The organism is Rhodococcus sp. Z13, from assembly GCF_025837095.1.
Taxonomy (GTDB): domain Bacteria; phylum Actinomycetota; class Actinomycetes; order Mycobacteriales; family Mycobacteriaceae; genus Rhodococcus; species Rhodococcus sacchari.
Window position 1 is genome coordinate 2008578 of the sequence record NZ_CP107551.1, and the last position, 115343, is coordinate 2123920.

Annotated in this window: 106 protein-coding genes, 6 tRNA genes and 3 pseudogenes (2 of these 115 cut by a window edge); 85 read left to right on the forward strand and 30 right to left on the reverse strand. The window is 70.8% G+C overall.

Annotated features, from left to right (window positions below):
* The 3 genes in view from OED52_RS09195 to OED52_RS09205 are tightly spaced (at most 55 nt apart) and all read left to right on the forward strand, a layout consistent with a single transcriptional unit that may run on beyond the window.
* Nucleotides 1-32: the final stretch of a protoporphyrinogen oxidase gene (locus OED52_RS09195; protein ID WP_264154325.1), read on the forward strand. It extends 1327 nt beyond the left edge of the window; 32 of the gene's 1359 nt are visible here — the last part of the coding sequence; its start codon lies off the left edge, out of view; its stop codon occupies nt 30-32.
* 5 nt (nt 33-37) lie between these two features.
* Complete coding sequence (hemQ, locus tag OED52_RS09200; RefSeq protein ID WP_264154326.1) at nt 38-733, forward strand: hydrogen peroxide-dependent heme synthase; 696 nt, start codon at nt 38-40, stop codon at nt 731-733.
* Nucleotides 734-788: 55 nt separating this feature from the next.
* Entirely contained in the window at nt 789-3074 is a 2286-nt protein-coding gene (locus OED52_RS09205; protein ID WP_264154638.1) for a molybdopterin guanine dinucleotide-containing S/N-oxide reductase, read from the forward strand.
* 21 nt (nt 3075-3095) lie between these two features.
* On the opposite strand, the gene OED52_RS09210 is transcribed toward OED52_RS09205, so the two are convergent.
* Nucleotides 3096-4064, reverse strand: coding sequence for an L-lactate dehydrogenase (locus OED52_RS09210; RefSeq protein ID WP_264154327.1), 969 nt, complete (start codon nt 4062-4064; stop codon nt 3096-3098).
* Nucleotides 4065-4173: 109 nt separating this feature from the next.
* Here OED52_RS09210 and OED52_RS09215 point away from each other — a divergent pair, with 109 nt between their 5' ends.
* Nucleotides 4174-4899, forward strand: a complete 726-nt coding sequence (locus tag OED52_RS09215) for an HAD family hydrolase (RefSeq protein ID WP_264154328.1) — start codon at nt 4174-4176, stop codon at nt 4897-4899.
* Here the strand turns inward: OED52_RS09215 and msrB are convergent.
* The 3 genes from msrB to OED52_RS09230 form a co-directional block, all read right to left on the reverse strand.
* On the reverse strand, nt 4862-5290 hold the full coding sequence (msrB, locus tag OED52_RS09220) for a peptide-methionine (R)-S-oxide reductase MsrB (RefSeq protein ID WP_264154329.1): 429 nt from the start codon (nt 5288-5290) through the stop codon (nt 4862-4864). The two genes, OED52_RS09215 and msrB, sit on opposite strands and share 38 nt — an antisense overlap.
* Nucleotides 5291-5322: 32 nt before the next feature.
* Nucleotides 5323-6558: a glycosyltransferase family 87 protein gene (locus tag OED52_RS09225; protein WP_264154330.1), complete on the reverse strand. Its 1236-nt coding sequence runs from the start codon at nt 6556-6558 to the stop codon at nt 5323-5325.
* 65 nt (nt 6559-6623) lie between these two features.
* Complete coding sequence (locus OED52_RS09230) at nt 6624-8180, reverse strand: alpha/beta hydrolase (RefSeq protein WP_264154331.1); 1557 nt, start codon at nt 8178-8180, stop codon at nt 6624-6626.
* 159 nt (nt 8181-8339) lie between these two features.
* Between OED52_RS09230 and zapE the strand changes: the two genes are divergently transcribed.
* A complete protein-coding gene (gene zapE, locus OED52_RS09235; RefSeq protein ID WP_264154332.1) occupies nt 8340-9353 on the forward strand; it encodes a cell division protein ZapE in 1014 nt (337 codons plus the stop codon).
* Nucleotides 9354-9433: 80 nt separating this feature from the next.
* Here zapE and OED52_RS09240 read toward each other — a convergent pair whose 3' ends face one another.
* A complete protein-coding gene (locus OED52_RS09240) occupies nt 9434-9985 on the reverse strand; it encodes a GNAT family N-acetyltransferase (RefSeq protein ID WP_264154333.1) in 552 nt (183 codons plus the stop codon).
* Nucleotides 9986-10372: 387 nt separating this feature from the next.
* On the opposite strand from OED52_RS09240, the gene OED52_RS09245 reads away from it, so the two are divergent.
* Nucleotides 10373-10861 carry a 2-isopropylmalate synthase gene (locus tag OED52_RS09245; protein ID WP_264154334.1) on the forward strand — a complete coding sequence of 163 codons (489 nt, stop codon included), beginning with the start codon at nt 10373-10375 and terminating at the stop codon, nt 10859-10861.
* A 157-nt stretch (nt 10862-11018) separates the two neighbouring features.
* Here OED52_RS09245 and OED52_RS09250 read toward each other — a convergent pair.
* From OED52_RS09250 to OED52_RS09270, 5 genes are all read right to left on the reverse strand, one after another.
* A tRNA-Val gene (locus OED52_RS09250) sits at nt 11019-11090 on the reverse strand.
* Nucleotides 11091-11108: 18 nt separating this feature from the next.
* Nucleotides 11109-11184, reverse strand: a tRNA-Gly gene (locus OED52_RS09255).
* 50 nt (nt 11185-11234) lie between these two features.
* Nucleotides 11235-11309: transfer RNA gene (locus OED52_RS09260), tRNA-Val, on the reverse strand.
* A gap of 1 nt (nt 11310) precedes the next feature.
* Nucleotides 11311-11381: transfer RNA gene (locus tag OED52_RS09265), tRNA-Cys, on the reverse strand.
* 24 nt (nt 11382-11405) lie between these two features.
* Nucleotides 11406-11478: transfer RNA gene (locus OED52_RS09270), tRNA-Gly, on the reverse strand.
* 593 nt (nt 11479-12071) lie between these two features.
* Between OED52_RS09270 and OED52_RS09275 the strand changes: the two genes are divergently transcribed.
* From OED52_RS09275 to pdxS, 9 genes are all read left to right on the forward strand, one after another.
* Nucleotides 12072-12143 (forward strand) — tRNA-Val (locus OED52_RS09275).
* A 233-nt stretch (nt 12144-12376) separates the two neighbouring features.
* A complete protein-coding gene (locus tag OED52_RS09280) occupies nt 12377-12970 on the forward strand; it encodes a DUF742 domain-containing protein (RefSeq protein ID WP_264154335.1) in 594 nt (197 codons plus the stop codon).
* A 194-nt stretch (nt 12971-13164) separates the two neighbouring features.
* A complete protein-coding gene (gene thrS, locus OED52_RS09285; RefSeq protein ID WP_264154336.1) occupies nt 13165-15231 on the forward strand; it encodes a threonine--tRNA ligase in 2067 nt (688 codons plus the stop codon).
* Nucleotides 15228-15812: an ATP adenylyltransferase gene (locus tag OED52_RS09290; RefSeq protein WP_264154337.1), complete on the forward strand. Its 585-nt coding sequence runs from the start codon at nt 15228-15230 to the stop codon at nt 15810-15812. The genes thrS and OED52_RS09290 overlap by 4 nt, the downstream gene beginning before the upstream one ends.
* 133 nt (nt 15813-15945) lie before the next feature.
* A complete protein-coding gene (pgsA, locus tag OED52_RS09295) occupies nt 15946-16611 on the forward strand; it encodes a phosphatidylinositol phosphate synthase (RefSeq protein ID WP_264154338.1) in 666 nt (221 codons plus the stop codon).
* On the forward strand, nt 16608-17510 hold the full coding sequence (locus OED52_RS09300; RefSeq protein WP_264154339.1) for a phosphatidylinositol mannoside acyltransferase: 903 nt from the start codon (nt 16608-16610) through the stop codon (nt 17508-17510). Before pgsA ends, OED52_RS09300 begins: the two co-directional genes overlap by 4 nt.
* Nucleotides 17511-18638 (forward strand): glycosyltransferase family 4 protein, encoded by a 1128-nt coding sequence (locus OED52_RS09305; protein ID WP_264154340.1) that lies wholly within the window; start codon nt 17511-17513, stop codon nt 18636-18638.
* Nucleotides 18635-19759 carry an NUDIX domain-containing protein gene (locus tag OED52_RS09310; RefSeq protein WP_264154341.1) on the forward strand — a complete coding sequence of 375 codons (1125 nt, stop codon included), beginning with the start codon at nt 18635-18637 and terminating at the stop codon, nt 19757-19759. The genes OED52_RS09305 and OED52_RS09310 overlap by 4 nt, the downstream gene beginning before the upstream one ends.
* Before the next feature lie 270 nt (nt 19760-20029).
* Entirely contained in the window at nt 20030-20932 is a 903-nt protein-coding gene (pdxS, locus tag OED52_RS09315; protein WP_264154342.1) for a pyridoxal 5'-phosphate synthase lyase subunit PdxS, read from the forward strand.
* Here pdxS and OED52_RS09320 read toward each other — a convergent pair.
* Together OED52_RS09320 and OED52_RS09325 are read right to left on the reverse strand one after the other, a co-directional pair.
* On the reverse strand, nt 20899-22158 hold the full coding sequence (locus OED52_RS09320; protein ID WP_264154343.1) for a PP2C family protein-serine/threonine phosphatase: 1260 nt from the start codon (nt 22156-22158) through the stop codon (nt 20899-20901). The genes pdxS and OED52_RS09320 overlap by 34 nt on opposite strands.
* Nucleotides 22155-22976, reverse strand: coding sequence for an alpha/beta fold hydrolase (locus tag OED52_RS09325; protein WP_264154344.1), 822 nt, complete (start codon nt 22974-22976; stop codon nt 22155-22157). The genes OED52_RS09320 and OED52_RS09325 overlap by 4 nt, the downstream gene beginning before the upstream one ends.
* A gap of 142 nt (nt 22977-23118) precedes the next feature.
* Between OED52_RS09325 and OED52_RS09330 the strand changes: the two genes are divergently transcribed.
* The 12 genes from OED52_RS09330 to OED52_RS09385 all read left to right on the forward strand — a co-directional run bounded on the left by OED52_RS09330 (nt 23119) and on the right by OED52_RS09385 (nt 36303).
* On the forward strand, nt 23119-23940 hold the full coding sequence (locus OED52_RS09330) for an acyl-CoA thioesterase (protein ID WP_264154345.1): 822 nt from the start codon (nt 23119-23121) through the stop codon (nt 23938-23940).
* A 61-nt stretch (nt 23941-24001) separates the two neighbouring features.
* Nucleotides 24002-24616: a pyridoxal 5'-phosphate synthase glutaminase subunit PdxT gene (gene pdxT, locus OED52_RS09335; RefSeq protein WP_264154346.1), complete on the forward strand. Its 615-nt coding sequence runs from the start codon at nt 24002-24004 to the stop codon at nt 24614-24616.
* A 128-nt stretch (nt 24617-24744) separates the two neighbouring features.
* On the forward strand, nt 24745-25497 hold the full coding sequence (locus OED52_RS09340) for a YebC/PmpR family DNA-binding transcriptional regulator (RefSeq protein ID WP_264154347.1): 753 nt from the start codon (nt 24745-24747) through the stop codon (nt 25495-25497).
* A 164-nt stretch (nt 25498-25661) separates the two neighbouring features.
* The gene (gene ruvC, locus OED52_RS09345; protein WP_264154348.1) at nt 25662-26240 is read left to right on the forward strand and encodes a crossover junction endodeoxyribonuclease RuvC; all 579 of its coding nucleotides are present in this window, start codon (nt 25662-25664) and stop codon (nt 26238-26240) included.
* A complete protein-coding gene (gene ruvA, locus OED52_RS09350; protein WP_264154349.1) occupies nt 26237-26833 on the forward strand; it encodes a Holliday junction branch migration protein RuvA in 597 nt (198 codons plus the stop codon). Before ruvC ends, ruvA begins: the two co-directional genes overlap by 4 nt.
* Before the next feature lie 32 nt (nt 26834-26865).
* Nucleotides 26866-27990 carry a Holliday junction branch migration DNA helicase RuvB gene (ruvB, locus tag OED52_RS09355; protein ID WP_413247755.1) on the forward strand — a complete coding sequence of 375 codons (1125 nt, stop codon included), beginning with the start codon at nt 26866-26868 and terminating at the stop codon, nt 27988-27990.
* A gap of 122 nt (nt 27991-28112) precedes the next feature.
* On the forward strand, nt 28113-28448 hold the full coding sequence (gene yajC, locus OED52_RS09360; protein WP_264154351.1) for a preprotein translocase subunit YajC: 336 nt from the start codon (nt 28113-28115) through the stop codon (nt 28446-28448).
* Between the two features lie 111 nt (nt 28449-28559).
* Nucleotides 28560-30353, forward strand: a complete 1794-nt coding sequence (secD, locus tag OED52_RS09365; protein WP_264154352.1) for a protein translocase subunit SecD — start codon at nt 28560-28562, stop codon at nt 30351-30353.
* Between the two features lie 2 nt (nt 30354-30355).
* A complete protein-coding gene (gene secF, locus OED52_RS09370; protein WP_264154353.1) occupies nt 30356-31582 on the forward strand; it encodes a protein translocase subunit SecF in 1227 nt (408 codons plus the stop codon).
* A 1-nt stretch (nt 31583) separates the two neighbouring features.
* The gene (locus OED52_RS09375; protein WP_264154354.1) at nt 31584-33332 is read left to right on the forward strand and encodes an ABC transporter substrate-binding protein; all 1749 of its coding nucleotides are present in this window, start codon (nt 31584-31586) and stop codon (nt 33330-33332) included.
* Nucleotides 33329-33886: an adenine phosphoribosyltransferase gene (locus tag OED52_RS09380; protein ID WP_264154355.1), complete on the forward strand. Its 558-nt coding sequence runs from the start codon at nt 33329-33331 to the stop codon at nt 33884-33886. The genes OED52_RS09375 and OED52_RS09380 overlap by 4 nt, the downstream gene beginning before the upstream one ends.
* A gap of 104 nt (nt 33887-33990) precedes the next feature.
* Nucleotides 33991-36303 (forward strand): RelA/SpoT family protein, encoded by a 2313-nt coding sequence (locus OED52_RS09385; RefSeq protein WP_264154356.1) that lies wholly within the window; start codon nt 33991-33993, stop codon nt 36301-36303.
* Nucleotides 36304-36336: 33 nt separating this feature from the next.
* On the opposite strand, the gene OED52_RS09390 is transcribed toward OED52_RS09385, so the two are convergent.
* From OED52_RS09390 to OED52_RS09400, 3 genes are all read right to left on the reverse strand, one after another.
* Nucleotides 36337-37152 (reverse strand): peptidylprolyl isomerase, encoded by an 816-nt coding sequence (locus OED52_RS09390; protein WP_264154357.1) that lies wholly within the window; start codon nt 37150-37152, stop codon nt 36337-36339.
* 154 nt (nt 37153-37306) lie between these two features.
* Nucleotides 37307-38083, reverse strand: coding sequence for a peptidylprolyl isomerase (locus OED52_RS09395; protein ID WP_264154358.1), 777 nt, complete (start codon nt 38081-38083; stop codon nt 37307-37309).
* Entirely contained in the window at nt 38083-38961 is an 879-nt protein-coding gene (locus OED52_RS09400) for a peptidylprolyl isomerase (protein WP_264154359.1), read from the reverse strand. The genes OED52_RS09395 and OED52_RS09400 overlap by 1 nt, the downstream gene beginning before the upstream one ends.
* A gap of 147 nt (nt 38962-39108) precedes the next feature.
* Between OED52_RS09400 and OED52_RS09405 the strand changes: the two genes are divergently transcribed.
* The 3 genes from OED52_RS09405 to OED52_RS09415 all read left to right on the forward strand — a co-directional run bounded on the left by OED52_RS09405 (nt 39109) and on the right by OED52_RS09415 (nt 41799).
* The gene (locus OED52_RS09405; protein WP_264154360.1) at nt 39109-39792 is read left to right on the forward strand and encodes an MBL fold metallo-hydrolase; all 684 of its coding nucleotides are present in this window, start codon (nt 39109-39111) and stop codon (nt 39790-39792) included.
* A gap of 101 nt (nt 39793-39893) precedes the next feature.
* The gene (hisS, locus tag OED52_RS09410; protein ID WP_264154361.1) at nt 39894-41168 is read left to right on the forward strand and encodes a histidine--tRNA ligase; all 1275 of its coding nucleotides are present in this window, start codon (nt 39894-39896) and stop codon (nt 41166-41168) included.
* Nucleotides 41155-41799, forward strand: coding sequence for a hypothetical protein (locus tag OED52_RS09415; RefSeq protein ID WP_264154362.1), 645 nt, complete (start codon nt 41155-41157; stop codon nt 41797-41799). The genes hisS and OED52_RS09415 overlap by 14 nt, the downstream gene beginning before the upstream one ends.
* Before the next feature lie 4 nt (nt 41800-41803).
* Here OED52_RS09415 and OED52_RS09420 read toward each other — a convergent pair whose 3' ends face one another.
* Nucleotides 41804-43021, reverse strand: coding sequence for a hypothetical protein (locus OED52_RS09420; RefSeq protein WP_264154363.1), 1218 nt, complete (start codon nt 43019-43021; stop codon nt 41804-41806).
* A complete protein-coding gene (locus OED52_RS09425) occupies nt 43021-43356 on the reverse strand; it encodes a type VII secretion target (protein ID WP_264154364.1) in 336 nt (111 codons plus the stop codon). The genes OED52_RS09420 and OED52_RS09425 overlap by 1 nt, the downstream gene beginning before the upstream one ends.
* A gap of 157 nt (nt 43357-43513) precedes the next feature.
* Here OED52_RS09425 and OED52_RS09430 point away from each other — a divergent pair, with 157 nt between their 5' ends.
* The gene (locus OED52_RS09430; protein WP_264154365.1) at nt 43514-44539 is read left to right on the forward strand and encodes an Rv2578c family radical SAM protein; all 1026 of its coding nucleotides are present in this window, start codon (nt 43514-43516) and stop codon (nt 44537-44539) included.
* Between the two features lie 101 nt (nt 44540-44640).
* Here the strand turns inward: OED52_RS09430 and OED52_RS09435 are convergent, their stop codons facing one another.
* The gene (locus OED52_RS09435) at nt 44641-45111 is read right to left on the reverse strand and encodes a MarR family winged helix-turn-helix transcriptional regulator (protein ID WP_264154366.1); all 471 of its coding nucleotides are present in this window, start codon (nt 45109-45111) and stop codon (nt 44641-44643) included.
* 95 nt (nt 45112-45206) lie between these two features.
* Here OED52_RS09435 and OED52_RS09440 point away from each other — a divergent pair, with 95 nt between their 5' ends.
* Both OED52_RS09440 and OED52_RS09445 read left to right on the forward strand, forming a co-directional pair.
* Entirely contained in the window at nt 45207-46232 is a 1026-nt protein-coding gene (locus tag OED52_RS09440) for a pirin family protein (RefSeq protein ID WP_264154367.1), read from the forward strand.
* Between the two features lie 13 nt (nt 46233-46245).
* Nucleotides 46246-47025, forward strand: a complete 780-nt coding sequence (locus OED52_RS09445) for a pirin family protein (RefSeq protein WP_264154368.1) — start codon at nt 46246-46248, stop codon at nt 47023-47025.
* Nucleotides 47026-47077: 52 nt separating this feature from the next.
* On the opposite strand, the gene OED52_RS09450 is transcribed toward OED52_RS09445, so the two are convergent.
* Both OED52_RS09450 and OED52_RS09455 read right to left on the reverse strand, forming a co-directional pair.
* The gene (locus OED52_RS09450; RefSeq protein WP_264154369.1) at nt 47078-48091 is read right to left on the reverse strand and encodes a hemolysin family protein; all 1014 of its coding nucleotides are present in this window, start codon (nt 48089-48091) and stop codon (nt 47078-47080) included.
* A complete protein-coding gene (locus tag OED52_RS09455; protein WP_264154370.1) occupies nt 48084-49451 on the reverse strand; it encodes a hemolysin family protein in 1368 nt (455 codons plus the stop codon). Before OED52_RS09455 ends, OED52_RS09450 begins: the two co-directional genes overlap by 8 nt.
* 415 nt (nt 49452-49866) lie before the next feature.
* Here OED52_RS09455 and OED52_RS09460 point away from each other — a divergent pair, with 415 nt between their 5' ends.
* Nucleotides 49867-50016 carry a hypothetical protein gene (locus tag OED52_RS09460; protein ID WP_264154371.1) on the forward strand — a complete coding sequence of 50 codons (150 nt, stop codon included), beginning with the start codon at nt 49867-49869 and terminating at the stop codon, nt 50014-50016.
* Nucleotides 50017-50255: 239 nt separating this feature from the next.
* A complete protein-coding gene (locus tag OED52_RS09465) occupies nt 50256-50687 on the forward strand; it encodes a DUF4383 domain-containing protein (RefSeq protein ID WP_264154639.1) in 432 nt (143 codons plus the stop codon).
* A 21-nt stretch (nt 50688-50708) separates the two neighbouring features.
* Here OED52_RS09465 and OED52_RS09470 read toward each other — a convergent pair whose 3' ends face one another.
* Nucleotides 50709-51455, reverse strand: coding sequence for a RecQ family zinc-binding domain-containing protein (locus OED52_RS09470; RefSeq protein WP_264154372.1), 747 nt, complete (start codon nt 51453-51455; stop codon nt 50709-50711).
* Nucleotides 51456-51552: 97 nt separating this feature from the next.
* Between OED52_RS09470 and OED52_RS09475 the strand changes: the two genes are divergently transcribed.
* Entirely contained in the window at nt 51553-52344 is a 792-nt protein-coding gene (locus OED52_RS09475; RefSeq protein ID WP_264154373.1) for an SDR family NAD(P)-dependent oxidoreductase, read from the forward strand.
* 46 nt (nt 52345-52390) lie between these two features.
* On the opposite strand, the gene OED52_RS09480 is transcribed toward OED52_RS09475, so the two are convergent.
* Nucleotides 52391-53005, reverse strand: coding sequence for a nucleoside/nucleotide kinase family protein (locus OED52_RS09480; RefSeq protein WP_264154374.1), 615 nt, complete (start codon nt 53003-53005; stop codon nt 52391-52393).
* A 36-nt stretch (nt 53006-53041) separates the two neighbouring features.
* Nucleotides 53042-53575 carry a hypothetical protein gene (locus OED52_RS09485; RefSeq protein WP_264154375.1) on the reverse strand — a complete coding sequence of 178 codons (534 nt, stop codon included), beginning with the start codon at nt 53573-53575 and terminating at the stop codon, nt 53042-53044.
* Nucleotides 53576-53655: 80 nt separating this feature from the next.
* Between OED52_RS09485 and OED52_RS09490 the strand changes: the two genes are divergently transcribed.
* Nucleotides 53656-53955 carry a protease inhibitor I42 family protein gene (locus OED52_RS09490; RefSeq protein WP_264154376.1) on the forward strand — a complete coding sequence of 100 codons (300 nt, stop codon included), beginning with the start codon at nt 53656-53658 and terminating at the stop codon, nt 53953-53955.
* A 42-nt stretch (nt 53956-53997) separates the two neighbouring features.
* On the opposite strand, the gene ypfJ is transcribed toward OED52_RS09490, so the two are convergent.
* On the reverse strand, nt 53998-54912 hold the full coding sequence (gene ypfJ, locus OED52_RS09495; protein WP_264154377.1) for a KPN_02809 family neutral zinc metallopeptidase: 915 nt from the start codon (nt 54910-54912) through the stop codon (nt 53998-54000).
* Nucleotides 54913-55061: 149 nt separating this feature from the next.
* Here ypfJ and aspS point away from each other — a divergent pair, with 149 nt between their 5' ends.
* Both aspS and OED52_RS09505 read left to right on the forward strand, forming a co-directional pair.
* The gene (gene aspS, locus OED52_RS09500) at nt 55062-56849 is read left to right on the forward strand and encodes an aspartate--tRNA ligase (RefSeq protein WP_264154378.1); all 1788 of its coding nucleotides are present in this window, start codon (nt 55062-55064) and stop codon (nt 56847-56849) included.
* Between the two features lie 384 nt (nt 56850-57233).
* Entirely contained in the window at nt 57234-58400 is a 1167-nt protein-coding gene (locus OED52_RS09505) for a kinase (RefSeq protein ID WP_264154379.1), read from the forward strand.
* A gap of 12 nt (nt 58401-58412) precedes the next feature.
* On the opposite strand, the pseudogene OED52_RS09510 reads toward OED52_RS09505, so the two are convergent.
* A pseudogene (locus tag OED52_RS09510) lies at nt 58413-60049 on the reverse strand (alkaline phosphatase D family protein).
* A gap of 93 nt (nt 60050-60142) precedes the next feature.
* On the opposite strand from OED52_RS09510, the gene OED52_RS09515 reads away from it, so the two are divergent.
* The 6 genes from OED52_RS09515 to OED52_RS09540 all read left to right on the forward strand — a co-directional run bounded on the left by OED52_RS09515 (nt 60143) and on the right by OED52_RS09540 (nt 68786).
* Complete coding sequence (locus OED52_RS09515) at nt 60143-61555, forward strand: replication-associated recombination protein A (RefSeq protein WP_264154380.1); 1413 nt, start codon at nt 60143-60145, stop codon at nt 61553-61555.
* Nucleotides 61556-61679: 124 nt separating this feature from the next.
* On the forward strand, nt 61680-64346 hold the full coding sequence (alaS, locus tag OED52_RS09520) for an alanine--tRNA ligase (protein WP_264154381.1): 2667 nt from the start codon (nt 61680-61682) through the stop codon (nt 64344-64346).
* Nucleotides 64347-64348: 2 nt separating this feature from the next.
* Nucleotides 64349-64870, forward strand: a complete 522-nt coding sequence (gene ruvX, locus OED52_RS09525) for a Holliday junction resolvase RuvX (RefSeq protein WP_264154382.1) — start codon at nt 64349-64351, stop codon at nt 64868-64870.
* Nucleotides 64867-66630 carry an endolytic transglycosylase MltG gene (locus OED52_RS09530; protein WP_264154383.1) on the forward strand — a complete coding sequence of 588 codons (1764 nt, stop codon included), beginning with the start codon at nt 64867-64869 and terminating at the stop codon, nt 66628-66630. The genes ruvX and OED52_RS09530 overlap by 4 nt, the downstream gene beginning before the upstream one ends.
* On the forward strand, nt 66620-67474 hold the full coding sequence (locus OED52_RS09535; protein ID WP_264154384.1) for a shikimate dehydrogenase: 855 nt from the start codon (nt 66620-66622) through the stop codon (nt 67472-67474). Before OED52_RS09530 ends, OED52_RS09535 begins: the two co-directional genes overlap by 11 nt.
* Before the next feature lie 157 nt (nt 67475-67631).
* Entirely contained in the window at nt 67632-68786 is a 1155-nt protein-coding gene (locus tag OED52_RS09540; RefSeq protein ID WP_264154385.1) for a thiolase family protein, read from the forward strand.
* A gap of 100 nt (nt 68787-68886) precedes the next feature.
* Here OED52_RS09540 and OED52_RS09545 read toward each other — a convergent pair whose 3' ends face one another.
* Nucleotides 68887-69261: a DUF1622 domain-containing protein gene (locus OED52_RS09545; protein WP_264154386.1), complete on the reverse strand. Its 375-nt coding sequence runs from the start codon at nt 69259-69261 to the stop codon at nt 68887-68889.
* A 171-nt stretch (nt 69262-69432) separates the two neighbouring features.
* Between OED52_RS09545 and OED52_RS09550 the strand changes: the two genes are divergently transcribed.
* The 4 genes from OED52_RS09550 to aroB are packed head-to-tail and all read left to right on the forward strand — an operon-like array spanning nt 69433 to nt 72952.
* Nucleotides 69433-70062, forward strand: a complete 630-nt coding sequence (locus OED52_RS09550; RefSeq protein ID WP_264154387.1) for a prepilin peptidase — start codon at nt 69433-69435, stop codon at nt 70060-70062.
* 34 nt (nt 70063-70096) lie between these two features.
* Nucleotides 70097-71284, forward strand: coding sequence for a chorismate synthase (gene aroC / locus OED52_RS09555; RefSeq protein ID WP_264154388.1), 1188 nt, complete (start codon nt 70097-70099; stop codon nt 71282-71284).
* A 4-nt stretch (nt 71285-71288) separates the two neighbouring features.
* Nucleotides 71289-71846, forward strand: coding sequence for a shikimate kinase (locus OED52_RS09560; RefSeq protein ID WP_264154389.1), 558 nt, complete (start codon nt 71289-71291; stop codon nt 71844-71846).
* On the forward strand, nt 71843-72952 hold the full coding sequence (aroB, locus tag OED52_RS09565; RefSeq protein ID WP_264154390.1) for a 3-dehydroquinate synthase: 1110 nt from the start codon (nt 71843-71845) through the stop codon (nt 72950-72952). Before OED52_RS09560 ends, aroB begins: the two co-directional genes overlap by 4 nt.
* An 84-nt stretch (nt 72953-73036) precedes the next feature.
* Here aroB and OED52_RS09570 read toward each other — a convergent pair whose 3' ends face one another.
* Complete coding sequence (locus OED52_RS09570) at nt 73037-73594, reverse strand: TIGR03086 family metal-binding protein (RefSeq protein ID WP_413247756.1); 558 nt, start codon at nt 73592-73594, stop codon at nt 73037-73039.
* 185 nt (nt 73595-73779) lie between these two features.
* The gene (locus tag OED52_RS09575) at nt 73780-74337 is read right to left on the reverse strand and encodes a B-4DMT family transporter (RefSeq protein WP_264154392.1); all 558 of its coding nucleotides are present in this window, start codon (nt 74335-74337) and stop codon (nt 73780-73782) included.
* A 93-nt stretch (nt 74338-74430) separates the two neighbouring features.
* On the opposite strand from OED52_RS09575, the gene OED52_RS09580 reads away from it, so the two are divergent.
* The 16 genes and pseudogenes from OED52_RS09580 (at nt 74431) to OED52_RS09655 (ending at nt 92125) form a co-directional block, all read left to right on the forward strand.
* A complete protein-coding gene (locus OED52_RS09580) occupies nt 74431-75519 on the forward strand; it encodes a M24 family metallopeptidase (protein WP_264154393.1) in 1089 nt (362 codons plus the stop codon).
* A gap of 34 nt (nt 75520-75553) precedes the next feature.
* Complete coding sequence (gene efp, locus OED52_RS09585; protein ID WP_264154394.1) at nt 75554-76117, forward strand: elongation factor P; 564 nt, start codon at nt 75554-75556, stop codon at nt 76115-76117.
* On the forward strand, nt 76118-76612 hold the full coding sequence (gene nusB, locus OED52_RS09590) for a transcription antitermination factor NusB (RefSeq protein ID WP_264154395.1): 495 nt from the start codon (nt 76118-76120) through the stop codon (nt 76610-76612). It abuts the gene before it with no gap.
* Between the two features lie 213 nt (nt 76613-76825).
* Complete coding sequence (gene pyrR / locus OED52_RS09595) at nt 76826-77440, forward strand: bifunctional pyr operon transcriptional regulator/uracil phosphoribosyltransferase PyrR (RefSeq protein ID WP_264154396.1); 615 nt, start codon at nt 76826-76828, stop codon at nt 77438-77440.
* Nucleotides 77437-78378, forward strand: a complete 942-nt coding sequence (locus OED52_RS09600) for an aspartate carbamoyltransferase catalytic subunit (RefSeq protein ID WP_264154397.1) — start codon at nt 77437-77439, stop codon at nt 78376-78378. The genes pyrR and OED52_RS09600 overlap by 4 nt, the downstream gene beginning before the upstream one ends.
* A gap of 44 nt (nt 78379-78422) precedes the next feature.
* On the forward strand, nt 78423-79736 hold the full coding sequence (locus OED52_RS09605) for a dihydroorotase (protein ID WP_264154398.1): 1314 nt from the start codon (nt 78423-78425) through the stop codon (nt 79734-79736).
* An 8-nt stretch (nt 79737-79744) separates the two neighbouring features.
* Nucleotides 79745-80236 carry a PH-like domain-containing protein gene (locus OED52_RS09610; RefSeq protein ID WP_264154399.1) on the forward strand — a complete coding sequence of 164 codons (492 nt, stop codon included), beginning with the start codon at nt 79745-79747 and terminating at the stop codon, nt 80234-80236.
* Nucleotides 80237-80353: 117 nt separating this feature from the next.
* The gene (gene carA, locus OED52_RS09615) at nt 80354-81538 is read left to right on the forward strand and encodes a glutamine-hydrolyzing carbamoyl-phosphate synthase small subunit (protein ID WP_264154400.1); all 1185 of its coding nucleotides are present in this window, start codon (nt 80354-80356) and stop codon (nt 81536-81538) included.
* Nucleotides 81538-84882, forward strand: coding sequence for a carbamoyl-phosphate synthase large subunit (gene carB, locus OED52_RS09620; protein WP_264154401.1), 3345 nt, complete (start codon nt 81538-81540; stop codon nt 84880-84882). Before carA ends, carB begins: the two co-directional genes overlap by 1 nt.
* Complete coding sequence (pyrF, locus tag OED52_RS09625; RefSeq protein WP_264154402.1) at nt 84879-85706, forward strand: orotidine-5'-phosphate decarboxylase; 828 nt, start codon at nt 84879-84881, stop codon at nt 85704-85706. The genes carB and pyrF overlap by 4 nt, the downstream gene beginning before the upstream one ends.
* Before the next feature lie 431 nt (nt 85707-86137).
* Nucleotides 86138-86458 (forward strand): integration host factor, actinobacterial type, encoded by a 321-nt coding sequence (gene mihF / locus OED52_RS09630; RefSeq protein ID WP_006551450.1) that lies wholly within the window; start codon nt 86138-86140, stop codon nt 86456-86458.
* 6 nt (nt 86459-86464) lie between these two features.
* The gene (gmk, locus tag OED52_RS09635; protein ID WP_264154403.1) at nt 86465-87076 is read left to right on the forward strand and encodes a guanylate kinase; all 612 of its coding nucleotides are present in this window, start codon (nt 86465-86467) and stop codon (nt 87074-87076) included.
* 69 nt (nt 87077-87145) lie between these two features.
* On the forward strand, nt 87146-87466 hold the full coding sequence (rpoZ, locus tag OED52_RS09640; RefSeq protein WP_413247757.1) for a DNA-directed RNA polymerase subunit omega: 321 nt from the start codon (nt 87146-87148) through the stop codon (nt 87464-87466).
* Entirely contained in the window at nt 87463-88746 is a 1284-nt protein-coding gene (coaBC, locus tag OED52_RS09645) for a bifunctional phosphopantothenoylcysteine decarboxylase/phosphopantothenate--cysteine ligase CoaBC (RefSeq protein WP_264154405.1), read from the forward strand. Before rpoZ ends, coaBC begins: the two co-directional genes overlap by 4 nt.
* A gap of 126 nt (nt 88747-88872) precedes the next feature.
* The gene (metK, locus tag OED52_RS09650) at nt 88873-90087 is read left to right on the forward strand and encodes a methionine adenosyltransferase (RefSeq protein ID WP_264154406.1); all 1215 of its coding nucleotides are present in this window, start codon (nt 88873-88875) and stop codon (nt 90085-90087) included.
* Nucleotides 90088-90107: 20 nt separating this feature from the next.
* A pseudogene (locus OED52_RS09655) lies at nt 90108-92125 on the forward strand (primosomal protein N').
* Nucleotides 92126-92210: 85 nt separating this feature from the next.
* On the opposite strand, the pseudogene OED52_RS20765 reads toward OED52_RS09655, so the two are convergent.
* A pseudogene (locus OED52_RS20765) lies at nt 92211-92822 on the reverse strand (hemerythrin domain-containing protein); the annotation flags it as partial.
* A gap of 68 nt (nt 92823-92890) precedes the next feature.
* Here OED52_RS20765 and OED52_RS09665 point away from each other — a divergent pair.
* The 4 genes from OED52_RS09665 (at nt 92891) to OED52_RS09680 (ending at nt 97557) form a co-directional block, all read left to right on the forward strand.
* The gene (locus OED52_RS09665; RefSeq protein WP_264154407.1) at nt 92891-93919 is read left to right on the forward strand and encodes an esterase/lipase family protein; all 1029 of its coding nucleotides are present in this window, start codon (nt 92891-92893) and stop codon (nt 93917-93919) included.
* Between the two features lie 195 nt (nt 93920-94114).
* Nucleotides 94115-95038, forward strand: a complete 924-nt coding sequence (gene fmt, locus OED52_RS09670; RefSeq protein WP_264154408.1) for a methionyl-tRNA formyltransferase — start codon at nt 94115-94117, stop codon at nt 95036-95038.
* Nucleotides 95035-96543 (forward strand): RsmB/NOP family class I SAM-dependent RNA methyltransferase, encoded by a 1509-nt coding sequence (locus OED52_RS09675; protein WP_264154409.1) that lies wholly within the window; start codon nt 95035-95037, stop codon nt 96541-96543. The genes fmt and OED52_RS09675 overlap by 4 nt, the downstream gene beginning before the upstream one ends.
* 69 nt (nt 96544-96612) lie before the next feature.
* Nucleotides 96613-97557, forward strand: coding sequence for a 1-phosphofructokinase family hexose kinase (locus OED52_RS09680; protein WP_264154410.1), 945 nt, complete (start codon nt 96613-96615; stop codon nt 97555-97557).
* Here OED52_RS09680 and OED52_RS09685 read toward each other — a convergent pair.
* A complete protein-coding gene (locus OED52_RS09685; RefSeq protein WP_264154411.1) occupies nt 97485-98765 on the reverse strand; it encodes a glycosyltransferase 87 family protein in 1281 nt (426 codons plus the stop codon). The genes OED52_RS09680 and OED52_RS09685 overlap by 73 nt on opposite strands.
* 96 nt (nt 98766-98861) lie before the next feature.
* Between OED52_RS09685 and rpe the strand changes: the two genes are divergently transcribed.
* The 16 genes from rpe to ppc all read left to right on the forward strand — a co-directional run.
* Entirely contained in the window at nt 98862-99545 is a 684-nt protein-coding gene (rpe, locus tag OED52_RS09690; RefSeq protein ID WP_264154412.1) for a ribulose-phosphate 3-epimerase, read from the forward strand.
* On the forward strand, nt 99542-100561 hold the full coding sequence (gene ribD, locus OED52_RS09695) for a bifunctional diaminohydroxyphosphoribosylaminopyrimidine deaminase/5-amino-6-(5-phosphoribosylamino)uracil reductase RibD (protein ID WP_264154413.1): 1020 nt from the start codon (nt 99542-99544) through the stop codon (nt 100559-100561). The genes rpe and ribD overlap by 4 nt, the downstream gene beginning before the upstream one ends.
* Before the next feature lie 34 nt (nt 100562-100595).
* On the forward strand, nt 100596-101201 hold the full coding sequence (locus OED52_RS09700) for a riboflavin synthase (RefSeq protein WP_264154414.1): 606 nt from the start codon (nt 100596-100598) through the stop codon (nt 101199-101201).
* Nucleotides 101202-101275: 74 nt separating this feature from the next.
* Nucleotides 101276-102526, forward strand: coding sequence for a bifunctional 3,4-dihydroxy-2-butanone-4-phosphate synthase/GTP cyclohydrolase II (locus tag OED52_RS09705; protein ID WP_264154415.1), 1251 nt, complete (start codon nt 101276-101278; stop codon nt 102524-102526).
* The gene (ribH, locus tag OED52_RS09710) at nt 102526-103008 is read left to right on the forward strand and encodes a 6,7-dimethyl-8-ribityllumazine synthase (RefSeq protein ID WP_264154416.1); all 483 of its coding nucleotides are present in this window, start codon (nt 102526-102528) and stop codon (nt 103006-103008) included. Before OED52_RS09705 ends, ribH begins: the two co-directional genes overlap by 1 nt.
* Nucleotides 103005-103508, forward strand: coding sequence for a PH domain-containing protein (locus tag OED52_RS09715; protein WP_264154417.1), 504 nt, complete (start codon nt 103005-103007; stop codon nt 103506-103508). Before ribH ends, OED52_RS09715 begins: the two co-directional genes overlap by 4 nt.
* Nucleotides 103509-103517: 9 nt before the next feature.
* Nucleotides 103518-105635 (forward strand): excinuclease ABC subunit UvrC, encoded by a 2118-nt coding sequence (gene uvrC, locus OED52_RS09720; protein ID WP_264154418.1) that lies wholly within the window; start codon nt 103518-103520, stop codon nt 105633-105635.
* A gap of 110 nt (nt 105636-105745) precedes the next feature.
* Entirely contained in the window at nt 105746-106603 is an 858-nt protein-coding gene (gene rapZ, locus OED52_RS09725; protein ID WP_264154640.1) for an RNase adapter RapZ, read from the forward strand.
* On the forward strand, nt 106600-107649 hold the full coding sequence (locus OED52_RS09730; protein WP_318841920.1) for a gluconeogenesis factor YvcK family protein: 1050 nt from the start codon (nt 106600-106602) through the stop codon (nt 107647-107649). Before rapZ ends, OED52_RS09730 begins: the two co-directional genes overlap by 4 nt.
* Nucleotides 107640-108623, forward strand: coding sequence for a DNA-binding protein WhiA (gene whiA / locus OED52_RS09735; RefSeq protein WP_264154419.1), 984 nt, complete (start codon nt 107640-107642; stop codon nt 108621-108623). Before OED52_RS09730 ends, whiA begins: the two co-directional genes overlap by 10 nt.
* 131 nt (nt 108624-108754) lie before the next feature.
* Nucleotides 108755-109771 (forward strand): type I glyceraldehyde-3-phosphate dehydrogenase, encoded by a 1017-nt coding sequence (gap, locus tag OED52_RS09740; protein WP_264154420.1) that lies wholly within the window; start codon nt 108755-108757, stop codon nt 109769-109771.
* 33 nt (nt 109772-109804) lie between these two features.
* Nucleotides 109805-111016: a phosphoglycerate kinase gene (locus OED52_RS09745; RefSeq protein ID WP_264154421.1), complete on the forward strand. Its 1212-nt coding sequence runs from the start codon at nt 109805-109807 to the stop codon at nt 111014-111016.
* 5 nt (nt 111017-111021) lie between these two features.
* Nucleotides 111022-111807: a triose-phosphate isomerase gene (gene tpiA / locus OED52_RS09750; protein WP_264154422.1), complete on the forward strand. Its 786-nt coding sequence runs from the start codon at nt 111022-111024 to the stop codon at nt 111805-111807.
* A 108-nt stretch (nt 111808-111915) separates the two neighbouring features.
* Nucleotides 111916-113133, forward strand: a complete 1218-nt coding sequence (locus OED52_RS09755) for an MFS transporter (protein ID WP_264154423.1) — start codon at nt 111916-111918, stop codon at nt 113131-113133.
* Between the two features lie 53 nt (nt 113134-113186).
* A complete protein-coding gene (secG, locus tag OED52_RS09760; RefSeq protein WP_264154424.1) occupies nt 113187-113420 on the forward strand; it encodes a preprotein translocase subunit SecG in 234 nt (77 codons plus the stop codon).
* A gap of 68 nt (nt 113421-113488) precedes the next feature.
* Nucleotides 113489-115343, forward strand: the 5' portion of a protein-coding gene (ppc, locus tag OED52_RS09765) for a phosphoenolpyruvate carboxylase (RefSeq protein WP_264154425.1). 908 nt of this gene lie beyond the right edge of the window; the window shows 1855 of its 2763 coding nt (coding positions 1-1855); its start codon is at nt 113489-113491; its stop codon lies beyond the right edge, outside the window.

Genomic DNA, 115343 nt, shown 5'->3' on the forward strand with positions numbered 1-115343 from the left:
CCGCACGGCTTTCGGCACGAATGGCAGGATGAACGACATGGCACGTCTCGACTACGACAAGCTCAACTCCACTCTCCGTTACGCCATGTGGTCGGTCTTCCAGGTCCGCCCCGGCGTCCTCGGCGACGACCGCACCGCCGCGATCGAGGACGCGAAGGCGTTCTTCGCGCGCTTCGAGGACACCGACGTGGTCGTCCGCGGTCTGTACGACGTCGCCGGCACCCGCGCCGACGCCGACTTCATGATCTGGTCGCACGCCGAACGCATCGAGGACCTGCAGAAGCTGTACGCCGACTTCCGGCGCACCACGCTGGTGGGTCGCGCCAGCACCCCCGTCTGGTCGAACGCCGCCCTGCACCGGCCCGCGGAGTTCAACAAGAGCCACGTGCCCGCCTTCATCGCCGGTGAGGCCCCCGGCAACTACATCTGCGTGTACCCGTTCGTGCGGTCCTACGAGTGGTACCTGCTGCCCGACGACCAGCGCCGCAAGATGCTCGCCGAGCACGGCATGGCGGGCCGCGGCTATCCGGACGTGCGCGCCAACACCGTCCCGGCCTTCGCGCTCGGCGACTACGAGTGGATCCTCGCCTTCGAGGCCCCCGAACTCGACCGCATCGTCGACCTCATGCGCGACCTGCGGGCCACCGACGCCCGCCGCCACGTCCGGGAGGAGACCCCCTTCTTCACCGGTCCGCGCGTCGACGTCGAGACGCTGATCGCGTCGCTGCCCTGACGTGACCGAGCGCGGCGCGGCGTCACCGGAGAGAGACGGCCGGCTGTTCTCCCAGATGGCGCACTGGGGCATGTTCTCGGCGCGGGCGCGCGACGGCGAGATCGTCGCCGTGCAGCCCTACGCCGGGGACCGCGACCCCTCACCGATCCTCGGGAACATCCCCGGATCGGTGCGGCACCGCGCCCGCATCGCCGGCCCCGCCGTCCGGTGGGGATGGCTCGAGCACGGCCCCGGCCCGAGCCGCCGCCGCGGCGACGACGAGTACGTCGCCGTCTCGTGGGACGAACTCACCGAGATCCTCGCGGGCGAACTGCAGCGCGTGAAGGACCGGCACGGCAACCGGGCGATCTTCGGTGGCTCCTACGGCTGGTCCGCACCCGGCCGGTTCCACCACGCCCAGAGTCAGGTGCACCGCTTCCTCAAGATGTTCGGCGGCTACACCCGCTCGGTGCACTCCTACTCGCTCGGCGCGACCGGCGTGATCATGCCGCATGTGGTGGGCACCCACTGGAAACTGTTCGCGCGCTCGACCTCCTGGGAGGTCATCGCCCGCGAGACCGACCTGATGGTGTGCTTCGGCGGGATCCCGCTCAAGAACACCGCCGTCAACGACGGCGGCACGAGCGATCACCCCACCCGCGACGCCCTCGACCGGATGCGGGCCCGCGGCGGCCGGATCGTCTCGATCAGCCCGCTGCGCAGCGACGTCCACGGCGAACACGAGTGGCTCGCCCCGCGTCCCGGCAGCGACGTCGCGATCATGCTCGCCCTCGCGTACGTGCTGGCCACCGAGGATCTCGCCGACCGCGACTTCCTCGACCGCTACTGCACCGGCTACGACCGCTTCGAGGAGTACCTGCTCGGCCGCACCGACGGACTCCCCAAGACCCCCGAATGGGCCGCCGGACTGTCGGGCCTGCCGGCGGAGGCACTCGTCGACCTCGCCCGGCGCATGGCGCGCGGCCGCACCCTCGTGACCGTCACCTGGTCGCTGCAGCGCGTCCGTCACGGCGAGCAGGCCCCCTGGGCCGGGGTGACCCTCGCCGCGATGCTCGGGCAGATCGGTGTCCCCGGCGGTGGTTTCGGTCACGGCTACGGCTCGATGAACGAACCAGGTCTGTCCCCGGTGCCCTACCCGTTGCCCACCCTGTTCCAGGGCGACAACGACGTCGAGGACTTCATCCCCGTCGCCGCGATCGCCGACATGCTGCTGCACCCGGGGGAGCAGTTCGACTACGACGGGCAACGCCGGACCTTCCCCGACATCCGGCTCGTGTACTGGGCCGGTGGCAACCCCTTCCACCACCACCAGGACCTCGGCCGGTTGCGCCGTGCGCTGCAGCGACCCGACACGATCGTCGTGCACGACCCCTACTGGACGGCGATGGCCAAGCACGCCGACATCGTCGTGCCGTCCACCACCGCCCTCGAACGCGACGACCTGACCTGCACCCGCAACGATCCGCTGCTCGTCGCGATGCAGGCCGCGGTGCCGCCCTTCGTCGACGCCCGCGACGACTACGACACCTTCGCCGCACTCGCGCATCGGCTCGGATTCGGCGACAGGTTCACCGAGGGCCGCACCTCCCGCGAGTGGCTCGAACATCTCTACGAGCAGTGGCGCGGGTTCGTCCTCGCCGACAAGCAGCGCGTCGAGGACCCTCCGCCCTTCCGCGAGTTCTGGGTGAAGGGGCAGGTGCGGATGCGCACCGAGGACGACCTGACCCTCTTCGAGGATTTCCGCGCAGACCCCGACCGCCACCCGCTGCGCACCCCGAGCGGACGCATCGAGATCTTCTCCGCCGACATCGACTCTTTCGGCTACGACGACTGCGCGGGCCATCCCCGCTGGTACGAACCGGAGGAATGGCTCGGCTCGGCCCGCGCGCAGCGGTTCCCGCTGCATCTGATCGCCAACCAGCCTGCCACCCGGCTGCACAGCCAGCTCGACCACGGCGCCGTCAGCCAGGCCTCGAAGATCCACGGGCGCGAACCGATCCGCATGCACCCCGACGACGCCGCGCGGCGCGGCCTGACGGACGGCGACATCGTCCGTGTGTTCAACGACCGCGGCTCCTGCCTCGCCGGTCTCGTCGTCGACGACGGACTGCTGCCGCAGGTCGTGCAGCTCGCGACCGGCGCCTGGTACGACCCGCTCGACCCGTCCGATCCCGGCTCGCTGTGCGTGCACGGGAACCCGAACGTGCTCACCCCCGACGTCGGCACGTCCTCGCTCGCCCGCGGCTGCACCGGCCAGCACGTCCTCGTCGAGGTGGAGAGGTACGACGGCGAGCTGCCCCCGATCCGCGCCTACGACCCGCCGGTGGTGCGGTCGCGCTGACGGTTCCCGGTCCCGGCCGGCTCACAACCCCAGCGAGGTCTGCACCTGCCGCAGGGTCGCGGCCGACGCCGCCAGGCCCGCGGCCTCGGTGTCGGACATCGGCACGTCGAGCACCGTGCGTGCCCCACCGGCGTCGACGATCGTCGGCAGCGACAGGCACACCTCCTCCAACCCGGGCCGGCCCGTCTGCAGCGTCGACACCGCCAGCACCCGCCGCTGGTCGCGCAGCACCGCCTCGACGATGCGGGCCGTCGACAACCCGATCGCCAGGTTCGTGGCACCCTTACCCCGGATGATCTCGTAGGCGCTGCGCACCACCTGCTCGAACAGTTCGGTGCGCACCTGCTGACCGAAGACCGCGCGGCCGTCGACGCGGAAGGAGTCCACGGGCACACCCCCGATCGTCGTCCCCGACCACAGAGCGACCTCCGAGTCGCCGTGCTCACCCACGACGAAGCCGTGCACGTTCTCCACCGCCACCCCCGCGCGGGCCGCGACCAGGTACCGCAGCCGCCCCGAATCGAGGACCGTGCCCGACCCGAAGATCCGCCCGTCCGTGATGCCGGTCGCGGCGATCGCGGCGTAGGTGACGACGTCGACGGGATTGCTGACGACCACGATCACCGCCCCGGGGGAAGCGGACAACAGGTGCGGGATCAGCTCCCGCACCAGCGTCACGTTCGCGGCGGCGAGGTCGAGCCGGGACTGGTCCGGATGCTGTTTGGCGCCCGCCGTCACCACGATCAGGTCCGATCCCGCGGTGACCGCGAGGTCGTCGGACCCCTCGATGCGGCAGGCCGGGGCGAACTGGGTGCCGTGGTTCAGGTCGAGCACCTCCGCGCGCACCTTCGCGGCCTGGATGTCGTAGAGAGCGATCACGTCGGCCGACCCGCGCAGTAGGCACGCATAGGCCACGGCGGTGCCCACACTTCCCGCCCCGACGACCGTCAGCTTGGTTCTCCGCCCGGCCCCCGCCCGCGTCTCGGCCATGTGACGAATTGTGACGCATGCGGGCGGTTCGCTCGGTGCAGTCGGGAGTACCCGAGCCGACTTCCCGTTCCCCCGCCCGCCACCGCCGCCCGGCCGCTAGCCTCGGGGCATGGCCGCGACCCCCTTCGACGCAGTCCTGTTCGACTTCTCCGGAACGATCTTCCGGCTCGAGGAGGACGAGAGCTGGCTCGAGGGCGTCACCGATCACGAGGGCCGGGGCTTCGACCTGCACCGGCAGGCCGAACTCATGCGGCGGCTGACCCAGCCCGTCGGGCAGCCCGTCGAGATGGACGCCGACGAGCACCACGCCTGGACGAACCGCGACCGGGAACCGCGCTGGCACCGCGAGGCCTACCTGACGGTGCTGCGCAAGTCGGGCGTCACCGATCCGGAGCAGGCGCAGGCGCTGTACGAGAAGGTCACCGACCCCGACTGCTGGACGGTCTATCCCGACACCGTGCCGGTGATCGAGGCGCTCGCCGGGGACGGGATCGCCGTGGGTGTGGTCAGCAACATCGCCTTCGACGTGCGGCCCGCCTTCGCGCGACTCGGCATCGACGACCTCGTCTCGGTGTTCGCGCTGTCCTTCGAGGTGGGCGCCGTCAAACCCCAACCGGAGATCTTCCGTTACGCCGTCGACACCCTCGGTGTCGATCCGCGGCGCACGCTCATGATCGGCGACAGTGAGAAGGCCGACGGCGCGGCCCGCGAGATCGGCTGCTCGTTCGAACTCGTCGAACCGCTGCCGACCGCCGACCGCGCCGACGGACTGTGGCGGGCGCTGGCCGCCGCCGGGATCACTCCTTCGGAACCAGGCGCAGGCAGATCGAGTTGATGCAGTAGCGCTTGTCGGTCGGAGTGGGATAACCCTCGCCCTCGAAGACATGACCGAGATGGCTGTGGCACGACGCGCACAGCACCTCGACGCGGCGCATGCCGAGCGAGTTGTCCTCGCGCAGGATCACCGCGTCGGAATCGGCCGGATCGAAGAAGGACGGCCACCCGCAGTGCGAGTGGAACTTCTCGTCGCTGCGGAACAGCTCGGCGCCGCAGGCCCGGCACTCGTAGACGCCCTCGGTCTCGGTGTCGGTGTACTCGCCGGTGTAGGGGCGTTCGGTCCCGGCCAGGCGCAGCACCGCGAACTCCTCCGGGGTGAGCTTGGCGCGCCACTCGTCCTCGCTGAGGACGACCTTGGGTGCGGGTTCGGATCGGGGAGCAGACGTCATGCACACCACGCTAACCGCGCCCGGCGCACCCGTCACGTCCCGACGGGTTCGGTGCGCTCGAGCAGGTGCGACGGCTCGATGCCGTCCGCGAGCCGGCCCTCCCGCTTCGCGGCCAGGTACCGGTCGAGCAGGACCGCGAAGACCACGACGAGAAGCAGCGCCCAGCCGAAGGTCGTCTTGAGGTACTCGGCGGCGCGGCCGGTCTCCACCCAGCGGCTCGACAGCCACGAGTCGTAGCTGAGGAACCCGTAGACGGCCAGCCAGGCGGGCCAGTTCCGCATCACCGAGTTCGGCAGCAGCACCGTCATCAGGAGCGGGAACAGCATCATCGAGTAGTACATCTGCCCGAGGGAACCGAGCAGGAACGACGCGGTGAGCAGCACCCCGCCGGTGGTGCACAGGAAGAACACCTCGTCGTGGCGGCAGTAGCGGTAGAGCAGCCACACCGACACCACCACCATCACGGCGAGGATGCCGCGCAGGGCGAGGATCAGCCAGCCGGGCAGGCCGTAGTACATGCCGTTGCCGACGATCGCGCTGTTGAAATAGTCCCGCGACTCCAGCAGGTACGGGACGGTGTGTTCGACGAACTGCCAGGCGTCCACCGACAGCGGCCACGCGATGATCGTCAGGCCGATCGGTACGGCCACGGCGGTGACGAACACCTTCCACTGCCCGCGCACGAGTGGCAGGAAGAGCAGCGGCGCGAGGATCGGTTTGATCGCGAACGTCAGGCCGATCGCCGCGCCGGCCCACAGATCCCGCCGCTTCAGCAGCAACGTCAGGAAGATGATCTCGCCGAGCAGGACGAGACCGTTGATGTTGGTGAAGACCAGGGTGTTCGTTACGGTCTCCGACGAGAACGCCGCGAGTACCAGGATCGGTGCGATGGGGGAGTCCAGGCGCAGACCGAACATCCGCAGCAGCAGGTACAGCGCGACGAGGATTGCGATCGCGTTCGCCAGGATGAACAGCCACCGCGACCGCTCGGGGTCGATCACCGCGATGGGGGAGATGAGCAGCGTCCCGGACGGCGGGTAGAGATAGTGCGGATCCACCCAGTTGAAGTTCGCCGTGTACACCGGCTTGCGATTGAGGAACGCCAGCGCCGCGTTGTAGACGGGTGTGAAGTCGTCCGTGCGAAACCCGTTGACGGCTTTGACGACCACCCGGTGGAGCACCGTCAGTACTGCGAGCGGCCATACCACGGCCTTGACCACCTCGGCGGTCGTGCGTGCGGTACGGGGTTCGAGACTGCTGAGGAACACTACGGCACGGTACACCGAGCCGGTGTCACGTCGTGAACACGCCCTGGTGGGTGTGGTGTCCTGCGTCACGCCGGGCACAGGGAGCCGTTGGGCGGCAGCGTTCCCTCGCTCAGGTAGGTCTCCACCCGGGCCTGCACGCATCCCGAGTGCAGCACCGACGAGTAACCGGCGCCCTGCCAGGACAGGGCCGCCCACGGTGCGCCGGCAGCGGTGAGCACACCGGTGACGGACTCGACCCCGGCGTTGCCGACCAGCGGGTCCGCGGCGCCGGAAGTGACGAGCACCGGGAGGTCCAGGGCCGCCGGGAGCGGCGACGGGGACAGGCTCGGCCACGCCGAGCACACGGTGGCCGCGACGGCGGTGTCGGCGCCGTAGAGCGGATAGGGCGTCGACCAGTTCTCCGCGAGGTCGGCGGCCCGCATCGGGGTGGGCCAGCGCTGTCCGTCGCTGCAGCGGGCCACGAACTGCCCGTCCGTCGACAGCATCTCCTCGGCCTCGGACACCAGCTCGATCAGCGGCATGACGTCCCCGTCCCGCGCGGCGGCGAAGACGTCGGAGACCTCCCGGATCCGGGCCTGCAGATCGCCGCGGGGCGTGCCGAGCGCCCCGCTCAGGGCGGTGAGCATCGACGCGGCCGACACCGGGGCCAGTTCTCCGGCCGCGGCACGCGCGTGCAGGTCCTCGAGCGCGGCACGCGGGTCGGCGCCGAGGGAGCAGTCGAGGGCCGTGCACTGGCGGGCGAAGGCGTCCACGGCCGCCTCGGCGCCCCGGGCGCGCGACTCGGCGAGCACCTCGGCGTCGCCGGTCGCGACGGCGGGGGAGTCGAGGATCAGGCGCCCGACCGCGCCCGGCCGGGCCGCGGCGTAGGCCAGTGCCACCGATGCGCCGTTGCCGACGCCGAGCAGACCGATCCGCTCCACGTTCCAGGCCTGCCGGAGCCGGTCGATGTCGTCCGCGGCGTGGGCGGCGCCGAACATCAACTGCTGGGGCTGCAGATAGTCGGTACACGCGACCGTGGCCTCCCGGCCGAGGGTGGCCACCCGATCCGCTGCATCGCCGGTGCGGCCGAATTGCCCGAGATCGGCGATGCCCCGGCGCTCGGCGGCGGGAATACAATCGATCGCGAGTGAGGCGCCGATCCCGCGACGGTCGACGGCCACGATCGGCCGCACCGCCAGTGCAGCGGACATCGGGCCCGTGGCCATCCCCGCCAGCGCACGGGTCGAGGCCATGTCCGCCCCGGTCGTGAGCACCAGCGGCGCCGCGTCCTCGGGAGTATCGGCGAGGCGGGCCCGCATCACTGCCAGGGGGAAGGTGCCCGGAATCGCGCCGGAGACGTCGATCGGGGCGGCGACCTCCCCGCACTCGAGGACCAGGCCGGCCGGACCGGAGGGCAGGGCGAAGGAGCCGAGCGTCTCGGCGGTGCAGTCGCGCCAGGTCAGATCCGTGGACGGTGCCGGGAGATCGGGGACGGACGGCTCGTCCGTCGGCTCGGCCGGTGCGCCGCCCGCGTCGTCGCGGACGACCGCGACCTCGGGGCGGACCGACGGCCCCGCCCCGCAGGCGGCCGCCAGCGAGGCGACTGCGATCCACACCACGGCGAGCACACCCGTTCTGCGCATGCGCACAGCCTGCCAGGTCCGGCGCCCGGCGCGCGCATCGGTGCACGGCCTCCGGGAGTGTCCCATCGGGCCGTGAACACGCCGTGAACGGCTTGTGAAGTAGGTCGCATTCCTCATGCGAATTCGGATCGAGCCATTCCGCCGCCGTACCCTGAGGTAATGCACGAACGTCTCGTCGACCGCAATCCGGTGGTACCCGCAGACCAGTTGGTGGCGCAGATGGTGCCGCCCGCGATGTTCGACGAGGTGAGCTTCTCCTCCTACATCCCAGATCCGAACGAGCCGAGCCAGGCCGCCGCGGTGAGGACCGCCGAGGCGTTCGCCGGCAAGGTCGGCAAGATTCGCAGCGGTAAGAAGGGCTTCTTCGGGCGCCGCACGCAGCAGCAGGGTGCCGGACTGTATCTCGACGGTGGCTTCGGTGTGGGCAAGACCCACCTGCTCGCCTCGATCTTCCACAGCGCCCCCGCACCCAAGGCCTTCGGAACGTTCGTCGAGCTCACCCACGTCGTCGGTGCGCTCGGCTTCAACAGGGCCGTCGAGGAGCTGTCCCACCACAGTGTGCTGTGCATCGACGAGTTCGAGCTCGACGATCCGGGCGACACCATGCTCGTCTCGCGGCTGCTCACCGAGCTGTCCGCGCGCGGTGTCTCCATCGTGGCGACCTCCAACACGCTGCCCGGTCAGCTCGGCGAGGGCCGCTTCGCCGCGCAGGACTTCCTGCGCGAGATCAAGAAGCTCGCGTCCATCTTCGAGACGATCCGCGTCGACGGTCCCGACTACCGGCACCGCGACCTGCCGCCGGCCCCGGATCCGGTGGACTCGGCCGAGCTCGCCGAGCGCGCCGACGCCATCCCGGGTGCCACCCTCGACGACTTCGACGAGCTGTGCGCGCACCTGAGCACCCTGCACCCGTCCCGCTACGGCAAGCTCGTCGAGGGCGTGTCCGCGGTGTTCATCGACGGCGTGCACCCGGCGAAGGACCAGTCGGTGGCGCTGCGTCTGGTGGTCCTCGCCGACCGCCTGTACGACGCGAGCATCCCCGTGACCGTCTCGGGCGCCAAGCTCGACGAGATCTTCACCCCGGAGATGCTCGCCGGCGGCTACCGCAAGAAATACCTGCGGGCGACCTCGCGTCTGCTCGCCCTGTCGCGCTTCGAGGTCGCCGCGAACTGACCTCGGCACGAACCCGGAACGGGCCCGGCCGGAGCACCTGCTCCGGCCGGGCCGTCGGCGTTCTGCGGTCCGGGCGTCCGTCAGAGGGGCCGCTGCATCACGTAGTCGTCGTGGGTCTGCGAACCCACCACGAACGTCCGGGTTCCCACGACGGTGAAGCCCTGCTTCTCGTAGAAGCGCCGCGCACGCGTGTTCTGCTGGTTCACACCCAGCCACAGCCCGGCGCGCCCGAGCTCCTCGGCCTGCTCCACGATGGCGCCCATCAAAGCCGCCGAGACACCGGCACCGTGGTGGCCGGGCATCACGTACAGCTTGCTGATCTCGATCGAGGGGCGGGCGGTGATCATGGCGTCGATCTCGGGATCCTCCGGCGCGGCGTCCACGACCATGAGGTATCCGACGATGTCCTTGCCTGCGGAGGCCTTGAGGACGATGCGCTGCGGGTCGGCGAGGTACTCGGAGAACTTCTCGGCGCTGAGCGTGCGATCGATGAACGCGGCGATGTCGTCGGCGTTCGCGTCCGGGGGACAGGCGAGGGGGAAGGTGGCCGCGGCGACGTCGGCGATCGCCTCGGCGTCCCAGATCCCGGCTCGTTCGACGGAGACGGCTTCCTCGAGAGATGACGTGGACATGCAGTCCAGTGAAGCACTCGCGCGGTGCGGGCCCGGCTGCAGCCCCGATGCGGCACACTGCCGGTCGGGTGTCGTGAACGGCTCCGGATATGGCTGAACCCCAGCCTTGGATGGGGGGTCATGGCTGGGGTTCGATACCATCGGGGGGATGGCAGGCTCCACGCTACCCGAGGGAATCCTCATGTTCCAGCCGGTGCGGTCACGGTTGCGTCACACCTCGTGTGCGCCCGATGCTTGCGCGAAATCTTTCGGCGTTGTACCGTCGTCGGCTATGAAGCGCGTACTCGTAGTTCACCGCCGTAGCGGGGTCTGATTCGGACCGACCCCTCGCTGCGGGTCGTTGAGCTACGCGTCGGTCCTCCCTCCTCGTGGAAGACCACTACGAAGATGAACGCCTTCACCTCTTTCTCCAGCACCTCCTTCTCGTTCGCCGCCCCGGCTGCCGATCCCTTCGCGGAGCGCTACGGTCGCGCCCTCCCGCGTGACCTGCGCGCCGAGGCCACGGGCATGAGCTGGGAGCGCTTCGAAGCCACCTACGGCGATCAGCACGGCCCGGTGCGTCTCGGCGGCTGGTCGGCCACCCGTCTGCCCGCCGGCCGGTCCCACTTCGAGGCGACCATCGCCATCGGTGACACGATCCACACCGCCGCGGCCACCGCGTGCGGGCCCATCGCCGGGATGACCGCCATGCTCCACGAGCTCGGCCTGCACCTGGAGATCCTGTCCTTCCACCGGCACGACCTCGACGAGACCTCCATCACCTTCCTGCTGTGCCGCTCCGGTGAGCGCACCGCCTGGGTGATGGGCACGGGGGAGACCGGCGACGAGTCGTCGCTGCGGGCCATGATCGCCGGCATCAACCGTCTGAGCGCCTGACGCATCCGGGTGCGGGGACGGGGTCCTCGCACCCGGATCGCCGTGCCGGGGCATCGCCGACGGGAAGTGTTCTCCCACACAGGTCGGGAGGGAGTGTCGGGACGGCGAAACGAGTGAAGCCCCCACCGGAATCATCCGATGGGGGCCTCACTCTCGGTGCGCGATACTGGGATTGAACCAGTGACCTCTTCCGTGTCAGGGAAGCGCTCTCCCGCTGAGCTAATCGCGCCGGCTTCTGTCGCCGGAGTGGAGCGGATGACGGGATTCGAACCCGCGACCCTCACCTTGGCAAGGTGATGCGCTACCAGCTGCGCTACATCCGCATGTGCACGTTGTTTCGGTGAACCGGATCGACCCACGTGCTGGTCGAACCTGGTGCGCGATACTGGGATTGAACCAGTGACCTCTTCCGTGTCAGGGAAGCGCTCTCCCGCTGAGCTAATCGCGCGAGGTGGAGACGGGAATCGAACCCGTGTGCACGGCTTTGCAGGCCGTTGCCTCACCACTCGGCCACTCCACCGTGAAGGTCGAGTCCAACCTCTCGAGCGGATGACGGGATTCGAACCCGCGACCCTCACCTTGGCAAGGTGATGCGCTACCAGCTGCGCTACATCCGCATCGCACCGTGTCGGGCGGTTCCGCTCTGGGGCGTTCCCGCTCTCCGTGGTGCGGTGAGAACATTAGCGGAGCATCGACGAATCACACAAATCAGCAGGTCGGAGCAGGAAAACGGTGGGTGTTCGCAGTGACTGCGGGGGTATCGGGCGACCCGTGGGGCCCCTGGGGTCACCGAGTGGGACGCAATCTGCGGTCCGATGGGAGTTCGACCGGGGTCCGATCCCGCCTCCGCCGGCCCGCCGGCCGGCCCGGTGCGGATGGGGGTGGGGGAGAGCCGTCCGGCCGTCCTGTCGGTCGGGCGGCTCGTTGAGGGGCACCGAGTCGAGGGGCGCCGAGGGGGCCGCCCATCCGAAGGACGGTCTTCCCGTGGGGCGCCCGCGCGTACGTGCGTGTGTACGCACGCGCGGGTACGCGTGAGAACCGCGTGTACGCGTGAGAACCGCGTGTACGCGTGAGAACCGCCGGGAACACCCCGCCTGCGGAACGTCTGCAGCCCGAGAGGTGGCGAGTAAACGCCTCTGACCAGGCGATTCGTCTTCGGCGCAGGAGCGTGTTAGTGTTCCATTCCGTTCGAGCCGCTGCGAAGCGGCACGGTCCCGTGGCTCAGTGGAAGAGCGTCCCGTTCACACCGGGGAGGTCGCTGGTTCGATCCCAGCCGGGACCACAACAAGAGAAGAACACGAAGGGCACCCCGATGGGGTGCCCTTTTTCGTGTCCTGGTGAAATTGAGGTGCGAGCGGCACCCGGCCGGGTGGCCCCGCACCCCCCGCCTCCTCCCCACGAGCGTCCGTCGTCATACCGGTCGCGTCACTGTGACCTGCGCGACGCGCGGTGCTCTCTGTGGCCGACGAGGCGTTGTGATGGCAGGATCGTGGTCGTCGAGGAGGTCGCGTCCGGATGAGCATTGCGGACAGTGAGTGGCCGGTCGTGGGGGCGACCGGGGCGAGATTCGGTACCGGGCGGTCCCGTCGGCGCAGGCGGGCGGCGGATCATGCCGTACCGCCACGGGAACACCACGTTCCGGAGTCTCTCGCGCACGGCACCGCGGTGCGCGAGACCACCGAGTCCGTGGTGCACCGGCCCGCGGAGGAGACGTCCGTCCCGACCGTGGGCACCGGGACCAGTGTGGGAAACGAGGACATGGACCAACCGATGACGTCGTCGTTCGTGCGGCCGTTCGTGCGCAGCGGAGGCCGCACCCGAGCCGAGGTGGAGCTGCCCCTCGAGGCGCTCGTGTCGGCCGTGCCGTCCGCCATCGGCACCGAGACCGGCGCGGCCATGGAGGAGCACCGTCTCGTCCTGGCCCTGTGCGCCCAGCCCCGCTCGATCATGGAGATCGCCGCCCTCGCCCAGATCCCCCTCGGGGTCGCTCGGGTGCTCGTCGGCGATCTCGCCGCGACGGGAGAGATCACCGTCCACCGCACCGCCGACAAGGTCGGCCCCAACTCGGAGCTGCTCGAACGGGTTCTCACCGGCCTCCACGAACTCTGATCCGGGTCGGCCTCCCCGAACTCCGAGCCGGCCGCTCCCACCGGTCCCGTGACGGCGGGTGGCCTCCCTCCGTGCGACGCCGAGACGAATGTCGATAGCATGATGAAGTTGCCGTGCGCTGTGCGGTTTGCCGTGCACAGCGCGCTATGCGGCGACAACCCTGTATCAGGCATCGAGCCGAGGAGTCCGTCACAGTGACCACGCCCGCATCCGCGAAACCAGCCACGATCGTCCGGGTGCCCGCGGGAACCACTGCGGGCGCCGCGGTCCGCGACGCGGGTCTGCCCACCAAGGGCCCGGAGACCATCGTCGTCGTCCGCGACTCCGAAGGCGCCCTGCACGATCTGTCCTGGACGCCCGACGTCGACGTCGAGGTCGAGGCGGTCGCGGCGGACACCGAGGACGGACGCAGCGTCATCCGGCACTCGGCCGCCCACGTGCTTGCGCAGGCCGTGCAGCAGGAGTTCCCCGAGGCGAAGCTCGGCATCGGCCCGCCGATTCGCGACGGCTTCTACTACGACTTCCAGGTCGACCGGCCCTTCACGCCGGAGGACCTCGCGAAGCTCGAGAAGCGCATGAAGAAGATCGTCAAGGACGCCCAGCGCTTCTCGCGCCGCGTCGTCGAGAGCCTCGAGGACGCCCGCGAGGAACTCAAGGACGAGCCGTTCAAGCTCGAGCTCATCGACGACAAGTCGGGCATCGACGATCCCGAGGTCATGGAGGTCGGCGGCAAGGAGCTGACGATCTACGACAACCTCAACCCCCGCACGGGTGAACTCGTGTGGAAGGACCTCTGCCGCGGGCCGCACGTGCCCACCACCAAGTTCATCCCGGCCTTCAAGCTGACCCGCAGCTCCGCCGCCTACTGGCGCGGCGACCAGGACAACGCCGGCCTGCAGCGCATCTACGGCACCGCATGGGAGTCCACCGAGGCCCTCGAGCAGCACCTCGAGCTGCTCGCCGAGGCGGAGCGCCGCGACCACCGCAAGCTCGGCAACGAACTCGACCTGTTCTCGTTCCCCGACGAGCTCGGCTCCGGTCTGCCCGTCTTCCATCCCAAGGGCGGCATCATCCGCCAGGAGATGGAGAACTACTCTCGGCAGCGGCACGTCGAGGCCGGCTACGAGTTCGTGTACTCGCCGCACATCACCAAGGGCCAGCTGTACGAGGTGTCCGGTCACCTCGACTGGTACCGCGACGGCATGTTCCCCGCGATGCACCTCGACGAGGAGCTCAACGAGGACGGCACCGTCCGCAAGCCGGGCCAGGACTACTACCTCAAGCCGATGAACTGCCCGATGCACGACCTGATCTTCCGGTCACGCGGGCGTTCCTACCGCGAACTGCCGCTGCGCATGTTCGAGTTCGGCTCCGTCTACCGCTACGAGAAGTCGGGCGTGGTCCACGGCCTGACCCGTGTGCGCGGCATGACGCAGGACGACGCGCACATCTTCTGCACCCCCGAGCAGATGCGCGACGAGCTCACCAACGTCCTGACCTTCATCCTCGACCTGCTCAAGGACTATGGTCTCGACGACTACTACCTCGAGCTGTCGACCAAGAACCCGAAGAAGTTCGTCGGCAGCGACGAGCTGTGGGAGGTCGCCACCGACACCCTGCGCGAGGTCGCGGAAGCCTCCGGTCTGCACCTCGTGCCGGATCCGGGCGGCGCCGCCTTCTACGGCCCGAAGATCTCGGTGCAGGTCAAGGACGCGCTCGGCCGCAACTGGCAGATGTCGACGATCCAGCTCGACTTCAACCTGCCCGAGCGGTTCGAGCTCGAGTACACCGGCGCCGACGGTGCCAAGCACCGTCCCGTCATGATCCACCGGGCCCTGTTCGGTTCGATCGAGCGGTTCTTCGGCGTACTCACCGAGCACTACGCCGGTGCCTTCCCGGCCTGGCTGTCGCCGGTGCAGGTGATGGGCATCCCGGTCGCCGCGGACTTCGAGGACCACCTCTTCGACGTCGTCGGCAAGCTCGAGGCGCAGGGCATCCGCGCCGAGGTCGACACCTCCGACGACCGCATGCAGAAGAAGATCCGCAACCACACCACCCAGAAGGTGCCGTTCATGCTGCTTGCCGGTGAGCGCGACGTCGCCGCGGGCGCGGTCAGTTTCCGGTTCCGCGACGGCAGCCAGGTCAACGGCGTGCCGGTCGACGAGGCCGTGCAGATCGTCGTGGACTGGGTGCGTCGCCGCGAGAACGCCTCGCCCACTGCCGAACTCGTCCGTCCCGGCGGGGAAGGCGGTCAGGAGTGACGGGCGAGCGCACCCCGGGACCGGCCGACATCCCCGCGACCGAGGACTCCCCGGGTTCGCTGGTCGACCGCGGCGTCGGTGAATCCGATCACCTGCAGCGGCTGTGGTCCCCGCACCGGATGTCCTACATCACGGAGTCGCCGAAGGGACGCAGTGAACCCTACGAGCCGTTCACCGACATCCCGAAGATGTCGGACGAGGAGGGGCTCGTCGTCGCCCGCGGTGAGCTGGTGTACGCGGTGCTCAACCTGTACCCGTACAACCCCGGCCACCTGATGGTCGTGCCCTACCGGCGGGTCGCCAACCTGGAGGACCTGACCCCCGAGGAGAGCACCGAGCTCATGCAGTTCGCGCAGCACGCGGTGCGGGTCATCAAGCGGGTCTCCCGGCCGCACGGCTTCAACGTCGGTCTCAACCTCGGTGCGGCCGCCGGTGGCTCGCTGTCCGAGCACCTGCACCTGCACGTGGTGCCACGCTGGGGTGGCGACGCGAACTTCATCACGGTGCTCGGCGGCTCGAAGGTGATGGTGCAGTTGCTGCGCGACACCCGGGCGCTGCTCGCCGCGGCATGGAACGAGTGAGCGGGGACCGAACCCTGCTGCTGCCGGCCGTCGCGGCGCGCCGTCCGGGCACCGTCGGCGTCTCCCGTGGCAGGATCGGTTGCCGGACACGGTTCCGTACACAACGGTCGAACGGGAAGACAGGGGTCGCGGGATGCTGAGCTTCTTCGGGCGCGCGTCGGTGTCGAAGGTCACCGCGCCGCTCGGCAAGGCACTGATCCGCACCGGACTGACGCCCGACGCCGTCACCCTCATCGGCACGGTCGCCACGATCGCCGCCGCCGTGACCCTGTTCCCCAACGGGTATCTGTTCTGGGGCACGATGGTCATCTGGCTGTTCGTGATGTTCGACATGCTCGACGGGGCGATGGCCCGGGCCCGCGGTGGTGGCACACGCTTCGGTGCGGTCCTCGACGCGACCTGCGACCGGGTCGCCGACGGCGCGATCTTCGGTGGCCTCGCCTGGTGGGCGGTCTACCACGAGCAGAGCCGTCCGCTGTTCGTCGCCACCCTGATCTGCCTGGTGTCGTCGCAGGTCATCTCCTACGCCAAGGCCCGCGCCGAGGCGAGCGGCCTGTCCGCCGACGGTGGTCTCATCGAACGCCCCGACCGGCTCGTCATCGTCCTCGTCGGCGCCGGTCTCACCGGCCTCGGCCTCGACTGGGCGATCCACATCGCGATGTGGCTGCTCGTCGTGGGCTCGGTGATCACGGTGTTCCAGCGGGTGCTCGCCGTCCGCAACTCCGCGGGTGCCCGCGAACTACTGCCGATCGCCCCGACCACACGGACCGAACCCGAGGACGACGGGGGACAGCGGTGAACCTGTCCGAACGCGCCTCCGACCTGGCGTACGCGGGCGGCTGGCGAGTGGTCCGGGCCCTGCCCGACGGCCTCGCCCGCCGCCTCTTCGATGCCGGCGCCGACTACGCGGCCCGCCGCGGTGGGGGACCGCAGCAGTTGCGCCGCAACCTCGCCAGGGTGCTCGGTGTGGCTCCCCACGAGGTCCCCGACGACCTGATCCGCCGCTCGGTGCGCTCCTACGCCCGCTACTGGCGGGAGGCGTTCCGGCTGCCGTCGATGGATCTCGACGCCACCGCCGCCGCCATCGATTCGTCCATCGAGGGCCGCGAACACATCGACCGGGCCCTGGCCGCCGGTCACGGCGCGATCCTCGCCCTGCCGCACAGCGGCAACTGGGATCTCGCCGGGGTGTGGTGCACCCGCACCTACGGCCGCTTCTCCACGGTCGCCGAGCGGCTGCGACCCGAATCGCTGTACCAGCGGTTCGTCGACTACCGCGAGAAGCTCGGCTTCGAGGTGTTCCCCCTCTCCGGCGGGGAGAGCCCGCCCTTCGTCGAACTCGCCGCGCGGCTGCGCACCAACCGCATCGTGTGTCTGCTCGGCGAACGCGATCTCGCCCGCAAGGGCGTGCCCGTCACCTTCTTCGGCGAACCCACCCGCATGCCGGCCGGCCCCGCCAAGCTCGCCATCGACACCGGCGCCGCGCTGCTGCCGGTGCACTGCTGGTTCACCGAGGACGGCTGGGGTTTCAAGGTCGACCCGCCGCTCGACGTGAGCGGCGGTCTCGAGGCCGCCACCCAGGCGCTCTCCGACCGGTTCGCCGCGAACATCGCCGAGCACCCCGAGGACTGGCACATGCTGCAACCGCTGTGGCTCGACGATCTGTCGGAGAGCCGCCGTGCCCGGATGGAGGCGTAGTTGAGGATCGGGATGGTCTGCCCGTACTCCTTCGACGTTCCCGGCGGAGTCCAGGCACACGTGGTGGATCTCGCCGAGGTGCTCATCGCCCGCGGCCACGAGGTGAGTGTGCTCGCCCCGGCCTCGGAGAACACCCCGCTGCCGGACTTCGTGGTCTCCGCGGGCCGTGCCGTCGCGATCCCCTACAACGGCTCGGTCGCGCGCCTGAGTTTCGGCCCGGTCTCCTACGCGCGGGTGCGCCGCTGGATCAACGACAACGACTTCGACGTCCTGCACATCCACGAACCGAACGCGCCGAGCCTGTCGATGCTCGCGCTCAAGGTCGCGGAAGGCCCGATCGTCGCGACCTTCCACACCTCCACGACGAAATCCCTGGTGCTCAGCACCTTCCAGGGAGTCCTGCAGCCCTATCTCGAGAAGATCACCGGCCGCATCGCCGTGTCCGAACTGGCCCGTCGCTGGCAGGTCACCTCGCTCGGCTCGGACGCCGTGGAGATCCCCAACGGCGTCGACGTGCCGTCCTTCCGGCACGCGCCGCTGCTGCCGGGTTATCCGCGCCCGGGTCGCACGGTGCTCTTCCTCGGCCGCTACGACGAACCGCGCAAGGGCATGGACGTGCTGCTCGGCGCGTTGCCCGCCCTGGTCGCGCGCCATCCCGACATCGAGATCCTCGTCGTCGGCCGCGGTGACGAGGACCGCCTCCGCAAGGAGGCCGGCCCGCACGCCCGGCACCTGCGCCTGCTCGGGCAGGTCGACGACGACGAGAAGGCCTCCGCGATGCGCAGCGCCGACGTGTACTGCGCCCCCAACCTCGGCGGCGAGAGCTTCGGCATCGTGCTCGTCGAGGCGATGGCCGCCGGCACCGCCGTCGTGGCGTCGCAGCTCGACGCCTTCCGCCGTGTCCTGCGCGACGGGCAGGCCGGGGTGCTCGTGCCCGTCGGCGATTCCGATGCCCTCGGCCGGGGCATCCTCGAGGTCCTCGACGACGACGAGCGGCGCCGCGCGCTCGTCGAGGCCGGATCCGTCGTGGTGGAGTCCTACGACTGGCCGGTGGTCGCCGAGCAGATCCTGCGGGTCTACGAGACCGTCACCGTCGGCGCCGGCCCGGTCCGCGAGGTCCGCTCGTGACCCTCAGTGCCCTGACGATCCTGGTCCTGGCCCTCGTCGCCGCGGTCGTCGTGTCGGTCGGTGTGTGGGCGTACTCCACCGCCAACCGGCTCGACCGGCTGCACGTGCGCTACGACCTGTCCTGGCAGGCCCTCGACGCGGCGCTCGCGCGGCGTGCGGTTGTGGCGCGCAGCATCGCTGCGTCGATTCCGGTGGAGGAGGGCCGGGCCCTCGCCCGGTGCGCCGACGCCGCCGAACGCGCCGACCGCAGCCGCCGCGAGGAGGCCGAGAACGCACTGTCGGCGGCCTTGGCGCGCGTCGAGACCGGACGACTGCGCTCGCAGCTCGTCGCCGAACTCGCCGACGCGGAGGCCCGGGTGCTCATCGCCCGGCGGTTCCACAACGACGCCGTCCGCGACACCCTCGCGTTGCGCACCCGCCGGCCCGTGCGCTGGCTGCACCTCGGGGGCACCGCACCGCTGCCCACCTACTTCGAGATCGCCGAGCGCGCCGACGGAGTCGCCGCCGCCACCGTGCCGGTAACAACCACGGGGCCCGCCCCGGTAGCAACCACGGGGCCCGCCCCGGTAGCAACCACGGGGCCCGCCCCGGTGTCGGGTGCGGTCCCGCACCCCGAGCCCGTCCCGGACCGTGCCCGCACCTCCGCCCGGCTGGTGGTGCTCGACGAGCAGGGCCGCATCCTGCTCCTGCGCGGCCACGACCCGGCGGTACCCGACCGGCGCTTCTGGTTCACCGTCGGCGGCGCCGTCGAACCCGGTGAGGATCTCGCCACGGCTGCGGCCCGGGAACTCGCCGAGGAGACCGGCCTGAGCATCGACCCGGGCCGCCTCGTCGGCCCGATGTGGCGGCGCGTGGCCGTCTTCCCCTTCGACGGGGAGGTCATGCACTCCGAGGAGCTGTTCTTCTCCGTCCGGGTGCCCGCCTTCGAGCCGGGAGCCGACGGGTTCACCGAGCTCGAGCGCCGCATGCACCTCGAACACCGCTGGTTCGACGCCGAGGAACTGCAAGCGCTGGCGCGGTCGGGGGAGCCCGTCTACCCGCAGGATCTGCCCGACCTGCTCGACGAGGCCCGACAGGTCGCCGAAGGCCTGCACCGGCCGGAGCTCCGCGCCATCCACTGACGCCGGTACGTCCCGGATTTCGTATCCGTGCAGGCCAGTTCGGGAGAACTGGACCTTGTCTTCATCCGATCTCTGCGTCACTCTTCTTCCGACCTGCTCACGCCGGCGGCGTACGGGCCTCGGCGGGCAAGGCGCGCTGTTCGATCAGTCCAGTTATCCCGAACTGGATATGGGACTGGCCCGATTTCCTTCCTAGGCTGGGTTCGGCCGTGAGCCCGCCTGTGGGCCGCGGCATTCCGTCGACCCGTCGTTCCTGGAGGAATACCGATCGTGAGCACCCCCGACACCGCCCCCGCCACCGGTACCGCCCGCGTCAAGCGCGGCATGGCCGAGATGCTCAAGGGCGGGGTGATCATGGACGTGGTGACCCCCGAGCAGGCGAAGATCGCCGAGGATGCCGGCGCGGTCGCCGTCATGGCCCTCGAACGCGTGCCCGCCGACATCCGCGCCCAGGGCGGCGTGTCGCGGATGAGCGACCCCGACATGATCGAGGGGATCATCGAGGCCGTCTCCATCCCCGTCATGGCCAAGGCCCGGATCGGCCACTTCGTCGAGGCGCAGATCCTGCAGGCGCTCGGCGTCGACTACATCGACGAGTCGGAGGTGCTCACCCCCGCCGACTACGAGAACCATATCGACAAGTTCGCCTTCACCGTGCCGTTCGTCTGCGGCGCCACCAACCTCGGCGAGGCGCTGCGCCGCATCAACGAGGGCGCGGCGATGATCCGCTCCAAGGGTGAGGCCGGCACCGGCGACGTCTCCAACGCCACCACCCACATGCGCCGGATCCGCCAGGAGATCCGCCGCCTGACGTCGCTGCCGGAGGACGAGCTCTACGTCGCGGCCAAGGAGTTGCAGGCCCCCTACGACCTCGTCGTCGAGATCGCCCGGACCGGGAAGCTGCCGGTCACGCTGTTCACCGCCGGTGGCATCGCCACCCCGGCCGACGCCGCGATGATGATGCAGCTCGGCGCCGAGGGCGTGTTCGTCGGCTCCGGCATCTTCAAGTCCGGCAATCCCGCCCAGCGGGCCGCGGCGATCGTCAAGGCCACCACCTTCTACGACGATCCGGACGTGCTGGCGAAGGTCTCGCGCGGTCTCGGCGAGGCCATGGTCGGGATCAACGTCGACGAGATCCCTCAGCCGCACCGGCTCGCCGAACGCGGCTGGTGAGCTCCTCGCGCGGGCGAACCGACCGCGAGCAGCGCGACGTCGTCCTGCACTCCCGCACCGAGGGTGTCGAGCATCTCCCTCACCGACCCCACCAGCCGGGAGGCGGATGCCGGTGCGACCGCGCGGACGTGGGCGAGCAGCCGGTCCTCGCCGAACCGTTCGCGTCCCGTCCCCGGGCCCTCGGGTCCGGGGACGATCGCCTCGGTCACCCCGTCCGTGTACAGCAGCAGGGTGTCGCCGGGCTCGAGCCGGACCGTGTGGTTCACGAGGCGGGGGGAGGGGAGGACCCCGATCGGCTGCCCGCCCACCGTGGGCAGCCGCTCGGCGCTGCCGTCCGCGCGCAGGACCAGCGGCGGCGGGTGACCGCCGGAGGCGAGGTGCACGTCCACCCCGCCGGTCGCCGGATCGGGTACGACCGTCCCGAACAGCAGTGTGCAGAAGGGCGTCCGGGGGTCACGCTCGCGTTCGTCGAGCAGCGCCGCGTTGAGCGTGCGCAGAACCGCGGCCGGATCGTCGACGTGGACCGCGGCGGCCCGCAGGGTGTAGCGGACGAGGGAGGTCACCGTCGCGGCGCGGGCACCCTTGCCGCACACGTCGCCGAGGAACATCCCCCAGCCGCCCGCCCGGGCAGGGAACAGGTCGTAGAAGTCTCCGCCGACCTCGTCGGGCGAGGCGATGTGGTAGTGGGCGTCGACCTCCAGCCCCGGCACCGCAGGCAGCGCCGGCGGCAGCAAGGTGGCCTGCAGGGTCGTGGTGATGCGCCGCAGCCGTTCTCGCTCCTGCTCGGCCTCGCGGCGCGCCCGCAGCAGCTCGGTCTCGTAGGACCGACGCTCGCGGGCGTCGAAGAAGGTGGTGCGCACGAGCAGCGGACCTCCAGCCGCGTCGGTCTCGAGCCGCGACGCAGCGAGCACCGGCAGGCGCGTGCGGTCGGCGCGGGCGAGTTCGAGTGCGATCCCGCCGATCTCGCCCTGCATCAGCAGGATCGGGGCGTAGTGGGTCTCGTGGTAGAGCCGGCCGCCCACGGTGAGCAGATCGGAGAAGCGCCGGTGTCCGACCACTTCGTCCGCCGAGTACCCGAGCCAGTCCAGCAGCGTCGCGTTGATCCTCAGGATCCGCCCGTCGGGCAGCGACGTCACGTACCCGCAGGGCGCCTTGTCGTAGAGGGTTTCGGCGTCCTCCGTCAGCAGCGCCGCGATCGCGTCGTCGTACGCGGTCGTCGCAGTCACCCCACCCTGCGCGCGAACGCCGCGACGGCGGCGGCGGTCTCGTCGGGAGCGCTCATCTGCGGGCAGTGGCCCGTGGCCGGCAGCGTCACCAGTTCGCTCCGGGGGATCTGCTCGTGAACGAAGGCACCCACCCCCGCCGGCGCGATCGCGTCGTGCGCGCACTGCGCGACCAGCGTGGGCACCGGGACCGCTGCGAGATCGGCGCGGTTGTCGGACAGGAAGGTCACCCGGGCGAACACCCGTGCCACCTCCGGGTCCGTGCGGCAGAAGGTCTCGGCGAGTTCCGCGCCGAGCTCCGGCCGCTCCGGATTGCCCATGATCACCGGGGCCATCGCCGCGCTCCAACCCAGATAGTTCGCCTCCAGCGATTCGAGCAGCTCGTCGAGGTCGGCGGCGCTGAAGCCCCCGCGGTAGCCGGTGGCGGGATCGTCGACGAAGCACGGCGACGGCGCGAGCATCACCAGCCCGGCGAAGATCCCGGGATCGTAGGTGGCGGCCAGCGCCCCGATCGTCGCGCTCACCGAGTGGCCCACGAACACCACCGGGCCCTGACCCAGTCCGCGGCACAGGTCGACGACGTCCTGCGCGTAGGTCTCCATCCGCGAGTAGCGGTCCGGATCCCACGCGTCGCGATCCGCTCGTCCGGATCCGACGTGGTCGAACCGCACCACCGTGAACTCGGACTCGAGCAGCGGCACCACGAGCCGCCACAGATGCTGGTCGCACCCGAATCCGTGTGCCAGGACGAGAACCCCACCGTTCCCGCGACCGGACACCGTGACCCGGTGTCTGGTGGTTACGTCCGCGCGTTGCCGCATCGTGCCCCCTCGGTTTCCCCGAGGGTGTCACATCCGGCACGTGATTGCGATCTCGTTCGGGAGGTGAATCCCGAGAGAGCGGGCATGACGTCCTCTTCCGTGCCGTTAGCCTTCAACGGTGAGGCGGAGAGAGGAACCACGCATGGCGAAGATCGAGCAGATCCTGGCACTCGAACAGATCGAGAACGACATCTTCCGGGGCATCGCGACCGAGACGATGCTGCCCCGGACGTTCGGGGGCCAGGTGGCGGGTCAGGCACTCGTCTCCGCGGTGCGCACCGTCGATCCCGCCTTCGGGGTGCATTCGTTGCACGGCTACTTCATCCGACCTGGCAACCCCACGATGCAGATCGTCTACCTCGTCGACCGCATCCGCGACGGCCGCTCGTTCTGCACCCGCCGGGTGACCGCGGTCCAGGACGGCAAGGCGATCTTCACCATGTCGGCGTCCTTCCACGGGCAGGACGAGGGGATCGAGCACCAGGACCGGATGCCGTCCGTCCCGTTCCCCGAGGATCTTCCCGACCCGGAGACGATGTTCGACGCGGAGACCCTCCTGTGGGCGAAGCGGGAGTGGGCCGAATGGGAGTTCCGGTTCGTGCCGCCCGAGCTCATGGACGCCTCGCGCCGGGCCGCCGCGCAGCAGCAGGTGTGGTTCCGGTCGCGGGAGGCGCTGCCCGACGACCCGGTCTTCCACGTCTGCACGCTCGCGTACATGAGCGACATGACCCTGCTCGGCTCGGCGAACGTCGGGCACGAGGAGAAGACCCAGAACGCCTCGCTCGACCACGCCATGTGGTTCCTGCGCCCCTTCCGCGCAGACGACTGGCTGCTCTACGACCAGACCTCTCCCTCCGCCGGACTGGGCCGGGCACTGACCCAGGGGCGGATCTTCGATCGCAACGGCAACATGGTCGCCGCCGTGGTGCAGGAAGGCCTCACGCGTTTGATGCGCGAGTCCTGACCGGGGAGCCGACTCCCCGTCCTGCCTGCGTCGGCGGCCCCGACACGACAGGCAGGAACAGGTGACGACTTCCACTCCCACGATCGGTGTGCTCGCTCTGCAGGGCGACGTCCGCGAGCACCGCGCCGCCCTCGAGGCGGCCGGTGCCCGCACGATCACGGTGCGCCGCGAACGCGAACTCGACGAGGTGGACGGGATCGTCCTGCCGGGGGGCGAGTCCACCACGGTGGGCCGGCTGCTGCGCGTGTTCGACCTGCTCGAGCCGCTGCGCACCCGGCTGAAGGACGGGCTGCCCGCCTACGGCTCGTGCGCGGGCATGATCCTGCTCGCCTCCCGGATCCTCGACACGGTGCCCGGCGCCGAACACCTCGACGCCCTCGACGTCACGGTGCGGCGCAACGCCTTCGGTCGCCAGGTGGACTCCTTCGAGACCGACCTCCAGGTGAGCGGTGTGGACGGTGGTCCCGTGCGCGCCGTGTTCATCCGCGCCCCCTGGGTCGAGAGCGTCGGCCCGGACGTGGAGATCCTCGCGACGGTCCCGGCGGGCAATGGTGCGGCCGGGCGGGCGGTGGCGGTGCGGCAGGGGCCCGTGCTCGCCACCTCCTTCCACCCCGAGATCACCGGTGACCTGCGGGTGCACCGGCTGTTCGTCGACATCGCGCGCGGGCGCCGCTGAACCGCGCGGTGCCCGCGCACACGCCGTGGGCGGGCACTGTGCGGTGGCACACCTCGCAGGCGAGTAGAATCGACGCTCCGACCTGTCGGTTAAGCCGACCACACATCGCCGGAAGGGGCTCGAAGCGAATGAGCGGCCACTCCAAATGGGCCACCACCAAGCACAAGAAGGCGGTCATCGACGCCAAGCGCGGCAAGATGTTCGCGAAGCTGATCAAGAACATCGAGGTGGCGGCTCGGACCGGTGGTGGCGACCCGGCGGGCAACCCGACGCTGTACGACGCCATCCAGAAGGCGAAGAAGAGCTCGGTCCCCAACGACAACATCGAACGTGCCCGCAAGCGCGGCGCCGGTGAGGAAGCCGGTGGCGCCGACTGGCAGACCATCATGTACGAGGGCTACGGCCCCAACGGTGTGGCGCTGCTCATCGAGTGCCTCACCGACAACCGCAACCGCGCCGCGGGCGAGGTCCGCACCGCGATGACCCGCAACGGCGGCAACATGGCGGATCCGGGGTCGGTGTCCTACCTGTTCACCCGCAAGGGCGTCGTCGTGCTCGACAAGAACGGCCGCAGCGAGGACGAGATCCTCGAGGTCGTCCTCGAGGCGGGCGCCGAGGAGATCAACGACCTCGGCGAGTCCTTCGAGATCGTCTCCGAGGCGAGCGACCTGGTCGCCGTGCGCACCGCACTCGTCGATGCCGGTATCGACTACGACTCGGCCGACCCGGACTTCCGCGCGTCCGTCGAGGTGCCCGTCGACGCCGAGGGTGCCCGCAAGGTCATGAAGCTCGTCGACGCCCTCGAGGACTGCGACGACGTGCAGAACGTCTACACGAACGTCGACATCTCCGACGAGGTGCTCGCCGAGCTCGACGCCTGAGCGAGACCTGACGCACTCGGCACGGCCGGGGTCGCGTGTCGGTGATCCGGCACCCGGCCCCGGCCGCTATGCTCTCGAACAGGCGTTCGCAACAGGGCGAGGGTTCGCGGTTCCGTCGGGGTGATCCCGATGGGGGCGGCGTGCGAGGGCGAGAGGTGAGTCGGGTGCGCGTGATGGGTGTGGACCCCGGGCTGACCCGATGCGGCCTCGGCATGGTCGACACGGGCCGTGGGCGCGACGTGCTGCCCGTCGCGGTGGGTGTCGTCCGCACCTCACCCGATCTCGAACTCTCCCAGCGGTTGCTGAAGGTGTCCGACTCCGTCGAGGAGTGGATGGACCGCTACCGGCCCGACGTCGTCGCGATCGAACGGGTCTTCTCCCAGCACAACGTGCGCACCGCCATGGGCACCGCCCAGGCCGGTGGTGTCGTCGCGCTCGCGGCGGCCCGCCGCTCCATCCCGGTCATGTTCCACACACCGAGCGAGGTGAAGGCCGCCGTCACGGGCAACGGCAGCGCCGACAAGAAACAGGTGACCACGATGATCACCCGTATCCTCAAACTCGACGCCGCGCCCAGGCCGGCCGATGCCGCCGACGCGCTCGCCCTCGCCGTCGCGCACTGCTGGCGCGCCCCGCTCCTGGCCCGGCTCGCGGCCGCCGAAGCCGCGGCCGCACAACAGAAACGACGTTACGAAGAGCGGCTGCGCGAACAGTCGGCCGCGCGGAAGGCAGGTAGCCGGTGATCGCCTCGGTACACGGCGAGGTTCTCGACATCGCCCTCGATCACGTCGTGATCGAGGCGGGCGGCATCGGATACCGGGTCAACGCGACCCCCGCGACCCTCGCGGGACTGCGGCGCGGCGAGAAGGCCCGCCTGGCCACCGCCATGATCGTCCGCGAGGACTCGATGACCCTCTACGGCTTCACCGACACCGACGCACGCGACCTGTTCGGGCTGCTGCAGACGGTCAGCGGGGTGGGGCCGCGGCTGGCGATGGCGACCCTCGCCGTCCTCGAACCCGACGCGCTGCGCGCGGCGCTGGCCGACGGCAACACCTCCGCCCTGACCCGCGTGCCGGGAATCGGCAAACGCGGCGCCGAACGCATGATCGTCGAACTGCGCGACAAGGTCGCCGCCTACGGGGGCGCCGAGGGTACGGCCGCCCCCGCCGCCGGCTCCCCGCTGCGCGACCAGATCGTCGAGGCCCTCGTCGGCCTCGGCTTCACCCCGAAGCAGGCCGAACCCGCCACCGACAAGGTCCTGGCCGAGGATCCGGCCGCCGACGTGTCGACCGCGTTGCGCTCCGCGCTGAAACTGCTGGGTAGGGCACGGTGACCGACGAATACCGCGAGTTCGACGCGGCCGGGGTGGAGCGATCGCAGGTGACCGCCGAGCACCTGCCCTCCGACGCCGACATCGAAACCAGCCTGCGCCCGAAGGACCTGGACGACTTCATCGGCCAGGCGCGGGTGCGCGAACAGCTGCAGCTCGTGCTGCGCGGCGCGAAACTGCGCGGCGGCACCCCCGACCACATCCTGCTGTCCGGCCCGCCCGGCCTCGGCAAGACCTCGATGGCGATGATCATCGCGGCAGAACTCGGCACCTCGCTGCGCCTGACCTCCGGTCCCGCTCTCGAACGGGCCGGCGACCTCGCAGCGATGCTGTCGAACCTGTCCGAGGGCGACGTGCTGTTCATCGACGAGATCCACCGCATCGCCCGCCCAGCGGAGGAGATGCTCTACCTCGCGATGGAGGACTTCCGCGTCGACGTGGTCGTCGGCAAGGGCCCGGGCGCCACCTCCATCCCGCTCGAGGTCGCCCCCTTCACCCTCGTCGGCGCGACCACCCGTTCCGGTGCCCTCACCGGCCCGCTGCGCGACCGGTTCGGGTTCACCGCCCACATGGACTTCTACGACCCGCCGGAGCTGCAGCGGATCCTTCAGCGCTCGGCGCGGATCCTCGGCATCGACCTGCGCGAGGACGCCGCGGCGGAGATCGCCGGTCGCTCCCGCGGCACGCCGCGTATCGCCAACCGGCTGCTGCGCCGCGTCCGCGACTACGCCGACGTGCGGGCCGACGGTGTGGTGACCCGGGACGTCGCCAAGGCCGCGCTCGAGGTGTACGACGTCGACCCCATCGGGCTCGACCGTCTCGACCGGGCGGTCCTCGGTGCGCTCGTGCGCAGCTTCGGCGGCGGACCCGTCGGCGTGTCCACCCTTGCGGTCGCCGTGGGGGAGGAGCCGGCCACCGTCGAGGAGGTGTGCGAACCCTTCCTCGTCCGCGCCGGCATGATCGCCCGCACCCCCCGCGGCCGTGTGGCGACCCAGGCGGCCTGGTTGCAGCTCGGGCTCACTCCGCCCCCGGAAGCCGCGACCGGCGGCATCGAGGTGCGTGCCCGCGAACCACAGCTCGAACTGTTCGACGACACCGATCCGTCCGCCCACGGCGACACACATCCGTCCGATCCGGACGAACCCGGCGCGCGTCCGTAGGGTGGCCGGGCAGGGAATGGCACACTGGTCTACTGCGTCGGTCCGTGGAGGCCGATCCCGACGTCGTGCCGTCCGCTGAGCCGTCACGACCCACTGGTAACGACCGAGGACTGACTTCAACGATGGAACTGCTCTTCCCCCTCCTGATCCTTGCCCTGCTCGTCCCGACCTTCCTCGGCGTGCGGCGTCAGAAGAAGGAGATGCAGAAGGTGGCGGCACTCCAGGACTCCCTGCGCATCGGTGATCGTGTGATGACCACCGCGGGCCTGCACGCCACCGTGGCCGCGCTCGGCGACGACACCGTCGACCTCGAGATCGCCCCGGGGGTCGTGACCACCTGGTCGCGCCTGGTGATCCGCGAGCGCGTCGAGCCGCAGACCCCGAACGATCCGGGCTCGATCTCCCTCGGCAAGGACGACGACGACACGCCGCCGGAGGGTCGCCCCACCGAGTACTGACGACCGGTTCGGCGCCGCACGGCCGCGACCGGGACTCCTTCGGTGCCGGGGCCGTGTGCCGCGCGGCTGCAACCACCCACCACTCACTCGCATCGAGGAGACTGACAGACCGTGGCACCTTCCAACGGATCGGTGCATCCCGCGCGCTCACTCGCCCTGTTCGGGGTGATTCTCGTCGCGTTGTATGCGCTGGTCTTCTTCACCGGGGACAAGTCGCCCACCCCGAAGCTCGGCATCGACCTGCAGGGTGGCACCCGCGTCACACTCACCGCGCGCACCCCCGACGGGAGCAGCCCGAGTCAGGACAGCCTCCGCCAGGCCCAGCAGATCATCGAGACCCGCGTCAACGGGCTCGGTGTCTCGGGTTCCGAGGTGATCATCGACGGCGACAACCTGGTCATCACGGTGCCCGGCGACGACAGCGCCCAGGCCAAGACCCTCGGACAGACCGCGCGCCTGTACATCCGCCCGGTGATCGGCGGCCCGATCGACGCGTCGCTCACCGCCGAGGACCTCGAGCAGTCGCTGCAGGAGGAGGTGCCCCTCGAGGAGGGAGTGCCCACCGAGCCCGCTCCCGCGCCTGAAGGGGAGCCCGCTCCCGCGCCTGAAGGGGAGCCCGCTCCCGCGCCTGAAGGGGAGCCCGCACCCGCACCGCAGGGACGACCCTTCCCGGCACAGGACCCGACGGAACCGACCGGCACCCCGGCCGAGCCCACCGAGGCCGCTCCCGCCGAGGGCGAGTCGGAACCTGCCGAGGACGGTGCCGAGGACGGGGGTTCGCTGACCCCGCAGGAACAGGCGGCCGCCGACATAGCCGCCGCCAAGGAGACCCGCCAGAGTGAGGATCCGGCCGTGCAGCAGGCCGCTGCGCTCGCCCTGGACTGCTCGGCTCCCGACCCGCTGGCCGGCAACGACGATCCGAGCCTGCCGCTCGTCGCCTGCTCGACCGACGGCACCGCCATCTACCTGCTCGGCCCGAGCATCATCGACGGCCAGCAGATCGACGACGCCACCTCCGGCTTCAACACCCAGCAGTCCCGCTACGAGGTCAGCCTGACCTTCGACAGCGAGGGCAGCACCACCTGGGCGCAGTTCACCGCCGCCAACATCGGCCAGCAGGCCGCCTTCGTGCTCGACTCGAAGGTCGTCAGCGCCCCGGTCATCCAGGGCGCGACCCCCGCCGGCAGCGCCACCTCGATCTCCGGCCAGTTCACGAACACCCAGGCCGCGGAGCTGGCGAACACTCTCAAGTACGGGTCGCTGCCGCTGTCCTTCGTCGCCTCCGAGGCCGAGACCGTCTCGGCGACCCTCGGCCTCGCCTCGCTCGAGGCCGGCCTGATCGCCGGCGCGGTGGGCCTGGTACTCGTGCTGATCTTCTGCCTCGCCTACTACCGCATGCTCGGCCTGCTCACCGCGTTGTCGCTCGTGATGTCGGGTCTGGCGGTGTACGCGGTGATGGTGCTGCTCGGCCGGTACATCGGCTTCACCCTCGACCTCGCCGGCGTCGCCGGTCTGATCATCGGCATCGGCATGACCGCCGACTCGTTCGTCGTGTTCTTCGAACGCATCAAGGACGAGATCCGCGAGGGCCGCAGCTTCCGCTCGGCCGTCCCGCGCGGCTGGGCGCGGGCCCGCCGCACCATCCTGTCCGGTAACGCGGTGAGCTTCATCGCCGCCGCGGTGCTCTACATCCTGGCCGTCGGGCAGGTCCGCGGGTTCGCGTTCACCCTCGGCCTGACCACGATCCTCGACGTGGTGGTGGTCTTCCTGGTGACCGCGCCGCTGGTCCACCTGGCGTCGCGGTCCAAGTTCTGGTCCAAGCCGAGCGTCAACGGCCTGGGCGCAATCCAGCAGGTGGCGGACGAGCGGCGCCGCGCTGCCGTGGCCGCGGCGAAGGAGGCGTGACGATGACCGACACGACACAGGTGGCACCGGCCGCTCCCCGGCACGGCAAGCTCTCCGGTCTCTACACCGGCACCGGCGCGTTCGAGATCGTCGGCCGGCGCAAGCAGTGGTACATCACCACCGCCGTGATCGTGGTGGTGGCGCTGCTCAGCATGTTGCTGCGCGGCTTCACCTGGGGCATCGACTTCGAGGGCGGCACCCGCATCCAGCTGCCCGCGACCGAGGGGGTCACTGCCGAGGCGGTCGAGACCGTCTTCAGCGACACCGTCGGGTTCGAACCCGAAGCGGTGCAGACGGTCGGTGCCGGCAGTGGCGCCACCGTGCAGATCCGCTCGGTGACCCTCGACCAGGACCAGGTCGCAGCCGTGCAGACGGCGTTGTTCGAGGAGTTCCAGCCCGTCGGCGCCGACGGCGAACCGTCGCGCAATGCCATCAGCATCGCGGACGTCAGCGAGACGTGGGGCAGCCAGATCACCAACAAAGCGCTGATCGCGCTGGTGGTCTTCCTCGTGATCGTCAGCGTGTACATCGCCGTCCGCTACGAGCGCGACATGGCGATCGCGGCGATCGCGGCCCTGTTCTTCGACATGATCGTCACCGCCGGCGTGTACTCGCTGGTCGGCTTCGAGGTCACCCCGGCGACCGTCATCGGCCTGCTCACGATCCTCGGATTCTCGCTCTACGACACGGTCGTCGTGTTCGACAAGGTCGAGGAGAACACCCGCGGCATCCTGCACCTGCACCGCCGCACCTACGCCGAGCAGGCCAACCTCGCCGTCAACCAGACCCTCATGCGCTCGATCAACACCACGGTCATCTCGGTGCTGCCGGTGCTCGCCCTGATGGTCGTAGCGGTCTGGCTCCTCGGCGTCGGCACCCTCAAGGACCTCGCCCTCGTCCAGCTCGTGGGTATCGTGGTCGGCGCCTACTCGTCGATCTTCTTCGCGACACCCCTGCTGGTTACGCTCAAGGAATGGCGCGGACCCGTCGCCAAGCACACCCGCAAGGTGCTGGCGAAGCGGGAGGAGGCCGCCACCCGCGCAGCGGGCACGACCTCCCCGGCCGGGTCCGCGGGCACGGCAGCTGCCGCTCCCCAGGCCACCGACCCGCGGACCGTGCGCGTGAACGTGACGGAGGCCCCGCGTCCTGCAGCAGAACGTCCCGCGGCGCGGCGTACCCCCGCCCCGGGCGCACGTCCGACCGGAAAGCGCGGCAAGAGAAGGTCCTGACATGGCGGTGACCGAGCGGAACGACCCGACCTCCCCCCGGCGGTCGCGCCGACGGGTGGTCGCGTGCGCGGCCGTGGCGGCCGCGCTGGCGGCGGCCACGGCGGCCTGCGGCAGCGAGGAGGAACCCCTGCACTCGATCGGGTACGCGATCGACAACGTGGTGACCACCTACAACGCCAACACCGTCGACGGGGCGGCCTCGGGTGCCCCCCAGGTGTTCGCGCGCGTCCTGCCCGGCTTCGGCTACGTCGCGCCGTCCGGGCAGGTCGTCTCCGACACCGACGTCGGTACGGCCGCGGTCGTGCCGGGCGACACCCTGACCGTGAAGTACACGCTGTCCCCGAACGCGGTGTACTCCGACGGGGTGCCCATGTCGTGCGACGACCTCGTCCTCACCTGGGCGGCGTCGAGCGGCCGGTTCACCGAACCCGACGAGTCGGGCACCGAGACGAACCTGTTCGACGCGGCGCGGCGCGGCGGCTACGCCGACATCGACCGGGTCGACTGCCAGGCGGGGTCGAAGGAGGCCACCGTGGTGTTCCGGCCCGGCCGGGACGACACCGACTGGAAGACACTGTTCGGCGCGACCGAACTGATGCCCGCGCACATCGCGGCGGCCCGCGCCGGGGTCGGCGACCTCGTCGGCGCCGTCACCGGCAACGACACCGACGCGGTCCGCCGGATCGCCGAGTTCTGGAACACCGGCTGGGCGCTCACGCCCGGCGAGTTCGACGCCGCCTTGTTCCCCTCGGCCGGCCCGTACCGGATCGAGTCGTACACCGCCGAGGACGGGCTCACCCTGGTGGCGAACGAACGCTGGTGGGGCAACGCCCCGGCCACCGACCGCATCGTGATCTGGCCCCGGGGCACCGAGGCCGCCACGGCGTCCGGGGACGGGCGCATCCACGTCGTCGACGTCGCCGAGGGATCGCTCGGCTACACACCGGATCTCGGGGACGGCGCGGAGAACACGACGGTCGTCTCGCGCAATCTCGAACAACTCGTCCTGTCGACCCGCGGAGTGTTCGAGAACCCGGCCGCGCGGCGCGCATTCGCGCTGTGCGTACCCCGCGACCGGTTGTTCGACGAGTTCGGCGCCGCCGGTGAGGACGGCGGTGTCACCGGACCCGTCTCCTCACGGCTGCTCCCGCCGGACTCGCCGCTGTACCCGCAGACGGCCGAGACCGCCGAACGGTACGCCCACGCCGACGTCGACGCGGCCCGGTCCGAGCGGGAGGCGTCCGGACAGGACCGCATGGAGGTCCGCATCGGTTATCTCGGGCCGGACGACCGGCGCTCCCGCATCGTCGCGCTGATCGCCGAGTCCTGTCGCGAGTCGGGCATCGAGGTCGTCGACGCCGGTTCCGACACGTTCACCCCGTCCCGCCTCGCCGACGGTGAGGTCGACGCGCTCCTGGCCGGCACCGCCACCGCGGCGGGCGCCGGGGGCACCGCCGACATGGAGGACGCCCGCGGCGCTCTGCACTCCGGAACCGGCAGCAACGTCGGCGGCTACGCCGACGGCCGCGTCGACGAACTGCTCGACGGCCTGCTCGTGGCGAAGGACAACGCCTCCGTCGCGGGGCAGGCCGTGGAGGCGGAACGGATCCTGTGGGACCAGGTCCCGACGATCCCGTTGCTCGCGCAGCCGCGCACCATCGGATTCGCCCCCGGCCTGCACGCCGGGGTCGTGAATCCGACCACCGCGGGTGCGGGCTGGAACATGGACCGGTGGATACTCAGAGGATGAACATCGAACGGACCGGTACCACCCAGCTCGTCGAGGAAGCCGCCCTCGCCGTCGCAGAACACACCCGCTGGGTGGACGACTTCCCGACCGCCGGAGTCCGTTTCGCCGACCTGACCCCGGTGTTCGCGGACGGTCCGTCCTTCTCCGCCGTCATCTCCGCGCTCGCGTCGGCGGCCCCCGACGCCGAACTCGTCGCCGGCATCGACGCGCGCGGCTTCCTGCTCGGCGGCGGCATCGCCCGCAGCCTCGGCGTGGGGGTGCTCGCGGTGCGGAAGGCAGGCAAGCTGCCTCCGCCCGTCCAGACCTGCGAGTACACCCTCGAATACGGCACCGCCGCCATCGAGATCCCCGGCGACTCGCTGTCCCTGCAGAACCGGAAGGTGCTGGTGGTGGACGACGTCCTCGCCACCGGCGGCACGCTGGGGGCGACCGTGGAGCTGCTCGAACGGGTCGGCGCCGAGGTCGTCGGGATCACCGTGGTGACCGAGATCGAGGAACTCGGCGGCCGCGCACGGCTGCAGAACTACCCACTGACGTCGCTCGTGCGGATCTGAGGACTAGAGTTGCGGCAGGTGCCGGTGAATCCGCCGGGCCGGTACGGTCCGGTGGCGCGTGACGGTGACGAACCGGGTTCGCAGCCGCGACGGGAGGTGGAGGCATGACCCAGAATCTCGATCGGTCCCACAACTCCGGCCAGACTCCCGCGTCGACGCCGGCGGCGACCTCCGCGTCGCGTCGTGTCCGCGCCCGGCTGGCACGCCGCATCACCGGTCAGCGCGGCACCAATCTCAAGCCGGTGCTCGAGCCGCTGGTCACCATCCACCGCGAGCTCTATCCCAAGGCCGACCTGTCGCAGCTGCAACGGGCCTACGACGTCGCCGAGGAACGGCACGCGAACCAGAAACGCAAGTCCGGCGACCCGTACATCACGCACCCGCTGGCCGTCGCGACGATCCTCGCCGAGCTCGGCATGGACACCACGACGCTGGTGGCGGCGCTGCTGCACGACACCGTCGAGGACACCGGCTACTCCCTCGACCAGCTCACCGCCGAGTTCGGTGAGGAGGTCGCCCACCTCGTCGACGGCGTCACCAAGCTCGACAAGGTGGTGCTCGGATCGGCCGCCGAGGGCGAGACCATCCGCAAGATGATCATCGCGATGGCGCGCGACCCGCGGGTGCTCGTCATCAAGGTCGCCGACCGGCTCCACAACATGCGCACGATGCGCTTCCTGCCGCCCGAGAAGCAGGCGCGCAAGGCCCGCGAGACCCTCGAGGTCATCGCGCCGCTCGCGCACCGCCTCGGCATGGCCACCGTCAAGTGGGAGCTCGAGGACCTCGCCTTCGCGATCCTGCACCCGAAGAAGTACGAGGAGATCGTCCGTCTGGTCGCCACCCGCGCGCCCTCGCGCGACACCTACCTGGCGAAGGTGCGCGACGAGATCGGCCGGACCCTTTCCGCCTCGCGGATCGACGCGGTCGTCGAAGGGCGGCCCAAGCACTATTGGTCGATCTACCAGAAGATGATCGTCAAGGGCCGCGACTTCGACGACATCCACGATCTGGTCGGCGTGCGGATCCTGTGCAACGAGATCCGCGACTGCTACGCCGCGGTCGGCGTGGTGCACTCGCTGTGGCAGCCGATGGCGGGCCGGTTCAAGGACTACATCGCCCAGCCCCGCTACGGCGTCTACCAGTCGCTGCACACCACCGTCATCGGGCCGGAGGGCAAGCCGCTCGAGGTGCAGATCCGCACCCACGAGATGCACCGCACCGCCGAGTTCGGTATCGCCGCGCACTGGCGGTACAAGGAGACCAAGGGCCGGCACTCCGGCGACGTCGCCGAACTCGACGACATGGCGTGGATGCGGCAGCTGCTCGACTGGCAGCGGGAGGCCGCCGATCCCGGCGAGTTCCTCGAGTCGCTGCGCTACGACCTCGCGGTCAAGGAGATCTTCGTCTTCACACCCAAGGGCGACGTCGTCACCCTGCCGTCCGGGTCCACACCGGTGGACTTCGCGTACGCCGTGCACACCGAGGTCGGGCACCGCTGCATCGGCGCCCGGGTCAACGGCCGTCTCGTCGCGCTCGAACGCAAACTCGAGAACGGCGAGGTCGTGGAGGTGTTCACGTCCAAGGACCCCAACGCCGGGCCGAGCCGCGACTGGCAGGCGTTCGTCGTCTCCCCACGCGCCAAGGCGAAGATCCGCCAGTGGTTCGCGAAGGAACGCCGCGAGGAGGCGCTCGAGTCCGGCAAGGACGCGATCGCCAAGGAGGTCCGCCGGGTCGGCCTGCCGCTGCAGCGCTTGATGAACGCCGACCTCATGCTCGCGGTGGCGAAGGAACTGCGCTACGCAGACGTGTCGGCGCTGTACACCGCGGTCGGCGAGCACCACGTCTCCGCCCACCACGTCGTGCAGCGTCTCGTCGCGCTGCTCGGCGGTGTCGGCGGGGTCGAGGAGGAACTCGCCGAACGTTCCACCCCGTCGACGATCCCCACCCGGTCGCGGCAGAGCGGCGACTCCGGTGTGCTCGTGCCGGGGGCCCCGGGCACGGTGTCGAAACTCGCCAAGTGCTGCACCCCGGTGCCCGGAGACGAGATCATGGGCTTCGTCACCCGCACGGGCGCGGTGAGCGTGCACCGCACCGACTGCACCAACGCCGACTCGCTGCGGCAGCAGTCGGAGCGGATCATCGAGGTGCAGTGGGCGCCGTCGCCGTCGTCGGTGTTCCTGGTCGCCATCCAGATCGAGGCGCTCGACCGGCACCGCCTGCTCTCCGACGTGACCAAGGCGCTCGCCGACGAGAAGGTCAACATCCTGTCGGCGTCGGTCACCACCACCGGCGACCGGGTGGCGGTGAGCCGCTTCACCTTCGAGATGGGCGATCCCAAGCATCTCGGTCACGTGCTCAACGTCGTCCGCAACGTCGAGGGTGTCTACGACGTCTACCGGGTCACCTCGGCAGCCTGACGACGGCGGGTGAGTCCGGCCGCCTGACGCGCGTCACCGCACGTCCTGGATCACCACCGGGGTGTTCGGGATTCCGCCGCCAAGTGGGCTGGAGTCGTCGTGCCCGTCCGCCGCGGCCGCCTCGAGCACGGGGAGTCCGTCCCCGGTGATCCGGCCGAACGCCGTGAAGTCCTGGCGCAGCAGAGAGTCGCCGAGCAGCAGGAAGAACTGACTGCCGTTGCTGTCGCGCACCCCGGCGTTGGCCATCGCGACCGTGCCGCGCGGATAGGTCACCGCCGGTGGGACGTAACCCTGCGCGGTCTCGGCGGCGAACTGTGTCACCGGGTACTCGTCGGCGAAGGTGTAGCCCGGTCCGCCCGTACCGGTACCGGTCGGATCACCGCACTGGTACAACTCGCCACCCGGATCGGTGGAGAGCCGGTGGCAGGCGACGCCGTCGTAGAAGCCACGCCGGGCGAGATGGACGAAACTGTTGACGGCACAGGGCGCCTGGGCGCGTTCGAGTACCAGCGGCACCGGCCCGACCGAGGTGTCCAGGACGACCTCGACGGTGCCCACCGTAGACGCGCTCGGCGGGGGGAGCGGCCCGTCGGCGGTTCCGTCGGGGATGTACCCGCAGGAGACGGTGGGAGCCGGCGGGGGCGGAACCTCGGGCAGGGCCCGGAACACCGACAGATCGCTGGGTGGGGCCGACCGCGGGCGGGCCGCCTCTTCGACGGAGGCGCCGGTGGCGGACTTCGGGTCGGGATCCTGGGCGCAGCCCCCGAGGGCGAACGCGGCTACCGCGAGACACAGCGCTACGACGACGCGGGGGAGCGATGCGCATCGCAGTGAAGTGGGATGGATCACGATTCAGGGACGCTAGCCCATGAGATCACGATCGTATACAGATCCGATTGCGATTCGATCGACATTCACCCCGCGGATCACCCTCGATGTGCTCCGCACACGAAAAATGGCGTCCCGCTCCGGAACCCGGAGCGGGACGCCGCGACGAGCGGGATCAGGACCCGACGGTCACCGACTCGATCTGCACCGCACGGTTCGGGGCACCGCCTCCGGCGGCCATCGATCCGTCGTCACCCTCGGCGGCGACCTCCTCGATCACCGCGAGACCGGCCTCGTCGACCGTGCCGAACACCGTGTAGGTCGGCGGCAACTGCGAATCCTCGTAGACCAGGAAGAACTGGCTGCCGTTGCTGCCGGGGCGCCCGGTGTTCGCCATCGCGACCGTGCCGCGCGGGTAGATCACCGGCTGCCGCAGCTGCGCATCGCCGCGCGCGTACACGTTCTCCGGGTACTCGGTGTCGAATCCGTAGCCCGGACCGCCCGTACCGGTGCCCGTCGGATCGCCGCACTGCAGCACCTGCAGACCGGGGGAGGTCACCAGCCGGTGGCAGGGCGTGTCGTCGAAGTAGCCCTGCTCGGCGAGCGAGACGAAGCTGTTCACCGTGCACGGCGCCGCGGCGCGGTCGAGGGTCAGACCGATCTCGCCGACACCGGTCGCGACCGTCACCTCGACGGTCCCGGCCGCGGCCACGTCGTCCGAGGGGGGAGCGGTCACGTCCCGCGCGGCATCGCCGGACGGGTTGTAGGTGCACGAGACGGGGTCGCCGTCGGCCGGCCGGTCGGGCAGCTGCCCGGTGTACGCCGGCGACTGCGCCGCCGGGGTGCTCGTCGACGCCGATGTCGCGGTGTCGGTGGTCGAGTCGTGGGAGCACCCGGTCAGCAGCAGCGCGAGACCGGCGGTCGCGGCGAGGGTCGTACGCAGTCGAGTCATCAGTCCATCCTGACCGAGGTGAGCTTGGTCTCCGCGGCCGGGGCGCCGTCGGCGGCTCCGCCCGCCACCCCGGCGGCGGCGATCGCGTCCAGCGTCGCCAGGCCGGTCTCGTCGACCGTGCCGAACACCGTGTACTGCGGCGGCAGCACCGAATCGCCGTAGACCAGGAAGAACTGGCTGCCGTTGGTGCCCGGTCCGGCGTTGGCCATCGCGAGGGTGCCCCGCGGATAGGTCATCGGTTCCTGGGCGGCCGGATCGTCCGCCGAGAACTGGTCGGTGGGGAACTCGTTCGCGAACTGGTAGCCGGGGCCGCCCGTGCCGGTGCCGGAGGGATCACCGCACTGCAGCACCTGCAGCGACGGCGAGGTCGTCAGCCGGTGGCAGGGCGTGTCGTCGAAATAGCCCTGCGAGGCGAGCGACAGGAAACTGTTGACGGTGCACGGCGAGTCGTCGTTGTGCAGGACCAGGCCGATGTTGCCCTGCGTGGTCTGCACGCTGACGCTGATGTCGGTGTTGTTCTCACCGCTGGTGACGATGCCCTCCGTGCGCGGGGGCTGGGCCGGTTTCGCCGGCTCGCGGCCGTCGGCGGGATAGGAGCAGCTCACCGTCTCGGGCAGCGGCTCGGACCGGCCTGCGGGCAGGGCCGCGTAGTCGAACTCGGTCTCGGACACCTCGAGATCGGAGGCCTCCGTCGCGGTGTCGTCGTCTCCGCTGTTCACCGCCCACAGGGCAACGCCCGCACCGATCACCACGACCGCCCCGAGCGCGGACAGTGCGATCGTGTTGCGCCGCCGCTTGCGCTCGCGTTCGGCACGACGCTCGAGCTGCCGTTCGAGTTTGCGTTTCGCGGCCTGGCGCCGTTGCGCGTTGCTCGCCATGCAGTAGTCCTTCCGTGAACGATCGTCGGTCCGGTCGGCATCGGAGCCGACACGAGTCTGCCACCCCAACCTGGGGGCGAACCGGCAGGGCGCAGCGCATAGTCTGTAGGAGACCGCGAATGCTTACACCCCGTAGGAGCGATGCACGTGCTCGTGACCGGATTCCCCGCCGGGATGTTCCAGACCAACTGCTACATCCTCGCGCAGGACAACGCGAAGGAGTGCGTCGTCGTCGATCCCGGCCAGGACGCCGCCGAGCCGCTGATCGAGTTCCTCACCGGATCGGATCTCGCTCCCCGCGCGGTGCTGCTCACCCACGGTCACCTCGACCACATGTGGACGGCGCAGCCGATCGCCGACCGCTACGGGATCCCGGTCTACATCCACCCCGACGACCGTCCGATGCTCTCCGATCCGCTCCAGGGCATCGGGCCGACCCTCGCCCCGTTCATCGAGGGAGTCGAGTTCGTCGAACCGCAGCAGGTCGTGGAGTTCGGTGACGGGGACGAGATCGAGCACGCCGGAATCGAGTTCGTCGTCGACCACACCCCCGGGCACACCCGCGGATCGGTCGTGCTGCGCACCCGCACCACCACCCCGGACGGCGCCGAACTGGAGGTCGCGCTCACCGGCGACACCCTCTTCCAAGGGTCCATCGGCCGGACCGACCTGCCCGGCGGGAACCATGCCCAGCTGCTCGACTCGATCGCGCGCAAACTGCTCGTCCTCGACGACGGCACCAACATCCTGCCCGGGCACGGTGGGGCCAGCACGATCGGGCAGGAGCGCGTGTCGAACCCGTTCCTCGCCGGTCTCGCCGGCTCCCGCTGAGCACCGGCGGACACCCGGGTGACGACCGCGTGCCGGGGGCCGACCGCCCGACCCGAGAACCGCAAGACTCCGATGAACACCACCGAGAGAAAGCAGCACCAGTGAGCAAGGCCTCCACGTTTTCGGCGCCGAAGGGTGTACCCGATTACGTTCCCCCGCAGTCCGCGGAGTTCGTGGCGGTGCGCGAGGGCCTGACCCGCGCGGCACGCCTGGCGGGGTACGGGCACATCGAACTGCCCATCTTCGAGGACACCGGACTGTTCGCGCGGGGCGTGGGCGAATCCACCGACGTCGTGACGAAGGAGATGTACACCTTCGCCGACCGCGGCGAGCGGTCCGTCACGCTGCGCCCCGAGGGCACCGCGGGTGTGATGCGGGCCGTCATCGAACACGGCCTCGACCGCGGTCAGCTCCCGGTCAAGCTCTGCTATTCCGGTCCGTTCTTCCGTTACGAGCGCCCCCAGGCGGGTCGCTACCGGCAGCTCCAGCAGGTCGGTGTCGAGGCCATCGGCATCGACGATCCGGCTCTCGACGCCGAGGTCATCGCCGTCGCCGACGCCGGCTTCCGCTCGCTCGGCCTCGACGGTTTCCGGCTCGAGATCACCTCGCTCGGCGACAACACCTGCCGCCCGCAGTACCGCGAGAAGCTGCAGGAGTTCCTGTTCGACCTGCCGCTCGACGAGGAGACCCGCCGCCGCGCCGAGATCAACCCGCTGCGCGTCCTCGACGACAAGCGCCCCGAGGTCCGGAAGATGACCGAGGACGCCCCGCTCATGCTCGACCACCTCTCCGACAGTGCCCGCGCGCACTTCGACGAGGTGCTCGCCCACCTCGACGCGCTCGGCGTGCCGTACGTCGTCAACCCCCGCATGGTGCGCGGTCTCGACTACTACACCAAGACCACCTTCGAGTTCGTGCACGACGGGCTCGGCGCCCAGTCCGGCATCGGTGGCGGCGGCCGCTACGACGGCCTGATGGAGCAGCTCGGCGGACAACCGCTGTCGGGCATCGGGTTCGGCATCGGTGTCGACCGCACGGTCCTCGCGCTCGCCGCCGAGGGCAAGGTGGCCGGCAACCCGGCGCGCTGCGAGGTCTACGGCGTCCCCATGGGCGACGCCGCCAAGGCCGCGCTCGTGCCGCTCGCGCACCGGCTGCGTGCCGCCGGGATCCGCGTCGACCTCGCCTACGGCGGCCGCGGACTCAAGGGCGCCATGAAGGCCGCCGACAAGTCCGGTGCCCTCGTCGCTCTGGTCCTCGGCGACCGCGAACTCGAGGCCGGCGAGATCGTCGTGAAGGACCTGCGCAACGGTGAACAGCAGAACGTCGCGCTCACGGACGTCGTCGCCCGTGTGGGTGAGGTCGTTGCCCGGGTCTGACGGCCGGGGCGGCGACGTCGTCCCCCTCGACCTCGTCCCTGCGAAGTTGCTCCGGCCCCGGGCACGGCGGGTCGCACTGATCGCGCTCGCGGTCGGGGTCGTGATCGGAGTGCTCGTCTGGCTGGTGGCTCCGGTCTGGGTGGCGGTGCTCGTCGGTGCCGTGTTGGCCCTGCCCCCGGCGATCGGGGCCACGGTCGCGACCCGGCGCCACCTGACCCTCGACGGCACCGTGGTCACCCTCGCCGGTCCGTTCCGCGCACGCAGCGTCGACCTCGCCCATCTGGCCGGGATCGAACTGCTGGTGCGGGTCGGCGGCATCTCGCAGGTGATCTTGCGGGTCAACGACGGTGCCCACGGCCTCGTCTCGATCCCCCTCGCGCTCTACGCGAACGGGGGAGGACGCGAACTCGAGGTGCTGTCCCTGCGGCGCCTCGCGGATGCGCTGGCCACCAGCGACATCGCCCCCGCCGCAGCGATCTCGTCCGTGCTGGTCGAGCAGTTGCGGGCGGAGGCGCGCGAGGCGGGACTCGGGGAGCGGCCGCTGTACCGGGCCGTCGACCTCGCCCGCCGTGCCGGCCGCACCCCACAGACCACCCTGACCGACCACGAGGTCGCGTCGCTGGTGGACTGACCGCCTAGAACTCCTCGCTCGCGCCGATCACCGCGGGAACGACCATCGGCAGGTCGCCGACCACCTCGGTGCCGGACCCGGCTGCGCTGAGCAGCCGGGAGGGGGAGTGTTCCTCGTCGTCCGATCCCCGGGCCGCCGAGGCCGGGGCGATGCCTCCCGCCGGCATCCGGGAGCCGGCCGCTGCGGTCCCGGTCCCCGCGACCGGCACGCCCCCGCCTGCCGGGGACATCGCCGGGACCGCCGCGGCGACAGGGGCTCCCGCCGGCGGCAGGCCGGCCGGGGCGTATCCGGACAGGCCCCCGGCGGACGCTGTCGGGACACCGGCACCCGGGCCCGCGCTCGGCGCCGTGAGCGCGGCGGCGTGCGCCGTGGGTACCGTCCCTGCATAGGAGGTGGGCACGGTCGCGGCGTGGGTACCGGTCGTCGTGAACGGCGCGGCCATGCTCGACGCGACGTCGGGCGCGGTGCCCACGAGCTCCCGCACCTGCGGCAATCCGGCGACCGCGACGGGTTCCGGCACCGGAATCGGTGTGGTCAGGGCCGTCATCGCCGCCGTGTGCACGGCGAGTTCCCCGCGGGTGCGGGCGACGACGGCGAGCGCGGCCTGTAGGTGCTCGGCGGCCGACGCGAGCAGCGCGGCCTGACCGGCGGGTGTGGCCAGCGCGGGTGCCGCGGCGACGGCGGTCGCCGCGAACGACCGGGCGATGCCCGTCAGTTCGATGTTGCCGCGCTCCACCGTCGCGGTGGCGGCGCGGGTGACGTCACCGATCCGGTCGCCGCGCTCGGCCAGCTCGAGCGCCGTCTGCTGGGCGCGGACGGTGTGCCCGGCACTCTCGTCGGCCGTCGCGCCCTCCCACGACTCCGGAAGCGCGTGCAGGGCGGTGCGTCCCAGCGCGGTGGCGGCCTCGAGCAGGCGGGAACCCTGCTGCAGCAGCATCGACGGATCGAGACCGTCGAGGATCCCGGTGCCGAACATCGAGCCCAGCTCGGCGATCGGCCGGGTCAGCGCCTCGATCTCCGGCAGGGTGGGAAACGGGATCGATTGCAGCAGTGCGGCGATCGCATCCGGATCGGGCAGGGGCAGTATCGCATCGCACAACACCGGTTCCGGCAGCACGGGCAGCGGCACGTCGAGCCACGGGCCCACCGGCGAGGCCCGGAGGGCGTCGAGGACGGTGGGCGAGGATTCCGGTGCGACCGGCATCGCGGTCGTCTCCTGCATCACATATCTCCCGTCGCCCGGTCGAGCGCAGCGACGGTGCCGGCGTCGACGCCCTCGTAACCGGCCGCGGCCTCGTGTGCGGCCACCCCGTTGGACGCGTACGCGAGGGCGAGCTGCCCGACGGCGCGGGTGTGTTCGGACTGTGCGGCGGCGAAGGCCCCGAGGAACTCGCCGCCGATCAGGCCCATCGCGGGACTCAGTGCCGTGATGTTGGCCTGGAGATCGAACGCGCCCGCCTGTGCCACCTGCTCGGCGGCGTGGATGTTGGTGGTGCCGTATGCCCGGATCCCGTCGGGTACCACCCGTATTCCGGCATGCGAGAACAGACCGCTCATCGAATCCCCCCATCGAAGATCAGTGTGGCGAGCACTGTAACTCGAGCGCCCGCGGGCGGCCACCGGCTCGTCCCCAGGCCCGTGACGAAGCCGGGGATCGAATGTCCGTTCGACGGATCGGTTGACAGTCGATAGCACACATGTTCGACTGAAGGGCATGCGGTGGGCGAGTCAGACGGTGGACGCGGACGACGGTGCCCTGCCCGGGCTCGAACGGGCGGGGCTGGTCCGCAGTGTCCGCACCCCGGAGTTCGAGGGCATCACCTTCCACGAGGTGCTGTGCAAGAGTGCGCTCAACAAGACCCCGGAAGCGTCGCGCCTGCCGTTCCGCTACACCGTCAACACCTTTCGCGGGTGCAGCCATGCCTGCCGGTACTGCTTCGCCCGGCCCACCCACGAATACCTCGATTTCGACGCCGGGCACGACTTCGACAGTCAGCTGATCGTCAAGACCAACGTCGCCGCGGTCCTCCGTCGCGAACTCGCCCGCCGGTCGTGGCGCCGCGAGCACGTCGCGCTCGGCACCAACACCGACCCGTACCAGCGGGCCGAGGGGCGATACCGGTTGATGCCCGGCGTGATCCGTGCGTTCGCCGAGTCGGGTACCCCGTTCTCCGTCCTGACGAAGGGCACCCTGCTGCGGCGCGACCTGCCGCTGCTCGCGCTCACCGCCCGGCAGGTCGACGTGTCGATCGCCGTGTCGCTGCCCATCGGCGACCCGGAGCTGGCCCGCAGCATCGAACCCGGAACCCCCACGCCGGCGGCCCGTCTCGACCTGATCCGCGCGATCACCGAGGCGGGACTGTCGTGTCACGTCATGGTCGCGCCGGTGCTGCCGTATCTCACCGACTCGCGTCGTCACCTCGCCGAGCTGTTCGAGTCGATCGCCGCGGCGGGGGCCTCCGGCGCCACCGTCATCCCGCTGCACCTGCGCGGGTCGACGCGCGGCTGGTTCCTGTCCTGGTTGGCCCGGGAGCATCCGGCCCTGGTCGGACGTTATCGGCGGCTCTACGGCCGCGGCGCGTACGCGGCACCGGAATACACACGCTGGCTGAGCGATCGGGTGACGCCGCTGCTCGAGCACTACGCCCTGCGGGCGCGCAGTTCCGAACACCGCCCGGCGGCACCGGCACGGCCGGTCGACCTGCGCGAACCCGTGGGCGCCGCACCCACCCTGTTCTGACCCGGCTCTCGGCGCCGCACGTTCGCGCGCCGACACGAGGTTCGCCGCGCCTGCAGCAGGGGCGAACCCCGTGTCGGCGCGTCAGGTCCGGGGCTGCTCGATCAACGGATCGACTGTTGTGCACCCATGCGCTCACGCATGCGGGTGAACGCCGCGGTCATCGTCGCGACGTCGTCGGGGGAGAGGAGGTCGAACATGTTCTCCCGCACGGCCCGGACGTGCCCGGGCCCGGCTGCGGTGAGTGTGTCGAAACCCGTGTCGGTCAGTTCGGCCCAGGCGCCGCGGCGATCGGATTCGCACTCGACGCGCCGCACCCGGCCGGCGTTCTCCAGCCGCGAGACGGCGCGGGTGATCCCGCTGCGGGTGGTCGTGCCGGCGTCGGCGAGATCGCGCATGCGCATCCGGCGACCGGGCGCCTCCGACAGGAGGACGAGGATCTCGAAGTCGGTGAGGGAGATGCCCGCGTCGCGGAGCAGCTGCCTGTCGAGGTTCTGCATCAGGGTGCGGGTCGCGTCCAGGTAGGCCCGCCACAACCGGTGCTCGTCCCTGCTCAGCCAGTTCACCTCTGCCATGACCTCCAGTGTACGCCTGTTAGTTGACTGATCAATCAAATGTGGGAGACTGGGAGTGTCGTACGACGTGCTGAGAGCGAGAGGATGCGGACGAGATGAGCAACACCGATCGCCGGCCCGACGAGATCCACTGCCGGACCGAGGACCTGCACGCCGTCGACACCCTGAACCCGCGCGTGGAGATCATCACCTCCCGCGAGGTGCCGCTCGGCGGTCCGCGTGCCATGCCGGTCCGGCGCACCCTGCCCCAGCGGCAGCGGTCCCTCATCGGCGCGTGGTGTTTCGCCGACCACTACGGTCCCGACGACGTCTCCCGCACCGGCGGAATGGACGTCGCCCCGCACCCGCACACCGGGCTCCAGACGGTGTCGTGGCTGTTCGCCGGCGAGATCGAACACCGCGACAGCCACGGCGTGCACGCCATGGTGCGACCCGGCGAGATGAACCTCATGACCGGTGGTCACGGCATCTGCCACTCGGAGGTCTCGACCCCCGCCACGACCACCCTGCACGGCGTGCAGCTGTGGATTGCGCTGCCCGACTCCGACCGGGACGCCTCGCGCGACTTCCAGCACCACGTCCCGCCCCGGCTCGACCTGCCCGGCGCCACCGCCAAGGTCTTCCTCGGCAGCCTGGCGGGACACACCTCGCCGGTGAAGACATTCACCCCGCTCGTCGGCGCGGAGATCGTCCTCGAGCCGCACGCGCAGCTCGTGCTCGACGTCGACCCGTCCTTCGAGCACGGCGTCCTCGTCGACACCGGCGCCGTGACCCTGTTCGACACCGTGCTCGGGCGGGCCGCCCTCGGATACGTCGGCACCGGGGTGCCCGCGCTCCGGCTCACGAACCCGGGCGACGAACCTGCTCGCCTCGTGCTGCTCGGCGGGACACCGCTCGGCGAGGAGATCGTCATGTGGTGGAACTTCGTCGGCCGCAGCCACGACGAGATCGCCGCCTTCCGCGACGCCTGGGAACGCGGATCCGAGCAGTTCGGGCGCGTCGACGGCTACGAGGGCAAGGTCGAGCGGCTTCCCGCGCCATCGCTGCCCAACGCTCGTATCCGGCCTCGCCGCAACCCGCCCACCGCCGACCCCGGCCACCGATCCCAGTCCCCGTCGTGAGCAAGGACCCGTCATGAGCACCGCACCCCGCCTCGACGTCCGCCGCGCGGACGACCGGCTGAAGACCAGGATCGACTGGCTCGACTCGAAGCACTCGTTCTCGTTCGGTCACCACTACGACCCCGACAACACGCACCACGGCCTGCTGATGGTCAACAACGACGACATCGTGCTCGCCGGAACGGGTTTCGACACTCATCCGCACCGCGACATGGAGATCGTCACCTGGGTCCTGCGCGGATCGCTGGTGCACCAGGACTCGATGGGACACTCCGGCGTGATCTATCCCGGTCTCGCGCAGCGGATGACCGCCGGTAGGGGGATCCTGCACTCGGAGAAGAACGACTCGTGGCGTCTCGCCGGCGGAGTCGGCCGTCACGCCGAGGAACACGACGAACCCGTACGGTTCATCCAGATGTGGGTGCTGCCCGACGAACCCGGCGTCGACCCGGGCTACGAACAGCTCGAGATCGACGACGAACTGCTCTCCGGCGGACTCGTCCCGGTCGCCTCGGGGATGGACGCCTACGCCGACCATTCGGCGATCCGCATCCGCAACCGCTACGCGGCGATGCACGTCTCCCGCATGCAGCCGGGCCGGCCGGTGGTTCTTCCCGACGCGCCTTTCCTGCACGTCTTCGTCGCGCAGGGCGCTGCCGCGCTCGAAGGCGCGGGTCCTCTCGCCGAAGGGGACGCCGTGCGGATCAGCGGTGGGGGAGGACAGCAGCTCATCACGGCGACCGGCGCCGAGGTGATCGTGTGGGAGATGCACGCCGCACTCGGTGGCCCCTGATGTCCGGGACGCCCTGCAGGTGACCGGAACAGGGCACCTGCAGGGCTCGCCTTCAGGATGCAGCACCGCCGAGCGGGAGGAGGCGGGCGAGCACGTCGGACAACGTGATCAATCCGACGATCCGGCCCTCCGAGGTGACCGTCACGAGATGGGTGCGGGTCTCCCGCATCGTGGTCAGGGCCTCGTAGACCGGTGTCGCGGCGTCGATCGTCAACGCCGGGCGCATCAGTTCCGCGGCTGTGACACCGGGCTCGGCGTTCAGGCTGTCGCGCACGTGCACGACCCCGTCCACAGTCCCGTTCTTGCGCACCAGCAGTCGCAGATGACCGGTGCGGTACGCGGTCTCCCGGATCTCCTCGGCGGTCGCCGCGGGGCGCACACTGCTCGGATCCGCCCGGGGCACGACGATGTCGCCGAGGGTCAGCGCCTCGAGTTCCAATGCGCTGCTCAGATGCCCGTGATAGCGCTCGTCGAGGGTGCCCACCGTCGCCGAGTGTTCGACGAGATGCCGGAGGGCGGCCGGATCCTGACCGGTGGCCAGCTGATCGACCGGGTCGACGCCCAGTTTCCGCAGGCAACGGTTGGCCATGTGGTTCAGGCGCACGATCACCGGGCGGGTGACCCACATGAATCCGCGCATCGGCAGTGCCAGCAGGGTCGCGGACCGCTCCGGGTGCGCGATCGCCCACGACTTGGGTGCCATCTCACCGACCACCAGGTGTAGGAAGGTGACGATCAGCAGGGCGAGGACGAAGCCGGCGACGTCCGCCAGCCACAGGGGAGCTCCCCAGTTCTCGAACAGCGGGGTGAGCCAATGGTGCACGGCGGGTTTCGCGGTCGCGCCGAGCGCCAGTGTGCACACGGTGATGCCGAGCTGCGAACCGGCCAGGAGCACGGACAGTTCCGACGCGCTGCGCAACGCCGCCCGTGCCGAGCGGTTGGTGGCCGCGGCATCCTCGAGCCGGTGACGCCGGGCGGCGATCAGCGCGAACTCGACCGCGACGAAGAAGGCGCAGGCGGCGATCAGGACGATCGTCACCGCCGCGACGACCCAGGGGTTACTCATCGTCGGCCGCCTCCTCGGTCAGAAGCGTCACGTGCAGTGAGGACGGCACGTGCTTGTCGATCGCGCGGACCTCGGCCACGAGCACACGCCGCAGCGGCCGGTGTCCGAGCGCGAGGTCGGCGGGGTCGGGGTCGAGCGTCACGCGAACCGTCTCACCGACTTCGGGGAAGCCTCCGAACTCGGTGACCACGAGCCCGGCGAGGGTTTCGTAGTCGCCGTCGGGCAGGTCGTGATCGATGGTGCGGCCCACCTCGTCGAGGTGGACGTCGCCGCGGATCAGCCAGCCCTCGCCCTCGGGGCGGACGACCTCGGTGTCCATGGCCGGGTCGTGCTCGTCGGCGATCTCCCCGACCAGTTCCTCGGCGATGTCCTCGACGGTGACGACACCGGCGAAGCCGCCGTATTCGTCGATCACCAGGGCCATCTCCTCGTGGGCGTCCGCCAGGGCGTTCAGCACGTCGGGCAGCGCCAGCGTCGCCGGGACGATGACCGGCGGCCGGCAGGCCGTCGCCGCGGTGCCCTCGGTGCTGTCGAGTCCGAGCAGATCGTGCAGGTGCACGACACCGCGCAGGTCGTCGGAGGAAGTGCCCACCACGGGGTAGCGGGTGTGGCCCGTGCTCATCCGGTCGAGGATGCCCGCCACCGGCTCGTCGAGTTCGACGACGTCCACGCGGGAGCGGGGGATCATCGCGTGTTCCGCCGTGCGTGTGGGGAAGTCGAGGATGCGGTCGAGCAACGTGGACAGGTCTGCCGGCAGTTCACCGGCCTCCCGCGACGCCGCGACGATGTGTTCGAGGTCCCGTGGGGTTGCGGAGTGCTCGACGTCGTGGACCGGCTCGATGCGCAGCGCGCGCAGCAGCAGGTTCGAGGAGGCGTCGAACAGCCGGATCAGCCAGCCGAAGAGAGTGAGATACCAGGTCGTCGACAACGCCAGACGGCGGGCGACCGGTTCGGGCCGGGCGATGGCCAGGTTCTTGGGGACCAGTTCGCCGAAGACCATCTGCACGACGGTCGAGAACAGCACGGCCAGCACCGTGCCGACGGCGACGCCGACGGAGGTGGGGATGCCGACGCCACCGAGCAGTTCGCCGAGGCCGCTGCCGATCAGGGGTTCGGCGACGTAGCCGACGAGCAGGCCGGTGACGGTGATGCCCAGCTGGGCACCGGAGAGCATGAACGAGGTGCGGCGGGTGATGGACAGGGCGCGGCGTGCGCCGCTGTCACCGCCTTCTGCTCGGGCCTGGAGGCGGGAGCGGTCCACCGCCATGTATGCGAACTCCTGGGCCACGAAGTAGCCGGTCAGCGCGGTGATGGCGAGGACGACGAGAATGCCGAGCCCGATTCCGAGGGCGGTCAGCACGGGAGGAGGGAGCGGGTGACGAGTGCGTCGTCACGGTGGGGCGGGACGGGTCTTCGGGGTTTTCGCCGGGCGCGCTTCATGGCTCCTCTGTCAGTGGAGAGTCTCTGTCGGTGGAGAGTCTCTGTCGGTCGGGATTCCCGGGAGGTTCCGTTCCCAGGAGGTTCACAGGATAGGACGAACGGTGTCCGGACGAAGTTCCCACCGGCTCACGAATCCGGGGCTCCATCGGGTAACGGCGCCGTTATCGAAGATGCGCCTAATCGATATCTTTCCTTCGCGCAAGATTTCGAAGTGTGAAGCATCCCACAGCGCTGGGGAATGCACTTGGTCGGAATCCGGGTAACAATGATTGCGCGTGACGCACTGGTCGTCACAACTCCGTTATAAGCACCCACCCCCTCGAATGGAGACACACATGGACATCGGCGGCCTCATCGACGCTCTGGACTTCTTTGCCGACTTCTTCGGCTACGCCACCGACCTCTTCTCGGCGATCAGCTTCTTCGCCGGTTCGGCCGACGCTGCCACCGAGGTCTTCGGACCCTCGGGCTCGGCCATCGGCTGAGACTTCCGGTAACGACTCGGGTGACGGACTCCTTGCGGGTCCGCTGCGCTGGAGTGTGACGACCGGACGGCCCGCGGGGTGCATCCCCGCGGGCCGTTGTCGTATCCGCAGCCCGGCACCCGACGTTTGTCCCGTGACGTTTGTCCCGTAAGGACCGGGGCTATCCGCTCCTCGACAGTCGAACGTTCGACGAGAGGACGCGCGTCATGACCACCCCATCCTCGCCCGCCCGGAGCTCGATGACCGCGACGCCGGTGCAGACCGCCGCGCTCGTCGTCGGTGCGGTCTTCCTGCTCGTGGGCATCCTCGGGTTCATCCCCGGCATCACCTCCGACTACGACCAGCTGTCCGGTGCCGGCCACCATTCCGGTGCCATGCTGCTGGGACTCTTCCAGGTCTCCGTCCTGCACAACATCGTCCACCTGCTGTTCGGCGTCGCCGGGCTGGCCGCGGCCCGTGCCGTCGCAACCGCCCGCACCTTCCTGATCGCCGGTGGCGTGATCTACCTGGTGCTGTGGATCTACGGGCTGATCATCGACAAGGACAGCGGCGCCAACTTCGTCCCGCTCAACACCGCGGACGACTGGCTGCACTTCGTCCTCGGCCTCGGCATGATCGCGCTCGGTTTCCTGCTCACGCGCACCCGGCCCGCAGCCGGGACCATCCGATAGCCCCGGCGGCGGCCGACGGCCTCAGCGGAGCGAACTCGGCGGAAGGAACCCGCGTCCTCGCGGCGCGGGTTTCCCGTCGTCGGTCCTGAGCAGGTCCGCCTTCGCGATCGCCTCGAGCGACAGCGTTCGGTATCCCACCGAGTCGAACAGGACGGTGACGCGGTCGCCCTCTCCGCCCATCACCGTCCCGGCACCCCACTCGGCATGGTGCACCCGATTGTTCGCGGTGAGGGACGAGGCACCGGCGGCGGGGTCGGCGAACTCGTCCGGAACGCCCGCCCGGCAGTTGTCGCAGTTGCCGCACGGACCCTCCACGACCTCGCCGAAATAGCCCAGCAGGAACCGGCGACGGCATCCCCGCGTCTCGGCGTATCCCCGCATCATCTCCACCCGGGAACGGTCCATCCGCTCCCCCGACGCAGCGACCTCGCGTGCACGGTCGCCCACCTCGCGGACCGGCAGATCGGCTGCGGAGAAACCCCGGCGGCCCGCGGTGACGGCGCCGCACCGCTCGAGCAGGTTCACCGCGTTGGACAACCTGCGACCCCGCACCCCGAGATCGTCGCGCAACTGTCCGAGACGGCGAGGTGAGGACTTCCTCAGGATCCGGAAGACGCGGGAGATCAGAGCCTCGTCGGGTGCATGGGTCGTGAAGAAGGTCGCGAGGGACAGATCCTCGGGGCGGTAGAACGTCAGCGCGGTCGCTGCCTCCCCGTCACGGCCCGCCCGGCCGATCTGCTGGTAGTACGAGTCGACCGAATCCGGCACGGAGGCGTGCACGACGAAACGGCCACGGGAGCAAACCTGCGTCGAGAGGAGAACGTGCGGGTACCCGCGGCACACCGGACGTCTTCGAGGAGGAAGCATGAACGACACCCGACCCCTGGCCGTGGTGACCGGGGCCTCCCGCGGAATCGGGCGTGAACTGGCCGCGCTGTTCGCCGTCGACGGCCACGACCTGGTGCTCGTGGCCCGTTCGCCCGCGCTCGACGACGCAGCGGCCGAGCTGGAGAGCTCCGGTGTCTCCGTCACTCCGGTGCACGCCGATCTGCGCACCGAGGCCGGCGTCCGTGCGGTGTACGAGGCGGCGACCGCGGGCGGGCGGGTTCCCGCCGCGGTCGCCCTCAACGCCGGGACGGGGATCGGGGGAGCGTTCGTCGACGCCGATCCCGAGGAACTGCTGGCGGTCGTGGACGTGAACGTCCGTTCCACCGTGCACCTCGCGCGCCTGTTCCTCGCGGACATGGTGCGGGCCGGGTCGGGGCGTCTGTTGTTCACGTCGTCGGTCGTGTCGCTGATGCCTGGGCCCTATCAAGCGGTCTACAACGCGTCGAAAGCGTTCGTGCAGTCGTTCACCGACGGCATCCACGACGAACTCTCGGACACCGATGTGACGGTGACCTCGATGCTGCCCGGCGCCACCGACACGCACTTCTTCGCGCGGGCGGGCATGCTCGACACCCTGCTCGGGAAGGGACCCAAGGACGATCCCGCGCGAGTGGCGAAGGACGGCTACGACGCCCTCCTCCGCGGTGATCGCCGGGTGGTCGCCGGGTCGCTCCTGGCCCGGTCGATGGCGGCCTTCGGTGCTCTCGCCCCGGACGCCGTCACGGGGGCGGTGCACAAGGTCCTCGCGCGACCGCGCTCGGGTGGGTGAACGCACAGCTCGGTGAATCCGTGTGCAGTGTCGGGGGAACCGCTGTTCAGCGGACCTCGGCGATGCGGAGGGCGGGTCGGTCCGGGTGGTCGTAGCGCACCACCAGATCGGCTTCGGTCTCCGCGTCGTGATCCAGCAGGACCGGGATCGTCCATCGTTCCGGCTCGCCGGTGCGACGGTCGAGCGCACCACGCGACATCACCAGCGTCACCGAGAGGTCGAAACCCAGACCCCGGCCGAGGAGCATCGGACCCGCGACGATCAGGACCTGGTCGTCGGCGGCGGGCCGGGGGCGCACCCGGGCCGACCGGTCGGTGCTCTCGTCCCACAGGCGGGGCAACCACCGGCCGCGCTCGCGGAATGACCGCAGCACCTCTCGGTCGAGGGCGTCGTAGTCGAACCACTCCCACCGGTAACTGTGGGGATCGGTGCGTCCGTGCTCGAACCGGAGGGAGGCGGGTCGCACGTAGTCGTGCAGATCGACGACGTCCGCCGGCCGGCCCCGGCCGCGCAGGTGGTCCGCCACCGGCCGGGCGAGGGCGACGGGCTCGGATGCATCCGCCCCGCTGATCGCGACACAGCGGAGGCCGGGATGTGCGGCTGCGCGGTCGGCGATGGCGACGACGAGGGACCCGGGGGTCACCGGAGTGAACGACGGCATCCGCCCAGTCTCACCCGGAATGCATCTCGATGCAGGTCACCAGGGCGGTGCGTCCTCCTGTTGCGGCCCTGGGGTGTCCAGGAGCCGGTCGAGCCAGAGCACCGCTTCGACCAGCGCCTCCATCTGTGACGCCCAGTCCATCGCGAAGACCACCTGGTCGAGGTCGGCGCGGGCTTCCGTGACGTTGCCGGACAGGGAGTCGATCACCGCCTTCATGACGGTGCTCTCCGGCTGGGGGAGTTCCTCCGGGCGGACGTGGCGTCCGCTCTCGGTGCGGATGGTGAGTTCGAAGGATTCGTCGCCGCGCACCTGGGCGCCCATCTTGTCGACGACGACGTCGGCGATGGTCGTCACCGTCCAGCGCAGAACACCGCCGTAGAGCGGGGGATTGGTGCGCGGAGGCGTGCCGGTGCCGGCACTCGATACCAGGCCGGCGACCTCTTCGGTCAGTTCGCTGTAGCCGTTCTCGTGCGCGAGGGCCAGCAGGCGTCCGCCCATGACCGCGTCGCTGCGTGTGATGCCTGCTCGTTCCTCGTGCATGCCCGGGGGCTTCCCCGTTTCGTGGCCCATCACACATCCTCGGCCGCGCCCTGAAGCCGACCAGCCTCGGATCGTGATGTATGTCACAAAATCCTGGCTATCCTGAGGTCATGAAGCACATCTCCACTGGTCCGAAGGACGTCACGGTCGGTGTCGGGGACGTGGTCGAACTCCACCTGCCCGAGAACACCTCCCGCGACTACTGCTGGTCGACGGCACAGATCGGGGAGGGGTTGGTCCTCCACGACATGCGGTTCGTGCCGTCGAAGAATCCGCTGCCCGGAGGGGCGGGCGAGCGGATCTTCAGCTTCAAGGCGCGGCGGCCGGGAACCTGGCCGGTGCGGTTGAAGATGCGCAAGCACGCCGATCTGGTCGCCGACGAGGCCCGGATGACCGTCACAGTGGCGTGAGCGGCCCGGTGTGAACCGAACGGCCTGCAGCCGGTCCCGAGATCAGCGCAGGGCCGACGGATTGTTCAGATCGCGGGCGCCGTAGGTGTCGCACGCGTCGAGCCGGCCCGTACGGTAACCCGCCAGGAACCATGCCTGACGCTGCTCCGACGAGCCGTGCGTCCACGCCTCCGGATTCACCCGGCCGGTCGCCGCCCGCTGGATCCGGTCGTCGCCCACGGCCGACGCGGCCGACAGCGCATCGCGGATGTCGGCGTCGGTGAGCGTCTCGAGGAAGGGCTCGCCGGTGGCCGGGTCGGGCTGCTTGTCGGCGTAGTAGGCCCACACCCCGGCGTAGCAGTCGGCCTGCAGTTCGGTCCGCACGGCGCCGGACTCGGGACCACGCGGATCGGCCTGCGCGCGACCGAGGTCGCCGAGCTGGTTCTGCAGGTGATGACCGAACTCGTGCGCGACCACGTACTCCTGCGCGAGCGGTCCGCCGCTGGCGCCGAAGCGGGTCTCGAGCTCGTCGAAGAAGCTGGTGTCGAAATAGGCCGTCCGATCGGCCGGGCAGTAGAACGGCCCGATGTCGCTGGTCGCATTGCCGCAGCCGGTGGACGTGGCCGAGGTGAAGATCTCGACCTCCGGCTGGACGTACGCGACGCCGGTCTGCGCGGCCAGCTCCTGCCCCCACACCGTGTCCAGCGATCCGACGGTGTAGAGCACCCGGCAGTCGACGTTCTCGTTCGCCGCGGAACCGCCCACCTCGCACTGCTCGAGGGTGCTCGTGCCGTCCTGCGAGGTCTGGTCCGGCACACCGGATCCCAGCAGCGACGACGGGTCGCCGCCGAACAGCAACGCGAGAATGATCACGATGAGACCGCCGGCGCCGCCGCCGAGCGCGAGTTTGCCGCCGGTTCCGCCCCCGCCGGTCCGGACCCGGCCCGCGTCCATGCGGGCACCTTCTCTGAACGTCATCGCTTCCGCTTTCTCGTCTGATTGCCGGATTCGGACAAGCTTGGCACGAATCGGCGCGAACTATTCGGTACGGGTGCGCTCGGGCCGGTCGTGTCTTTCGTAGGATTACAGCCGACGAACCCGTCGCTGATCGTTTCGAAAGGAATTCCGTGCTGCGCACCCATCTGGCCGGCTCGTTGCGAGCCGAGCACGCCGAGCAGACTGTCACCCTCACCGGATGGGTTGCCCGGCGACGCGACCACGGCGGGGTCATCTTCATCGACCTGCGCGATGCCTCCGGTGTCTCGCAGGTGGTGTTCCGCAACGCCGACGTCCTCGAGCAGGCGCACCGGCTCCGCGCCGAGTACTGCGTGCGGGTCACCGGCAAGGTGGAGGTCCGCCCCGAGGGCAACCAGAACTTCGACATCCCCACCGGCGCCATCGAGGTCGACGCCGCCGAGCTCGAGGTGCTCAACGAGGCCGCGCCGCTGCCCTTCCAGCTCGACGACCAGGTCGGCGAGGAAACGCGCCTGAAGTACCGCTACCTCGACCTGCGCCGCGAGAAGCCGGGCAAGACCATCCGGCTGCGCAGCAAGGTCAACGCCGCGGCCCGCGCGGTGCTCGCCCACCACGAATTCGTCGAGGTCGAGACCCCCACGCTCACCCGGTCGACGCCCGAGGGTGCCCGCGACTTCCTCGTGCCCGCCCGCCTGCAGCCCGGCAACTTCTACGCCCTGCCGCAGTCGCCGCAGCTGTTCAAGCAGCTGCTCATGGCCGGCGGCATCGAGCGCTACTACCAGATCGCCCGCTGCTACCGCGACGAGGACTTCCGTGCCGACCGTCAGCCGGAGTTCACCCAGCTCGACATCGAGATGGCCTTCGTCAGTCAGGAGGACGTCATCCTCCTCGCCGAGGAGGTCCTGCACGCGCTGTGGCGTCTCGTCGGCTACGAGCTCGAGACCCCGATCCCGCGGATGACCTACGCGGAGGCGATGCGCCGCTTCGGTACCGACAAGCCCGACCTGCGCTTCGGCCTCGAACTCGTCGAGTGCACGGAGTTCTTCAAGGACACCACCTTCCGGGTCTTCCAGGCCGAGTACGTCGGCGCCGTCGTGATGCCCGGTGGTGCGAGCCAACCGCGCCGCCAGCTCGACGCCTGGCAGGAGTGGGCCAAGCAGCGCGGTGCCAAGGGTCTCGCCTACGTCCTCGTCGGTGAGGACGGCACGCTGTCCGGCCCGGTCGCGAAGAACCTGTCCGACGCCGAGCGCGACGGACTCGCCGACCACGTCGGTGCCAAGCCCGGCGACTGCATCTTCTTCGCCGCCGGTGCCACCAAGCCGATGCGCGCACTGCTCGGCGCCGCGCGCGGCGAGATCGCCCGTAAGCTCGACCTGATCGACCCGAACGCCTGGGCGTTCGTGTGGGTGGTCGACGCCCCGCTGTTCGAACCCGCCGCCGACGCCACCGCCAGCGGCGATGTCGCGCTCGGGCACTCGGCATGGACGGCCGTGCACCACGCCTTCACCTCGCCCAAGCCCGAGTACCTGGACACCTTCGACACCGATCCGGGTTCCGCGCTCGCCTACGCCTACGACATCGTCTGCAACGGCAACGAGATCGGTGGCGGCTCGATTCGTATCCACCGCCCCGACATCCAGGAGCGGGTGTTCAAGGTCATGGGCATCTCCGAGGAGGAGGCGAACGAGAAGTTCGGCTTCCTGCTCGAGGCGTTCAAGTACGGCGCCCCGCCGCACGGCGGCATCGCCTTCGGCTGGGACCGCATCACCGCGCTCCTCGCCGGTGTGGACTCGATCCGCGAGGTCATCGCGTTCCCGAAGTCCGGTGGCGGTGTGGACCCGCTGACCGACGCCCCGGGCCCCATCACCCCGGAGCAGCGCAAGGAGACAGGCATCGACTTCGTGCCCGACCCCGACGGCGCTCCGGCTCCCAAGGCCTGACGCAGGTCCACACACGATGACGGTGCCGCTCGTCCCCCGGGACGGGTGGCACCGTCGTGTGCGGATGTGGCACACGGGGAGTTTGGGATGCGGCGGGCGGGGTATCTCCCCGGTCCGGCGCCACGGGGGCGCTGCTCCGGTCCGGCGCCCAAGGCGCCGCGGAGGGAAGAAGGAGACATCGATGTCCGACGCCCGCGTGATCGCCCACGAGCCGCTCGCCCCCGCGGCAGGCCCGTGCGGGTGACACGCCCGTCGAACAGCAGATTCCGTCATCGGAACGGACGAATCCCACCAGCTCCCAGGGGTCGGCACGACGAAGGTCCTGCCCGATTCGAGTCCTGTGGACGCCCTTGCCGAGCCCCGAACCCTGTAGATTGGGCCGTGATGACCGCAACATTGGCAGACCCCGTGTCCGAGGTGGTGCACGCCGCCGAAGCACTGCTCACCCGCCGCACCGGCGCCCCGGTGACCCTGACCGACCCCGTCGATCTCGGGGGGAGCGGACGGTCCGTGGTGGTACGCGTGCGGGTGGCCGCCAACCCCTTCTCCCTGCCCCGCACCCTGGTGCTCAAGCAGGTACCTCCCTCCCGTGGTTCGGGGCACGTGGACTTCCACGGCTCCGAGACCGACGAGCAGGTCGCCTTCCTCCGCGAGGCCGTCTCCTACCAGTTCGCGACCGCTCTGGCGAAGGACCACCGTCCCGGTGCCGAACTGCTCGCCTACGACTTCGACGCCCGCCTGCTGGTCCTCAGCGATCTCGGCGACGCGACCACCCTGGCGGCTGTCCTGCGCGGCAGCGACCCCGAGACCGCCAACAACACCCTCATGGCCCTCGCGCAGGCGCTCGGTCGCATGCACGCCGCGACCGTGGGCCGCGAGGAGGACTTCGCGGCGTTGCTGCGTCGCGCCGACGTCGCCCGCGTCGCCGACGCCGTGTCGCAGCAGGCCATCGACGCCGTCCGAGGCGTTCCCGAACTGCTCGCCGCCGACTTCGGCCTGACGGTCCCCGACAGCGTCCGCGACCGTGCCGAGCGCGCGTCGAAGCTGTTCACCGGTGGGCGGTTCCGCGCGTTCAGCCCGTCGGATCTGTGCCCCGACAACATCGTCGTCGGCGACGACGGGGTGCAGTTCCTCGACTACGAGTGGGGTGGTTTCCGCGACGCGACCCTGGACATCGCCTACGCTCTCAGTTCGTTCCCGCTGTGCCTGTGCTCGGTGCCGCTGTCCGCCGAGCGTGTCCGCGCGATGGCCGAGGCCTGGCGCGCCGAGGTGGTGGGCATGTGGCCGCAGCTGGCCTACGACGAGGTGCTCGAGGAACGACTGCTCGACGCACTGCTCGCCTGCGTCTGGCTGAGCACGCACCTGTTCCTGCCCGAGGACCACGCCCGCATCGCGTCGGTCCGCGGACACGGCCTGTCCGTGCCCCGGATCCCGGCGCTGCGCGCCCGGTGGTCGCTGCTCGCCGAGTTCGCCGCCGAGACGGGGCACGACGACGTCGCCGCCCACGCCCGCGACGTCCTGGCCCACCTCGACGACCGCCTCGCGGGCTGAGCCCGCCGCGCACTACAGCGGTGCGGCCGCCGGTTCGACCCGGGCCGTGCCCGCCGCGACCCGATACCCGGCGACCCGACGAGAGCCGGCCGCCGGATCACGGCGATCGGTGACGAAGAACCAGTCCATCTGCGCGGCTTCGGGGGTCACCTCCAGCACGCCGTAGCCGTGCGAATCGAGTTCGACGAACCGGATGTGGTGGTTGGTGGCCAGAAGGGTGGACTCGAGAACGGTCGAGGCGCCCCGGGGCGGGATGCCGAGCAGTTCGTCGATGTTCGCCGACGTCACGGAGGGGACCACGAATTCCGTGGCGACCGTACCGGCAGCCGGATAGGCGGCCGCGTCGACCGGGATGTCCATCGCCCACGAGGTGTGGATGTCGCCGGTGAGGAAGACGACGTTGCGCAGGCCGGCCCGGGTGATCGCGTCGAGCAGACGACGCCGGTCGGCGCCGTATCCGTCCCACTGGTCGTAGTTGAAGGCGACACCCGCAGCCGGCACTCCCGTCAGCTCGGTCAGCGCTCCGGTGGTGCGCGGATCCAGCGGCGGCAGCAGCACCGGCGCGAACATCACGGAGTTGCCGACCAGCTGCCAGCGCGTCGGGGAGGTGGCCAGCCCCGAGGTGAGCCAGTCCATCTGCTCGGGTCCGGTCATCGTGCGGGCCGGGTCGTCGGCCGCTCGGGCACCGAAGCGGGCCTGCTCGGACCGGTAGCTGCGCAGATCCAGCATCGACAACTCCGCGAGGTCACCGAACCGCAGCCGGCGGTAGAGGCGACCGGCGTTCATCCGCACCGGCATCCACTCGTCGTAGGCACGCACCGACGCGGCCTTGCGGCTCGCCCAGTGCCCTCGGTGCGCGGATCGTGGTTCTCGGCGCCGCCCGCCCAGGCGTCGTTCGCCGCCTCGTGGTCGTCCCACACCACGATCCACGGCACGGCGGCGTGCAGCGCCTGCAGATCGGGATCGGTCTTGTACTGCGCGTGCCGCACCCGATAGTCGGCCAGGCTCACGATCTCGTGCGCGGGCAGATGGGTACGCGCCGGTGCCGCGCCGGCCACCGGGAACTGCCCGGCCGCGTATTCGTACAGATAGTCGCCGAGATGCACCACCGCATCGAGATCGCCGCGCGCCGCGAGATGCCGGTAGGCGGAGAAGAAGCCACCTTCCCAGTCCGCGCAGGACACCACCCCGAAGCGCAGCCGGTCGACGGCCGCCCCGGGTGCGGGAGCGGTGCGCGTCCGCCCGACCGGCGAGACGACACCCGCCGCACGGAACCGGTAGAAGTAGACCGTGCCGGGGGTCAGACCACCGGCGTCCACCTTCACGGTGTGATCCGAGGCCGCGGTCGCCGTCACCGACCCGGCGGCCACGACCTGCCCGAAGCCATGGTCGCGAGCGATCTCCCAGGTCACCTCGACGTCGGGCCCGCGCCCGGACCCGGGGACCGCCTCCGGGCCCGGCGTCACCCGGGTCCACAGGATCACCGCGTCGGGCAGGGGATCGCCCGAGGCCACCCCGTGCCCGAAGACCGCGGGAGTCGCGGACCCGGCACGCGCCGTCGAAGCGAGGGCGGCAGCGCCGGCGAGGACCGCACCCGACCGGAGCAGCGTGCGACGGGAGGGGCGGGGGACGAACGGTGTCGTGGCCACGGCACGATCCGACCACAGCGGGGACCGTTCGTCCACGCGAACACGCCACGGGCGTCGATCGAGGGTCGGGGCGAGCTTGTAGCGTCGAACACCGTGAGTGATCTTTTCGGGGCGAACGACCCGTCGGCCGAACCGGACGCGCTGTTCGAGGCGCCACGCGAACCCGACACCGAACCCGAACCCGAGTTCCGTCGGGCGCCTGTCGGAGCGACGGGCGCCGGGGCACCTCTCGCCGCGCGCATGCGCCCGGCGAGCCTGGACGAGGTGGTCGGCCAGCAGCACCTGCTCGAACGCGGCGCGCCGCTGCGCCGGCTCGTAGAGGGATCGGGAGCCGCGTCCGTGGTGCTCTACGGCCCGCCCGGCACCGGCAAGACCACCCTCGCCTCGCTCATCTCCGGCGCCACCGGACGCCGTTTCGAGGCGTTGTCGGCGCTGTCGGCGGGGGTGAAGGACGTCCGCGCGGTCATCGACCTCGCCCGCCGGCGGCTCACCCACGGCGAGCAGACGGTGCTGTTCATCGACGAGGTCCACCGGTTCTCCAAGACCCAGCAGGACGCGCTGCTCGCCGCGGTCGAGAACCGCATCGTGCTGCTCGTCGCCGCGACCACCGAGAACCCGTCGTTCTCCGTTGTGGCCCCGCTGCTGTCGCGCTCACTGGTGCTGCAGCTGCAACCCCTCGGTCCCGGCGACATCCGGCAGCTGATCGAACGTGCCCGCACCGACGACCGTGGCCTCGGCGGTGCAGTGGACATCACCGAGGACGCCCTCGACCATCTCGTGCGGCTCGCCGGTGGCGACGCCCGGCGCGCCCTGACCGCGCTCGAGGCCTCGGCGGACACGGCGCTCGCCCGGGCCGGCGACGAGCGCGCCGTCATCGACCTCGCGACCGTCGAGTCCAGCATCGACGAGGCCGCTGTCCGGTACGACCGCGACGGCGACCAGCACTACGACGTCGCCAGCGCCTTCATCAAGTCGCTGCGCGGCTCCGACGTGGACGCCGCCCTGCACTATCTGGCCCGGATGATCGTCGCGGGGGAGGACCCGCGCTTCATCGCCCGCCGGCTGATGATCCAGGCCAGCGAGGAGGTCGGCATGGCCGACCCGACGGCCCTGCAGACCGCGGTCGCCGCCGCGCAGGTCGTGCAGCAGGTCGGCATGCCCGAGGCGCAGCTCGCGCTCGCCCAGGCCACCATCCACATCGCCACCGCCCCCAAGTCGGGCTCCGTCACCGCCGCGCTCGGCGCGGCGATCGCCGACGTCAAGGCCGGGAAGGTGGGCCCGGTGCCCGCCCACCTGCGCGACGGGCACTATCAGGGCGCGCAGAAGCTCGGCAACGCCGTCGGCTACCGGTACCCGCACGACCACCCCGACGGGGTGCTCGCCCAGCAGTACGCGCCGGACGAGCTCGTCGGCGTCGACTACTACGAGCCCACCGGCCGCGGAGCCGAGCGCGAACTGGCCGCACGACTGCCCAAGCTGCGCCGCATCGTGCGCGGTCGGGGGTGACGACACCGCCGTCCTGAAGGCCGGTCGCGGCGGCGCGATAAGCTGAAGGGCGGCCGACCGACCGGTTCGACCCGTGCCCCCGGGCAGCTCCACCCCCATCGTCAGACCACAAAGGACCATCGACGTGCAGACCCACGAGATCCGCAGGCGCTTTCTCGATCACTTCGTGAAGGCGGGACACACCGAGGTGCCGAGCGCGTCGCTGATCCTCGCCGATCCCAACCTGCTGTTCGTCAACGCCGGCATGGTCCCGTTCGTGCCCTACTTCCTCGGCCAGCAGACCCCGCCCTACACGCGGGCCACCTCGGTGCAGAAGTGCGTGCGCACCCTCGACATCGAGGAGGTCGGCAAGACCACCCGCCACAACACCTTCTTCCAGATGGCCGGCAACTTCTCGTTCGGCGACTACTTCAAGGAAGAGGCCATCACCTTCGCGTGGTCGCTGCTCACCGGCTCCGTCGACGAGGGCGGCTACGGCATCGACCCGGAGAAGCTGTGGGCGACGGTCTATCTCGACGACGACGAGGCCTTCTCCATCTGGCGCGACAAGGTCGGTGTGCCGGAGGAGCGCATCCAGCGGCGCGGCATGAAGGACAACTACTGGTCGATGGGCATCCCCGGACCGTGCGGCCCGTGCTCCGAGATCTTCTACGACCGCGGCCCGGAGTACGGCGTCGAGGGTGGCCCGGAGGCCGACGAGGACCGCTACATCGAGATCTGGAATCTCGTGTTCATGCAGAACGAGCGCGGTGAGGGCGGCGCCAAGGAGGACTACCCGATCCTCGGTCCGCTGCCGAAGAAGAACATCGACACCGGCATGGGTGTCGAGCGCGTCGCGTTCCTGCTCCAGGGCGTCGAGAACGTCTACGAGACCGACCTGCTGCGTCCCGTGATCGACAAGGCCGCCGAACTCACCGGCGCCGTCTACGGCGCGAAGCACGAGGACGACGTCCGTTTCCGTGTCATCGCCGACCACGCCCGCACCGCCGCGATGCTCATCGTCGACGGCGTCAACCCCGGCAACGACGGCCGCGGTTACGTGCTGCGCCGCCTGCTGCGCCGCATCGTGCGCTCGGCGCGTCTGCTCGGCGCGGACAAGCCCACCATGCGCGAGTTCATGGCGGTCGTGCGCGACACCATGGCGCCCTCCTACCCCGAGCTCGCCACCGACTTCGGCCGCATCGAGACCGTCGCCGTCGGTGAGGAGACCGCCTTCCTCAAGACCCTCGGCACCGGCAGCAAGCTGTTCGAGGGCGCCGTCGAGAACGTCAAGGCCCAGGGCAAGAACGTGCTCGGGGGCTCCGAGGCCTTCACCCTGCACGACACCTACGGATTCCCGATCGACCTCACCCTCGAGATGGCGGCCGAGGCCGGCCTGACCGTCGACGAGGAGGGCTTCCGCTCGCTCATGGCCGAGCAGCGGCAGCGTGCCAAGGACGACGCGCGCGCCCGCAAGCACGCCCACGCCGACCTCACGGTCTACAAGGAGCTGCTCGACCGCGGCCCCACCGAGTTCACCGGCTTCAGCGAGCTGGTCAGCGAGGCGAACGTGCTCGCCGTCATCACCGGAGGGGAGCGCCTGCACGCCGCGAGCGCAGGCCAGCAGGTCGAACTGATCCTCGACCGCAGCCCCCTCTACGCGGAGTCCGGCGGCCAGATCGCCGACATCGGCACCATCACCGGACCGGGCCTGAAGATCAAGGTCGACGACGTCCAGAAGATCGCCAAGCAGCTGTGGACGCACAAGGTCACCGTCCTCGAGGGTCAGGTCGTCGAGGGCGACGCGGTGCTCGTGCAGGTCGACCCCGAGTGGCGTAAGGGCGCGACCCAGGGCCACTCCGGCACCCACCTCGTCCACGCCGCGCTGCGCGAGGTGCTCGGCCCCAACGCTGTACAGGCCGGCTCGCTCAACAAGCCCGGCTACCTGCGTTTCGACTTCTCGTGGCCGGGTGCCCTGAGCGAGCAGCAGAAGCAGGACATCGAGGCCGTGACCAACGAGGCCGTCGCCGCGAACTACCCGGTGAACACCTTCGTCACCGACCTCGACAAGGCCAAGAAAATGGGCGCGATGGCCCTCTTCGGCGAGAACTACGGCGACGAGGTCCGTGTCGTCGAGATCGGCGGTCCGTTCTCGATGGAGCTGTGCGGCGGCACCCACGTCGCGCACTCCTCGCACGTCGGCACCGTGACCCTCCTCGGTGAGCAGTCCGTCGGCTCCGGCATCCGCCGCGTCGAGGCGTACGTCGGCCTCGACTCCTACCGTCACCTGGCGAAGGAACGCGCACTGCTCGCCGGCCTGTCCTCGACCCTCAAGGTGCCCTCCGAGGAGGTCCCCGCCCGCGTCGAGTCGCTCGTCGAGCGCCTCAAGGCGGCGGAGAAGGAACTCGAGAAGGTCCGCGCCGCGAACGTCGCCGCCGCCGCCGGCAACTACGCCGACAAGGCGAAGCGTGTCGGCGACGTGCTCGTCGTCGCCGAGGCCGCTCCGGAGGGGGTCGCGGGCAACGACCTGCGCACCCTCGCCGCCGACATCCGTGGACGCCTCGGCTCCGAACCCGCCGTGGTGCTGCTGCTCGGCAACGCCGGAGGCAAGGTCCCGTTCGTCGTCGCCACCACCAAGGCCGCGCAGGACAAGGGCATCAAGGCCGGTGAGCTCGTCGCCAGCTTCGGCCCCGCCATCGGCGGCCGCGGCGGCGGCAAGCCCGACATGGCCCAGGGTGCGGGCTCGGATCCGGCCGGCATCCCGGCGGCGCTCGACGCCTTCCGTGCCCGGCTGAGCGAGCTGGCCGGCTGATCGTGGCCGACTTGCCGCGTCCCGATCGTCCCGGCGTGGACGATCCCGGCCGAGGGCGCCGCATCGGCATCGACGTGGGGAGTGTGCGGATCGGGGTCGCGTCCAGCGACCCCGACGGCATCCTCGCCACGCCGGTCGAGACGGTTCCGCGGTCCAGGGAGCGTGGTCCCGACGCGCCGGATATCCGGCGGATCCTCGAGATCGTTAGGGAGTACGAGGCGGTTGAGGTTATCGTCGGGCTGCCGCAGACACTGCGCGGTGAGCCCGGCAAGGCCGCGAAACTGGCGAGCGAGTTCGCACGTCGACTTCGCCGCGCCCTGCCCGACGTTCCCGTGCGCCTGGCCGACGAACGCTTCACGACGGTCACTGCGGCACGCGCCCTCCGTGAGAGCGGGGTGAGTGCGCGAGGTGCGCGGCCGGTCATCGACCAGGCTGCCGCCGTGGCCATCTTGCAGGGTTGGTTGGACGAGCGGAGTTCGGTTGTGAACGAGTCGGGGCAGCAGGACGCGGGGGGCAGTCGGTGAGCCGACACGGACGGCACGACGATCATCCCGAGAACGCACGTGAGGATCTGTTCGCCGATCCTTACCGGTACGAGCAGCACCGGTACGAGCATCGCCACCCTCACGACGACCATCCCGCTCAGCCGGGTTACGACGACGGTTACGCCCCGGCGCCGGGTGACGTCTCGCCGGACGCCGAGACCACCGTCATGCACTTCGGGCCCGGAGCCTTCGACGGCCCTCCACCCGGCGGCGGATACGCCGAGGACGCCTACGGGCAACCCGGATACGACCACGCCGGATACGACCACGCCGGATACGACCACGCCGGATACGACCACACCGGATACCAGGACACCGGACACCAGGACACCGGCGAGGGGTACGGCCGGTACTCCGACGACGAGTATCCCGGCGGCTACTCGTACGCGGAGCGCGACGAGCACTACGCCCACCCGGACGTCGAACCCACCCAGCAGTCCGATCCCGCGCCGGGGTTCGATCCCGCGCCGGGGTTCGATCCCGCGCCGGGGTTCGATCCGACCGCCGTCACCGCGGAACACCGGGCCCTGCCCACCGCGGTCGGTACCGTCGAACGTCCCGCCGGCCGACGTCGTCGCCGCAGCGCCGCAGCCGAGAAGCGCAAGCGCCGCGGCCGCATCGTCGGTGCCCTCGCGGCCGTGATCATGCTCGTCGTCGTCCTCGGCGGTGGCTATTTCGCGTACGACCGGTTCTTCAGCAGCGCCCCGGACTTCACCGGCCCGCCCGGGCCCGTGGCGATCGTGCAGGTCGAGCCCGGCGACACCGCCGAGGAGATCGGCGTCGAATTCGTCGACAAGGGCATCGTCGCCAGCACCGACGCCTTCTACGAGGCGGCCGTGCAGAACTCCGGGATGAACGCCCTGCACCCCGGTTACTACGCGGTGCCCACCAACCTCCCTGCCGTGGAGGCGGTGTCGGCCCTCGTCGACCCCGAGAGCCGGGTGGGTGCCCTCGTCATCTCCGAGGGCCGCCAGCTGCACGACATCCGCGACGTCAACACCGGCGCCGTCCGCAAGGGCATCTACACCCTCATCTCCGAGGCCAGCTGCTACGGCGACCCCGGCGCCGAGACCTGCGTCAGCTACGAGGAACTCGACGCGGCGGGTTCGACCATCGACCTGCAGACCCTCGGGGTCCCGGCCTGGGCGCGCGACGCCGTCGCGAACGTTCCCGACCGGCGCCGCCAGCTCGAAGGACTGATCGCCGCCGGCAGCTGGGACTTCGACCCGTCGGCCGAACCGGTCGAGATCCTGTCCCAGCTCGTGTCGGAGAGCACCGCCGGCTACGAGTCCACCGGCATCACCGAGGCCGCAGCCCGCGTCGGACTCACCCCCTACGAGATGCTCATCGCCGCCTCCCTCGTCGAACGCGAAGCCCTCCCCAAGGATTTCGCGAAGGTCGCCCGCGTGATCCTCAACCGGCTCGCGATCGACCAGATGCTCCAGTTCGACTCGACCGTCAACTACGAACTCGACGAGACCGAACTGGCCACCACCGACGAGGACCGGGCTCGCGTCACCCCCTGGAACACCTACGCCAAGGTCGGCCTGCCCGCGACGCCGATCTCCTCGCCGAGCCTCGCGGCGCTGCAGGCCATGGAGAACCCGGATCCCGGCGCCTGGATCTACTTCGTCACCGTCGACGCCGAGGGCACCACCCTGTTCGCCGACACCTACGAAGAACACCTGGAGAACACCCGACTGGCTCTCGAGAGCGGAATCCTCAACAGTGGTCGATGACATCACCCGCGGCGCCCGCAAGGCCGCGGTCCTGGGCAAGCCCATCGCGCATTCCAAGTCGCCCCAGCTGCACCTCGCGGCGTACCGGGCGCTCGGACTGACCGACTGGACCTACGAGCGGATCGAGTGCACCGCCGAACAGCTGCCCGCCCTCGTCTCCGGTCTGGGGGAGGAGTGGGTCGGCCTGTCGGTGACGATGCCCGGCAAGTTCGCGGCCCTCGAGTTCGCCACCGAACGCACCGCCCGCGCCGTGACGATCGGCTCCGCGAACACGCTCGTGCGGATCGACGGCGGCTGGCGGGCCGACTGCACCGATGTCGACGGTGTGTCCGGTGCGCTGCGCTCGGCCGGGGTCGGCGACCTGTCCGAAACCTCCGCCGTGGTCGTGGGTTCCGGCGGCACCGCGCGACCGGCCCTGGTCGGCCTGACCGACCTGGGGGTCCGCTCGGTGACCGTCGTCGCCCGCTCGGAAGAGAAGGCCCACGCCACCTTCGACTGTCTGGGCGACGACATCGAGGCCCGCTGGCTGCCGTTCGACGCCCCGGAACTGGCCCGGGTGTGCGCCGAGGCGGGGGCGCTGGTGAGCACCGTGCCGGCCACCGCGGCCGCTCCCTACGCCGAGACCCTCGCCCACGCACCGTGCATCCTCGACGCGATCTACGATCCCTGGCCCACCCCGCTCGCGGCGGCGGCCGAGGCACGCGGCTCCCGCGTGGTCAGCGGTCTGCACATGCTCCTCAACCAGGCGTTCGGGCAGGTCGAGCAGTTCACGGGACTGCCCGCCCCGCGCGCGGAGATGGCCCGCGCCGTCGGCCTCGATCTCGGGGCGTCGCACCCGGCCTGACGTTGCCGCTCGATCCATAGACAGCGGTGAGGGCTGCCATTCCGGAAAACAATGGTCGACAAGCCCTTTCCGGCTCCTTCGCGAAGTAGTGTCGGGGACGTCCGGCGGTCGTGGCGACCGTCACAGGAATGGCCCCCGGGTCGCGAAGGAGCACACAGTGAGCGCAGTCATCGTCCAGGCCGTACGCACCCCCGTCGGGAAGAGGAACGGCGGTCTGTCCGGTGTGCACCCCGCCCAGCTGTCCGCCGTGGTGTTGAACGCGCTGGTCGAGCGTGCCGGAATCGATCCGGCCGTCGTCGAGGACGTCATCTGGGGTTGCGTGCAGCAGGCCGGTGAACAGGCCGTCGACATCGCCCGTACCGCGGTGCTCACGGCGGGCTGGCCGGAGACCGTCCCCGGCGTCACCATCGACCGCCAGTGCGGCTCGAGCCAGCAGGCACTGAACTTCGCGATCGCGAGCGTCGAGGCAGGGCACTACGACGTCGTCGTCGCCGGCGGTGTCGAGGTGATGTCGCGGGTGCCGATGGGCACCTCCGTCGCCGTCGGTGGTTCGCCGTACCCGGAAGCGTTCATGGAACGCTACGACGGGGTGCGCCCGAACCAGGGCATCGGCGCCGAGATGATCGCCGAGAAGTGGGGGCTGAGCCGCACCGACGTCGATGCCTTCTCCGCCCGGTCGCACGAGCGCGCCGCGGCCGCCCAGGACGCCGGCCTGTTCGCCGACCAGATCGTGCCGGTCACCACCCCCGACGGCACCGTCGTCTCGCAGGACGAGGGCATCCGCCGCGGCACCACCGTCGAGAAGCTCGCCGGCCTGAAGACCGTCTTCAAGGAGGACGGTGTCATCCATGCCGGAAACTCCTCGCAGATCTCCGACGGCTCCGCGGCCCTGCTCATCATGAGCGAGGAGGCCGCCGCGAAGTACGGCCTGACGCCGCTCGCGCGGGTCCACACCGCGGTCGTGACCGGCGCCGACCCGGTCATCATGCTCACCGCGCCCATTCCCGCGACCGAGAAGGCTCTCGCCAAGTCGGGTCTGTCCGTCGACGACATCGGGGTCTTCGAGGTCAACGAGGCGTTCGCGCCGGTGCCGATGGCGTGGCAGAAGGAGATCGGCGCGCCGGACGACAAGCTCAACCCCAACGGCGGTGCCATCGCGCTCGGTCACCCCCTCGGCGGTTCCGGTGCCCGCATCCTCACCGACATGATCTTCCACATGCGCCGCAACGGAATCCGCTACGGTCTGCAGACCATGTGCGAGGGCGGCGGCCAGGCCAACGCCACCATCCTCGAGCTCGTCGACGCGAAGTAACGCAGCCGGTAACCGGAGCCCGAATCTTCCGTTGTCCACCCGCGATGCCTGCGCGGGTGGACAGCGGAGTCCTTTTCCGCGCGTGTGTCCGAGCGGCGGGTCAACCGACCTCGGTGCCTGTCCGCGCGGGCTCGGCGTCCCGTCGCTGCCACGGCCACCGCCCGTCGATCTCGAGCTGCAGCGACCAGCTCAGGAAGGTCCGGATCAGGACGATCACCGCCAGCACACCCACCGAGGTGAACGTCGGTGTCACGGCGACCGTCTTGATGATGTCGGCGGCGACCAGGAACTCGAGGCCGAGCAGGATCGACCGGCCCAGATTCCGCCGGTACGGCTCGTACACCCGGGCGTCCCGGTCGCGGCGGCGCGCGGTCGCCGCGATCCACGTCGCCACCAGCGCACCGATCACCATGACCCCGACCCCGACGACGTCCACGGCCGTGCCGACGTGTTCGAGCAGCGACGAAATCTCCATCCGAGCAGATCCTTCCGACAGACCTTCCGACCCGACGAATCCCGGCAATCCTCGCAGGTGAACCGGGGGAGCGGCGGGATTTCTCCCCAGGATCCGCGAGTATCCCCAGAACGGGTCCTGCGCCGCGCGTGTCGCCGCTCGGCGCCCACCCGGCCGGGCACGCTCGGACACATGACGGGGGTGACGACCACGATCGTGATGACGGTGCTCGGCGTCGTGGCGGGAGTGACGGTGCGGCAGCTGTCCGGGCGGATGGCGGGACGCCGGCCACCACCGGGCCGGTGCGAAGCGGCATGCGCGGCGGCGGGAATGCTCGCCGCCACCGTCGCCACCGGCGCGGGGATCATCGCCGCGGCGCTGTTCGGCTGGTGGTGCGTGTGCGCGAGCACCGTCGACCTGCTCGCACGGCGCCTGCCGAACACACTCACCCTCGGGGGCGCGGCCGCGGCCCTGGTCGCGGCGACCGCGACCGGTCACGGACGATCCGCCCTCGCAGGGGCCCTCCTGCTCACGGTGCCCCTGCTCGTCGCGCACCTCGTGGCACCGTGGTCGCTGGGCGCCGGCGACGTCAAACTCGCCCTCGGGCTCGGCGCAGTCACCGGCACCACCGGCCCCGGCGCGGTGCTGCTCGCGGCCCTGCTGCCGTCGGTGCTCACGGTCCTCGCGGCGCTGGTCGTGCGGCTGCGGGAGCGCCATCGCCGCACGCAGGGGAGCGGTCCCCGCGGCCTTCCGCACGGCCCGTCGATGTGCGTGGCCGCGGTGACGGCGTCGATCTTGACCGGTTGGCCAGGGGCGGTATGACGAAGGGCGGGGCGAACATGGAAGGATGGACCCCGTGCTGCGTTGGATAACTGCTGGAGAATCCCATGGTCCCGCCCTCGTCGCGATGCTCGAGGGGATGGTCGCCGGTGTCGAGGTGACGTCGAACGACATCTCGGAGCAACTCGCGCGGCGGCGACTCGGCTACGGCCGCGGCGCACGCATGAAGTTCGAAGCCGACAAGGTCACCGTCATCGGCGGTGTCCGGCACGGACGTACCCTCGGCGGTCCGGTCGCCATCGAGATCGGCAACACCGAGTGGCCCAAGTGGGAGACCATCATGGCCGCCGACCCGGTCGACCCGGCCGTGCTCGAGGGGCAGGCCCGCAATGCGCCGCTCACCCGCCCGCGCCCCGGTCATGCCGACTTCGCGGGGATGCTCAAGTACGGCTTCGACGACGCCCGCCCCGTCCTCGAACGGGCCAGCGCCCGTGAGACCGCGGCCCGCGTCGCCGCCGGCACCGTCGCCCGCAACTTCCTGCGGCAGGTCTTCGGGGCCGAGATCGTCTCGCACGTGATCTCCATCGGCTCCTCCGATCCCTACGTCGGCCCGGAACCGCGGCCCGAGGACCTCGAGGCCATCGACGCGAGCCCGGTGCGCGCCTACGACAAGGCCGCCGAGGAATCGATGATCGCCGAGATCGAGGCCGCCAAGCGCGACGGTGACACCCTCGGTGGTGTCGTCGAGGTCGTCGTCCACGGCCTGCCCGTGGGCATCGGCTCGTTCGTCAGCGGCGCCGATCGTCTCGACGCGCGCCTCGCCGCGGCCCTCATGGGCATCCAGGCCATCAAGGGCGTCGAGGTCGGCGACGGCTTCGAGACCGCCCGCCGCCGCGGCAGCGCAGCACACGACGAGATGAAGCCCGGCCCCGACGGCGTGGTCCGCTCGTCCAACCGCGCCGGTGGCATCGAGGGCGGCATGACCAACGGCGAGCCGCTGCGGGTGCGTGCCGCGATGAAGCCGATCTCCACCGTGCCGCGCGCGCTGTCCACCGTCGACATGACCACCGGCGACGAGGCCGTCGCGATCCACCAGCGCTCCGACGTGTGTGCAGTCCCGGCCGCGGGGGTCGTCGCCGAGGCGATGGTCGCCCTCGTCGTGGCCCAGGCTGCGCTGGAGAAGTTCGGTGGCGACTCGGTCGCAGAGACCGCGAGCAACCTCGACCACTACCTGAAGGGCATCGCGGCACGTCCGCCGCGGTGACGTCATGGCTCCACGTGTTGTCCTGATCGGCCCGCCCGGCGCGGGCAAGTCGACCATCGGCCGGCGGGTGGCCAACGCCCTCGACGTGCCGCTGCTCGACACCGACGCGGAGATCGAGCGCGTCACGGGCCGCACCATCCCCGAGATCTTCGCGCAGGACGGCGAACCCGCCTTCCGGGCGATCGAGGAGGACGTGGTGGCGCAGGCGCTCGAGAACCACGACGGGGTCGTCTCCCTCGGCGGGGGAGCGATCCTGTCCGAACGCACCCGTGCCCGGCTCGCCGGCCACACCGTCGTCTACCTCGAGATCAGCGTCGCCGAGGGGTTGCGCCGCACCGGCACCAGCGACACGCGACCGCTGCTCGCCGGGGGCGACCCCGCACAGAAGTACCGCGAACTCATGCGTCGTCGCCGGCCGCTGTACCGGCAGGCGGCGACCATCCGGGTGCGCACCGACGGGCGCAGCCCGGGGCGAGTCGTCCAGCAGGTGCTCGCCAAACTCGAAGCGGCGGATGTCCCCGCCGGTCAGACCCCCAGCGAGGATCGGAGCCCCACATCGTGACCGAACCGGTACGCATCGACGTCCAGACGGCGCAGCCTTACCCGGTGATCATCGGCCGGGGCCTGCTCGGCGACGTCGTCGAACAGTTGTCCGGCACCCGCACCGTCGCGATCTTCCACCAGCCGACACTCACGGCCACCGCCGAGGTCGTCCGGGAGGCGCTCGCGGAGACCGGGATCGACGCCCACCGCATCGAGATCCCCGATGCCGAGGACGGCAAGGACCTCGCCGTGGCCGGTTTCTGCTGGGAGGTGCTCGGCCGCATCGGCCTGACCCGCTCCGACGCCGTGATCAGCCTCGGTGGCGGCGCCGCCACCGACCTCGCCGGCTTCGTCGCCGCGACGTGGATGCGCGGCGTGCGGGTCTACCACATCCCCACCACGCTGCTCGCGATGGTCGACGCCGCCGTGGGCGGCAAGACCGGCATCAACACCGAGGCCGGGAAGAACCTCGTCGGCTCCTTCCACGAGCCCTCGGCGGTGTTCGTCGACCTCGCCACCCTCGAGACGGTGCCGCGCAACGAGCTGGTCGCGGGCTTGGCCGAGGTCATCAAGACCGGTTTCATCGCCGATCCGGTCATCCTCGAGCTGATCGAGCAGGACCCGGAGGCCGCGCTCGATCCGACCGGCACCGTCCTGCCGGAGCTGATCCGCCGCTCGGTCGAGGTCAAGGCGAAGGTGGTCGCGGCCGACCTCAAGGAGTCGAGCCTGCGCGAGATCCTCAACTACGGGCACACTCTCGGTCACGCCATCGAGCGTCGCGAGCGCTACCGCTGGCGCCACGGCGCCGCCGTGTCGGTGGGCCTGGTCTTCGCCGCCGAACTCGGCCGCCTCGCCGGCCGTCTCGACGACGCGACCGCCGACCGACACCGCACGATTCTCGAAGCGGTCGGCCTGCCCACCACCTACGATCCGGATGCGTTCTCGGATCTGCTCAAGGGCATGCAGACCGACAAGAAGAACCGGGCGGGCATGCTGCGGTTCGTGGTGCTCGACGGTCTCGCCAAGCCGGGCCGACTCGAGGGCCCGGACCCGACCCTGCTGGCTGCCGCCTACTCGGAGGTCGCGCGCCAGGGCAAGGCCGACGCGGGCACCGTTCTTCTCTGACGGGTTCCACCGTCGTTCGGCTCTGACGGGTTCCACCGTCGTTCGGCTCTGACGGGTTCCACCGTCGTTCGGCACTCCCGGGTCTCACCGTGCCGCCGTCTCCGGGTTCCAGCGGGGATCGCGACCGGTGAGCCCGAGCAGCCGGTCGAGTGGCGACGCATCGTCGCCGACCGGGACGACGGGGCCGAACAGGCCTCCGTCCGCCCGATCCTCGTCGGTGGTCTGCGCCGCGAAGGCGGTGCACGCGGCGATCTCGTACGGCTCGCACTCGTACTCCTGCCCGGTGGCCACCGCGAGATCCCAGCTGTGGACGACAAGTTCGTCGAGGGCGACGAGCCCGGCGACCGGAGCGGGCAGATCCAGTCCGCCCGCCCGGGTGGTGCCCGTCCAGGCCTCGGGGTCACGCCACGCGGCGGCCAGGGCCGGTAGCAGCTCGGCGGCGACCGACCGCCAGTCCGGTGGCAGTGCGCCGGAGAAGACGGGTGGTGCGTCGGTGTGGGGTCCGTGGTCCTTGCGGGCTGCGGCGGTGAAGGCCGACGACAGTCCCAGCACGTGATCGACGAGCACGTTCACGGGGGTGCCCGTGCACGGGGTCGGCGCCGACAGTTGTGTGTCGTCGATCGCCGCCAGGATCCGCTCCATACGGCGGGTCGCGGGGGACAGGTCCAATGTCTCGGTCACGGGGGCCTCCTCGGTTCCGGTGGTCGGTAGGACGGACCGTCCTGGGGGCCGGAACCGAGCGCGCTCCACCGAATCGTGACCTGAACCGACAATGAGAGCGCGGAAAACGCCTGTTCAGGACCGTAGGAGTGGAATTCGCTGCAGTACTACTGCTTCGGATTCACCGTCGGGAACGTCGTCGTGGGAGCGTCGGCGTCGCGCCACGCCGGGTCGGCCGTGGCCGGAGTGGAAACGTGATGCTCGCTGTGCTCCGACCAGTCGTCGTTGCGTTCGGCCCTGCGTTCCTGGCGGCGGGCGAAGAACCGACCCAGGGTCACCGCGGCGGTGGCCGGCAGGAAGACCAGTAGCACCGTGAACGCGGCACCGGAGGTCACCTCGAAGAACAGGGAGGTCACACCCACAGGAATCGCCGTGACCGTGTCGACCAGCCAGGTGAGCACACCACCGACGATGCCGGTGACCGCACCGGCGGCGAGCCAGCGCAACGTCAGATCGGCGCCCTCCTCCGGATCCGGATGGGCGCGGCGGTCGCGGATCCCGTCGAGACCCGCCCACAGGAAGGCGGCGACCACCACGACGATCAGGCCCAGCCAGCGCAGAACCGATCCTTGCAGCGGCCACTGGACGAGAGCAGCACCGAGCAGTACACGCACGACCACGTGGACCAGAGCCAGACCGAGCCCGCGGAGCAACCAGGGTTTCATGTACCCGAGGGTAACGGGTGGCGAGGCCGACAGTGTGTCTCGTCCCACACCGGGTCTCCTGTCCCGCACCGGGCCGCGCGGTAGTTTGTGCCCATGCCCGCCGATCACGCCTCCCGCCGCCGCGCACTGCGCGGACTGCTCGCCGCCCGTGAACTCGACGCCCTGCTGGTGACGGATCTGCTCAACATCCGCTATCTCACCGGCTTCACCGGATCCAACGCGGCGCTGCTCGTGGCCGCCGACGGCGACGAACGCACCCTGATCTGCACCGACGGCCGCTACGTCACGCAGGTGGGGGAACAGGTCCCCGACCTGCGGGCGGTGATCGCCCGTGCCTCCGCGGCGCATCTCGTCGGTGAGTTCGGTACCGCCGGGGCCCGCTGGGGCTTCGAGAGCCACGTCGTCACCGTCGACGAACGGGCCCGCTGGGACTCGCTCGCGGCATCGGTGCACTTCACACCCGCCCCGGGTCTCGTCGAGCAGCTGCGGGCCGTGAAGGACGAATACGAGATCGGTCTCCTGCGCGCCGCCTGCGGCGCCGCCGACCGTGCCCTCGCCGACCTGATCGCCGCCGGCGGGCTGCGACCGGGACGGACCGAGAAGGAGGTCGCCCGCGACCTCGAATGGCGCATGTTCGAGCACGGCGCCGACGGCATCTCCTTCGAGACCATCGTTGCGACCGGAGCCAACTCCGCGATCCCGCACCACCGCCCCACCGGTGCGGTCCTCGCCGACGGCGACTTCGTGAAACTGGACTTCGGAGCGCAGATCTGCGGCTACCACTCCGACATGACCCGCACCTACGTGCTGGGCCGGGCCGCGGACTGGCAGAGGGAACTGTACGAACTGGTGCTGCGCGCCCAGCAGGCCGGGCGGGAGGCGCTCGCCCCGGGCGTCGAGTGCGCGGCGGTGGACGCCGCAGCCCGGTCGGTCATCGCCGAGGCGGGCCACGGGGAGCTGTTCCTGCACGGTCTCGGACACGGCGTCGGACTCGAGATCCACGAAGCACCCGGAATCGGTGCCGCGGCGACCGGTACACTTGTCGCCGGTGCGGCGGTGACCGTCGAACCGGGTGTGTACTTCTCGGGGCGCGGAGGCGTGCGGATCGAGGACACGCTCGTGGTGCGGGAGCAGTCTCCGGAGCTGCTTACGCTCACCGACAAGACATTGACCGTCGTTTGAGGGCGGTTCCTCGACCCTAGGAGACACGAAACAAGTGGCTGATACCAGTGACTTCAAGAACGGACTCGTTCTGAAAATCGATGGACAGCTCTGGCAGATCATCGAGTTCCAGCACGTCAAGCCGGGCAAGGGCCCTGCCTTCGTGCGTACGAAGCTCAAGAATGTGACGTCGGGCAAGACCGTCGACAAGACCTGGAATGCCGGTGTCAAGGTCGAGACCGCCACCGTCGACCGCCGTGACATGACGTACCTCTACAACGACGGCACCGACTACGTCTTCATGGACGGCGAGACCTACGACCAGATCACGATCTCGCCCGAGCTCCTCGGCGACGCCGCGAAGTTCCTGCTCGAGAACATGCCGGTGCAGGTCGCGACCCACGACGACACCCCGCTGTTCGTCGAGCTCCCCGTCACGGTCGAGCTCGTCGTCCAGCACACCGACCCGGGCCTGCAGGGCGACCGCTCCACCGGCGGCACCAAGCCTGCGACCCTCGAGACCGGCGCCGAGATCCAGGTCCCGCTGTTCATCAACACCGGCGACAAGCTCAAGGTCGACTCCCGTGACGGCAGCTACCTCGGGCGAGTGAACTCCTGAGTGTCCGGTAACCAGAAGAAGCTCGGGGCCCGGCACAAGGCCCGCAAGCGCGCGGTCGATCTGCTCTTCGAGGCTGAGGCCCGCGACGTGCACCCCGTCGACCTCGCCGCCGACCGCGTCGAACTCGCGATCGCCGACGACCAGGTCGCGCCGGTCCCGGCCTACGCGCAGACCATCATCGGCGGTGTCGCCGACCACCTCGACGAGGTCGACCGGACCATCGCCGATCACCTGCACGAGTGGACCCTCGATCGGCTCCCGGCGGTCGACCGGGCGATCCTGCGCATCGCGGTGTGGGAACTGTTCCACGCCACCAACGTGCCGCCCGTGGTCGCCGTCGACGAGGCGGTCGAGCTGGCCAAGCAGTTGTCCACCGACGACTCGCCGGCCTTCGTGAACGGTGTGCTCGGGCAGATCGTCGCGGTCGCCGACCAGGTGCGTGCAGCAGCCGCGGCGACGCGCGTGCGCCCGGCCGAGGACTCGGACGAGAACTGACGCGCCGCCCCGGACGGGGATGACGGACCCGGTGAACGGGCCCGGCGGGACAGTCCCGCCGGGCCCGTTCCGCGTTTCCGGACCCGTGTCCGGGGCCTGTGTCGGGCTTCACCCGCCATCCGTACCGGGCCACCCTCCGGGCGCTGCTAGGCTCGATATTCGTCAGGCATCCTTTAACGATCCGTCCAGTGAGGCGGAGAAGGAGGTCGCTGCATGGCCGTGTCCGAGGACGGGTCCACAGCTTCTACCCCCACTGCGTCTTCCGGTACCGGCGTACCGGCCCGTGAGCTGCTCTCCGCCGCCGACGTCAACCGGACCATCGCCCGGATCGCGCATCAGGTCATCGAGAAGACCGCGCTCGACAGCGACGAAGCGCCCCGCGTCGTGCTTCTCGGCATCCCCACGCGCGGCATCGCGCTCGCCCAGCGCCTCGCGGACCGCATCGAGGAGTTCTCCGGAGTCCGCGTTCCCGTCGGTTCGCTCGACATCACGCTGTACCGCGACGACCTGCGCACCAAACCCCACCGGCCGCTCGAACGCACCTCGGTGCCCGAAGGCGGCGTAGACAACACACTCGTCGTCCTCGTCGACGACGTCCTGTTCTCGGGCCGCTCCGTCCGTGCTGCCCTCGACGCACTGCGCGATCTCGGCCGCCCCCGCGCGGTCCAGCTCGCCGTGCTCGTCGACCGCGGTCACCGCGAACTCCCGCTGCGCGCCGACTACGTGGGCAAGAACGTGCCCACCGCCCGCAGCGAGGACGTGCGTGTGCTGCTCACCGAACACGACGGACGCGACGCGGTCGAGATCTCGGGAGGCAAGACCCAGTGAAACACCTGCTCACCATCGCGGACCTGACCAAGGACTCCGCGACCGAGCTTCTGGACGAAGCCGAACGGTTCGAGCAGGCTCTGCTCGGGCGTGAGGTCCGCAAGCTGCCCACCCTGCGCGGCCGCACCGTCATGACGGTCTTCTACGAGAACTCCACCCGGACCCGGGTGTCGTTCGAGGTGGCCGGCAAGTGGATGAGCGCCGACGTCATCAACGTCTCGGCGTCGAGCTCGTCGGTGAAGAAGGGCGAGTCGCTGCGCGACACCGCCCTGACCCTGCACGCCGCCGGCGCCGACGCCCTCGTGGTGCGGCACTCCGCCTCGGGTGCCGCCCACCGGATCGCGCAGTGGACCAACGAGTCCGGCTCCGGACCGTCCGTCGTCAACGCCGGCGACGGCACCCACGAACATCCCACCCAGGCCCTGCTCGACGCCCTCACCCTGCGTCAGCGTCTCGGCGCGATCGAGGGCCGCCGCATCGGCATCGTCGGCGACGTGCTGCACAGCCGCGTCGCCCGGTCGAACGCGCTGCTGCTGAGCATGCTCGGCGCGGAGGTCGTGCTCATCGCCCCGCGCACCCTGCTCCCCGTCGGTGTCGAGACGTGGCCGGTGACGGTCGCCGACTCCCTCGACGCGGAACTGCCGAGCCTCGACGCGGTGATGATGCTGCGGGTGCAGGCCGAACGCATGAACGGCGGGTTCTTCCCGTCCTCCCGCGAGTACTCGATCCGATACGGACTCAACGCCAAGCGCGCCGCGCTGCTGCCCGAACACGCCGTGATCCTGCACCCCGGCCCGATGCTGCGCGGCATGGAGATCGGCTTCCCGGTCGCCGACGCCCCGCAGTCCGCGGTGCTGCAGCAGGTGAGCAACGGGGTGCACGTGCGGATGGCGGTGCTCTTCCGGCTGCTGGTGGGCACCGAAGGGGCCCTGTCGTGACGCACTCCGCACGACCGGCCGACACAGGAACAGGAGATACACAGGTGACGCCGCAGGTGCTCATCCGCAACGTCCGGATCTACGGCGAGGGCGACCCGGTCGACGTGCTGCTCGGCGACGAGCAGATCCTCGCGATCGGTACCGGCCTCGACGCCGGAGCGGACGCCGAGGTCGTCGACGGCAAGGGACAGATCCTGCTGCCCGGCTTCGTCGACCTGCACACCCACCTGCGCGAACCGGGCCGTGAGGACACCGAGACGGTCGACTCCGGCTCCGCTGCCGCCGCCCGCGGCGGCTACACCGCCGTGTTCGCGATGGCCAACACCGACCCGGTCGCCGACTCCGTCGTGGTCACCGACCACGTGTGGCGCCGCGGCCGTGAGGTCGGGCTCGTCGACGTGCACCCGGTCGGTGCCGTCACCGTCGGGCTCGAGGGCAGGCAGCTCGCCGAGATGGGCACCATGGCTGCCGGCGTCGGCCGGGTGAAGATGTTCTCCGACGACGGCAAGTGCGTCCACGACCCGCTGCTGATGCGCCGCGCGCTCGAGTACTCCGCCTCGCTCGGTGTGCTCATCGCCCAGCACGCAGAGGAGCCGCGGCTGACCGTCGGTGCCGTTGCCCACGAGGGACCGACCGCTGCCCGTCTGGGGCTGACCGGTTGGCCGCGTGCCGCCGAGGAGTCCGTCGTCGCCCGCGACGCGCTGCTCGCCCGTGATGCCGGGGCCCGCGTGCACATCTGCCACGCGTCGACGGCCGGCACGGTCGAGCTGGTGCGCTGGGCCCGCTCCCAGGGCATCTCGATCAGTGCCGAGGTCACCCCGCACCACCTGCTCCTCGACGACTCGCGGTTGGAGAGCTACGACGGCATCAACCGGGTCAATCCGCCGCTGCGCGAGAAATCCGACGTCGAAGCGCTGCGCCGCGGCCTCGCGGACGGGACCATCGACTGTGTGGCCACCGACCACGCCCCGCACGCCGAACAGGACAAGTGCTGCGAGTTCTCGCAGGCACGCCCCGGCATGCTCGGCCTCGAGACGGCCCTGTCGATCGTGATCGAGACGATGGTCCGCCCCGGGCTGCTGGACTGGCGCGGCGTCGCGAAGGTCATGAGCGAGCGGCCCGCCGAGATCGTCGGCCTCGACGACCAGGGCCGCCCCATCGAGGTGGGCGAGCCCGCCAACCTCGTGCTGGTGGACCCCGATACCGAGTGGACGGTCCGCGGCCGCGAGCTGGCGAGCATCTCCCACAACACGCCCTACGAGGACATGACGCTGCCGGGGAAGGTGACCACCACGGTGCTGCGCGGACGGATCACCGCCCGCGACGGTGAGGTCTTCCCCCTGACCGGTGAGAGGTAGGCGGCGACATGGATCGCGTATGGCTCACCCTCGGCTTCGTGGCCCTGTGGGTCGTGCTCGTGCTGCTCATGTGGAAGGGCTGGCGGGGACGCGCCCGCCGCCAGCAGGACGTCATCGGGGAACTGCCCGCCGTCCCGGCCGAGCCGGGGGAGCGGATCCTCGAACCGACGACCGGCCTCTACGTCGGCAGCACCATCGCCCCGAGCTGGCAGGACCGGATCGCTGTCGGCGACCTCGGCTACCGTGCCACCGCGGAGCTGAGCCGCTACCGCACCGGGGTGCTGCTCGAACGCACGGGCGCATCCCCGATCTGGATCCCGCAGGAGTCGATCCGCGCGATCCGCACCGAACGGGGCCTGGCGGGCAAGGTCATGACGAAGGACGGGGTGCTGGTCATCCGCTGGCAGCTCCCGTCCGGCACGGAGATCGACACCGGTTTCCGCGGCGACGACAAGTCGGTCTACCCGCTCTGGACGAACGGGACCGGCGAACAATCTTGAGACGGTGACGATCACAACGACGATGACGATCACGACGAACAACACGACGAACACGACACGCGAGATCTCAGCCCGTGCGGCCGGCTCTGGTGCGGTCGAAGAGAACGGAGACAACGCATGAGCGGCAGAACATTCGGCGGCGGCACGGCCGTGCTGGTCCTCGAGGACGGGCGCGTCTTCCGCGGTATCCCCTTCGGTGCGGTCGGACAGACCCTCGGTGAGGCCGTGTTCAGCACCGGCATGACCGGCTACCAGGAGACCCTCACCGACCCCAGCTATCACCGGCAGATCGTGGTGGCCACCGCCCCGCAGATCGGCAACACCGGCTGGAACGACGAGGACAACGAGTCCGTCGGCCCCACCGGCGACGCGGCCGAGGCCAAGATCTGGGTGGCCGGCTTCGTGGTGCGCGATCCCTCCCGCCGCGTGTCGAGCTGGCGCGCCAACGGCTCGCTGCAGGACGAACTCGAGCGTCAGGGTGTCGTCGGCCTCGCGGGCATCGACACCCGCGCGCTGGTCCGGCACCTGCGCACCCGCGGTTCGATGCGCGCCGGCGTCTTCTCCGGCGACGCCCTCGTCTGGAAGGGCGACGACCTCGACGTCGACGCCCTGCTCGACCGTGTGAAGAGCCAGCCCACGATGCTCGGCGCCGACCTGGCCGGCGAGGTGAGCACCCCCTCCGGTTACATCGTCGAGCCCACCGGCGGCGAGGCCCGCTTCACCGTCGCGGCCATCGACCTCGGCATCAAGACCAACACCCCGCGCATGTTCGCCGAGCGCGGCATCCGCGTGCACGTGCTGCCGTCCACCGCGACGCTGCACGACATCCTCGACCTGAAGGCCGACGGGGTGTTCCTGTCCAACGGCCCCGGCGACCCGGCCACCGCGGACGGCGCCGTGCACCTGACCAAGGAGGTGCTCGGCCAGGGCCTGCCCCTGTTCGGCATCTGCTTCGGCAACCAGATCCTCGGCCGCGCCCTCGGCCTGGGCACCTACAAGATGAAGTTCGGTCACCGCGGCATCAACATCCCGGTGGTCGAGCACGAGACCGGCCGCATCGCCATCACCGCGCAGAACCACGGGTTCGCGCTCGAGGGCGAGGCCGGCCAGGAGTTCGACACCCCGTTCGGTCGCGCGGTCGTCAGCCACACCTGCGCCAACGACGGCGCGGTCGAGGGCGTCAAGCTCCTCGACGGCACCGCCTTCTCGGTGCAGTACCACCCGGAAGCGGCGGCCGGACCGCACGACGCCGCCTACCTGTTCGATCGTTTCACCCGCATGCTCGAGGGAGAGAAGAACTGATGCCACGCCGTACCGACCTCTCCCACGTCCTGGTCATCGGCTCCGGCCCGATCGTCATCGGTCAGGCCTGCGAGTTCGACTACTCCGGCACCCAGGCCTGCCGGGTGCTCCGCGAGGAGGGCCTGCGGGTCTCGCTCGTGAACTCGAACCCGGCCACGATCATGACCGACCCCGAGTTCGCCGACTCGACCTACATCGAACCGATCACCGCCGAGTACGTCGAGAAGGTCATCGCCACCGAACAGGCCAACGGCACGCCGATCGACGCGCTGCTCGCCACCCTCGGCGGCCAGACCGCGCTGAACACCGCTGTCGCCCTCGCCGAACGCGGCACCCTCGACAAGTACGGGGTCGAGCTCATCGGCGCCGACTTCGACGCCATCCAGCGTGGTGAGGACCGGCAGAAGTTCAAGGACATCGTCACCAAGTGCGGCGGCGAGTCCGCTCGCTCGCGGGTCTGCTACACGATGGACGAGGTCCGCGAGACCGTCGCCGAGCTCGGCTACCCGGTGGTCGTGCGCCCGTCCTTCACCATGGGCGGCCTCGGTTCCGGCATGGCCTACGACGAGGCCGACCTCGAGCGCATCGCCGGTGGTGGCCTCGCCGCCTCGCCGACCGCGAACGTCCTGATCGAGGAGTCCATCCTCGGCTGGAAGGAGTACGAGCTCGAGCTCATGCGCGACGGCCGCGACAACGTGGTCATCGTCTGCTCGATCGAGAACGTCGACCCGGTCGGTGTCCACACCGGCGACTCGGTCACCGTCGCTCCCGCGATGACCCTCACCGACCGCGAGTACCAGAAGATGCGCGACCTCTCGATCGCCATCCTCCGCGAGGTCGGCGTCGACACCGGCGGCTGCAACATCCAGTTCGCGTTGAACCCGCGCGACGGCCGCCTGATCGTCATCGAGATGAACCCCCGCGTGTCGCGGTCGTCGGCGCTGGCCTCGAAGGCCACCGGCTACCCGATCGCGAAGATGGCCGCGAAGCTGGCCATCGGGTACACCCTCGACGAGATCGTCAACGACATCACCAAGGAGACCCCGGCCTGCTTCGAGCCCACGCTCGACTACGTCGTGGTCAAGGCCCCGCGCTTCGCCTTCGAGAAGTTCCCCGGCGCCGACGGCACCCTCACCACCACCATGAAGTCGGTGGGTGAGGCCATGTCGATCGGCCGCAACTTCACCGAGGCGTTCGGCAAGGTGCTGCGCTCGCTGGAGACCAAGTCGGCGGGCTTCTGGACCGGCCCCGAGGTCGAGGGCACCCTCGACGAGCTGCTCGAGGAGATCCGGACGCCGACGGACGGCCGCCTGTACAAGATCGCGCGGGCCTTCGAGCTCGGTGCGACCGTCGAGCAGATCTTCGACGCCACCAAGATCGACCCGTGGTTCCTCGACCGGTTCGCCTACATCGTCGAGCTGGGCCAGGACGTCCGCTCCGCCGACGAGTTCGGTGCCGCGGAGCTGCGCTTCGCCAAGCACCACGGCTTCTCCGACCGGCAGATCGCGGCGCTGCGCCCGCAGCAGTTCGCCTCCGAGGACGACGTCCGTGCCCTCCGCTACGAGCTGGGCATCCACCCGGTCTACAAGACCGTGGACACCTGCGCCGCCGAGTTCGAGGCCAAGACGCCGTACCACTACTCGACCTACGAACTCGACCCCGCGGCCGAGTCCGAGGTGGCCGAGCAGCGCGACAAGCCGAAGGTGCTCATCCTCGGTTCCGGCCCGAACCGCATCGGCCAGGGCATCGAGTTCGACTACTCGTGCGTCCACGCCGCACTGACCCTGTCCGAGGCCGGCTACGAGACCGTGATGGTCAACTGCAACCCGGAGACGGTCTCGACCGACTACGACACCGCCGACCGCCTGTACTTCGAGCCGCTCACCTTCGAGGACGTCCTCGAGGTGTACCGCGCCGAGTGCGAGTCCGGCACCGTCGCCGGCGTCATCGTCCAGCTCGGCGGCCAGACCCCCCTCGGCCTGGCCCGCCGCCTGAAGGCCGCCGGGGTGCCGATCGTCGGCACCTCGCCCGAGGCCATCGACCTCGCGGAGGACCGCGGCGAGTTCGGCCGTGTCCTCGACGAGGCCGGCCTGCCCGCCGCCAAGTACGGCACCGCCACCACCTTCGAGGGGGCGCGGGAGATCGCCGCCGGCATCGGATACCCGGTGCTGGTGCGCCCGTCCTACGTCCTCGGTGGCCGCGGCATGGAGATCGTGTACGACGAGAAGGCTCTCGAGACCTACATCTCGAATGCCACCGAGATCTCCGACGACCGGCCGGTGCTCGTCGACCGCTTCCTCGACGACGCGGTGGAGATCGACGTCGACGCGCTGTGCGACGGCACCGACGTGTACATCGGCGGGATCATGGAGCACATCGAGGAGGCCGGTATCCACTCCGGCGACTCGGCCTGCGCGCTGCCGCCGATCACCCTGGGCCGCTCCGACATCGAGAACGTCCGCCGCTCGACGGCGGCGCTCGCGAAGGGCATCGGCGTCAAGGGGCTGCTCAACGTGCAGTACGCCCTCAAGGACGACATCCTGTACGTCCTCGAGGCGAACCCGCGCGCGAGCCGCACGGTGCCGTTCGTGTCCAAGGCCACCGCGGTGCAGCTGGCCAAGGCGTGCGCCCGCGTCATGCTCGGCGAGTCCATCGCCGACCTGCGCGCGGCGGGCATCCTCCCGGCCGAGGGCGACGGCAGCCACATCCCGCTCGACTCGCCGGTCGCCGTCAAGGAGGCGGTGCTGCCGTTCAACCGGTTCCGCCGCGCCGACGGCACGGGCATCGACACCCTGCTCAGCCCCGAGATGAAGTCCACCGGTGAGGTCATGGGCCTCGACGACGACTTCGGCACGGCCTTCGCCAAGAGCCAGACTGCCGCCTACGGCTCGCTGCCCATCTCGGGCACGGTCTTCGTCTCGCTGGCGAACAAGGACAAGCGGTCGATGATCTTCCCGGTCAAGCACCTGGCGGATCTCGGTTTCCACATCATGGCCACCGTCGGCACCGCCGAGGTGCTGCAGCGCAACGGTGTGCCCTGCGAGCGGGTCTACAAGGTCTCCGGCGAGGACCGGCCCGAGGGCGCCCTCGACGTCGTCGACCGGATCCGCGCCGGGGAGGTCGACATGGTCATCAACACCCCCTGGGGTAACGGTGGACCGCGCATCGACGGCTACGAGATCCGCAGCGCCGCCGTCGCCGCGAACATCCCGTGCATCACCACGGTGCAGGGCGCCGCGGCCGCGGTGCAGGGCATCGAGGCCGCCCTGCGCGGGGACATCGGCGTCAGCTCGATCCAGCGGATGCACGCGCGCCTGCGCGACGCGGCCGCCTCGCAGGCATGACCCCCTTCGGACAGCGGCTCGCGGACGCTCTCGACCGCCGGGGCCCGCTGTGCGTGGGCATCGACCCGCATCCCGGGTTGCTCACCGCCTGGGGACTCGGGGTCGACGTCGACGGGTTGACCCGCTTCAGCGAGCTGTGCGTCGAGGCGTTCGGCACCACGGTCGCCGTCGTGAAGCCGCAGGTGGCGTTCTTCGAGGCCTTCGGCTCGGCGGGCCTGGCCGTCCTCGAACGCACCATCGCGGCGCTCACGGAGGCCGGCGCCCTGGTGCTCGCCGACGCCAAGCGCGGCGACATCGGCTCCACGATGGACGCCTACGCCCGCACGTGGCTCTCGGACGGCTCCCCGCTGCGTTCCGACGCGGTGACGGTGTCGCCCTATCTGGGCTTCGGTTCGCTCGCTCCGGCGCTCGATCTGGCCGCCGGAACGGGCCGCGGAGTGTTCGTGCTGGCCGCCACCTCCAATCCGGAAGGGGCGCAGGTGCAGACCGCCCGGGTGGCCGACGGGCGCAGCGTCGCGCAGGTCGTGGTGGACGAGGCCGCGGCCCGCAACGCCGACGCCGTGGGGCTCGGCTCGGTGGGTGTGGTCGTCGGCGCGACCCTCGCCGAGGCACCCGACCTGTCCGGCCTGCACGGTCCCATCCTGATGCCCGGTGTGGGCGCCCAGGGCGGCACCGCCGAGGACGTGCGCCGGCTCGCCGGTGACCATCTGCGGGCGGTCGTGCCCAACGTCTCGCGGGACGTGCTGCGCCACGGCCCGTCCGTCACCGAACTGCGGGCCGCCGTCGCCCGCACCGTGGAGGGTTTCGCCTTCCTGCAGAACTGACCGTCCACGGCTCGTGCCCGGACCGCCGCCGCGGGGTCCGGGCACGAGCCGTACGTGCAGGCGGTATGTCCTCTGACCTGCGCCCCGAGGGGGTGCGACACGCGAGAGGTCGGAGAAAATTTTTCGTTCGTTCCCGACCGATCCGGGCGGGTGTAGCCCGGATCACGGTGACGACGGGCACGGATCCGGCCTCCCACCGGACACACCCGTTCTGACCTGCGGTTTCCTTTCGTTTCGGCAGGTCGGGGCGACGGGGGAGAGTTCACTGGGCGGGGCGGATCCCACGGCCGGATCCGCGTGCATTACCGCACGGATTTTCGAGAGCGACGCCGGGGGGTGGGTTCGCATTCGTCGGTGGTCGTGAGTACGGTCGCTATCGCCGCTGGTTGCAGCGGTGAAGACTCGAAAGCCAACGATGAGACGGAGGAACCGTGGCCCTTCCCCAGCTGACCGATGAGCAGCGCGCCGCTGCTCTGGAGAAGGCGGCTGCTGCCCGTCGCGCCCGGGCTGAGCTCAAGGAGCGCCTGAAGCGCGGCGGCACCGACCTCAAGCAGGTGCTCAAGGATGCCGAGAACGACGAGATCCTCGGCAAGATGAAGGTGTCCGCGCTGCTCGAGGCCCTGCCGAAGGTCGGCAAGGTCAAGGCGCAGGAGATCATGACCGAGCTGGAGATCGCCCCGACCCGCCGTCTGCGCGGCCTCGGCGACCGCCAGCGCAAGGCCCTGCTCGCCAGGTTCGATTTCGACGCCTGAGCGACCGTGGTAGCTGACGCACGAACCGTGACGGACAGCGCACCCGCAACGCGGAGGGGCCGGCTGGTTGTCCTGGCCGGTCCCTCCGCGGTGGGGAAGTCGACCGTCGTACGCCTGCTGCGGAGCCGGATTCCGGATCTGCACTTCAGTGTCTCCGCGACCACCCGGGACCCGCGCCCGGGCGAGGTGGACGGGGTGGACTACCACTTCGTCGGCCGCGCCGAGTTCGACCGGATGATCGACGCGGGCGAACTGCTCGAATGGGCCGACATCCACGGCGGGCTGCAGCGCTCCGGCACCCCGGCCAAGCCGGTGCTCGACGCTCTCGACCAGGGACGTCCGGTGCTCGTCGAGGTCGACCTCGCGGGTGCCCGCGCCGTCCGGGCCGCCATGAAGGACGCAGTGCTGGCCTTCCTCGCCCCGCCCAGTTGGGAGGTGCTCGTCGAGCGCCTCACCGGCCGGGGCACCGAGACCGAAGAGGTCGTCGCCCGCCGGCTCGAGACCGCCCGCGCCGAACTCGCGGCGAAGGACGAGTTCGACGTGGTCATCGTCAACGACGATGTCGACCGTGCGTGCGACGAATTGGTATCCTTGTTGGTTGGACCCGAAATCGACTGATCGCCCGAGCCCGACGTGTTCGCCCGGTCTCGTCCGGCGCCGGTTCCGACGTCCCTCCCATTCCGCGACATCTCAGGAGAACACCGAGTGAGCAGCATCCAGGCAGCCGCGACCGACCTCGAGGGCAATGCCCTCCCGGTCTACGACACCCCTCCGGGTATCACCAACCCGCCCATCGACGAGCTGCTCGAGCGCGCCTCCTCGAAGTACGCGCTGGTGATCTACGCGGCCAAGCGTGCCCGCCAGATCAACGATTACTACAACCAGCTCGGCGACGGCATCCTCGAGTACGTCGGCCCGCTGGTCGAGCCGGGTCTCCAGGAGAAGCCGCTGTCGATCGCCATGCGCGAGATCCACGCGGATCTGCTCGAGCACACCGAAGGCGAGTGAGCAACCCCGTCCCGGGCGGTGAGGCCGGATCGGCGCAGCACCGCCGCATCGTCGTCGGAGTCGCCGGCGGTATCGCCGCGTACAAGTCGTGCGCGCTGATCCGCGCCTTCACCGAGAGCGGACACCAGGTGCGCGTCGTGCCCACCGAGTCCGCTCTCGAATTCGTCGGACGTGCCACCTTCGAGGCGCTGTCGGGCAACCCCGTCCACACCGGGGTGTTCACCGACGTGCCGCAGGTGCCGCACGTCCGGCTCGGCCAGGAGGCCGATCTCGTCGTCGTCGCCCCCGCCACCGCCGACCTCATGGCCCGTGCCGTGGCCGGCCGCGCCGACGACCTGCTCACCGCGACACTGCTCACCGCGCGGTGCCCGGTGATGTTCGTCCCCGCGATGCACACCGAGATGTGGGAGCATCCGGCTACCGTCGACAACGTCGCGACCCTGCGTCGCCGGGGTGTCGTGGTCGTCGAACCCGCATCCGGTCGGCTGACCGGCAAGGATACCGGGGCCGGGCGCATGCCCGAACCCGACGAGATCTTCGCGCTCGCGTCGCTGCTGCTCGAACGGGCCGATGCACTGCCCCGCGACCTCACGGGCCGGCGCATCGTCGTCTCCGCCGGTGGCACCCGCGAACCCCTCGACCCGGTCCGGTTCCTCGGCAACCGGTCGTCGGGCAAGCAGGGCTACGCCCTCGCGCGGCTGGCCGCCCAGCGCGGCGCCGACGTCACCCTGGTGGCGGGCAGTGTCGCCGGGCTGGACGATCCGGCGGCGGTGGACGTGGTGCGAGTGCAGACGGCGGCGCAGATGCGCGACGCCGTCGGCAAGCACGCCGCCGGTGCCGACGCGGTCGTCATGGCCGCCGCGGTCGCCGACTTCCGCCCCACCACCTTCGCCACCAGCAAGATCAAGAAGGGTGCGGGGGAGCCGGACTCCGTTGCGCTGACCAAGAACGACGACATCCTCGCCGGGCTCGTCCGGGCCCGTTCCGAGGGATCGCTGTCCGCCGAGACGGTGATCGTCGGCTTCGCCGCCGAGACCGGCGACGAGCACGGCGACGTCCTCACCTACGCCCGCGACAAGCTGGCCCGCAAGGGCTGCGACCTGCTCGTGGTCAACGCGGTGGGCGACGGCAAGGCCTTCGAGGTGGACGAGAACAACGGCTGGCTGCTGTCCGCCGACGGTTCCGAAACGGCCCTCGCACACGGCTCCAAGGCCCTCATGGCCAGCCGCGTGCTCGACGCATTGGGATCGTTGCTGGCAGAACGCGGCAAGAATCGGTGATTTCAATACTCGCGCCGACGCTGTCGGGACAGTAGCGTCGGCACTGCGGTCGGGATCCGTCCCGATCGGGAGCACACGCTCCGCATACGGTTTCGCGCCTGGCGCGCACAGTCGAGAGGGAGTTTCGTGAGCAAGACCGGCGGTCGTCTTTTCACCAGTGAGTCCGTGACCGAGGGACACCCGGACAAGATCTGTGACGCCATCAGCGACTCGGTCCTCGACGCGCTCCTCGCCGAAGACCCCCGCGCCCGCGTCGCGGTGGAAACCCTCGTGACCACCGGACAGGTGCACGTCGTGGGTGAGGTCACCACCTCCGCCTACGCCGACATCCCCAAGATCGTGCGCGACCGGGTCCTCGAGATCGGCTACGACTCCTCCTCGAAGGGCTTCGACGGCAACTCCTGCGGTGTCAACATCGCCATCGGCGCCCAGTCGCCGGAGATCGCCGGCGGCGTGGACGTCTCCCACGAGGCGCGCACCGGGCAGCTCACCGACGACGAGGTCGCCCGGCAGGGCGCCGGCGACCAGGGCCTGATGTTCGGCTACGCCTGCTCGGACACCCCCGAGCTGATGCCGCTGCCCATCTCGCTGGCCCACCGCCTGTCGCGGCGCCTGACCGAGGTCCGCAAGACCGGCGTGCTGCCCTACCTGCGTCCCGACGGCAAGACCCAGGTCACCATCGAGTACGACGGCGACAAGCCCGTCCGCCTCGACACCATCGTCATCTCGACGCAGCACGCGGCCGACATCGACCTGAACAACCTGCTCACCCCGGATCTGCGCACCCACGTCGTCGACGCGGTGCTCGCCGATCCGAACCTCGCGGACCTCGACACCGAGGACGTGCGCCTGCTGGTCAACCCGTCCGGCTCGTTCGTCCTCGGCGGCCCGATGGGCGACGCGGGTCTGACCGGCCGCAAGATCATCGTCGACACCTACGGCGGCATGGCCCGCCACGGCGGCGGCGCCTTCTCCGGCAAGGACCCGTCGAAGGTCGACCGTTCGGCCGCCTACGCGATGCGCTGGGTCGCCAAGACCGCCGTCGCCGCCGGTCTCGCCGACCGCATCGAGGTGCAGGTCGCCTACGCCATCGGCAAGGCCGCCCCCGTCGGCCTGTTCGTCGAGACCTTCGGCACCGAGAAGACCGACCCGGCCCGCATCCAGCAGGCCATCGGCGAGGTCTTCGACCTGCGTCCGGGCGCGATCATCCGCGACCTGGACCTGCTGCGCCCGATCTACGCGCAGACCGCGGCCTACGGTCACTTCGGACGCACCGACATCGACCTGCCCTGGGAGAACACCGACCGCGCCGAGAAGCTGCGCGCGGCCGCCGGACTGTAGTTCCCGGCGATCGGGGCCGGGTGGCTGTCGATTTCACTGCCGCCGAGGTCGACCCGGTCGCGCGGGTGCTCCCGCTGCTGCCGGTGCCGCACCTCGACCGGGAGTTCGACTATCTGATCCCGGACGAACTGGACGCGGACGCCCGACCGGGCGTCCGCGTCCGCGTCCGGTTCGCCGGGCGACTCGTCGACGGTTTCCTGCTGGAGAGGGTCGCCACCAGCGACCATCCCGGCAAACTGGGGCGCCTCGACCGCGTCGTCTCACCCGAACGGGTCCTCACCCCGGAGATCGCCGCGCTCGCCGAGGAGGTGGCGACCCGCTACGCCGGCACCCGCGCCGACGTGCTGCGTCTCGCCGTGCCCCCACGGCATGCCCGCACCGAGGGGGAGCCGCCCCGCACCCCGGAACCGGTGCCCGCGCCGGACGTCGACACCGAGGCGTGGGCCCGCTACCGGCGCGGCGAGAACTTCCTCGAGGCCCTCACCGCCGGCCGCGCCCCCCGTGCGGCCTGGCAGGCCCTGCCGGGGGAGGACTGGCCCCGCCGGCTCGCCGAACTCGCGGCCCTCACCGCCGCGGCGGGCCGGGCCGCCGTGCTCGTCGTCCCCGACCAGCGCGACCTCGACCGGGTGCTGACGGCGTGCGCGGAGGTGGCGGGCGCCGGTCACGTCGTCGGGCTCGCCGCCGGCCTCGGCCCGGCCGAACGCTACCGACGCTGGCTCGCCGCGCTGCGCGGCTCCGCCCGGATCGTCGTCGGCACCCGCGCCGCGGTGTTCGCACCGACCCCCGGACTCGGGTTGCTCGTGGTGTGGGACGACGGTGACGACCTGCACTGCGAACCCCGCTCGCCCTATCCGCACGCGCGGGAGGTCGCGGTGCTGCGAGCCCACGCCGAGAGCGCCGCGATCGTGATCGCCGGCCACGCCCGCACCGCCGAGACCCAGGCCCTCGTCGACGCCGGATGGGCTCACGACCTCGTCGCACCCCGCGAGATCGTGCGCGCGTGCGCCCCGAAGGTCACCGCCCTCGCCGACAGCGACCACGCGCTCGCCCGCGACCCCGCCGCCCGGCCGCGCGGCTGCCCGCGATCGCGTTCGCCGCCGCCCGCGCGGCCCTCGGCGCGGGACGACCCGTGCTCGTGCAGGTACCGCGGCGCGGTTACGTTCCCGCCCTGGCCTGCGGCAAGTGCCGCGCCCCCGCCCGCTGCCGCCGCTGCAACGGCCCGCTCGCGTTGCCCGCGGCCGGGGGCCCCGACGAAGCGGCGATCCCGGCCTGCCGGTGGTGTGGTGTCGCCGATGCCCGGCACCGCTGCCACGCGTGCGGGGCCCGCTCCCTGCGTGCCGTGGTGGTGGGCGCCGCCCGCACCGCCGAGGAACTCGGGCGGGCGTTCCCGAACGTGCCCGTCGTGACGTCGGGTGGGAACGAGGTCAGGCACAGCGTGCCCGGCACCGCCGCGCTCGTGGTGTCCACCGTCGGCGCCGAACCCGTCGCCGAGGGTGGCTACGGTGCGGCGCTGCTGCTCGACGGCTGGGCCCTGCTCGGCCGCGCCGACCTACGGGCCACGGAGGAGACGATGCGGCGGTGGCTCACCGCCTCCGCGCTGGTGCGGCCCTTCTCCGAGGGCGGGCAGGTCGTGGTCGTCGCCGATTCGGGGATCCCCACCGTGCAGGCCCTGGTTCGCTGGGACCCGGTGGGGCACGCACGGTCCGAGGTCGCCGAACGCGCCGAGGTGGGCTTCCCGCCCGCGGTGCACATGGCGGCGATCGACGGTGGCTCGGCGGCCGTCGCGGAACTGCTCGAGGCCACTCGGCTGCCGGAGGACGCCGAGGTGCTCGGCCCGGTGCCGCTGCCACCCGGCCAGCGGTTGCCCTTCGGGGCCGACGGTCCCGAACCCGAGGACGTGCACCGGATGATCGTGCGCGTCGCGCGGGCGCAGGGCCGCGAGCTGGGCCGCTCACTGCGTGCCGCGCAGGCCACCCGCACCGCGCGGCGCGCGGACGGGCCGCTGCGGGTCCAGGTGGATCCCCCGCGGATCGGCTGACCGGTCCGTTCCAGGCAGCCGAGACGACCGGCAGCATCTCGCGTTCCTCGAGTTCGAGATGGGGAAGCAGCACCCCGGACGACGACAGTGCCGCGGTGAGCGCCTCGTGGCAGCCGGGCCGGTCGGCGCGGAGATCCCGGGCGGCGGTCCCGACGGCGGTGACGGCGGGTCCGATCGCGCCGTGGTCGGCGTTCATGCGGTCCACGAGCGCGGCCGCATCGGGATTCGCCTGCACGATCCGGGGATACAGGCCTCGGTCCTCGGCCTCGTGGTGATGGTGCAGGAAGTCCGTCATCCACAGCAGGTGGTCGGCCAGTGCGGTGCGGTGGGTCTCCGGCCACGACTGCGTGGCACAGGCGACCCGGATGCGCTCGAGATCGCGGCGCAGGGCGGTATGCACGACGCCCGTGATTCGGGTGGCGGCGGGTCCGTCGGGATCGGTGTTCATGACGCCTCCGGGAACCGGCGGGAATCGAAGACGGACATCGACGGCGTCTTCGGTGGGGAACGGTGAGGGGTCACCGTGCGGACCCCGGAGGAGTCCCTCACGGGACGACGACCTGCAGGAGGTCTCGAGGGGTGCGTCACCGGTGTGAACCGTCCGGCAGGAGGAGGCAAGGATCCGGGGTGAACCTGTTTTCGACCGACCGGCGGACACCGCCCCGCGTACACGGGGATAGCATCGGTCACTGCACATCGGTGCCCCGATTGTGACCGATCCTGGTCGGCGAGTCGGGTGACGCGCGCCTGGGGAGGAGCGAACGCATGGAGCCGGATCGGACGTTCGGAGCGGGGAGGATGGCCGGCGGTGTCGTCGCAGCGTGCTGCGCGGCGATGCTGGCGACGGGAGTGGCGGCGGCCCAGCCCGCCGAACCCGGGGACCCGCCGATCCTCGGACTCGGCGAGGGCTCGACCAGTCAGGTCCCCACCCGGCCGGGCGCGGTGGCCACGACCCACGCGGAGGCTGCGGAGTACGCCGAGAACCATCCAGGGACCGCACCGGCCGGCGCCAACGACTTCTCGTGCGTGCCGACCGAGGAGCACCCCCGCCCGGTGGTGCTCGTCCACGGCACGGACTCCAACAGCTACTCCGACTTCGCGGCGCTCTCACCGCTGCTCGCCGAATCGGGTTGGTGCGTCTTCGCCCTGAACTTCGGGCTCGCACCCGGCGCCGAGGACTACGGCACCGGTGACATCCGGATCTCCGCGACCCAGCTGGGCGGCTTCGTCGACGAGGTGCGCGAGGCGACCGGCGCCGAGAAGGTCGACGTCGTCGGGTACTCGCAGGGCGCGACCGTCGCCCGCTACTGGATCGCGAAGCGCGGCGGCGCCGAACACGTCCACCACTGGGTGGGACTCGCGTCCCCCAGCTACGGCGGCACCTTCTACGGGATCGGCGCGGCCGCGGCGACGCTGCCGGGCGCCACCGACATCGTCGCGGAGGAATTCTCCGTCGCCCTCGTCCAACAGCTCGAGGGATCGGACCTGCTCACCGAACTCAACACCCCCACCGACACCGTTCCGGGCGTGCGCTACACCACCATCGGCTCGAACGTCGACGAGGTGATCCAGCCCGCCGGTAACGTCGCCCTGCACGGTGAGGGGGCGGAGAACTTCGTCGTCCAGGAACTGTGCCCGCAGAACCACACCGGGCACTTCAACATGGTCTACGACCCATACACGCTGCAGTTCACGCGGCACGTCCTGGACCCCGACCGCTACGCCCCCGGTGAGTGCCGCCCGGTGGCGCTCGGCACCGGCATCCCGGAACTGATCCTGCAGTCGAACAGCTGACGCACTACCCTCCTACCACCGGCGCACCGCCGGGGACGGAGTGCGGGGATGCCGAACACGGCGCGCACACTCCCTAGACTGTGGGGAGTCCTCGCCCGTCGACTCCTGGAGCAGCATTCGTGACTTCCCTGCAGACCCCCGGCTTCGTGCCGCGCCGACCCGCGCAGCATCTTCTCTCCCCGGCGGTGCTCTGACATGCGCGTGGTCTTCGCGGGCACACCCGAACCCGCCGTCCCGTCCCTGCTCCGGTTCATCGAGTCGTCCCGCCACGAGGTGGTCGCGGTCGTCACACGGCCCGACACCACCGCCGGCCGTGGCCGTAAGGTCGTGCGCTCCGCCGTCGGGAAGGTCGCCGACGAACACGGCATCGAGGTCCTCACCCCGGCGTCACCGCGCGACCCGGAGTTCGTCGCCCGCCTGACCGAACTCGCCCCCGACTGCTGTCCCGTCGTCGCTTACGGCGCGCTGCTCCCGCAGCACGTCCTCGACATCCCCACCCACGGCTGGGTCAACCTGCACTTCTCGCTGCTGCCCGCCTGGCGCGGCGCCGCACCGGTGCAGGCCGCCATCGCGGCCGGCGACGAGATCACCGGCGCGAGCACCTTCCGGATCGAGGTCGACCTCGACACCGGCCCGGTCTACGGGGTCGTCACCGAGACCATCCGCCCCACCGACACGGCCGGGGACCTGCTCGACCGCCTCGCCGACGCCGGCGCGAACCTGCTCGTGTCCACCCTCGACGGGATCGAGGACGGCATCCTCACCCCGGCCCCGCAATCCGCCGAGGGCGTGTCCTATGCACCCAAGGTCACCGTCGAGTCGGCGCGGGTCCAGTGGACGCTGCCGGCCCACGTCGTCGACCGGCGCATCCGCGCCGTCACCCCCGCGCCGGGCGCCTGGACCATGATCGGCGACCTGCGCGTCAAGCTCGGCCCGGTCACCGTCACCGAGGAGACACTCGAGCCGGGCGAACTCGAGATCCGCAAGAAGGCCGTGCTCGTCGGCACCGGCACCACCGCCGTGCAGCTCGGCACGGTCCAGCCGCAGGGCAAGAAGCCGATGGCCGCCACGGACTGGGCGCGCGGCGCCCGCCTCGACCCGAAGGTGCGTGCACAGTGACCGACACCGGCCGACCCCGCGGAGCGGGACGCAATCCCGGTGGCCGCGGCGGCCGGAACTCCGGCGGACGCACCGGCAGGAACACCGACCGCACGGGCAACGAGGGCAACCGCGCCGGAGGTGGCTCCGCGTCGCGCCGCCACCGCCGCCCGGCCCGCTCGGACGTCGACCCGGCCCGGATCGTCGCCCGCGACGTGCTGCGGGCCGTGCGCGAACGCGATGCCTACGCCAACCTGGTGCTGCCGACCCTGCTGCGGGAACGCAAGCTCGACGCGCGGGACGCCGCCCTCGCCACCGAACTGACCTACGGCGCCGCGCGCGCCCAGGGCCTGCTCGACGCCGTGATCGCCGACGCCGCCAACCGTCCCGTCGACGAGATCGACGGCGCCCTCCTCGACGTGCTGCGGCTCGGTGCCTACCAGCTGCTGCGCACCCGCGTCGCCCCGCACGCCGCGGTCGCGACGAGCGTCGACCTGGTGCGTTCCGAGTTCGGTTCCGGCCGCGCCGGTTTCGTCAACGCCGTGCTGCGCCGGGTGGGGGAGCGCACCGAGGAGGAATGGATCGACCGCCTCGCCCCCGACGCGGAGCGCGACCCCGTCGGCCACCTCGCCTTCCGCTACGCGCATCCGGTGTGGATCGCGCAGGCCTTCGCGCACGCGCTCGGCGCGGACGCCTCCGAACTGTCGGAGGTCCTCGCCGCCGACGACGCCCGGCCCATCGTGCACCTCGTCGCCCGGCCCGGCGTCATCACCGCCGAGGAACTCGCGCTCGTCACCGGCGGTGAGATCGGCCCGTGGTCGCCCTACGCCGTACACCTCGACCACGGCGATCCCGGCCGCCTCGAACCCGTCCGCGACGGCATGGCCGCCGTGCAGGACGAGGGCAGCCAGCTCGTCGCCCGCGCCCTGACCCTCGCGCCGCTGCAGGGCGAGGACCGGGGCCGCTGGCTCGACCTGTGCGCCGGACCGGGCGGCAAGGCCGCGCTGCTCGGCTCCCTCGCCGCCATCGACGGGTTCACCGTCGACGCCGTCGAACCCGTCGAGCACCGCGCCGAACTGGTCCGCAAGACCGCCCGCGACCTGCCGGTCACCGTGCACGTCGCCGACGGCCGCGAGCCCGGCCTCGAACCCGGCTACGACCGCATCCTCGTCGATGCGCCCTGCACCGGGCTCGGATCCCTGCGCCGGCGCCCCGAATCGCGGTGGCGGCGGCAACCCGGCGACGTCGCCGACCTCGTCCGGTTGCAGAAGGAACTGCTCGCCTCGGCGATCTCCCTGCTGCGCCCCGGCGGGGTGGTGCTCTACTCCACCTGCTCGCCGCACGTCTCCGAGACGGTCGCGGTGGTCTCCGACGCGGCGCGCCGACACGGTGTCGAACAACTCGACACCCGCGAACTCGTCCCCGGCGTACCCCGTGTGGGCGACGGCCCGGGGGTCCAGCTGTGGCCGCACCGGCACGGCACCGACGCGATGTTCATGGCGGCGCTGCGGAAACCGGTGAGCTGACGGCACACGGGCGAGGCACGCGGGTGAGGATCGTCGACGTTCCGGGCCGCGGCGCATAGGGTCGGACCCGTGCCCGACATCGTCACGCTGACCCTGAATCCGGCCCTGGACGTCACGACCTTCACCGACGCGGTCGTCCCGACCCGCAAGCTGCGCTGCGACGAGCCCCTCTACGACGCCGGTGGCGGCGGCGTGAACGTCGCGAAGGTCGCGCGGGTGCTCGGCGTATCGGCTGCCGCGGTCTACCCGGCGGGTGGGGCGCGCGGCGAGCAGATGAGCGGTCTGCTCGACGACGACCGGATCGAGGAGCACATCGTCCCGATCGCCGGGTCCACCCGCGAGTGCTTCACCGCCATCGACCGCACCAGCGGCCAGGAGTACCGTTTCGTCACCCCGGGCCCGGAACTGACGGCCGAGGAGCAGGAACGCTGCCTCGCCACCCTCGAGAAGGTCGCCGAGGGCGCGAAGTTCGTGGTGGCCAGCGGCAGCTTCCCGCCCGGCGTGCCCGGCACCTTCGTGCGCCGGATCGCCGTGGTGGCCCGCGAGGCCGGTGCCCGCTTCGTCCTCGACTCCTCGGGCGATGCGCTGACCAGCATCGACTCGGGTGTCTTCCTCGTCAAACCCAGCCTCGACGAACTGTGCGAGTGGGCCGGGCGGGACCTGCCGACCACCGGCGAACAGGTCGCCGCCGCCCGGGAACTCGTCACCTCGGGTGTCACGGAGGTCGTCGTGGTGTCCCTCGGCGCGGACGGCGCGATCCTGGTCACCGCCGACGAGGCCGTGCACGTCCCGGCCCTGGCCGTGAAGGTGCGCAGCGCGGTCGGCGCCGGCGACAGCATGGTCGCCGGTCTCGTCGTGGGACTGCTGCAGGAGCGGTCGCTGTACGACGCGCTCGCCCTCGGCACCGCCTGCGCCACCGCGGCGCTGCTCACCGCGGGCAGTCACGTCTGCCGGCGCGAGGACATCGACCGGTTCGACGTGCTCGCGCGGGCCACTCGCTCGGCCACGCGGTAGCGCAGCAGCACGGCCGCGACGGTGGCGGCGAAGAGCAGGGGATAGGCGCACTGCAGAAGGGTGCGCAGCACCGGTTCGGCGGGCGTCATGAAGATGCCGATCGCCACCACCCCGTCCGGATAGGAGCGGTACCAGGCGAGCAGGGGCACGACCACGGCCGCCGGCAACAGGTAACCCCACCAGCGCCGCCACCGCGCGGCCCGGTCCAGGCACACCACGAGCAGCGGCACGGTCCACACCCAGTGGTGTCCCCACGAGAACGGGGAGACCATCGGTGCGGTCAGTCCGCACAGGGTCAGCGCCGGCAACTGCTCCCCGTGCCGGTGGGCGAGGCGGGCGGCCCACAGTCCGGCGGCCGCGACCAGCGCCGCGCACAGCAGCCACGCCCACACCGGGGGCTCCTCGGTGTGCAGGGCGCGGGCGAGGATCCCGCGGATCGACTGGTTCGCGGGGGAGGAGATCAGCCCGATGCGGTCCGACCGCACGATCGCGTCGGTGAAGTACGTCCAGGCGTCGGAGAAGATCACCACGAAGCCGGCGAGCACGGTCGCGGCGAAGGTGACCGTCGCGACGAGCGCTGCGCGCCACTGCCGTACCACCGCGAGGTAGAGGACGAAGAAGGCGGGGGTCAGCTTCAGGCCCGCGGCCAGGCCCACCCCGATGCCGCGCAGCCGCGCGGTCTCCGGCCGGGTCAGATCCCACAGCACCAGCACCAGCAGCACCAGGTTGATCTGCCCCAGCCAGACGGTCATGCGCACCGGTTCGAGCCAGGTGCACGCCACCGCCAGCCCCAGGCTCACGACCCGCATCCGGGTGGTGTCCGCGTACCCGAGGGCCCGCCAGCTCAGCCACACCGCCAGGTACAACAGCACCGCGTTCGTCACGTGCGTGACGAGGAAGGTGGCGGGGACCGACAGCACCGACAGCGGCACGAAGACCAGCGCCGCGAAGGGCGGATAGGTGAAGGGCAGCAGGTCGAACAGTACGAAGCCGTACAGCGGCTCCGAGGTGCGCACGGTCCACCCGCCGTGGCGGTAGACCACCGCGTCGACCGCGTTGCCGAACAGGCCGTAGTGGCCGCTGAAGCCGAGCAGTCGATCGTGCGCGAGGAAGGCACCCAGGGCGAGGAGGAGGGCGACGGCCGGCCACCAACGGGGCAGCAACGCCCCCTCGGGGGTCGCGCGTTCGTGTTCCCGCTGCTCGCTCACACTCCGAACCTAGGCTGACAGTCTCGCAGAGCGGCGCATTTCGGCAGGCCGCCCGGCGCGCGCCGACCGTCACGCACCGCACTAGACTCGATCGACGTGGCCCACCCGATGATCGCTCCCTCGATTCTGTCCGCGGACTTCGCCCGCCTCGCCGACGAGGCGCAAGCCGTCGCCGGTGCCGACTGGCTCCACGTCGACGTCATGGACGCGCACTTCGTGCCGAACCTCACCCTCGGCCTGCCCGTCGTGCAGTCGCTGCTGAAAGCGACCGACATCCCGCTCGACTGCCACCTGATGATCGAGGACCCGGGCCGCTGGGCGCCGCCCTACGCCGAGGCGGGCGCCCACAACGTGACCTTCCACGCCGAGGCCGCCGACGATCCCGTCGCCGTCGCCCGCGACATCCGCGCCGCCGGCGGCAAGGCCGGGCTGTCCGTCAAGCCCGGCACGCCCATCGAGCCCTATCTCGAGATCCTGAAGGAATTCGACACGCTCCTGGTGATGAGCGTCGAACCCGGCTTCGGTGGTCAGTCCTTCATCCCCGATGTCCTCGACAAGGCCCGCAAGGTGCGACGTCTCGTGGACTCGGGTGAACTGCGCCTGCTCGTCGAGATCGACGGCGGTATCAACCCCGACACCATCGAGCAGGCCGCCGAGGCCGGCGTCGACTGCTTCGTCGCGGGTTCGGCCGTCTACGGCGCCGCGGACCCCGGTGAGGCCGTCCGCAAGCTGCGCGCGCAGGCCGGGGTCGCATCCCCGCACCTCTCCCTCGCGCCGTGACGGCACCCGGGATCACCGAGGCGCTGCAGTTCGCGCTCGACGCCTCGGAGTCCGTACGCGGCACCACGAGCCCGAATCCGCCCGTGGGCGCGGTGATCCTCGACGCCGACGGGCGGATCGCCGGGGTCGGGGCCACGGCACCTCCGGGCGGCCCGCATGCCGAGGTCCGCGCGCTGGCCGCGGCCGGTGACCGGGCCCGCGGCGGCACCGCCGTCGTCACCCTCGAACCGTGCAACCACACCGGCCGCACCGGGCCGTGCGCGCAGGCGCTCATCGCCGCGGGCATCCGGACCGTGTACTACTCGGTGCCCGACCCGAACCCCATCGCCGGGGGCGGCGCCGACACCCTGCGCGCCGCCGGGATCACGGTGCACCCCGGTCTCGGGGCCGAGGCCGTCCTCCAGGGGCCGCTGCGCGCCTGGCTGCACCGGCAGCGCACCGGCCGGCCGCACGTGACGTGGAAGTTCGCGGCGTCCCTCGACGGCCGCAGCGCCGCGGCGGACGGCACGAGCAAGTGGATCTCCGGTCCCGAATCGCGTGCGCGCGTGCACGATCAGCGCAGCCGCCTCGACGCGATAGTCGTCGGCACCGGCACCGTCCTCGCCGACGACCCGTGGCTGACCGCCCGGCTGCCCGACGGTGAACTCGCCCCGCACCAGCCGCTGCGCGTGGTGGTCGGCACCCGTGAGATCCCCACCTCCGCACGGGTTCTCGACGACGCCGCCCCGACGCTGGTGCTGCGCACCCACGACGTGCAGGAGGTGATCGCCGCGCTCGGTGACCATCCCGACGTGCTGCTCGAGGGCGGCCCGCGGCTCGCCGGGGCGTTCCTCGCCGCGGGCTGCGTCGACCGCATCCAGGCCTACATCGCCCCGGTCCTGCTCGGGGCCGGGACGGCCGCAGTCGAGGACGCGGGCGTGAGCACGATCGCCGAGGCGCTACGGTTCCGTCGGGAGCGCGTCGAGACGGTCGGCTCCGATGTGCTGTTGAGTCTCGTCCCGGAACGGGACGCGTGAGCCCGGTCCCCGATCGGGAGTGAAGGAGCGGAACATGTTCACCGGCATCGTCGAGGAACTGGGTGAGATCGTCGCCAAGGAGGATCTCGCCGACGCGGCGCGGTTCACCGTGCGCGGACCGTTGGTGACCTCCGACGCCAAGCACGGCGACTCGATCGCCGTCAACGGCGTGTGCCTGACCGTCGTCGACGTCCTCGACGGCGGCAGCTTCACCGCCGACGTGATGCTGGAGACCCTGAACCGCTCGTCGCTGGGGCAGCTCGCCGTCGGCGGCCGGGTCAATCTCGAACGCGCCGCGGCGCTGAACAGCCGGCTCGGCGGGCACCTCGTGCAGGGCCACGTCGACGCCACCGGCACCGTGCTGTCGCGCACCCCCTCGGAGAACTGGACGGTCGTGCGCATCGCGCTGCCGGCCGAGATCTCCCGCTACGTGGTCGAGAAGGGATCGATCACGGTCGACGGTGTGTCCCTGACGGTCTCGGGGCTCGGCGGCGAGCCGGGCGAGGAGTGGTTCGAGATCTCGCTGATCCCCACCACCCTGGCGCTGACCACGCTCGGGACCGCCGAACCGGGCACCCTCGTCAACCTCGAGGTCGACGTGATCGCCAAGTATGTGGAGCGCCTGCAGAACGCGCGATGACGCGTCGTAGTGTGGAGCACGACAAATGGACGCGGAGCCCGAGTCGTCCGGATAGAGAGTTGGAGTCCAGGGAAGTGACGAGGTTCGACACCATCGAGCGCGCGGTCGCCGACATCGCCGCCGGTAAGGCGGTCGTCGTGGTCGACGACGAGGACCGTGAAAACGAGGGCGACCTCATCTTCGCCGCGGAGAAGGCGACGCCCGAACTCGTGGCGTTCATGGTCCGCTACACCTCCGGGTACCTGTGCGTGCCCCTGGACGGCGAGGACTGCGACCGCCTCGGCCTTCCTCCCATGTACAGCATCAACCAGGACAAGCACGGCACCGCCTACACGGTGACCGTCGATGCGAAGGAAGGCATCGGCACCGGTATCTCCGCCGCCGACCGCGCCACCACCATGCGGCTGCTCGCCGACCCGAACAGCACCGCCCAGGACTTCACCCGCCCCGGCCACGTGGTGCCGTTGCGCGCCAAGGAAGGCGGCGTGCTGCGCCGCCCCGGCCACACCGAGGCGGCCGTCGACCTCGCCCGCATGGCCGACCTGCGTCCCGCCGGCGTCATCTGCGAGATCGTCTCGCAGAAGGACGAGGGCCAGATGGCCCGCACCGACGAGCTGCGCGTGTTTGCCGACGAGCACGAGCTCGCGATGATCTCCATCGCCGACCTCATCGCGTGGCGCCGCAAGCACGAGAAGCACGTCGTGCGGGTCGCCGAGGCGCGCATCCCCACCCGGCACGGCGACTTCACCGCGGTCGGCTACCAGAGCATCTACGACGAGGTCGAGCACGTTGCGCTGGTCCTCGGCGACATCGCCGGACCGGACGGCGACGGCTCCGACGTGCTCGTGCGCGTCCACTCCGAGTGCCTGACCGGAGACGTCTTCGGCTCCCTGCGCTGCGACTGCGGCCCCCAGCTCGACGCTGCCCTCGAGATGGTCGCCGCCGAGGGCCGCGGTGTCGTGCTCTACATGCGCGGCCACGAGGGCCGTGGCATCGGCCTGATGCACAAGCTGCAGGCCTACCAGCTGCAGGACGCCGGCTCCGACACCGTCGACGCCAACCTGCAGCTCGGCCTGCCCGCCGACGCCCGCGACTACGGCATCGGCGCGCAGATCCTCGTCGACCTCGGCATCACCTCCATGCGGCTGCTGACCAACAACCCCGCCAAGCGCGTGGGACTGGACGGCTACGGCCTGCAGATCACCGAGCGGGTGCCGATGCCGCTGCGCGCGAACCGCGAGAACATCACCTACCTGCGCACCAAGCGCGACCGCATGGGCCACGACCTGATCGGGCTCGACGAATTCGACGAGGGAGACGCCTGATGAGCGGCGAGGGCCTGCCCGAACTCCAGCTCGCCGACGCCGCCGGGCTGCGCCTGGCGATCGTCGCCGGCAGCTGGCACGCCGAGATCTCCGACGCGCTGATCGCCGGTGCGCGACGCGTCGCCGAGGAGGCCGGCATCACCGACGTCACGCTCGAACGGGTCGCCGGCGCGATCGAGCTGCCCGTCGTCGCACAGCAGCTCGCCCGCACCCACGACGCCGTCGTCGCCCTCGGTGTGGTCATCCGTGGCGGCACCCCGCACTTCGAGTACGTGTGCGACGCCGTCACCTACGGCCTGACCCGGGTGTCGCTCGACGAGAGCACCCCGGTCGGCAACGGTGTGCTCACCACGGACACCGAGCAGCAGGCCCGCGACCGGGCCGGCCTGCCCGGCTCTGCCGAGGACAAGGGCGGCCAGGCCTGCGCTGCCGCGCTCGACACCGCCGTGACCCTGCGGCGGCTGCGAGGGGCGTCGAATTGACCGACACCGGGACCGGCTGGGATCTCGAGGTTCACCCGGCGAAGATGCGCCGCTGGGTGATCGCCGGGGCGGCCGTGGTGTTCGCCCTGCACGTCTTCGTGGCACTGGTGCTCCGCGCCGGTGGCGACACCGGCGTGCACCTGCGGCTCGCCGACCAGATCGCCATCCTCGTCATCGGTGTCGCGCTCTCCGGCGCGATCCTGCTGTTCACCCGGCCGCGGCTGCGCGCCGGGGCGGACGGGGTGGCCGTCCGCAACGTCGTCGCCGAGCGGCTGATCCCGTGGCAGGACGTCCGCGGCCTGTACTACGACCACGACGCGCCCTGGGCCCGTCTGGAACTGCCGTTCGACGAGTACGTGCCCGTCGTCGCCATCCAGTCGCGCGACGGGGAGGCTGCGGTGGACGCCCTCGAGCGGTTCCGGCAGCTCGAGGCCCGCTACGCCCCGGCCGGCGGGACACCCACCACCGACGACGGCAGCGGCGTCGGGGGCGGCGACTAGCCTGGACCCGTGCCCGACCCCTCGACATACCGCCCCGCCCCCGGCACCATCCCCACGGAGCCGGGGGTGTACAAATTCCGCGACCCCCACGGCCGGGTCGTCTACGTCGGCAAGGCCAAGAGTCTGCGCTCACGCCTGAACTCCTATTTCGCCGACATCGCCTCGCTGCACCCGCGTACCCGGCAGATGGTCACCACCGCGGGCAGCGTCGAGTGGACGGTGGTGCGCACCGAGGTCGAGGCGCTCCAGCTCGAGTACAACTGGATCAAGGAGTTCGATCCGCGGTTCAACGTCCGCTACCGCGACGACAAGACCTACCCGATGCTCGCGGTCACCCTCGACGAGGAGTATCCGCGGCTGTTCGTCTACCGCGGCCCGCGCCGCAAGGGCGTGCGCTATTTCGGTCCCTACTCCCACGCGTGGGCGATCCGCGAGACCCTCGACCTGCTGCTGCGGGTGTTCCCCTCGCGCACCTGCTCGGCCGGGGTGTTCAAGCGGCACACCCAGATGGACCGGCCCTGCCTGCTCGGCTACATCGACAAGTGCTCGGCGCCGTGCGTCGGGCGCGTCTCCGCCGCGGAGCACCGCCGCATCGTCGAGGACTTCTGCGACTTCCTCGCCGGCCGCACGGACCGCCTCGTCCGCGACGTGGAGAAACGGATGCAGGCTGCCGCCGAGGAACTGGACTTCGAGGCCGCGGCGCGGCTGCGCGACGACCTCGGCGCGCTGCGCAAGGCCCTCGAGAAGCAGGCCGTGGTGCTCGGCGACGGCACCGACGCCGACCTCGTCGCCTTCGCCACCGACGACCTCGAGGTGGCGGTGCAGGTCTTCCACGTCCGCGGCGGGCGCGTGCGGGGTCAGCGCGGTTGGGTCGTCGAGAAGTCGGGAGACGTCCTCGACCGCCCCGAGGATCGCGACACTCCGCCGGAGACCGACGCAGCCGGTGCCGGTGCAGCCGGTGCCGACGCCGAGGAGACGTCACTGCTCGTCGAGCAGTTCCTCACCCAGTTCTACGGCGAGGAGGCCGCCCTCGACACCGGGGACGACACCGCGAGCGAGACCAGCGCGGTGCCCCGCGAGGTGCTCGTGCCCGCCCTGCCGCCGGACCCGGAGGAGATGAGTCGGTGGCTCGCCGGCCTGCGCGGTGGACCGGTCCGGCTGCGGGTGCCGCAGCGCGGCGACAAGAAGGCCCTCGCCGAGACCGTCGAACGCAACGCGAAAGAGGCTCTCGCCCAGCACAAACTGCGCCGCGCGGGTGACTTCAACGCCCGCTCCGCGGCCCTGCAGGGCATCCAGGAGGCCCTCGACCTCGACACCGCGCCGCTGCGCATCGAGTGCGTCGACATCAGTCACGTGCAGGGCACCGACGTCGTCGCCTCGCTCGTCGTGTTCGAGGACGGATTGCCCCGCAAGTCGGACTACCGCCACTACGCGATCAAGGAGGCCGCCGGCGACGGACACAGCGACGACGTCGCCTCCATCGCCGAGGTGACCCGGCGCCGCTTCCTGCGCCACAACCGCGACCTCGCCTCGGAGACCAACGGGGGCGACCTCGCTCCCGCGGCCGCGCTCGACCCCGCCACGGGCCGGCCCCGCCGGTTCGCCTACCCACCGAACCTGTTCGTCGTCGACGGCGGTGCCCCGCAGGTCGCGGCCGCCGCGGAGGTACTCGAGGAGCTCGGGGTCACCGACGTCGCGGTCGTCGGACTCGCCAAGCGACTCGAGGAGGTGTGGGTGCCGGGGGAGGAGGATCCGGTGATCCTGCCGCGCACCAGTGAGTCGCTGTTCCTTCTGCAGCGCATCCGCGACGAGGCGCACCGCTTCGCGATCACCTACCACCGCAGCAAGCGGTCCAAGCGGATGACGGCCTCCGCCCTCGACGGCGTGCCCGGCCTCGGTCCCACCCGCCGCAAGGCGCTCGTCACCCATTTCGGGTCCGTCGCCCGGTTGCGGGAGGCGAGCATCGAGGAGATCACCGCCGTGCCGGGGATCGGCCGGGTCACCGCCCGCGCCGTGCTCGACGCGCTGCGCGGCCCCGAAGCCGGGGTCGCGGATGCAGGCGACACGCCGGTGGGCGATGATGGCTCCGTCGGCGTGTCGGGAGTACGAGCGGAGTCTGAACAGTGACCGGAACGAGTCGGATCCCCGAGGCAACGGGCGCGAACGACGGGCAGCGCGCTGCTGAACAGGATGCGCAGCGCGCTGCTGAACAGGATGCGCAGCGCGCCGCGGAGGTCATCGTGGTCACCGGCCTGTCCGGCGCGGGCCTGAGCACCGCGGCCACCGCCCTCGAGGACCTCGGGTGGTACGTGGTCGAGAACCTGCCCCCGCAGCTGGTGTCGTCGATGATCGACCTCGCCGTGCAGGCTCGGCCGCCCCTGCAGCGCCTCGCCGTCGTGATGGATGTGCGCAGCCGGCTGTTCACCGGCGACCTCGAACGGGTCGTTGTCGACCTCGCATCGCGGCCGGTGCGGACCCGCGTGCTGTTCCTCGAGGCCACCGACCAGGTGCTCGTGCGGCGCTTCGAGCAGGTGCGACGCAGCCACCCGCTGCAGGCCGACACCGCCGACCGCACCCTTTCGCGCGGCATTGCCGTCGAACGGGCCCAGCTCGCACCCATCAAGGGCGCCGCCGACCTGGTCATCGACACCTCGGCGCTGTCCGGTCCGGAACTGCGCCGCAAGATCGAGGCGGCCTTCGGTGACGCAGGTTCCGACACCATCCAGGTCACCGTCGAGTCCTTCGGATTCAAGTACGGCCTGCCGATGGACTCCGATCTCGTCTGCGACGTGCGGTTCCTGCCCAATCCCCACTGGATCGCCGAACTGCGCCCGCACACCGGGCAGGACGCCGCGGTCCGCGACTATGTACTCTCCCGCGACGGTGCCGAGGAGTATCTCGCCACCTACCATCGGCTGCTCGATCTGACAGCGGCCGGTTACCGTCGGGAGGGGAAGCGTTACATGACGATCGCGGTCGGATGCACCGGAGGAAAGCACCGCAGCGTGGCGATGGCGGAGGCGCTCGCCGCCAGACTCGAACGCGAACCCGACCTCACGGTGAACGTCGTCCACCGGGACCTGGGGCGCGAGTGAGCACGCCGGCGTCCCCGAACCCCGCCGAGACCCCGACCGAGACGACCCGCCCCGACCCGGCGATCGTGGCCCTCGGCGGCGGTCACGGCCTGTACGCGACCCTCAGCGCCGTCCGGCGGCTCAGCGAGAAGGTCACCGCGGTGGTCACCGTCGCCGACGACGGGGGTTCCTCCGGCCGGCTGCGCGCCGAACTCGGCGTCGTACCGCCCGGCGACCTGCGGATGGCGCTGTCGGCGCTGTCCGGTGAGGCCGTCGAACAGCAGGTGTGGACCGAGACCGTCCAGCACCGCTTCGGCGGCACCGGCGCCCTGGCCGGACACTCGGTCGGCAACCTGATCCTTGCCGGGCTCACCGAGGTCACCGGCGACATCGTCACCGCCCTCGACATGCTCGGGCGGGTCCTCGACGTGCGCGGCCGGGTACTGCCCATGTCCCCGATCCCGCTCGACATCGAGGCCGACGTGTCGGGTCTGGAATCGGATCCGCGGGTGAGCCGCTGCATCCGCGGGCAGGTCGCCGTCGCGACCACCCCCGGCAAGGTGCGCCGGGTGCGTCTGATCCCCGCCGATCCACCGGCCTGCACGCCCGCGCTCGACGCCGTGTGCGAGGCCGACCTCGTCGTGCTCGGACCCGGATCGTGGTTCTCCAGCGTCATCCCGCACGTCCTCGTCCCCGATCTGCACGAGGCGCTGCTGCACACGAAGGCTCTGAAGGTGCTCGTGCTCAACCTCGCCGCCGAACCGGGGGAGACCGCCGGATTCTCGGCCGAACGGCACCTGCACGTTCTCGCGCAGCACGCCCCCGATTTCCGGGTGGACCATGTCGTGGTGGATGCTGCCTCGGTACCGGAGGGCAGCGAACGCGAGCACCTGTGCCGCTCCGCGGCGCGGTTCGGCGCGCAGGCGTCGTTCGTCGACGTCGCCGAGACCGGTACCCATCGACACGACCCCGCCAAGTTGGCGGTGGCACTGGAAACATGTCTGTCCTCCCGCGCAGGGCTCGCCGCTGCGCGTGGGGACGGAAGGGAGATCGTCTCGTGGCTATGACAGCGGAGGTCAAGGACGAGCTGAGCCGGTTGTCGGTCACCCGGACCAGCAACCGGCGGGCCGAGGTGTCCGCGCTTCTGCGCTTCGCCGGCGGTCTGCACATCGTCGCCGGCCGCGTCGTCGTCGAGGCCGAGGTCGACCTCGGGTCGATCGCCCGCCGCCTGCGCCGTGAGATCTTCGAGCTGTACAACCTCCAGGCCGAGATCCAGGTCCTCGGTGCCAGTGGACTGCGGAAGAACTCCCGCTACGTGATCCGCGTCGCCAAGGACGGCGAGGCCCTCGCCCGGCAGACCGGTCTGCTCGACGGCCGCGGCCGTCCTGTGCGGGGCCTGCCCGCACAGGTGGTCGGCGGCAGTGTCTCCGACGCCGCCGCGGCCTGGCGCGGCGCCTTCCTCGCGCACGGTTCGCTCACCGAACCCGGCCGCTCCTCGGCGCTCGAGGTCAGCTGTCCCGGCCCGGAGGCGGCGCTCGCCCTCGTCGGTGCGGCCCGCCGCCTCGGCGTCACCGCCAAGGCCCGCGAGGTGCGCGGCGCCGACCGCGTCGTCATCCGCGACGGCGAGGCCATCGGTGCGCTGCTCACCCACATGGGAGCCCAGGACACGCGACTGGTGTGGGAGGAACGGCGCATGCGCCGCGAGGTGCGCGCGACCGCGAACCGGCTCGCGAACTTCGACGACGCCAACCTGCGCCGCTCCGCGCGGGCGGCCGTCGCCGCGGCGGCGCGCGTCGAACGCGCCCTCGAGATCCTCGGCTCCGACGTGCCCGACCATCTCGCCGCCGCCGGAGCGCTGCGGGTGCAGCATCGCCAGGCGTCGCTCGAGGAACTCGGGCAGCTCGCGGATCCCCCGATGACCAAGGACGCCGTCGCCGGACGCATCCGGCGGCTGCTGTCGATGGCCGATCGGCGGGCGAAGGAACTGGGTGTCCCCGATACCGAGTCGGCGGTGACCGCCGAGTTGCTGGACGACGCCTAGAGGCGCAGGCTGGGAGCGGAGTTCCGCAGCAACAGGGCGGCTCTCCGATAGCTCCCCCATGGAGGGGTCCCTGCACATTAGGGTGGGGGCCACGAGCACCACCATCCGATACTGCGCAAAGGAGCATCATTGTGACTGTCCGCGTAGGCGTGAACGGATTCGGCCGCATCGGGCGCAACTTCTTCCGGGCGGTGGAGGCACAGAAGGCGCTCGGCGCCACCGACATCGAGGTCGTCGCCGTCAACGATCTCACCGACAACGACACTCTCGCAACGCTCCTGAAATACGACTCGATCCTCGGTCGCCTCGACGAGGACGTGCGCGCGGACGGCGAGGACATCATCGTCGGCGACCGCAGGATCAAGGCCCTGTCGATCAAGGACGGCCCCGCCGCCCTGCCGTGGGGTGAACTGGGAGTCGACGTCGTCGTCGAGTCCACCGGCATCTTCACCGACGCCGCCAAGGCGAAGGGCCATCTCGACGCCGGTGCCCGCAAGGTCGTCATCTCCGCGCCCGCCAAGGGCGAGGACATCACCATCGTCATGGGCGTCAACGACGACAGGTACGACGGCTCGCAGAACATCATCTCCAATGCCTCCTGCACCACGAACTGCCTCGGCCCGCTCGCCAAGGTGCTCAACGACGAGTTCGGCATCGTGCGCGGCCTGATGACCACCGTCCATGCCTACACGCAGGACCAGAACCTGCAGGACGGTCCGCACAAGGATCTGCGCCGGGCCCGTGCCGCCGCGTTGAACATCGTCCCGACCGGCACCGGTGCGGCCAAGGCCATCGGCCTGGTCCTGCCCGAGCTCCAGGGCAAGCTCGACGGATACGCGCTGCGCGTGCCGGTCCCGACCGGCTCGGTCACCGATCTGACCGCGACCCTGGCGAAGCAGGCCACCGTCGACGAGGTCAACGCCGCGTTCGAGGCCGCCGCTGAGGGGCCGCTCAAGGGCCTGCTGAAGTACAACACCGACCCGATCGTGTCCTCCGACATCGTCACCGACCCGCATTCGACGATCTTCGATGCGCCGCTCACCCGGAGCATCGACGATCAGGTGAAGGTCGTGGCCTGGTACGACAACGAGTGGGGATACTCGAACCGCCTCGTCGACCTCATCGGACTGGTCGGCGAGTCGCTCTGAAAAACAACACACACCGAACAGGACCTCCGAATAGTGGCAGTACAGACTCTGAAGGATCTTCTCGACGCCGGCGTCGAGGGCCGTGGCGTGCTGGTGCGCTCCGACCTCAACGTGCCCCTCGACGGCTCGACGATCACCGATCCCGGCCGCATCCTCGCGTCCGCACCGACGATCCGGACGCTGGCCGAGGCCGGCGCGAAGGTCGTCGTCACCGCGCATCTCGGCCGCCCCAAGGGCGAGCCGGATCCGAAGTTCTCGCTCGCGCCCGTCGCCGCGAAGCTCGGTGAGGTGCTCGGCCGCAACGTTCAGCTCGCCGGCGACGTCGTCGGGCAGGACGCCCTGGCCCGGTCCGAGGGCCTGACCGACGGCGACATCCTCCTGCTCGAGAACGTCCGCTTCGATCCGCGCGAGACCAGCAAGGACGAGGCGGAGCGCCAGGCCCTCGCCCGCGAGCTCGTCGAGCTCGTCGGTGAGGACGGCGCGTTCGTCTCCGACGGTTTCGGTGTGGTGCACCGCGCACAGGCCTCGGTCTACGACGTGGCGAAGCTGCTCCCGCACTACGCGGGTGGTCTCGTCGCTGCGGAGGTCGACGTGCTCGCCAAGCTCACCACCGACCCCGAGCGTCCCTACGCTGTGGTGCTCGGCGGCTCGAAGGTCTCCGACAAGCTCGGGGTCATCGAGGCGCTCGCCCCCAAGGTCGACACGCTCGTCATCGGTGGCGGCATGTGCTTCACCTTCCTTGCGGCCCAGGGCTACCCGGTCGGCACCTCGCTGCTCGAGGAGTCGATGATCGACACCTGCAAGCAGCTGCTCGAGCAGTTCGCCGACGTCATCCACATCCCGCAGGACGTGGTGGTCGCCGACAGGTTCGCCGCCGATGCACAGTCGCAGACCGTCGCGGCCGACGCCATCCCGGACGGATGGATGGGCCTCGACATCGGACCGGAGTCGGTGCAACGGTTCGCCTCGCTGCTCGGCTCGGCGAAGACGATCTTCTGGAACGGCCCGATGGGCGTGTTCGAGTTCGACGCCTTCGCGGCCGGCACCAAGGGCGTCGCCGAGGCCATCATCGAGGCCACCGGCAAGGGCGCGTTCAGCGTCGTCGGCGGTGGCGACTCCGCGGCGGCCGTGCGGTCGCTCGGACTCGGTGAGGACGGCTTCTCGCACATCTCCACCGGCGGCGGTGCCTCCCTCGAGTACCTCGAGGGCAAGGAACTGCCCGGCATCGCGGTGCTGGAGGGCTGACGGGAATGGCGCGCAAGCCGCTCATCGCGGGCAACTGGAAGATGAACCTCAACCATCTCGAGGCCATCGCTCTGGTGCAGAAGATCGCGTACACCCTGCCCGAGAAGTACCTCGAGAAGGTCGACGTGACGGTTCTCCCGCCGTTCACCGACCTGCGGTCGGTGCAGACCCTGGTCGAGGGCGACAAGCTGGGCCTGACCTACGGTGCGCAGGACCTGTCGGTGCACGACTCGGGGGCCTACACCGGGGAGATCTCCGGTGCGATGCTCGCCAAGCTCGGCTGCACCTTCGTGGTGGTCGGGCACTCCGAGCGGCGCACGCTGCACGGCGAGACCGACGAGACCGTCCGCGACAAGGCCAAGGCCGCCCTGCGCCACGGGCTCACCCCGATCGTGTGCATCGGCGAGGGCCTCGACGTCCGTGAGGCGGGCGACCACGTCGCGTACAACGTCGAGCAGCTGAAGAACTCGCTCGCCGGACTGTCCGCCGACGAGATCGCGAAGATCGTCGTCGCGTACGAGCCGGTCTGGGCCATCGGCACCGGCAAGGTCGCCTCGGCGGCCGACGCCCAGGAGGTGTGCGCCGCGGTGCGCGCCACCCTCGCCGAGATCGCCTCCGAGGACGTCGCGGCTTCGGTCCGCGTCCTGTACGGCGGATCGGTCAACGCCAAGAACGTCGGCGAGCTCATCGCTCAGCCCGACATCGACGGTGGCCTCGTCGGTGGGGCCTCCCTCAAGGCCGACGAGTTCGCCCAGCTGTCGGCGATCGCCGCAGGCGGTCCGCTGCTCTAGCGGACACGGGGCACCGCCCGTGGGGCGCAGGATCCGAATGGTCCTGCGCCCCACGGCATTTCGAACAACGATCGATTGCGAACCGGGAGAACCGGACGAGAGGACGACGTGAGCACGGGAACCACCGGGACGAGACCGACACCGGACCTGCGCACCACCGTCCTCGGGTTGCTGGCCCTGCTGCTCGTCGCCGCGTGCCTGCGCCCGGCGATCACCGGCGTCGGCCCGCTCCTCGACGGGATCGGCGCCGACACCGGCCTCGGCAGTACCGGCCTCGGTCTGCTCGGCGCCGTCCCTCTGCTGTGCTTCGCCGGTGTCTCACCCTGGATCCACCGTCCCGCCGTGCGTTTCGGGGTGCACCGCACCGTGCTCGTCGCGATGCTCGTGCTCACCGCCGGGATCGTGCTGCGCTCGGTACCCGGCACGCCGTGGCTGTGGCTCGGCACCGTCGCGATCGGCTGCGGGATCGGCGTCGGCAACGTGCTGCTGCCCGCCGTCGTCAAACGCGACTACGCCGACCGCCTCGCGACCGTCACCGGTGTGTACTCGTCGGTGACCACCGGGGCCGCCGGCCTGGGCTCCGGCGTCGCCGTCCCGCTCGCCGTGGCCACCGGCGACTGGCGTCTCGCCCTCGCCGCGTGGGCACTGGTCTCCCTGCTCGCCGCCGGGGTGTGGGCCTGGCGGGGCCGGCTCGTGCCCACCCCGCCCGTCCCGGTGCCCACCGCGGGTGCGCCCGCCGAACGCTCCATGTGGCGGTCCCCGCTGGCCTGGCAGGTCACCGCGTTCATGGGTCTGCAGTCGACCACCTTCTACCTGCTGGTCACCTGGTTGCCGTCGATCGAGCAGGCTCTCGGCGTCGACCGCGTCGCCGCCGGCTGGCACCTGTCGCTGTACCAGGTGATCGGCATCGGGTCCGGTCTCGCCGCCACCGCCGCGATGGGCCGCCGGCGCCGCCACAGCGCGCTCATCGCGGGCAACGCCGCCGCCCTCGCCGTCGCGATGGGGGGCATGCTCGTCGCTCCGGGTGCGGTCCTGCTGTGGGTCCTCCTCGCGGGCGTCAGCAGCGGCGCGAGTTTCGTGCTGGCCCTGTCGCTGTTCGGGCTGCGCACCCGCACCGTCGCCCAGACCGCCCGGCTGTCCGGCATGGCCCAGGCGGTCGGCTACCTCCTCGCCGCCACCGGACCGTTCGCCGCCGGTGTGCTCGTCGACCTCACCGGCTCCTGGACACCCGCCCTGCTCCTCGTCGCCGCCTGCGCGATCGCGATGGCGATCGTCGGAGCGTTCGCCGGCCGCGACCGGTACACCCACGGCGTCGCATCCCGCTGACCGGGTAAGCTGACGCCGACGTCATCCACCATCGAAGGACACCGAACGCCGACATGGAACTGTTCCTGGACATCCTGCTGATCGTCACCAGCCTGCTGCTGATCCTGCTGGTGCTGCTGCACCGCGGTAAGGGCGGTGGCCTGTCCAGCCTGTTCGGTGGCGGTGTCCAGTCCAGCCTGTCCGGGTCCACGGTCGCCGAGAAGAACCTCGACCGGCTCACCGTCTTCGTCGGTCTGGTCTGGGTGATCTCGATCGTCGGCATCGCCCTGCAGATCAAGTACAGCTGACCGTCACGACCGGTGGGTGAGCGGCCGTTCCGGTCGCATATCCGCCCGGCGCCACCGATACTGGCGGCATGACGGACACCGTGCCCGCATCCGCCACCGAACCCCTCCGCGAGGACATCCGGCTGCTCGGAGGCATCCTCGGCCGGGTCGTCCGAGACCAGGCGGGCGAGGAGACCTTCGACCTCGTCGAGACCGCCCGTGTCACGAGCTTCGCGATCCGCCGCTCCGAGACGGACCGCGCCGAACTCGCCCGGCGCTTCACCGACGTCCCCACCGACGACCTCATCCCGGTCGCCCGCGCCTTCAGCCACTTCGGTCTGCTCGCCAACCTTGCCGAGGACCTGCACCGCGAACGCCGCCGCGCCCTGCACGTCCGCGCCGGCGACCCACCCCAGGACAGCTCCCTCGCCGCCACCTACGCCAAACTCGACGCGGCCCGCGCGCGGCTCGACACCGACACCGTCACCGACGCGCTCGCCCACGCCCTCGTCGCCCCGGTCGTCACGGCGCATCCCACCGAGACCCGCCGCCGCACCGTCTTCGACGTCCAGACCGCCGTCACCGAGCTCATGCGGCGCCGCGAGCGCACCGACGACCCCGGCGAACTCGACACGATCGACCGTGCCCTGCACCGGCACATCCTCACCCTCTGGGACACCGCCCTGATCCGCCTGGCGCGCCTGCGCATCAGCGACGAGATCGACAACGGCCTGCGCTACTACGACATGGCCTTCTTCGACGTCGTGCCCACCCTCAACGCCGAGGTCCGCCGCGAACTGCGTTCCCGCTGGCCCGACGCCGCCGTGCTCACCGAACCCCTGGTGCGACCCGGCAGCTGGATCGGCGGCGACCGCGACGGCAATCCCAACGTCGACGCCCGGGTCGTCACCACCGCCGCGAACCGGGCGTGCGCGACCGCGCTGCGCCACCACCTCACCGAACTGGCCGCGCTCGAACGCGAACTGTCGATGTCCGAACGCACCACCACCATCACCGGCGCCCTGCGCGATCTCGCCGACATGTCCGGCGACGACGATCCCGCCCACAGCGACGAACCGTATCGCCGTGCCGTCCGCGGCATCCGGGCCCGCCTGACCGCCACCGCGCACCGGCTGCTGCCCGACGCCGATCTCCCGCACACCGTGCCCGGCGAGTGGGAGCCCTATCCCACCCCCGCTCGGCTGCACGCCGACCTCGACATCATCGACGCGTCGCTGCGCGCGGGCGGCGCCGCCGTGATCGCCGAGGACCGGCTCGCCCGGCTGCGCGGCGCCGTCGAGGTCTTCGGCTTCCACCTCGCGCCCCTGGACATGCGCCAGAACTCCGAGGTGCACGAGAAGGTGATCGCCGAACTGTTCGCGTGGGCCGGGGTCACCGACCGCTACCGGGAGATGCCCGAGAAGGACCGGGTCGCGCTGCTCACCGCCGAACTGCGCATCCGCCGCCCCCTGACCACCCCCGACGCGCAGCTGTCCGAGGAGACCGCCAAGGAACTCGGCATCCTGCGCGCCGCCGCGGAGGTCGTCCGCCGCATCGGGCCCGCGGCGATCGAGCACTACATCATCAGCATGTGCACCTCGGTGTCCGACCTGCTCGAAGTCGAGGTGCTGCTCAAGGAGGTCGGCCTGCTCGACCTCGACCGCGGCTATCCCCGCAGTACCGTGCAGGTCATCCCGCTGTTCGAGACCATCGACGACCTGCGCGGGGGAGCAGCGACCCTCACCGCCGCCCTCGCCGTCCCCGAGTTCCGCAGCCTCGTCGACGGCCACGACGGACTGCAGGAGGTCATGCTCGGCTACTCCGACTCCAACAAGGACGGTGGCTATCTCGCCGCGAACTGGGCGCTCTACCGCGCCGAACTCGACCTGGTGAAAGCCGCCCGCGAGGCCGGGATCCGGCTGCGCCTGTTCCACGGCCGCGGCG

Coding starts and splice junctions, on each gene's coding strand:
- hemQ (WP_264154326.1), top strand. CDS start 38: ATGGCACGTCTCGACTACGACAAGCTCAACTCCACTCTCCGTTACGCC.
- OED52_RS09205 (WP_264154638.1), top strand. CDS start 789: ATGGCGCACTGGGGCATGTTCTCGGCGCGGGCGCGCGACGGCGAGATC.
- OED52_RS09210 (WP_264154327.1), bottom strand. CDS start 4,064: ATGGCCGAGACGCGGGCGGGGGCCGGGCGGAGAACCAAGCTGACGGTC.
- OED52_RS09215 (WP_264154328.1), top strand. CDS start 4,174: ATGGCCGCGACCCCCTTCGACGCAGTCCTGTTCGACTTCTCCGGAACG.
- msrB (WP_264154329.1), bottom strand. CDS start 5,290: ATGACGTCTGCTCCCCGATCCGAACCCGCACCCAAGGTCGTCCTCAGC.
- OED52_RS09230 (WP_264154331.1), bottom strand. CDS start 8,180: ATGCGCAGAACGGGTGTGCTCGCCGTGGTGTGGATCGCAGTCGCCTCG.
- zapE (WP_264154332.1), top strand. CDS start 8,340: ATGCACGAACGTCTCGTCGACCGCAATCCGGTGGTACCCGCAGACCAG.
- OED52_RS09240 (WP_264154333.1), bottom strand. CDS start 9,985: ATGTCCACGTCATCTCTCGAGGAAGCCGTCTCCGTCGAACGAGCCGGG.
- OED52_RS09245 (WP_264154334.1), top strand. CDS start 10,373: ATGAACGCCTTCACCTCTTTCTCCAGCACCTCCTTCTCGTTCGCCGCC.
- OED52_RS09280 (WP_264154335.1), top strand. CDS start 12,377: ATGAGCATTGCGGACAGTGAGTGGCCGGTCGTGGGGGCGACCGGGGCG.
- pgsA (WP_264154338.1), top strand. CDS start 15,946: ATGCTGAGCTTCTTCGGGCGCGCGTCGGTGTCGAAGGTCACCGCGCCG.
- OED52_RS09325 (WP_264154344.1), bottom strand. CDS start 22,976: ATGCGGCAACGCGCGGACGTAACCACCAGACACCGGGTCACGGTGTCC.
- OED52_RS09330 (WP_264154345.1), top strand. CDS start 23,119: ATGGCGAAGATCGAGCAGATCCTGGCACTCGAACAGATCGAGAACGAC.
- OED52_RS09340 (WP_264154347.1), top strand. CDS start 24,745: ATGAGCGGCCACTCCAAATGGGCCACCACCAAGCACAAGAAGGCGGTC.
- yajC (WP_264154351.1), top strand. CDS start 28,113: ATGGAACTGCTCTTCCCCCTCCTGATCCTTGCCCTGCTCGTCCCGACC.
- secF (WP_264154353.1), top strand. CDS start 30,356: ATGACCGACACGACACAGGTGGCACCGGCCGCTCCCCGGCACGGCAAG.
- OED52_RS09375 (WP_264154354.1), top strand. CDS start 31,584: ATGGCGGTGACCGAGCGGAACGACCCGACCTCCCCCCGGCGGTCGCGC.
- OED52_RS09380 (WP_264154355.1), top strand. CDS start 33,329: ATGAACATCGAACGGACCGGTACCACCCAGCTCGTCGAGGAAGCCGCC.
- OED52_RS09385 (WP_264154356.1), top strand. CDS start 33,991: ATGACCCAGAATCTCGATCGGTCCCACAACTCCGGCCAGACTCCCGCG.
- OED52_RS09395 (WP_264154358.1), bottom strand. CDS start 38,083: ATGACTCGACTGCGTACGACCCTCGCCGCGACCGCCGGTCTCGCGCTG.
- OED52_RS09400 (WP_264154359.1), bottom strand. CDS start 38,961: ATGGCGAGCAACGCGCAACGGCGCCAGGCCGCGAAACGCAAACTCGAA.
- OED52_RS09420 (WP_264154363.1), bottom strand. CDS start 43,021: ATGCAGGAGACGACCGCGATGCCGGTCGCACCGGAATCCTCGCCCACC.
- OED52_RS09425 (WP_264154364.1), bottom strand. CDS start 43,356: ATGAGCGGTCTGTTCTCGCATGCCGGAATACGGGTGGTACCCGACGGG.
- OED52_RS09430 (WP_264154365.1), top strand. CDS start 43,514: ATGCGGTGGGCGAGTCAGACGGTGGACGCGGACGACGGTGCCCTGCCC.
- OED52_RS09435 (WP_264154366.1), bottom strand. CDS start 45,111: ATGGCAGAGGTGAACTGGCTGAGCAGGGACGAGCACCGGTTGTGGCGG.
- OED52_RS09440 (WP_264154367.1), top strand. CDS start 45,207: ATGAGCAACACCGATCGCCGGCCCGACGAGATCCACTGCCGGACCGAG.
- OED52_RS09445 (WP_264154368.1), top strand. CDS start 46,246: ATGAGCACCGCACCCCGCCTCGACGTCCGCCGCGCGGACGACCGGCTG.
- OED52_RS09450 (WP_264154369.1), bottom strand. CDS start 48,091: ATGAGTAACCCCTGGGTCGTCGCGGCGGTGACGATCGTCCTGATCGCC.
- OED52_RS09460 (WP_264154371.1), top strand. CDS start 49,867: ATGGACATCGGCGGCCTCATCGACGCTCTGGACTTCTTTGCCGACTTC.
- OED52_RS09465 (WP_264154639.1), top strand. CDS start 50,256: ATGACCGCGACGCCGGTGCAGACCGCCGCGCTCGTCGTCGGTGCGGTC.
- OED52_RS09475 (WP_264154373.1), top strand. CDS start 51,553: ATGAACGACACCCGACCCCTGGCCGTGGTGACCGGGGCCTCCCGCGGA.
- OED52_RS09480 (WP_264154374.1), bottom strand. CDS start 53,005: ATGCCGTCGTTCACTCCGGTGACCCCCGGGTCCCTCGTCGTCGCCATC.
- OED52_RS09485 (WP_264154375.1), bottom strand. CDS start 53,575: ATGGGCCACGAAACGGGGAAGCCCCCGGGCATGCACGAGGAACGAGCA.
- OED52_RS09490 (WP_264154376.1), top strand. CDS start 53,656: ATGAAGCACATCTCCACTGGTCCGAAGGACGTCACGGTCGGTGTCGGG.
- ypfJ (WP_264154377.1), bottom strand. CDS start 54,912: ATGACGTTCAGAGAAGGTGCCCGCATGGACGCGGGCCGGGTCCGGACC.
- OED52_RS09505 (WP_264154379.1), top strand. CDS start 57,234: ATGACCGCAACATTGGCAGACCCCGTGTCCGAGGTGGTGCACGCCGCC.
- OED52_RS09545 (WP_264154386.1), bottom strand. CDS start 69,261: ATGGAGATTTCGTCGCTGCTCGAACACGTCGGCACGGCCGTGGACGTC.
- OED52_RS09550 (WP_264154387.1), top strand. CDS start 69,433: ATGACGGGGGTGACGACCACGATCGTGATGACGGTGCTCGGCGTCGTG.
- OED52_RS09560 (WP_264154389.1), top strand. CDS start 71,289: ATGGCTCCACGTGTTGTCCTGATCGGCCCGCCCGGCGCGGGCAAGTCG.
- OED52_RS09570 (WP_413247756.1), bottom strand. CDS start 73,594: ATGGAGCGGATCCTGGCGGCGATCGACGACACACAACTGTCGGCGCCG.
- OED52_RS09575 (WP_264154392.1), bottom strand. CDS start 74,337: ATGAAACCCTGGTTGCTCCGCGGGCTCGGTCTGGCTCTGGTCCACGTG.
- OED52_RS09580 (WP_264154393.1), top strand. CDS start 74,431: ATGCCCGCCGATCACGCCTCCCGCCGCCGCGCACTGCGCGGACTGCTC.
- pyrR (WP_264154396.1), top strand. CDS start 76,826: ATGGCCGTGTCCGAGGACGGGTCCACAGCTTCTACCCCCACTGCGTCT.
- OED52_RS09610 (WP_264154399.1), top strand. CDS start 79,745: ATGGATCGCGTATGGCTCACCCTCGGCTTCGTGGCCCTGTGGGTCGTG.
- carA (WP_264154400.1), top strand. CDS start 80,354: ATGAGCGGCAGAACATTCGGCGGCGGCACGGCCGTGCTGGTCCTCGAG.
- carB (WP_264154401.1), top strand. CDS start 81,538: ATGCCACGCCGTACCGACCTCTCCCACGTCCTGGTCATCGGCTCCGGC.
- pyrF (WP_264154402.1), top strand. CDS start 84,879: ATGACCCCCTTCGGACAGCGGCTCGCGGACGCTCTCGACCGCCGGGGC.
- OED52_RS09665 (WP_264154407.1), top strand. CDS start 92,891: ATGGAGCCGGATCGGACGTTCGGAGCGGGGAGGATGGCCGGCGGTGTC.
- fmt (WP_264154408.1), top strand. CDS start 94,115: ATGCGCGTGGTCTTCGCGGGCACACCCGAACCCGCCGTCCCGTCCCTG.
- OED52_RS09700 (WP_264154414.1), top strand. CDS start 100,596: ATGTTCACCGGCATCGTCGAGGAACTGGGTGAGATCGTCGCCAAGGAG.
- ribH (WP_264154416.1), top strand. CDS start 102,526: ATGAGCGGCGAGGGCCTGCCCGAACTCCAGCTCGCCGACGCCGCCGGG.
- tpiA (WP_264154422.1), top strand. CDS start 111,022: ATGGCGCGCAAGCCGCTCATCGCGGGCAACTGGAAGATGAACCTCAAC.
- secG (WP_264154424.1), top strand. CDS start 113,187: ATGGAACTGTTCCTGGACATCCTGCTGATCGTCACCAGCCTGCTGCTG.